The organism is Janthinobacterium sp. GW822-FHT07A03 (genome assembly GCF_058798815.1).
Genome location: NZ_JBXAKW010000002.1, coordinates 1 through 111,675 on the forward strand (window position 1 = coordinate 1; position 111,675 = coordinate 111,675).

Genomic DNA, 111,675 nt, shown 5'->3' on the forward strand with positions numbered 1-111,675 from the left:
TTGTGTTTGTCAGCTGCGAAGAAGGAAGAGTATGAAGCAATTTGCTACGTCCGTCAACTCCTTCTTTTTACTGCATCACCGTTTCCGGTGATCCTCAAGTGCCGCATTTGACTGCGTCTCATTGGGGAGGCGAACTATAGCAAAGCGCCCCGGGAGTAGCAAGGCTTTTCCGGGGTATTTGCGGCCAACTGCTACAATTTCGCCCCCTCCGCGCCAAACGGCGCTTGCCTATATATAGAACCATAGAAGATTCACCATGAAACAACAAGCTCAAGGATCAGGCCTGACCCTGAAACGAGCTGGCTTTACCACTGGCTTCGGCGTGCTCGCCGCCACCCTCGGTTCCGCAGTCGGTCTCGGCAATATCTGGAAATTCCCCTATCTGACCGGCGCCAATGGCGGCGCCGGCTTCCTGCTCATCTATCTGCTCGCCACCTTATTAGTAGGCCTGCCCGTGATGATCGCGGAAATCACCCTGGGGCGCCGCGCCAAGGTCAACCCGATTTCCACCATGGAACAGCTGGCACCGAAGGGCAAGCCCTGGTGGCTGGTCGGCTTTATCGGCATGGTCGCCGCCTTCCTGATCGTCGCGTTTTATTCGGAAGTCGTGGGCTGGGTGTTTGCGTACATCGCCAAGGCCATCGATGGCTCCATCCTGAGCAGCGACAAGCTGGTGACGGAAGCGGCCTTCGCCTCGCTGATCAGCAATCCTTTGCAATCGCTGTTCTGGCAATGGGGCGTACTGCTGTTTATCGGCGGCATCTTAATGCTGGGCGTGACCAAGGGCATCGAGGCGATCGCCAAGAAGCTGATGCCACTGCTGTTCCTGCTGCTGCTGTTGCTGTGCGCGGTGAGCCTGTCGCTGGATAAGGCGGGCGAAGGCCTGGCATTCCTGTTCCGCCCTGATTTTTCCAAGCTGACGGCTTCCGTCGTGCTGACGGCCATGGGCCTGGCTTTCTTCAAGCTATCTGTCGGCATGGGCACGATGATGACCTACGGCAGCTATTTCCGCGATGACCAGAATATCCCCGTCACCACCTTGCGCGTGATGGCGGCCGACCTGGGTGTATCGATGCTGGCCGGTATCGCCATCTTCCCCGCCGTGTTTACGTTTGGCTTCGCTCCCAGTGCGGGACCGTCGCTGGTGTTCATCACCATCCCGGCCGTATTTTCGCAAATCCCGATGGGGCAAGCCCTGATGGTGGTGTTCTTCATCCTCGCCGCCGTGGCCGCCACGGGGGCGATGCTGTCGCTGATGGAAGTGCCCGTGGTGATCTTCCATGAGCGCTTTGGCTGGACGCGCACCAAGTCCACCATCGTGACCATGCTGCTGCTGGCCGTGCTCGGTTCCGTGTGCGCGCTGAGTAACAGCACCCTGGCGGACTTCAAGCTATTCAATTTGAATATGTTTGATTTGTTCGACTTCGTTTCGTCGAATATCTTCCTGCCCGTGGGCGGCATCGCCATTGCCTTGTTTACAGGCTGGGCCTGGGGCAAGCAGCATTTCATCGAGGCGATCAGCAATCATGGTCAGTTGCAAAATCAAACCCTGGCGCATGTGCTGCTGTTCCTGCTGCGCTTTGTCTCGCCCGTGCTGATCCTGATCGTGATGCTGAAGGGCTTGAAAGTCTTTTAACTAGAGAACCCGGGTGTAGGTCTGGCGCACCAGCACCCGGTCGCCGCAATCGAAATGCCACCATTCGCTGTTGATGCCGAAGAAACCCGCCTGGAACATGGCGTCGCGCAGCAAGCGGCGATGCTCCACTTGCTCCTCCGTAATGTCCCCCTTCTCCAGCAACACCAGCTCCAGCGCCGGATGCGAGCGCTCACTTAGGTCATCAAAGCCCGTGCCCATGTCCAGTTCCCTGCCGTCCGGCCCCACGATGGTGATGTCGAGCGCCATGCCGAACGAGTGAATGGAGCCGCGCGACGGCTCGGCGATGTAGCCCAGCAACTCCGTTCCCTGCAGCGCATCCCACAATTGCTGCTGCACCCGCTGCGGGCGCAGCGCGTCAAGCACCAAGAGATGATGATCGGGGCGCTGCGCGGCCAGCCAGGCCACGGCCTGCTCCAGCGCGGCGGCCGCGTCGCGGTGCAGCCAGGCGCAATCGATGGGGCTGTATAAGTCGCGGCCGACGAAGTTGTCGGGCGTGGCATAGCGCAAGTCGACGGCGATGCCGGCGATGCTGCTCAGATGACGAAATTGCGGATCGCTGCCGACCGCTTCTAATTGCAAACTTGCAACAGACATCAGACTCCTCTTTCCAGGCAGTTGCGCGCCGCCACGCCGATGCTGTCGGCCAGGCGCCGCGCGCCATGCGACAGCGGCGAGTGGCTCGCCGTCAGTAAATACAGTTGGATCGGTATCGTGGGCGCCCAGGGACGGCGCTGCAGCCGCTCGGGCGAGCCGGACGCAGCCGTAAACGGGTCGACCACGGCCATGCCGGCGCCCGCTTCCACGAGGGAACGGGCGATTTGATACGTCTGCACCACGGTGGAAAACACGGGGTGGATATCCTGCGCCTCGCAGGCGGCCACCACCAGTTCGCCCAGCGGATCGTTGTCCGCATGGCCGATCAGCTCGCCGTTCAGGCCATGCGCGGTCAATGGTGTGCCGCAATCGGCCGCATGCCAGGTGCCGGCTGGCGCGATCACCGTCATGACACCGTGCGCAATGGGTTCGGCCACGATGCCCGGATGGCGCGGGTCTTGCAGCGATACGGCCAGGTCCGCTTCACCGAGGCGCAGGGTATTGACGATCTCGCCCGTGTGGTGGGTGGCCAGCTGGCAACGCGTGTGGGGAAAGTCGCGCCGCCACTCCGTCATGGCAAACGGCAAGACGCTGATGGCGAGCGTCGGCGTGGACACCAGGCGGATGGTTTCCACCGCATGCCCCTTCAGGCTGGCCGCCAGGCGGCGGATGCCCAATAAATCGCGGTTGAGCTTTTCCGTCTCGACAAACAAACGGTGCGCCTCGGGTTTCGGGTACAGCTTGCCCCGCACGCGCTCGAACAGCGGCATGCCCAGTTGCAATTCGCAATGCTGCAAGACCTTGGTCACGGCCGGCTGCGAGATATGCAGCACCTGGGCGGCGCCGCTGATGGTGCCAACTTGCATGATGGCGTGAAACACTTCGATATGACGCAGCCGCATGAGCTATTCCTTTACCTTGCTTTGGCCGCCTGGGCCGTTAACGTTCAGCATATAAGAAAAAGTCATGGGCTGGAACGGCCATGCTACTTTGTTGCAACAGCTGGCGCCGGCGTTGTCAGCACTTCCAGCAGGGCCGCCGTTTCACCATCGGGCATGCCGTCAAAGCGCGTATTGCGGTACTTCATCTGGAAGGCGATCAGCACATTGCGCGTCGCTTCATCGAACACGCCCGTATTCGGCGTCGCATAACCATGCTGGGCCAGCTTCTTCTGGAACCAGACGGCGTCCGGCACTTGCTGCTCAAAAATGAGGCGTTGCGCGGCCACGCGGTTGGCATCGGGCCAGACGATCAGGCCCGCATCGGCCAGCTGGCGCCATGGAAACAACGGACCCGGGTCCTGCTTGCGCTGCGGGGCGATTTCGTTGTGGCCCAGGATATTTTCCGGCGCGATGTTGTAGCGGGCCTGGATATCTTTCAACAGCGGAATCAGTTCATCGATCTGTGCCTGCGGGAATGGATACCAGAGGCGGCCTTCCGGCGTGTCCTTGTAGCCGGGATTGACGATCTCGATGCCGATCGAGCTGACATTCAACTGTGTATAAGTCTTCCAGTTACTCACACCCGCATGATTGGCCTGGCGCGATTCGTCGACCAGCACGTAAAACTTCGGCTTGTCCGTGTCCGTCAGCAAATAATGGCTGCTGACTACTTGTTCCGTCAGGATCTTGATCGAGCGGGGCAGGTCGCTGACCGTGTAATGGATGACGATGAATTTCACGCGCGGGCTCTGGCTGCGCGCATTCAAGCTATGGTCGAGGTGCGGCGCGGGCGTGGTACAGGCGGAAAGCAGGGCCACCAGCAGGGCGAGGGCGATTTTTTTCATGAAAGATCCGTGTTCGGGTTAATAAAATGTTCAGTTCTTGCCAATGCGCTGGCTCGCCGTCCTGGCCGCCAGCTTGGCCGCGGCCTCATGCGAACGGGCAACTTTTTGCTCCATCATCAACGATACAGGCAAAGCGGCGCGCATGGCAGCCGCGATGGCCGGGTGCAATTGCGCCGCGCGCCCGGCCAGTACCACGGGACGGGGACCGTATCGCGCCGTCAGGGCCAGGGCCAGGCGCGCCAGTTCCTGTCCCGCGCGCTGCAAGATGTCCAGCGCCAGCGGGTCGGCATCCGCACTGGCAGCCACGGCCAGCGCCAGGCGGCCGATGGCGCCCCGGTCCTGGCCGTACATGAAGGCGCGCGACAGCGACCAGTCGCTGCCGCCCAGTTGCGCAAACACGGCCCCGGCCATGGGCGAGGCTTGCCAGCTGCCGGGCGCCTCGTCTTCGCGGCGCCAGATGTGGCGCAAGGCTTCGCGCGCGATCCAGTAGCCGCCGCCGCCATCGTCGAGCAATACGCCGCGCCCGCCGGCGCGGTGAAAGCCGCCATCCGCATCGATCCAGGCGGCGATCGAACCCGTGCCAGCGTAGACCAGATAACCTTCGCCTGGTTCAAAACTGTCGCGATAAGCGATTTCAATGTCGTTGCCCAAGCTGACATCAGCGGCATCCAGCGCCAGCAAGGTGGCCATGGTTTGCGCCAGCACAACATCGTCGCCGCCAAAACCCGTCAAGCCGGCCACCACGGCACGCGGTTGGCCGACGGCCAGCACTTGCTTGCACAATGTTGCAAACGTGGCATGCACGGCGGCGCGGCCCGCATCGCTGCCCATTTGCAAGGCAGACAAGCCCTCGACGGCGCCGTCGGCCACGATGGTGCCGTCGCCGGTAGCCAGCGCCCAGCGCGTCTGCGTGCCGCCCGCGTCGATGCCCAGCCCGAGCACGGCAGTATCAGTATTGGTTGCAGGGACGGAAATCATGGCATGAGTGTAAAGCCAAGCTGGTCTTGCAGGCATGAAAGCTTGCGCATGTTTCATGCCTGCAGGTTATGGACTAGCGGTGAACGGTCAGCAATTACTTGGCGGGGGCCGTAAACGGTGCGCGCACGGTGACGCGGGGGCTTTCATTGCCGAGGCGGTCCACGGCGCTGACCACCACCGCATTGACTTTACCGGTGGCATCGTCGACCAGGGTCAGCTCGCCCTGCACACCCGTGACCACGGTGAAGCGCCAGTCTTCGCCGTAGCGGGCCCAGACAGCGTATTGCGTCACGGGTTTGCCGCCGCCCGACGTCAACTTGACGTTCAGGCTGCTGGAATCGCGGCGCAAGGCCAGCACAGGCGTGCCCGGCGCTTCCTTGCCCAGCCAAGGCGTGGCGGGGATCAGGGCAGGGCTTTGATACACGCTCGCCTTGAGTTGCTCGCTGACACCCTTGCGGTTCTGCATCAGGGGCACCATGCTGAAATGCACTTGCCCATTCGCGCCGGGGCGCGTGCGCGTCACTTCGATCTGCTTGATGATCTCTTGCGGCGTGAAGGATTTGGCGGAATTGTCGATGCGGCTCGTATATAAACCGGGCCACACGTGGCGGCCATACGGATTCTGCGCCAGCCAGTAGTCGAGCAGCACGCCAAACGCCTGCGGCGCCTGCGCCACAGGCCAGTACAGCTGCGGCGACAGGTAATCGAGCCAGCCCTTGGCCAGCCACAGTTCCGCATCCGCATACAATTTATCGTACTGGCTGAAGCCGACGATGCCGGCAGGGCGGCGGTCCGGGCGGCCTATGCCGAACGGGCTGATGCCGAAACGCACCCAGCTCTTTTCGCGGTGGATGCCGGTATATAAAGCTTCGATCAGCTGGTTGACGTTCTGGCGGCGCCAGGAAGCGCGGTCCAGCTGGCCGCCGGCCAGCAGATATTGCTGCCAGGAAGGTTCATCGGGAAACGGCAGTTCGCGCTTGGCGCCGCCATTGCCCGCGTCCAGCGCGGCCGTCTCGGCTCCCGCGCCGGCGCCAGGCGCGTCGATCGGATACGGATAAAAGTAGTCGTCGATGTGCACGCCATCGATGTCGTAGCGGCGCACCACGTCCAGCACCACGTCCGTCGTATGCTTCGAGGCGGCCGCATCGCCCGGGTCCATCCACAGATAGCGGCCGTATTGCTTGACGGATGCCGGGTTGGTGGACGCGAAACTGTCACGCGCCAGCGGCGACTTGGCCGTCGCATGACGGGCCCGGTACGGGTTGAACCAGGCGTGCAATTCCAGGCCGCGCGCATGCGCCTGGGCCACCCAGAAAGCCAGCGGGTCATACATGGGCAATGGCGGCTGGCCTTGCTTGCCCGTCAGGTATTCCGACCATGGCTCCAGTTGCGATGGGTAAATCGTATCGGCGCTGGGACGCACCTGCAGCACAATCGCGTTCAGATTCAAGGACTTGGCGCGGTCGAGGATGGCGATGGCTTCGGCTTGCTGCTTGGCGACAGGCAAATTGTTGCGGCTGGGCCAGTCGATATTGGCGACCGTCGAGACCCAGGCGGCGCGAAATTCGCGCGGCGCCGGCGGCGGCACTTCGCCCGTGATGTGCTGTACGGGCGGCACGGCCGGCAAGCCCGCTTCGCCTGGCGTCACTGCGGAAGGCATTTTGGTGCTGGTACAGCTGCTGAGCAATGTGGCGGTGGCTAACGCGGCCAGCACGCCGGCCGTGGCGCCCAGGCGTTTTTTGAAAGTAGACAACAAAACAATTCCTTGCAGTGGTAAAGCGCAGGTCTATCGGTGCGGGCATTTTACTGTGCGCCCGCCATCCTTGCGGGCGCACGGTTCAAAAGAATCAGGCCTCGGCCTTCTTGCCGAATTCGGGATCGATCTTGACCAGCGCGGCCATGATGAAAGCAGGAATGGTGGCGATGCAGACCCAGATGAAGAAGTGCTGGTAGCCGAGCATTTGCTGGATCCAGCCGCTGGCCATGCCCGGCAACATCATGCCCAGGGCCATGAAGCCCGTGCAAATGGCGTAATGGGCCGTTTTATGCGCACCGTCGGAGACCATGATCATGTACAACATATACGAAGCGAAACCGAAGCCATAGCCAAATTGCTCAAGCGCAATGCCCCCCGCGATCACATAGATGTTGCTGGGCAAGGCGCTGGCCAGGTAGACGAAGACCAGGTCGGGCAAGTGCACGGACAGCACCATGATCCACAAACAGCGTTTCAAGCCGAAGCGGGAAATGATGAATCCGCCCAGCAAGCCACCCAGGGTCAGGGCGATCACGCCGATGGTGCCGTAGACGAGGCCCACCTGTTCCGTGCTGAGGCCCAGGCCGCCCTTGGCGACGGGGTCGAGCAGGAAGGGCGCGGCCAATTTGAGCAGTTGCGCTTCGCCGAGGCGGAACAGCAGCAAGAAGCCGAGGATGACGAAAATATCCTTCTTCTTGAAGAAGGCGGCAAAGGTGGCGAAGAATTCTTGCAGCGGAGAAACACCGGCGCCCTGGATGCTGGGCCGGTCATCCTTGGGTTTCGGCAAGACAAAATAATGGTAGAGGAAGAGGGCGATGAACAATCCCGCCAGAATCGCGAACACGACGGACCAGGCCAGCTGCACATTGCCCGTCGCATGCGTCAGATAGCCGGCAAGAAACACCAGGCCGCCCTGGCCCGCGATCATCGCCAATCGGTAAAACGTGCTGCGCACGCCCACGAAGGCCGCCTGCTGGTGCTCTTCCAGGCCCAGCATATAAAAGCCGTCGGCGGCGATATCATGCGTGGCGGAACTGAAAGCCATCAGCCAGAAGATGGCCAAACTGATCTGGAAAAAGTGGGGCAGGGACGTCGTCAGGGCCACCAGCGCCAGCGCCGCGCCGATCACCAGCTGCAGGCCGACGATCCAGAAGCGCTTGGTGCGGTACATATCGATGAAGGGCGACCACAGGGGCTTGATGACCCAAGGCAAGTACAGCCAACTCGTGTACAGCGCGATATCCGTATTGGAAAAGCCGTAATTCTTGTACATGATCACGGACAAGGTCATGACCACTACGTAGGGGATGCCCTGGCCGAAATACAGGGAAGGGATCCACAGCCACGGATTATTGGCGCGCGCCGCGGCGGGTTGTTTCACTAGCTCCATACATCCTTCTTGGTCTTCCAGACAGAAGAATGCCGCGCCATCGGATCAGGCCGCCAGTGCCGCCCGCACACTGCCGTCCGCGCCGGCCAACAATGCCTGTGCCTGGTTTGTGTTGATTTTTTTGATCAAGGCAACAATCGCCACCTTGACGTGAAATTGGCATTGCTCGAGCACAGTCCTGGCCTGCACCTCGCTGGCGCCGGTGGCATGCATGGTCAGACGCACCGCCCGCCAGATCAGCTTGGCGTTGGTCGGCTTCAAGTCTACCATCAAGTTTCCGTAAGTTTTGTGCAAACCGACCATCAGGGCGCTGGAAATCGTGTTCAGGGTGATTTTTTGCGCCGTGCCCGCTTTCAGACGCGTGCTGCCGGAAATGACTTCCGTGCCCGTGTCGAGCACGATGCCGCATTGCGCCTCGCGCGCCACGGGGGCGTCCACATTGTTGGCGATGCCTATCGTCAAGGCGCCCGCCTTGCGCGCGGCCAGCAGCGCGCCCAGCACATACGGCGTGGCGCCGGAGGCGGCCAGCAGGATCACGACGTCATTTACTTGCGGCGACAAGGCCAGCACATCCCGCTCGCCTTGCTGTACATCATCTTCCGCCCCTTCCACGGCCGTGAACATGGCGCCCGCGCCGCCGGCCAGGATGGCGACGGCCCGCTCGGGCGGCCAGGAAAACGTGGGCGTCAATTCAACGCTGTCGAGCACGCCCAGGCGTCCCGACGTACCGGCGCCCACGTACAGCAAGCGTCCGCCGGCGGCGATGCGGGGGAGGGCGGCCGTGATGGCCGCTCCGATTTGCAGCGACGCCAGCCGCACGGCTTCGACGGCCCAGAACTGGTCATCGACCAGCGCCGCCACCAGTTGCTCCACCGGATACAGGTCCAGGTCCGGATGCCGCCGGCTCGGGGTTTCAGTTTTCAACATGATTTCAGAACATGGTTGAAGGTGAAACCAGTTTAATACCAACGAGCGAGATCAACCATGAAAGGATGGCGGGCGGGCATAACGGGAGTTTATGGCTGGTGCAGGAACGTGGTGTCCTACTTGTACTTCGATACGCTCCCATTTATGTCTATACTTGGGTTCGACGCCACAATCCACGACACGCCCCATGATCGCTCGCCAATTGCTGTTCCTGTTTAGCGCCCTTGGCGCCATCAACGGCATTTTCCTGGCCGTCTATTTTTTCAGCCGCCGGCCTCGCAGCCTGGCCGACTGCATGCTGGGCGCATTGCTGCTTGCCGTGGGGGTGCGCACCGCCAAATCCGCCTTCCTCTACTTCAACCCGGCGATCGCCATCGAATTTCGCCAGCTGGGCCTGTCGGCCTGCCTGCTGATCGGTCCCTTGACCTATCTGTATGTGCGTTCCTTCATCGCCGGCCTCGCGCAACAGCCTGCCGGCCAGCAATGGCGCTGGCATCTGGGCCTGTCCTTCCTGCTGATAGTCATTGGCGTTGCCTTTCCATATTCCGCGTATCGTCCTGTGTGGGACCGTTCAAGTCATGCGATTCATCTGTTCTGGCTATGCTACCTGCTGGCAACCGCCAGCTTGCTCTGGCAAACCCGCCATGCATGGCTGCACGACGGACAGCGGATGGCGACCAGCAGCATGCTGATGCTGAGCGTCTTTGCAGGCAGCTGTGTGATGTTGGCGGCGTACGCAAGCACGCCGTTCACGTCGTATATTGTCGGCGCCTTGTCGTTCACCTTCTCGCTGCATGTCGCGGTCATGGTCTTTCTGCTGAGAAAGGAAACCGCCACGCCTGCCGAACCGAAGCCGAAGTACCAGAACAGCCGCCTGACGCACGACGATGCGCTTGCCGTGCTCGCTGCGCTGGAACAACAGATGACCCGGCAGAAATCCTATCTGAATCCGAACCTGACCCTGGCCCAACTGGCCAAACGGGCGGGGTGCACGCAGGCGCAGGTGTCGCAGGTATTGAATGACAAGCTGAGCAAGAGCTTCAACACCTACGTCAATGAATACCGTATCGCCGAAGCGAAACAGGTCTTGGCCGACGAGCCGCAATTGAACATGGATACCGTTGCCGAGCGCTGCGGGTTCAATTCCAGTTCCACCTTCTACTCGGCCTTCAAGAAAGTTGCTGGGCAGACTCCCGCCAGCTTCCGCACCCAGCCCAGCCAGGCGGCCACGGCCATTTCCGCATAAAACCGCTCCGGAATCGCCATTCCGGAGTCTGAAATCCTGTTTGGCGACATCAATTCCCCTGCATTTCGATAACTTATCGACCAACAACGACCTGAAATAGTCGTTGCTCCGATAAACGCAGTTATTCATTCAGGGTAAAGTCATGATTCAGTTTTTATTGCGAACGGTACTCGCCTGTTGCTTGCTCAGCAGCGCCGCCGCCGGCACCGCCGCAACCGCCGACCAGGACGAAAATGCCATCCGGGAAACCGTGCGCTTGTATCTGCACGGCACCAGTTTCAACGTACAGGACGAGATCAACCAGGCCTTCCATGCCACCTCCCGTCTTTATCTGGACGGCAAAAACGATACGGAATGGGAGCTCAGCGGTCCGGAATACGCCAAACTCTTTTCCCCAGAGAAAATAGGGCAATTCAATGGGCGTCACGGGCGGCTGATCAAGGTGGAGGTGAGCGGCAAGGTGGCCACCGCCAAGGCCGAGATCCACATTCCCCAGCAAGGGGTCCGCTATATGGATGTCTTTCTTTTAAGAAAGATCGCCGGCAACTGGAAGATCATCAGCAAGTCGGCCGATCGCGAGCCGGCAGCCCCGCGCCATGCACGCAAGGTGCTGTTGGTCGTGTCGAATGTGCATCAATATCCCGGCACAAAAATTAATGCAGGCAATAATTTTCCCGAGCTGGCCTATACCTATGATGCCTTTCGCAAAGCAGGGTACGCGGTCGACTTCGTCAGTCCCGAGGGGGGCGCCATTCCCCTGGAAATGATCGTCACGTCGGACGAATTGCTCAAAAAACATCTGTACGACAGTGATTTCATGTGGGCACTGGCCCATACCAAGCCCGTCTCCGAGGTCAGGGCCGACGAGTATGCGGGCATGGCTTTCGTCGGCGGCGGCGCGGCCATCGTCGGCATCCCGGACAACAAGCCGCTGCAGGACATCGCTGTGCGTATCTACGAACAACAAGGCGGGGTGATCGCGGCCATCTGCCATGGCACCGAGGGCATCAAGAATCTGAAGCTCAGTGACGGTACTTTCCTGATCCAGGGCAAGGTGCTCACCTCGTTCCCCGATGCGTATCTCAACAAGGAATCGCCGATATACAAGGCCTATCCCTTCTCGGCGGAAGCGAGCATCAAGCGCCATGGCGGCATCTTCAGGCACGGCGCCAACGGCAAGAGTCACGTCGAGGTCGATGGCCGGCTGGTGACCGGCATGAGCTGGGAGTCGTCCGTGGGCGTGGCCGAATCCATGATCCGCCTGATCCAGCAGTAATTCCGGCAGCTGAATTAAGGAGAACGGCGCATTTCCGCCACGAAGTCGTAATGGTCGCTGCGGCAATACGAATGCGTCAGTTCCACCGCTTCGCCCGTTTCCAGGTAGGCGATGCGCGTGATGAACAGCACGGCCTGGCCATCGGGGATGCCCAGCTGCTTGGCCAGCACGTCCGTCGCATTCATGGCGCGGATGTGCTGCAAGGCGCGCACGGGCGCCTTCTTGATGCTGCTCAAGTATTCATACAGCGAATCGCCCATGGCATCCGGGTCCGGCACCACGCTGAAGGGCAGCACGCTCACTTCATATGCCATCACCACGTCGTCGGCCAGGCGCAAGCGCTCCAGGCGCGCCACTTTCGTGTTCTGCGCCAGGCCCAGGCTCAGCTGCTCGTCGCTGCTGGCGATGACGACTTCGCGCTTGAGCCAGCGCGAGCCGGGGCGGTAGCCGCGCTGCTGCAGCTGCTCGGAAAAGCTCGACAGGTTCGACAGCGGCTGCTCGATGCGCGGGGCAATATAGTTGCCCGAACCACGGCGGCGCACGACGAGGCCTTGCTCGACCAATTGATCGATGGCCTTGCGGGCAGTCACGCGCGATACGTCGAGCAGTTCGGACAGGGTACGTTCGGATGGCAGGGCCTGGTCTACCTGGTAGCGGCCGTTGCGTACGTCATCGCTCAGCTTGCGGGCGATCTGCATATATAAAGGCGAATTGTCATTTAAATCGACCTTGAGTTCTACACTGGTCTGGCTCATACAGTTCTCCTTGTCCTCCTAGTGTAATAGCGATGGCGCTTGCGCGTAGCCCGTCCATCCATGAATAAATGGAAAATGACCATAAATAACGGTTATACATTTAAAAAAACAATGTTTTACCGTACGTATAGCTTTGTATTATAGATAAATAAGCAATTTTCATTAGCCATGGAAACCATCGCGCCCTATGCTGGCGGCGCATCCACACATGGTATGAGAATATGAAAAAGCGAATCACGGGTTTGCTCGGCTTGCTGCTGCTGGGCGGTATCTGGCCGGCAATGGCCGCACCACCCGGCAGCGCCAGCGCACCCGTCGCCGGCCCGCAACAGCGCGCGCTCGACGCGGCCCTGTCGGCCATCGTCGAGGATGCGGCCCACCCGCTGGCCAGCCTGTCCGTGCTGGCCATCCGCAATGGTAAGGTGTCGTATCAGCAACAATTTGGCTACCGGCACATCGGTGCCACACCGGCGGAAAACCTGCCCGTCACGCCGGACACCCTGTTCCGCATCGCTTCCGTATCGAAGATGATGACGACCCTGGGCCTGCTGCGGCTGGTCGAACAGGGAAAGCTGAGCCTGGACCAGGACGTGGGCATTTATTTAGGCTTTTCCCTGCGCAACCCGCATTTCCCCCAGCGGCCCTTGACCTTGCGCAGCTTGCTCAGCCACACTTCCTCGCTGCGCGACGCGGGCGGCTATGCCTGGGGTCCCGAACGCAGCCTGCGCGACGTGTTTACGGCTGGCGGCGACGCGATGTGGGATTCCAGCGCGGCACCCGGCCGCTACTTTACGTATTCCAACCTGAACTGGGGCGTGATCGGCACCGTGATGGAACAAGTCACGGGCGAGCGCTTCGACCGGCTGATGCGGCGCCTGCTGCTCGATCCCCTGCAGTTGCGCGGCGGCTACCATCCGGCGGCATTCTCTCAGGCAGAGCTGGCGGACACGGCCACCCTGTACCGCAAGCGCACGCTCGACACGGAAATCTGGCAGCCGCACGGCCCCTGGATCGCCCAGGCCGACGATTTTGATCAGCGCCCGCCTGCCGGCATCGCGCGTTATGTGATCGGCAGCAACGCCACCGTCTTCAGTCCCACGGGCGGCTTGCGCATCTCCGCCGCGGGACTGGGCAAGATCATGCAGATGCTGCTCGACGGTGGCCGCCATGAGGGCAAACAACTATTGCATCCAGCCAGCATCGCCCTGATGTTTGGCCGGCAATGGCAGCTGGCGCAGGACGGCAGCAATGGCAACAGCGAACGGGGCTTGTACCGTGCCTGGGGCCTGGGCAACCAGCAGTTCGATGCCGTGGCGGGGCGGGGCAACGGCCTGGTCGAGGGCGCCAGCTTCACGGCCGTGGGCCACCTGGGCGACGCGTATGGCCTCGTCTCCGCCTTCGTGCTCGATTTCAAGCACAAGAATGGCATGGTGATGCTGGTGGGCGGCACGGGCAGCGATCCCGAACGTTATCCGGGCAGGTACTCCGCCATGGGGCGCAGCGAGGAATTGATCCTCACCACCGTATACCGTGGTGCGATTGACAAGCATGAATCATTTGCACTGAAATAGTGCATTCCTGAAAGTTATGGCTGCACCATGATGTTTCATTGGCTCACGTGATGGCCAGCCTCTAAGCTCTCATCGAATGCTCCCGCACCATGGGAGCGCAACGCAGCGAGGCAACATGCAGCAACAAGTCATCATCATCGGCGGCGGCGTCGTCGGTCTGACATCGGCCTGGTGGCTGGCCGAGGCCGGCTACAAGGTCACCTTACTCGAACGCAATGAACAGGTGGCGATTGCCGCCAGCTACCGCAATGGCGGCCAGCTCAGCTATCGCTATGTGGCGCCCCTGGCGGACGCGGGCGTGCCCTTGAAAGCCCTGCAATGGCTGCTGCAGAAGGATGGCCCGCTGCGCTTCCGTCCCGAGGCGGACTGGCGCCAATGGCGCTGGATGGCCAGTTTCTTGCGCAATTGCAATGCAGCCAGCAATGCCCGCACGACGGCCCAGCTGCTGCAGCTGGGCGAATGGAGCCGCGCCGGCATGGCGCAGCTGGAGTTGAGCGTACCTCCCGAAGCCTATGCCTGGCGCGATGCCGGCAAACTCATCGTCTACCGCTCGCCCGCCATCTTCCAGCGGGCCGTGGCGCGGCCCGAATCGGAAGAGGCGCGCGTCGTGCTGTCGCCGCAGGAAGCCGTGCAGCGCGAACCGGCACTGGCGGCCTTGCAGGGTGCGCTGGCGGGCGGCATCTTTACCGAGGGCGAGGCAGTGGCCGATTGCCACGCCTTTTGCCTGGCGCTGGAAGCGCGATTGCTGCAGCACCCGAATTGTTCGCTCCTGTTAAAAGGCGAGGCGCGCCGCCTCGTCACGCACAAGGGCAGGATCACGGGCGTCGACACCAGCCTGGGCCTGTTGCAGGCAGATCACTATGTGCTGGCGGCCGGCATCCAGAGCCGCGACCTGGCCGCCACGGCGGGCGTCTACCTGCCCCTGTACCCGCTGAAGGGCTACAGCCTGACGGCGCCCATCCGCGCACAGGACCGGGCGCCCGAGATCAGCATCACGGATTTCGAGCGCAAGGTGCTGTATGCGCGCATAGGCGGCGACCTGCGCGTGGCCGCCATGGTCGACATGGTGGGCGCCGACAACAGCATCGACTGGGGCCGCATCGCCGGCCTGACGCGGCTGGCGCGCGAAGCCATGCCGCACGGCGCCGATTACGACCAGGCCACGGCCTGGGCCGGCCTGCGCCCCGCCACGCCGAACAGCGCGCCGCTGGTGGGCGCCAGCAAAGTGGGCAATCTGTGGCTCAATGTGGGCCATGGCCCGCTGGGCTTTACCTTTGCCGCCGGCACGGCGCGCATCCTGGCCGATCTTATGGCCGGCAAGGCGCCGCCGTTCGCGCTGGACTTCCTCAGTCCGAAAAAATAGCCGGCCAAGGCGGCGCGCACGCGCTGCTGCCGATATGGCGGATAATTGCGGAACTTTCCTGTTCCCTTATTTGCCACCGCATGTCCACACCTCCGAAATCCGCCGCCTGCCCCTGTGGCGGCGCCTCCTACGCCAGCTGCTGCGGCCCGTATATCGCGGGCGACGCCTTGCCGCCCACGGCCGAAGCCCTGATGCGTTCGCGCTACACGGCGTTCACCTTGCGCGACGAGCCCTACCTGCGCGCCACCTGGCATGCCAGCACCCGTCCCGCCGACTCTTTATTTGCAGAAGAAGAAAAAGTCCACTGGCTGGGACTTGAGGTAAAATCTGCTTTACGTTTACGTCAACGTAAAGCAGAATCAGCAGATCAAGCCGAAGAGATACATCGCGACACCGTGGAATTCGTGGCCCGCTACAAGGTCAACGGCCGCGCGCACCGCCTGCATGAGGTGAGCCGCTTCGTGCGCGAGGCGGGCGAGGGCGGTGGCGCCCTGCGCTGGTTTTATCTCGACGGCAGTTTTCCCGAATAGCGCGACCCGAGAGACCGGGCGATCATAAAAAGGAACCGCAATGCCGCACATCGAAAGCAAACTCAATCCGCGCAGTGAAGATTTCAAGGCCAATGCCGCGGCCATGCAAGCCATCGTCGACGATTTGCGCGACAAGGTGGAAAAGATCGCGGCCGGCGGCGGCGAAGCGGCGGCTGCCAAGCACCTGGCGCGGGGAAAACTGCTGCCGCGCGACAGAGTCCAGATGCTGCTCGATCCCGGCACGCCCTTCCTCGAGTTTTCCCAGATGGCGGCCTACGCCATGTACCAGGACGCCAAGGGCGTCGATGCGGCCCCTAGCGCCGGCATCATCACCGGCATCGGCAGGGTCTCGGGGCAGGAATGCGTCATCGTCTGTAACGACGCTACAGTCAAGGGCGGCACGTATTACCCGATGACGGTGAAAAAGCATTTGCGCGCCCAGGAAATCGCCGACCAGAACAACCTGCCGTGCATCTACCTGGTCGACTCGGGCGGCGCCAACCTGCCGAACCAGGACGACGTCTTCCCCGACCGCGACCATTTCGGCCGCATCTTCTATAACCAGGCGAATCTGTCGGCCAAGGGCATTCCGCAGATCGCTGTGGTCATGGGTTCTTGCACGGCGGGCGGCGCCTACGTGCCGGCCATGAGCGACGAGTCGATCATCGTCAAGGAGCAGGGCACGATTTTCCTCGGCGGCCCGCCGCTGGTGAAGGCGGCCACCGGCGAAGTGGTGACGGCGGAAGACCTGGGCGGCGGCGACGTGCACACGCGCCTGTCCGGCGTGGTCGACCACCTGGCGCAGAACGATTTGCACGCGCTGTCGCTGGCGCGCACCATCGTCTCGAACCTGAATCGTACAAAACCGCAGCAGATGGCCCTGCGCGAGTCGGTCGAGCCGAAATACCCGACGCAGGAACTGTATGGCGTAATCCCCGTCGATACGCGCAAGCCCTTCGACGTGCGCGAGGTGATCGCGCGCATCGTCGACGGCAGCGATTTCGACGAATTCAAGGCCCGCTACGGCACCACCCTGATCTGCGGCTTCGCGCATATCTATGGCGTCAAGGTCGGCATCATCGCCAATAACGGCATCTTGTTCTCCGAATCGGCCTTGAAAGGCACGCATTTCATCGAATTGTGCTGCCAGCGCAAGATCCCCCTCGTCTTCCTGCAAAACATCACGGGCTTCATGGTGGGCCGCAAATACGAAAACGAGGGCATCGCCCGCAATGGCGCCAAGATGGTGACGGCCGTGGCCACGGCTGCCGTGCCGAAATTCACGGTGATCATCGGCGGCAGCTTCGGCGCCGGCAACTACGGCATGTGCGGCCGCGCGTTTTCGCCCCGTTTCATGTGGATGTGGCCGAATGCGCGCATTTCCGTCATGGGCGGCGACCAGGCGGCTTCCGTGCTGGCGACCGTCAAGCGCGACGGCATCGAAGGCAAGGGCGGCGCATGGAGCGCGGACGAGGAAGCGGCCTTCAAGCAGCCGATCAAGGACCAATACGAACACCAGGGCCACCCGTACTACGCCACCGCGCGCCTGTGGGACGACGGCGTGATCGACCCGGCCGATACCCGCATGGTGCTGGGCCTGGGCCTCTCGGCCGCCTTGAACGCGGAAATCCCGGACACGAAGTTCGGCGTATTCCGCATGTAAGCGGCACTCAGGGAGAAGATCATGGAATTTGAAACCTTAAAGCTGGTCATCGAGGGTAATGTCGCCACCGTGACCCTGAACCGCCCCGACGTGCGCAACGCCTTCAACGAGACGACGATCGCCGAACTGGCGCGCGCCTTCGAGGGGCTGGGGCGCAGCGAGATGGTGCGCGCCATCGTGCTGGCGGCGAATGGCGCAGCCTTTTGCGCCGGCGCGGACCTGAACTGGATGAAGAAGATGGCCGGCTACACGCATGCCGAAAACCAGGCCGACGCGCTGCAGCTGGCGCAGATGCTGCGCACGATTTACCTGTGTCCGAAACCCGTGGTGGCGAAGATCCAGGGCGACTGCTATGCGGGCGGCATGGGCCTCGTCGCCGCATGCGATATCATTCTGGTTGCGGAAGACGTGCATTTCTGCCTGAGCGAAGTGCGGCTGGGACTGATCCCGGCCACTATTTCACCGTATGTCATCAAGGCCATGGGCGAAAACGCGGCACGCCGCTATTTCCTGACGGCGGAGCGATTCTCCGCCCAGGAAGCGCTGCGCATCGGCTTTGCCCACGAGGTAGTCGAGGCAAGCGCGCTGGACGCGAAAACCGCCGAGGTGCTGAAAGCGCTGACGGGCAACAGCCCGCACGCCGTGGCGCAAGCGAAAACGCTGGTGCGCGAGATCGTTGGCCAGCCGGTCGACGACGCGCTGTTGGCGGACACCGCTGAGCGCATCGCGCAGATCCGCGCCTCGGAGCAGGGACGCGAAGGCGTGCAATCCTTCCTCGACAAGCGCAAGCCGGGTTGGCTCATGGGCTAGCAATATCATTGGAGCAGTTTTGAAAGCAGAAAAACAATCGGGCTGGGTCGAACGCAGTCTGCGCAGCGTGTGGCATCCTTGCACACAGATGCAGCACCACGAGACGGTTCCCTTGATCCCCGTCAGCCACGGCCGCGGCGCCTGGCTGTATGATCACGAAGGACGACGCTACCTGGACGCCATCAGCTCCTGGTGGGTGAACCTGTTCGGCCATGCCAATCCGCGCATCAATGCGGAACTGAAGGACCAGCTGGACCGGCTGGAACACGCGATGCTGGCCGGTTTCACGCATGAACCGGTGATCGAGCTGTCGGAAAAGCTCTCCGCCTTGACGGGCGGCGTGCTCGGTCACAGTTTTTATGCGTCCGATGGCGCGTCGGCCGTGGAAATCGCCCTGAAAATGAGTTTTCACGCCTGGCGCAACAGCGGCAAGAGCGAGAAACAGGAATTCGTGTGCCTGAAGGGCAGCTACCACGGCGAAACCATCGGCGCGCTGGCCGTCACCGATGTCGCCCTGTTCAAGGATGCCTACGGCCCCCTGCTGCGTGCCTCGCAGACGGTGATGTCGCCCGACTTCCGCCAGGCGGCTGACAACGAATCGGCGCAGGACGTGGCGCGCCGCGCGGCGGCAGACGTGGAACGGCTGTTCCAGGAAAAGTCCGAAAGAATCGCCGCCATCATCATCGAGCCGCTGGTGCAGTGCGCCACCGGCATGGCCATGCACGACCCGCTGTACCTGTCGCTGGTGCGCGCCCTGTGCGACCGCTATCAAGTCCATCTGATCCTCGACGAGATCGCCGTCGGCTGCGGCCGCACGGGCACTTTCTTTGCATGCGAGCAGGCCGGCATCTGGCCCGACTTCGTCTGTCTGTCGAAAGGCATCAGCGGCGGCTATTTGCCCCTGTCCCTCGTGATGACGCGCGAAGACATCTATCAAGCGTTCTACAGCACCGACGTGCGCCGCGGCTTTTTGCATTCGCACTCGTACACGGGCAACCCGCTGGCGTGCCGCGCTGCGCTGGCAACCCTGTCGATTTTCGAGGAAGACGACGTGCTGGCGGCCAACCGCGAACGCGCCGGGAAAATCACGCGCGCCCTGGCGCCGCTGGCGCAGCACGAGCGCGTAAAACACTTCCGCCAGCAAGGCATGATCTGGGCGTTTGATGCCGTCGATGCGGCGCCCGATTTTTCGCGCCGCTTCTTCAGCACGGCGCTGGAACACGAACTGCTGATGCGCCCCATCGGCTCCACCGTGTACCTGATGCCGCCGTACATCCTCGACGACGCCGAAATCGCGGGCCTGGGCCAGCAGACGCTGGCCGTCTTCAACCAAGTGATCGGAGCCTGAGATGGAACTGCTCACACGCTTGAAGCAGCAGCTGCAGGGGCTGGAAGAGCGCAGCCTGATCCGCCGCCGCCGTACCGTCGACACGCCGTGCGCGCCGCGCCTGACGGTCGATGGGCGCGACATGCTGGCCTTTTGCAGCAATGACTATCTGGGCCTGGCCGCGCATCCGCGCATCGTGGACGCGCTGAAAGAGGGCGCCGACCTGTATGGCGCCGGCAGCGGCGCTTCGCACCTGATCAGTGGCCACAGCCGTGCCCACGCGCAGCTGGAAGAACGCCTGGCCGCTTTCGTGGGCGCCAACCTGGAACAGGCGCGCGCGCTGTACTTCTGCACCGGCTACATGGCGAATCTGGCGGTGCTCACCGCGCTGTCGGCGGGCGACGCGGAAACCGAGATCTTCTCGGAAGCGCTGAACCACGCTTCGCTGATCGACGGCACGCGTTTGTCCCGCGTCAAGACGCGCGTGTACCCGCACGCGGACCTCGATGCCCTGGCGGCCCTGCTGCCGGCCAGCACGGCACAAACGAAAATCGTCGTCACCGACAGCGTCTTCAGCATGGATGGCGACCTGGCGCCGCTGCCCGCGCTGCTGGCCCTGTGCGAGCAATACGGCGCCTGGCTGGTGGTCGACGATGCGCACGGCTTCGGCGCGCTGGGCGAGAACGGCCGCGGCGCGCTGGAACACTTCGGCCTGCATTCGCCGTACCTGGTCTACGTCGGCACCCTGGGCAAATCGGCCGGCGTGGGCGGCGCCTTCGTTTGCGCGCATGAAGCCGTGATCGAAACGCTGATCCAGAAGGCGCGCCCCTACATCTTCACCACGGCGGCAGCGCCCGCGCTCGCGCATGCGCTGCTGGCCAGCCTGGCCATCATCGCCGGCGAAGAGGGCCGGCAGCGCCGCGCCCACCTGGCGGCGCTGGTGGCGCAATGGAACGAGGGCTTGCAGCTGCAGCGCTGGCAAGCCTTGCCCTCCGTGACCGCCATCCAGCCCGTCATCATCGGCGAGAATGCGGACATGCTGGACATCGCCGCCACCCTGTACCAGCAAGGCCTGTGGGTCGGCGCCATCCGCCCGCCCACCGTGCCAGCGGGGTCGGCGCGCCTGCGCGTAACCCTGTCGGCCGGCCACACGGCGCAGGAAGTGGCGCAATTGATCAACGCAGTCAACACCCTGGAAAGGACTCGCCATGAGCCTTGATGATCCTATCGTGGCGGAAGTGCTGGCGGACCTGGCGCCGGCCGTGCAGCCGGCACCGGCAGCCACCGGCCTGCCATCGCGCTTTGCCTGTTTCGTCACCGGCACCGACACGGAAATCGGCAAGACCCTGACCTCGTCGGCCCTGCTGCACGCGCTGGTGGCGCGCGGCGTGCGCGCCTGCGGCATGAAACCGGTCGCCGCCGGCGCCGAGATGCGCGACGGCGAACTGCATAATGAGGACGCCGACAGCCTGATCGCCGCCGGCAACGTCACCATGCTGCGCAGCCTGACGACGCCCTACATGCTGAAGGAACCGGCCGCGCCGCACATCGCCGCCGCACTCGAAGGCGTGAGCATCGAATCGGTGCCGATCCTGGCCGCCTACCTGGAAATCGCCGCCGCTTCGGACGCCGTGGTGGTCGAAGGCGTGGGCGGCTTCCGCGTGCCGCTGTCGCCCGGTTTCGACTCGGCCGACCTGGCGCAGCAACTCGATTTGCCCGTGATCCTCGTGGTCGGCATGCGTCTGGGCTGCATCAGCCAGGCCTTGCTGACGCTGGAAGCCATCGAAGCGCGCGGCCTGACGGTGATCGGCTGGGTCGCCAACACGCTGGAAGTGGAAATGCGCTTCCTCGACGAAAACATCGATGCGCTGATCGAGCGCATCCCGGCGCCGCTGCTGGGCAGGGTGCCGCGCCTGGCGCAGCCCAGCGCGGAAGCGGCGGCGGCGTATCTCGATTTCACCGGCTTGCCCAACTGGCCGGCGCAGCATCCAAACACCTAACGTATCCAAAAATAGAAGCGAAGGAATCACATGTCTCACGTCCAAGAAGCAGCAAAAACCGTCGAACTGCACCGCCCAGCGGCGCGCATCACCGTGCCGGAAGCGGCCACCTGGCCCGTCGCCGATGTGCTGGCCCTGTTCGACCTGCCATTCAATGAGCTGATGTTCAAGGCCCAGCAAACCCACCGCGTCAATTTCCCCGACGGCGACGTGGAACTGGCAACCCTGTTGTCGATCAAGACGGGCGGCTGCGAGGAAGACTGCGGCTACTGCCCGCAGGCGGCCCGCTACGACACGGGCGTGGAAGCGAAAAAGATCCTCGACATCGACACGGTGCTCGACGCGGCCCGCCAGGCGAAAGCCAACGGCGCCACGCGCTTCTGCATGGGTGCCGCCTGGCGCAGCCCGAAAGAGCGCGACATGGAAAAAGTCGAAGAGATGGTGACCAAGGTCAAGGCGCTGGGCCTGGAAACATGCGCTACTTTGGGCATGCTGGAAGAGGGACAAGCGGACCGCCTGAAAAACGCGGGCCTGGACTTCTACAACCATAACCTGGATACGGCGCCCGAGTTCTACGACAACGTCATCTCGACGCGCGAATACCAGGACCGTCTGGACACTTTGGGCCGCGTGCGCGAAGCGGGCTTGAAAGTGTGCTGCGGCGGCATCGTCGGCATGGGCGAGACGCGTCTGCAGCGCGCGGGCCTGATCGCCCAGCTGGCGAATCTGAATCCGTATCCGGAATCGGTGCCCGTCAACCACCTGGTGCAGGTGGAAGGCACGCCTTTGTATGGCCTGGAAGCGCTGGACCCGTTCGAATTCGTGCGCACGATCGCCGTGGCCCGCATCACCATGCCGAAGGCGCGCGTGCGTCTGTCGGCGGGCCGGCGCCAGATGGGTGAAGCCGTGCAAGCCATGTGCTTCCTGGCCGGCGCCAATTCCATCTTCTACGGCGACAAGCTGCTCACCACCGACAACCCGGAAGCGGAAGACGACCGCGTCTTGTTGAACAAACTGGGCCTGCAGACGCGCGGCGCCATGCTGGACTCGGTACAGAAAGAGAAGTGCGGCTGCTGATCCAGCCCTGTCGGGTTACGCCGTGCCGGCTAACCCGACCTACGAATACCGCCTCACCAATGCGTAGGTCGGCTTAGCGCAAAGCGCGTAAGCCGACACGCCAGCACACAACGTCCATGACAAGAGACAGCTGCCCCTTTTTGAGAGAATAGAGAGAGACCATGTTCACTAAAATCCTGATCGCCAACCGCGGCGAAATCGCTTGCCGTGTCGCCGCTACCGCGCGCCGCATGGGCATCCAGACCGTCGCCGTGTATTCGGAAGCGGACGCCAACGCCAAGCACGTCGCCGTCTGCGACGAAGCCGTCCTGATCGGCCCCGCGCCGGCCAAGGAAAGCTATCTGTGCGGCGACAAGATCATCGCCGTAGCGCTGGCGACAGGTGCGCAGGCGATCCACCCCGGCTACGGCTTTTTGTCCGAAAACGCCGACTTCGCCGACGCCTGCCACGCGGCGGGCCTGGTCTTCATCGGCCCGCCGGCATCCGCCATGCGCGCCATGGGCTCGAAATCGGCCGCCAAGTCGCTGATGGAAAAAGCCAACGTGCCGCTGGTGCCCGGCTACCACGGCGAAAATCAGGATGCCGACTTCCTGCACGGACAAGCCGACAAGATCGGCTACCCCGTCCTGCTGAAAGCGTCCGCTGGCGGCGGCGGCAAGGGCATGCGCGTCATCGAGAACAGCGCCGACTTCAAGGCCGCGCTGGCCTCGTGCAAGCGCGAGGCGATCAGCTCTTTCGGCGACGACAAGGTGCTGGCCGAAAAATACCTGTCGCGCCCGCGGCATATCGAAATCCAGGTGTTTGCCGACACGCTCGGCAACTGCATCTACCTGTTCGAGCGCGATTGCTCGGTGCAGCGCCGCCACCAGAAGGTGCTGGAAGAGGCGCCAGCGCCGGGCATGCCAGCGGAGCGCCGCGCGGCCATGGGCGAAGCGGCCGTCGCCGCCGCCAAGGCCGTCGGCTATGTGGGCGCGGGCACGGTGGAATTCATCGCCAACCAGGATGGCTCGTTCTACTTCATGGAGATGAACACGCGCCTGCAGGTGGAGCATCCGGTAACGGAAATGATCACCGGCACCGACCTGGTGGAATGGCAGCTGCGCGTCGCCTTTGGCGAACCGCTGCCGAAAAAACAGAGCGAATTGACGATTCACGGCCACGCCATCGAGGCGCGCATCTATGCGGAAAACCCGGAAAAGGGCTTTTTGCCGTCGATCGGCACCCTGCGCCACATGCAGTCGCCACCGGCCGTGACGTTCGAACTGGGCGGCACCGTGGTGCCGGCGTCCGTGCGCATCGATTCGGGCGTGCGCGAAGGCGACGCCATCTCGCCGTTCTACGACCCGATGATCGCCAAGCTGATCGTCTGGGGCACGGACCGCCGCGAAGCGCTGGCGCGCATGGCGCAGGCGCTGGCCGACTACCAGATCGTGGGCCTGGCCAGCAATATCGCCTTTTTGAAGCGCCTGGTGGAAGGCCAGGCATTTGCCAGCGCCGATCTCGACACGGGTTTGATCGAGCGCAATCAGGCGTCGCTGTTCCCCGCCCTGCAGGCGGCGCCCGACACGGCCCTGGCGCTGGCGTCCGTGGCCCTGCTGACGGAAGAAAAAACCGCATCCGAAGCGCAGTCGGCCAACCGCGCCGACCCGTGGGGCAATGCCCTGGGCTGGCGCCTGAACAGCACCCTGGGCCGCAGCCTGGCGTTTGCCGACGAATTCGCGCTGGCTGGCGACAGCAAGGCCTATGCCGCGCGCATCGCCTACAAGACCGATGGCTGGCTGTTCAACGGCCAGCCCCTGACCTTGACGGCGCGCAAAGGCAACGAGCTGCACATCAAGCTCGGTGAACGTGCCGTGCATGGCACGGTGCTGCGCGACGGCGAGCAGTTCCACGTATTTACCAGCGGCTTGCACTACACCTTGCACTACAGCGACCCGATGGCCCACGCGGGCGAAACGGAAGCAGAGGGCGGCCGCCTGACGGCGCCCATGCCCGGCAAGGTCGTCGCCGTGCTGGTGAACAAGGGGCAGGACGTCAAGAAGGGCGAACCGCTGGTCATCATGGAAGCGATGAAGATGGAGCACACCATCGCCGCGCCGCATGACGGCCTGGTGGAAGACGTGCTGTATGCGGTCGGCGACCAGGTGGCCGACGGTGCGCCGCTGCTGGCCTTCAAGGCTGCCGCGTAAGGGGCGCCCTTGGAAACGTCCATGCGCATTCTTCTACAACGGTCGGACGGCAAGGAAGCGGCGTGGATCAGCGACTTCCGTGACTTGCTGCCCGAAGCCGAGATAGTCTTCTGGCGCGAAGGCGAGACATTCGCGCCATGCGATTATGCCGTCGTGTGGCAGCCGCCCGCCGCCATGCTGCCGGCATTGAGCGAAGTCAAAGCCATCTTCAACACGGGCGCCGGCGTCGACGCGCTGCTGAAGTTCGGCGACGCGCTGCCCGCCCACGTGCCGCTGGTGCGCCTCGACGACGCGGGCATGGGCGTGCAGATGGCCGAATATGTGAGCCACGCCGTGCTGCGCCACTTCCGCCGCTTCGACGACTACGAGGCGCAGGGCCGCGCCGGCATCTGGCAGCCGCTGCCCGCCTTCGACAAGATGGAGTTCCCCGTCGGCGTGCTGGGCATGGGCGTGCTGGGCACGCGCGTGCTGCAAGCGCTGGCACAGTTCGAATTCCCTTTGCGGGGATGGAGCCGCGGCCGCAAGCACATCGATGGCGTCGCATGCTTCGCGGGCGAGGAAGGGCTGGAAACCTTCTTGCGCGGCACGCGCGTGCTGGTGTGCATGCTGCCGCTCACGCCGGAGACGCACAACCTGCTCGACCGCGCGCGCCTGTCGATGCTGCTGCCCGGCGCCTACGTCATCAACGTGGCGCGCGGCGCGCATCTGGCCGAACCGGACTTATTGACGTTGATCCGCTCCGGGCATATCGCCGGGGCGACGCTCGACGTGTTCCGCAACGAGCCGCTGCCGCAGCAGCACCCGTTCTGGCAAGAACCGCGCATCACCATCACGCCGCATATTTCGGCCGCCACCCTGCGCCGCGAAAGCGTGGCGCAGATCGCCGCCAAGATGCGCCGCCTGCACGCCGGAGACTCCGTCGCCGGCATCGTCAACCGTTTGCAAGGATATTGAGATGAGCAATCAACCGCATTTGCCGAAACAGGTCAAGATCGTCGAAGTGGGTCCCCGCGACGGCCTGCAAAACGAGAAGGACACCATCAGCGCCGCCGTCAAGATCGAGCTGGTCGACCGCCTGACCCTGGCCGGCTTCGCCAATATCGAGGCGGCGTCGTTCGTCTCGCCGAAATGGGTGCCGCAGATGGCCACCAGCGCGGAAGTGATGGAAAAGATCGCGCGCCGCCCAGGCACCATTTATTCGGCGCTGACACCGAACATGCAGGGTTTCGATGCCGCGCTGGCGGCAAAAGCCGATGAAGTGGTGATCTTCGGTTCCGCGTCGGAGGCGTTCTCGCAAAAGAACATCAATTGCTCGATCGCCGAATCGATCGCCCGCTTCGAAGGCGTGGCGAAGGCGGCCAAGGAACACGGCCTGCGCCTGCGCGGCAGCATCAGCTGCGCCTTCGGCTGCCCCTACCAGGGCGACGTGCCGCTGGACGCCGTGGCCGACGTCGTGGGCCGCATGCGCGACCTCGGTTGCGACGAGATCGACATCGCCGACACCATCGGCGTGGCCACGCCAAGAAAGACGCAAGCGGTGATGCAGCGCGCCATCGCGGCTTTCCACGTGGGCGGCCTGTCCGGCCACTTCCACGATACCTACGGCCAGGCGCTGGCAAACATCTACGCCAGCCTGGAGGTGGGCATTGCGATTTATCATTCGTCCGTCTCCGGCCTGGGCGGCTGCCCGTACGCCAAGGGCGCCACGGGCAACGTGGCCACCGAGGACGTGCTGTACATGATGCAGGGACTGGGGATAGACACCGGCATCGACCTGGACCTGGTGGTGGACGCGGGGCAGTTCATCTCGCAGCAGCTGGGGCGCAAGGGGTCCAGCCGCGCGGGCAATGCCATCGCGGCGAAACGCGCAGCTTAAACGAAAGGGGCCGACGGCCCCTTTTTACTGCCTGCCTTTGCTGCATGCAGCATGTACGAAAGACAGACGAAAAAAAACCCAAGAGCCGAAACTCTTGGGTTTTTTTCTACAAATTTGGTCGGAGTACAAGGATTCGAACCTTGGACCCCCTGGTCCCAAACCAGGTGCGCTACCGGGCTGCGCCACACTCCGAAGACCAAGATAATACAGGCCGTATCGACTTCGGTCAAGGGTCAGGTGAAACTCTGTGTAAATTATTTACGCGCGGCACTGGGACCCATGTATTTTTCAAAACGATACAAGTATGCGACACTGGGTTTGCAAGTTTTCCCGATCAGACATGAAGGCGACGACGGCAATGGATTTCAGTATGGAAAGAAACGGCGGTGGCCAGCCCATGCCGAAGGGCCGCGGCATCGCGCTGGGCATCGCCGTGTCTCTGCTGCTGCATGGCGCCTTGATCTATCTGTGGCGCCATGTGCAGCCGCCTGCCCCGCCGGATGCGGCCCCGCGCGTGGAATCGATCGCCGTGTGGATACGTCCGCTGGCCGCCAAGCCCCCGCCGCCGCCCGTCGAGGTCGTCAAGCCGAAGCGCGAACCCAAGCCCATCAGCAAGCCGAAGCCTGCCGCTGCCCGGGAAAAGCCGGCGGCAGCCACGGCGCCGGCATCCAGCCCGCAAGCCATCACGGTGGTGCCGGCCTCACCGGCCACGCCGACGGCCAGTCCAGATGCATTGACGCAAGAGACACCGAAATTCGACATGGAAGCGGCCAGGAAGACGGCGCGCAAGATGGCGGGCGAGCGCGACCCGTCCAAGGTGGGCACGGCCGTGGGGCAAATCCCCGACAAGCCCCTGCAAACGGAAACCCAGCTGGCGCGCGACATCGCCCAAGGCAAGCGCGGCGATTGCCGCACCGCCTATTCCGGCGCAGGCTTGCTGGCGCCCGTGCTGATGTTGCTCGACAAGAAGGATAGCGGTTGCAAGTGGTGATGAGCTGCTTGACTATACCCATATTGGGTACTAACATACCCAATATGGGTACTTTCGCAGATACATTGTTTTCCAAGACACAGCAACGCGTGCTGGCTTTGCTCTTTGGCCAGGCGCAGCGCTCTTTCTATGCGAATGAAATCATCGCCTTCGCGGCCATCGGCTCGGGCGCCGTGCAACGCGAACTGGCCAAGCTGGTGAAATCGGCCCTGGTAACCGTCAAGAAAGTGGGCAACCAGAAGCATTACCAGGCAAATCATGATGCGCCGATCTTCGACGAGCTGCGCAGCATCGTGCTGAAAACCTTTGGTGTCGCCGATGTGCTGCGCGTGGCCCTGCAACCGTATTGGCAGGAAATCGACCTGGCGTTTGTGTACGGTTCGATGGCCAAGGGCACGGAACAGGCGCACAGCGACATCGACCTGATGGTGATCGGTAACATGGCATCGAATGCCCAGTTGCTGGCGGCGCTGCAGCCAGCGCAGCAGCAACTGGGGCGCAGCATCAACCCCACCTTGTACACACATGAAGAATGGCGGCAAAGAATAGACGACGGCAAGTCGTTCGCCGTGCGCGTCCTCGAACAGCCCAAGATTTTTGTCAAAGGGGCCAATGATGACCTCCTCAAGCTCACAGGCGCTGGCGAACCTGGCGCGCATCGGCCAGCTCAAGGCTGAGCCACCGGACGCACGCGAACGGGCGGGCTTGCTGCGCTCGGCTACCGTGCGCCTGCACGATGCCAGGCAGCCGATACTATCGCTGGAAAGCCGCTTCGACCTGGCGTATAACGCGGCGCATGCTGCCGCCCTGTCTGCGCTGCGTCAACATGGTTATCGCAGCGACAACCGCTATCTCGTCTTTCAAAGCCTGGAACACACGCTGGGTTTCACGCCACAGCAATGGCTGCTGCTAAATCAAGCCCACAAGAAGCGCAACCTGGCCGAATACGAGGGCGAGCTGGATGTCACGCAGGGCTTTGTCGACGAGTTGATCGAGCATGTGCAACAGCTGCTCGCAGCGGCGCAGGCGCTCGATACCCCACCGCCGTCCTGAGTCCCTTATTCCTGCCCCTTCAACTGCAACGCCCGCTCATACAGGGCGTTTTTCTTGCGGCCCGTGATTTGCGCCGTCAGATTCGCCGCCTGCTTGACGCTGCATTCGGCCAGCAGGATGTTCAGGATGCGTTCCGCTTCCACGTCTTCCGCGTCCTGTGCTTCGGTGGCGCCTTCGAGCAGGACGACGAATTCTCCTTTTTCGCGGTGCGCGTCGGCGCGGATCCAGCTTTCCGCCTCGGACAGGGGGCAGCGGTGGATTTCCTCGAACAGTTTCGTCAGTTCGCGCGCGAACACCACCTGGCGCGTCGGCTCGAACGCTTCTACCAGGGCCGTGGCGCAATCGAGGATGCGGTGCGGCGCTTCATAGAACACCATGGTCGCCGTCACGCCGCGCAGGCTGTGCAAGATGTTTTCGCGCTGCTTGGCCTTGGCCGGCAGGAAGCCGACAAAATAGAACTGGTCATTCAACAGGCCGCTGGCGGAAATGGCGGTGATCGCCGCCGACGGGCCGGGCAGGGGCAGCACGCGCAGTCCCGCCGCGCGCACGGCGTCGACGATGCGCGCGCCGGGGTCGGACACGGCAGGCGTGCCGGCGTCGGAAACGAGGGCGATGCGCTCGCCCGCCTGCAGGCGGGCGATCAAAGTCTGCGCCACTTCGCGTTCGTTATGTTGATGCGCCGCAATCAATGGCTTGTTCAAGCCGAAGCGCGTCAGCAGGTGCGCCGTATTGCGCGTATCTTCACAGGCGACGGCGTCGGCAAGGCTCAGCAAGTGCAGCGCGCGCAGGCTGATATCGGTCACATTACCGATGGGCGTGGCCACTATATACAATGTTGCGATAGGATAGACCTGGTGCGCCGCCTCTGTCATGATGGGCAGGCTGGCGATGGAACTGATTTCTTGTACGGTCATTTTGGAGGTTAAATGCTTGCTAATAGTGTGAAGTTACTGCTTGTTTGTGCCGCGACCGGCATGCTGAGCGCTTGCAGCACGCCTTGCGACGCGCCCGGGCAATTGTGCGCGCCTATTGAATCTAACACAAGGGCGCTGCCGCCACCGAAGCCGCTGCCGCCTCCCGTGCCGCCCAAGCCGCCCGCGCCCGAACCGGTGACGTTTGCCGTGGCCGTGCCCGATATTACCGCCTATGACGGCAGCGGCGCCCCGCTGGCGCCCATCACCACCAAGCCGGCCACGGGCACGCCGCAGGACATGCCGGCCGCCACGGCGCCGGCGCCATCCGACGGCAATCTGCACCACATCGGCCTGCTGCTGCCGCTGCGCTCCCCGTCCCTGGGCCCGGCCGCCGAATTGCTGCGCGCCGGCTTCATGGCCGCGTACGAGCGCGACCGCAGCGGCTTCGAAGTAACGGTGATCGACACGGGCGACGGCAGCACCGACGTCCTGAACAAGTTTGCGCAGGCGCAAGAGGAACAGGACATCGTCGTGGGGCCGTTGTCGCGCTCGGCGGTGACGGCCGTGGCGAACAGCGACCTGGTGCGTAAACCAACGATCGCCCTGAACCACCCGGACAACCGCGGCGAGGCGCGCCTGCCGGCCAAGCTGCTGGTGATGGGCCTGTCGATCGAGGCGGAAGCGCGCCAGGTCGCCGCCTGGGCCGCCAGCGAACAGCCGGGCGCCAGCGCCCTGATCCTGTCGGCCGGTTCGCCCTCGCAGCGCCGCATCAGCGCCGCCTTCAAGCAGGAATGGCTGCGCCAGGGCGGCAAGGTCGATGCGATGGACTTGACGGCCACGAATGGCTACCTGAGCGATGCGGAACTGGTGCAGCTGCGCGCACGCCTGGCCGCCACGCCGCCGGGCCTGCTGTTTGCCGCGCTGGACGCCGACCAGGCGCGCCAGCTGCGCGTGGCCATCGGCAGCGATCTGCCCCTGTATGGCACCTCATCACTGAACCCCGGCGCCGGGCGCGGCGCCAGCGGGCCTGAACTCGACGGCGCGCGCCTGCTGGACCTGCCATGGCAGGTGCGGCGCGACCATCCGCAAGTGATGGTGTATCCGCAGCCGCCGCAACCGGCGGACGCCCGTTTGACGGCCGACATGGAACGCCTGTACGCGCTGGGCATCGACGCCTTCCGCGTGGCGCGCGAAGTGGCGCTGCGGCCGAACGCGCCATTCACGCTCGATGGCGTGACGGGCCGCCTGGCCGTGCGCTTTGAGAATGATCAAAGCGTGTTCGAACGCACGGAACAGGCTGCCACCTACCAGCAGGGCGTGCTGGGCACCTGGCCGCCGGCCCCGCCGGCCGCGCCGCCGGTACAATAAGGACACCGCCATGCCGCCCTTCTGGAACAAACGGGAACGGGGACGGCAGGGGGAAGACGATGCGCTCGCGTATCTGCTGCTGCAAGGCTTGGTGCTGCTGGAACGCAATTATCTGTGCAAGGGCGGCGAGCTGGACCTGATCATGCGCGATGGCGCCGCCATCGTCTTCGTCGAAGTGCGGCTGCGCAGCAGTGCCAGCTTCGGCGGCGCCCTGGCCAGCATCACGCCAGCCAAGCAGCGGCGCATGGCGGTGGCCGCGCAAACCTGGCTGCTGGGACAAAAAATCGTGCCGCCGTGCCGCTTCGACGCGCTGGCCATCGACGGCGGGCGCATCAGCTGGCTGAAGAACATCCTCGATATGTAAGCATTTTTAACAGTGCTTGTCCGCCATGCCGCGCGCCTGCACTATAATCGGCAGACTATGAATAATCAACGCATCCTCTCGCACTTCCACGAAAGTGCCGAACTCAAGATCCAGGCCGCTACCGTACTGGCGCAACCCATTGCGCAGGCGATCGACCTGATGTTTTATGCATTGTCCAACGGCAACAAAATCCTGGCTTGCGGCAACGGCGGTTCCGCCGCCGACTGCCAGCATTTCGCGGCCGAGCTGGTGGGACGCTTCGAACGCGAGCGCTTTCCGCTGCCGGCCCTGGCGCTGACGACGGATACGTCGATCCTGACGGCCGTGGCCAACGACTACAGCTACCGCGAGATCTTCTCGAAGCAGGTGCAGGCCTTCGGCCAGGCCGGCGACATCCTGCTGGCCATCTCCACGTCGGGCAATTCGGCCAACGTGATGGCCGCCGTGGAAGCGGCGCTCGAGCGCGAAATGCGCGTCGTGGCGCTGACGGGCAAGGACGGCGGCGCCATCGGCAAGATGCTGACGGACGCCGACGTGCATATCTGCGTGCCGGCCGAGCGCACGGCGCGCATCCAGGAAGTCCATCTGACCACCATACATTGCATCTGCGACGGCATCGACGTCGCGCTATTCGGAGGAGACGTGAATGACTAAATTCGGTACTGGCCCAGGCTGGAAACGCATACAACGCCCGCTGGCCACCGCACTGCTGTGCGGCGCCATGCTCACTTCGCTCACCGGCTGCATCGAACTGATGGTCGGCGGCGCGGTGATGGGCGGCGTTGCCGCGGCGGACCGCCGCACCCTGGGCGCCCAGACCGAAGACAAGTCGATCGCCCTGAAAGGCGAATCGCGCATCCCCTCCATCGTCGGCGACGTGGGCCACGTGAATGTCACCAGCTTCAACCGCCGCGTCCTGCTGACGGGCGAAGTGCGCGACGAGGCGATGAAAAATGCCGTCGAGCGCGAAGTGCGCAACATCGAAGGCGTGGAATCGGTGGCCAATGAATTGATCATCGCCGGCCCGGCCAGCTATACCTCGCGCTCGAACGACGCGCTGATCACCACCAAGGTGAAAGCCAGCCTGGTCGACATGAAAACCATCTCGGCCGCCTCGTTCAAGGTCGTCACGGAAAACGCCACCGTCTTCCTGATGGGACGCGTGACCCAGCGCGAAGGCACGGTCGCGGCCGACGTGGCGCGCGGCGTGGGCGGCGTGCAGAAAGTGGTCAAGCTGTTCGACTACATTTCGGAAGCGGAACTGAAGCAATTGCAGCCCGATCCGCCGCAGCAGCGCACGACGAACACGGTCAGCGATACGGTCCAGCAATAAGCGCCTCCGCCGTTTGACCTACGGCGCCTGGGTGATGATGCGACTATAATGGCTGCATCATTGCCCTACATTAGTGAAACTTCGCCATGTCAACTTCGCCCTCCGCCAGCAAGTCCTGGATCAAGCCCGCCCTGATCGCCGTCTTCGTGGCGGGCGTGGCGGCGGCCGGCTATCTGTCGCTGAACGACAAGCAAAGCGCGCCGGACGTGACCTTCCACGGCATCCATGGCGAGAAGATCACCTCGGCCAGCCTGCGCGGCAAGGTGGTGATGGTCAATTTCTGGGCTACCTCGTGCACCACTTGCGTGGCGGAAATGCCGGAAATGGTAGACACCTACAACAAGTACAAGGGGCAGGGACTGGAATTCGTGGCCGTGGCCATGAAATACGATCCGGCCAACTACGTGCTGAACTTCGCCGAAACGCGCCAGCTGCCGTTCAAGGTGGCGCTCGACGTGACGGGCGAGGCGGCCAAGGCCTATGGCGACGTCGCCCTCACGCCCACCACCTTCGTGCTCGACAAGCAGGGCAAGATCCTCAAGCGCTATGTGGGCAAGCCGGAATTTGCCGAACTGCACAAGCTGCTGGAAACCGCCATCGCCGGCTGATCCAGCGCAAGCCCGCCTGCCAGCACGGCACAAAACCCTGTTGCCAAGTGTTGCCAAACTGTTATAACCTTCCCCTGCGTGATCCCATTCACCTTGTGAAGGCCAGCCGTGTCCCCAGCCGCTCAATCGCTTGACCCGCAGCAACTCAAAGCCTGGCTGCTTGCCACCGGGAACAAGGACGCCACGGCGTTCCGCCAGCTATATAACTCCACATCATCGAAACTGTTTGGCTTCGCGCTGCGTATATTGCATAAGCAAGAGCTCGCTGAAGAAGCCTTGCAAGAGGGGTTCGTCGCCATCTGGAACAACGCCGCCGCTTACCAGAGCCATCTGGCCGCGCCGATGACCTGGATGGCCACCATCGTGCGCAACAAGGCGTTCGATGTGCTGCGGCGCAGTGACGATACCGTGGAAATCGATGCCGAACAGTTTGATAGCGAAGTCATGAATGCACTCCGGGACCCCCAGGCCACGCCGATCGAATCACTGCAGCTGAGCGGTGACGCCAAGGCGCTGGCGTTTTGCATGTCGGCCCTGGAAGGGCTGCACCGGCAGGTGGTCGCCCTGGCCTTCTATCACGACCTGTCGCACAGCGAAGTGGCGCAGCAGATGTCGCTGCCGATCGGCACCGTGAAGACGTGGATACGCCGCAGCCTGGAACGGCTGCGCACGTGCCTGGCGAAACGGGAGGCATCATGAATATCCGCGGCAATGACGCGCTGCGCCAGAAACTGGCGTCCGAATACGTGCTGGGCACCCTGAAAGGGGGCGCGCGGCGGCGTTTCGAAGGCTGGCTGCACAACGACGCCGATTTGCGCAATATCACGGCCGAATGGCGCCAGCGCCTGGAACCGATGGCGGAATTCGCCACGCCCGTGGTGGCGCCCAAGCGCGTGTGGCAGCAGATCGAACAGCGCCTGCACCTGGCGCCGCAGGGCGGCTGGTCCTGGTTCCGCGATGCGCTGTCGTTCTGGCGTGGCCTGGGCATGGCCTCGAGCGCCATCGCCGCGCTGCTGGTGATCGTCTTGGCCACGCGCGTGATGGACGCGCCGCAAATCAGCTATGTCGCCAGCCTGACGGACGAAAAAGCGCAAACGGCCCTGCTGCTGACGGCCGACAGCCGCCACGGCGCGCTCGAGGTGCGCATGGTGGCCAACGCGCCCGTGCCTGCCGACCGCGACCTGGAACTATGGGCCGTGCCGAAGAGCGGCAACCCGCGCTCCCTGGGTTTACTCGCCGACAAGGGCAACGTGAAACTGGCCCTGTCCCAGCGCGCCCTCGGCAGCGACGTGGCCCTGCTGGCCGTCACCCTGGAGCCGAAAGGCGGTTCGCCGAATCCGGACGGGCCGACGGGACCGATTTTGTATAAAGGTAACTGGGTAAAAATGTGATAACGCCTGACCAAACCTACTGCGCGTCGGTATAGGCGGCCTGCGATGCTCACCGTACTAGAAGTACGGTTGCGCTTCTTAGCCACCTCTCCCTTCCGCTCGCTACGGTTTTGTCAGACGTTGATACGCTATCAATAACTTACTTCGGGTACAGAATCATCTGCGTGCAGCGGAACAGGGCAATCGTCTTGCCCGTTTCCTTGCTTTTCACCACGGCATCCCACACTTGCGTGTTGCGGCCCTTGTGCTCGACCTTGGCCGTGCAGGTGAGCGTGCCTTCGCGGGCCGTGCCCAGGTGGTTCGATTTCAGCTCGATGGTGGTGAAATTCGTCGCGCCCTCGGGCAGGTTGACGATGCAGCCATAGCCGGACGCCGTGTCGGCCAGCGTCACCACGCTGCCCGCGTGCAGGTAGCCGTTCGGCGCCAGCAGATGCGGCAAGACGGGCAATTCCGCCGTCAGCTGGCCGTCGCCCACGGCCGTGATGACGATGCCCAGGTGGCCGGGCAGGCGGCCCGTGCCGCGTTCATTCAACATTGCTACGGTGATGTCGGGATTGCTCATGGTCTCTGCTTTTCCTTGTTGTCGTGGTCATGCCGGACAGCGGCAAGGCTGCCGGAAAATACTATGATGATAGCAATTTTTCCGGCAACGGTTTGGCCGCCGCTTATTTCCGGCCGCGCTGCCGTTTCCACCACACCAGGGTCCCCGTCAGCAGGAACAGCAAGGGCATCAGGCCGAACAGCGTAATGAAGGCGCGCCCGGCCACGCCAAATGCCTGGCCCGAATGCAGGGGGAATTGCCAGCCCAGGAAAACGTCTCCGGCCGGCGCCCGCAAGGGATCGCGTATGCGCAGGGGCGAGCCGCTGCGCGCATCGAGGGTGATGCGCGTGGCGCCGTCGCCGTGGGCAATTTCACCGGGCTGGCGCACGCGCACGTCGTACGGCTGGTCCTTTTTGGCCGGCAGCACGATGCGCGACACGCGCGCCTGCGGAAACAGCTGCTGCGCGGCGGCCATGGCCTGGCCGACATCGAGCAGAGCGCCCTCCTGCTGCACATTCTTGAGTTTTGCCGTGTCCGGCACCGTCGACACCAGCTCCACCAGGGGCACGACCAGCTGTGGCAAATTGAAATAGATGCCGGAAAAGGCGATCACGGCCAGCACGGGCGCGGCAAAGAAGCCCGCCGCCTTGTGAAACGTGTAATTGAAACGGGGCCAGGAGCCGCCATGCGACACGGTCAGGGCGCGCCGGATCGCCGTCCACTGCAGGCGCGGCCACCACAGGTAGATGCCGCTCATGGCCATCAGCAGCAGGGCCACGCCGGAAATGCCCGTGATGGTCTTGCCCACGTCGCCGGACAGTAAATAGCGGTGCAAATGAAACATGCCCGACATCAGCAATGGCCGCGAGAGGCCGAAGCGTCCCCAGTCGCGCTCGCCTTTGACTTGCAGGGTGTAGGGGTCGACCATCACCTGGCGCACGATGGCCTGGCTGAAGGCAGAAGGTTTGCCGGCCTGGCGGTACGAAGCCACGTACACGTCGCGCGCATCGGCGGGCGGATTAAGCTGGCTCGGCTTGCCGTAGGCGGGGTCGGCCGTAAGCCCATCCACCACCGCCTGCAGCGTGCGCGGCGTCACCTGGAACACCTGGCCAGGCGCGGGCGTGCTCGCCTGCAACAAATTGGGATTCAGATATGCGTCGAGTTCCGGCATCCAGGCGATGGCGGAACCGGTCAAGCCCAGCAGGACGAACAGGGCGCCGAACCATAGCCCCACGTACAGGTGCAGTTTGCTGAGCAACCACTTGATCGGGCGTCGGGACATGGAAACTTTGGGAAATTTAGGCTGCGGAACGATAGCATGAAAGCCCGACAGTGAAAATCATGCGCGGTCAGAAAGCGGCAAACCACACAACACGCTCATGCAAACGTCGGAAATAGGAGAAAACGAGCGTTTCGGCACCATCAGCGAGCGCATCGGCATCGCGCGGTTATGTTGCGCGACATACACTTTCCCCTATACTTATCGAAAGGAAAATTATGACCGCCTCCCGCTTCCTCGCCGCCACCTTGGGCCTCGCTCTTCAACTGGGCGCGCACGCCGCCGATTTCACGGTGACCAGCAGCGACATCGCCCCCGGCCAGCGCCTGGCGAGCGCGCAAGTATTCCAGGGCTTCGGCTGCACGGGCGGCAACCTGGCGCCGCAATTGTCGTGGAGCAACGCGCCGGCCGGCACCAAAAGCTACGCCATCACCCTGTACGACCCGGACGCGCCCACGGGCAGCGGCTGGTGGCACTGGAGCGTGTTCAATGTGCCAACCAGCACCACGTCCTTGCCTGCGGGAACGACAACCGCCACCTTGCCGGCCGGCGCCGTACAAGGGCGCAACGATTACGGCGACAGCGCCTACGGCGGCGCCTGCCCGCCACCGGGCGACAAGGCCCACCGCTACCAGCTCACGGTCTGGGCCCTGAAAACGGACAAACTGCCGCTGGACCGGCACGCCAGCGGCGCCATGCTCGGCTACATGCTCAACGCCAACGCGCTGGGCAAGGCACAGCTGACGGGACTGTATGGCAGATGACGTGGAGGCGGTGGCCCTGATCGAGCTGCGCATCGCCCACGGCACCATCGAGGCGCGCCGCGCGCAAACCCTGCGCCGCGTGCCCGTCTTCCAGAGCGCCCTGTGCCGCGTGCGGCAAGGAACCAAGCTGCTGGAATGGGGCGCCCGCCAGGCGCGCGCCGGCACGCACGACGTGGTGCTGATGCCGGCGGGACAGGAACTGGGCGTGGCCAACTTGCCCGGCGCGCAAGGCTACCGGGCGGAAGTGCTGAGTTTTTCGCCGGCCCTGATCGCCCGTTTCCGCGCGCGCCATGGCGGCCTCGTCGATACCCAGCTGCGCCAGGCGGCCACGGCCAGCCTGTGCGTGCCGCTCGACCTGCACGCGGCGCTGGCCTGGGACCAGCTGACGGCCAGCCTGGCGGGCAGCACACCGCCCGCGCTGCTGGCGCACCAGGCGGAAGGCTTGCTGCTGGCCCTGGCCCTGGGCGGCCATTGCGGCCCGCTGCTGCTGGACCGCCGCGATCCGCTGGCCGCGCGCGTGCAGCAAGTGCTGCTGCTGGACCCGGGCGCCGACTGGAGCGTGGCCAAGGTTGCCAGCCATCTGCACATGGGCGCCTCGACCCTGCGCCGCCAGCTGGCCCTGGAGCGGCGCCATTTCCGCGCCATCCTGGAAGACGTGCGCCTGGGACTGGCCTTGCAGGAATTGCAGTCTGGCATCTTACCCATCACCGACATCGCCGCCGCCTGCGGCTACGCCTCGCCATCGCGCTTCGCGGCCCGCTTTCGCCAGCACTACGGCCTGTCGCCGCGCGACCTGCGCGCCACCTTGTAAGCCCGCTCCAGCGCAAATGACGCAACAAGCGCTGACAGCGGGGCGATTTTCTTGCTACTATGCGCCCATGTCTTCCCGCCAGCCATCCCGCAAGCCTTACCCGGCGTCCGCCCTCGCGCGCACGCCGTGGCAGCTGTGCGTGGCGCTGTTCAGTGCGCTGGCCCTCGTGTTCCTGCTGTCGACGGCCGCCTCGCACCTGCACAAGACGACGCTCGACGCGGAAGAATGCGCGCTGTGCGCCACCGTCATCGACAAGGTGGCCGATATCGCCGTGCCGCCGGCCATCGCCGAGCCGCCCGCCCAGTTACTGCCGTACCGCCTGCTGGCCATCGCGCCCGCTACCCTGGCGCCCGTCGCCGCCCTCGTCCTGCCGCCCGTGCGCGGCCCGCCTGCCGCCTCACTGTAGTTTCCACGCTGTTTTTTTATCCTTTTCAGGCTGCCCCTTGCCGCACTTTGATGCGCGCCGGGCCGCCTGGCGTTGACTATCTTTGAGGTTTACCATGCAACACACACCACGCCTGAGCGCGCTGTCGCTCGCCCTTGCCAGCCTGTTTACCGTTTCCGCCCATGCCGCCGAGCCTGCCGAAGCCAGCACCGCGACGGATGCCGCCCCGCCGGAAATGCAAAAGGTCGAAGTCACGTCCGCCCATCTGAAAAGCGCGCGCATCGAACTGTCGCCGAAGGTCGGCACCACCATCTACAGCATCGACAGCCACATGGTCGACATGCTGGGCCAGGGCGACAACACGCCGTTCAATGAAGTGCTGCTGCGCCTGCCGGGCGTGTCGCAGGATTCGAAAGGTTCCGGCGCCCTGCACGTGCGCGACGACCATGCCAACGTGCAATACCGCATCAACGGCGTGCAGTTGCCCGAAAGCATCAGCGGTTTCGGCCAGTCCATCGACACGCGATTGATCGACAAGACGGATTTCATGACGGGCGCCTTGCCGGCCCAGTTCGGCCTGCGCACGGCCGGCATTGTCGATATTGAAACGAAGGAGGGCGGACTGACGCCCGGCGGGCGCATCGGCATCATGGTCGGCAGCCATGACCACGTGGAGCCGAGTGCCGAATTTTTCGGCAGCGTGGGCAAGTTCAATTACTACCTGTCCGGCAGCTACCTGGGCAATGCCCTGGGCGTGGAAAACCCGCAGGACACGCGCAGCGCCCTGCACGACAAGACGCGCCAGAACAAATCGTTCGGCAGCCTGTCGTATTTCCTCGATGACAACACGCGCCTGGGCGCCATGTTCGGCACGTATAACGGCCGCTTCCAGATCCCGAACAACCCGGACCAGGCACCGGGCTTCTCGCTGGCCGGCCACAGCGACGCGCAGGCGGGCACGTCCAGCATCCCTTCATCGCAGCTGAATGAAAACCAGCGCGAAGTGAACCGTTTTCTCGTGCTGTCGCTGCAAAAAAGCCTGGGCGACGTCAATTACCAGGTGTCGGCCTTCCACCAGTATTCGGAACTGCACTTCACGCCCGACGCCATCGGCGACCTGATCTACAACGGCGTGGCCTACGATTCGCGCCGCGCGAACAGCGCCTCCGGTGCCCAGTTCGACATCAGCTACAAGCTGCACCAGGACCACACCGTGCGCGCGGGCCTGGCCTACACGCGCCAGAAGACGAGCAGCGACAACACGGTGGCCGTCTTCCCGAGTATTGACGGGGCGCAAACCGCCACCACGCCGATCAGCATTCTGGACAACAGCGGCAAGACGGGCACCCTGGCCAGTGTCTACCTGCAGGATGAATGGCACATCAGCAAGCCATTGACCCTGAACTACGGCGCCCGCTTCGACAAGGTCTCGGCCTACACGAGCGAGCAGCAATGGAGCCCGCGCGTCAACCTGGCCTACCAGATCGCGCCGGGCACGGCCCTGCACGCGGGCTATTCGCGCTACTTCACGCCGCCGCCGCAGGAACTGGCCGCCCAGGCCAGCATCGACCTGTATGCGAACACGACGAATGCGCCGGAAATCGGCCAGTCCGACAACGTCAAGTCCGAGCGCACGCACTACTATGACGTGGGCATCAGCCACCAGGTCAATTCGAAACTGACCGTGACGGCCGATGTATATTATAAAAAGATTAATAACCTGCTCGACGAAGGCCAGTTCGGCCAGGCTTTGATCCTGACGCCGTTCAACTATGCGGACGGCTACGCCAAGGGCCTGGAATTGTCCGCCATCTACAGCGAGAAAAACTGGGGCCTGTTCCTCAACGCCAGCACGCAAAAGGCGCAGGGTCGCAACATCAATTCGGGACAAGCCCTGTTTGGCGCCGATGAGTTGAACTACATCAGCACACACTATGTCTACCTCGATCATGACCAGAAATACACGCTGTCGGGCGGTGGCCACTATCACTTCGGCGATTCGCAAGTGAGCGCTGACTTCCTCTACGGCAGCGGCCTGCGCATGACGCCGGATGGCGGCGCACCGAATTCCGGCCATTTGCCGAGTTACTTCACCGTCAACACGGCGCTCACGCACACGTGGAAGAACACGCCCGTGGGCAAGGTGGAAGGACGCCTGGCCCTGATCAACCTGTTCGACAAGTCGTACCTGCTGCGCGACGGTTCCGGCGTGGGCGTGGGAGCGCCGCAGTATGGCGCCCGCCGCAGCATCTACGCCGGCCTGTCCACCAGTTTTTAACACCTGACAGTACCTACTGCGCGGCGTGGGGCGCGGCCTCCGATGCTCACTGTGCTAAAGCACAGCTGCGCTTCTCGGCCACGCCGCACATCCGCTCGCTACGGTTCTGTCCAGGTGTTGTAAGTCGCGCGAAGACAGCGGCAGGGAGCAACGCCTGCCGCTGTCGGTTGCCGTACTGTGTCATGACTTATCCCCAGGCGATGGCTTTCTGTCCATGTGCCTGCAGATACGCATTCGTCAGACTGAACGGCTTGCTGCCAAAGAAACCTTTGCTGGCCGACAAGGGAGATGGATGCGGCGCCGTCAGCACCAGGTGCTTGCCGGGGTCGATCAGGCTGCGCTTGGCTTGCGCATAGCCGCCCCACAGGATGAACACGAGGTGTTCGCGCTCGGCCGACAGGTGGCGGATGGCGCTGTCCGTCAGCTTTTCCCATCCCTTGGCCGCGTGCGAGCCGGCCGCCCCGGCGCGCACCGTCAGCACGCTGTTGAGCAAGAACACGCCTTGCTGCGCCCAATCGGACAAATCCGTGCGCGTGCGCATCACGCCCACGTCGCTCTGTAATTCCTTGAAGATATTCTGCAGGCTCGGCTGCGGCGGCGTGCCTTCGGGAATCGAAAAGCACAGCCCCATGGCGGCGCCCGGCGTGTGATACGGGTCTTGCCCCAGGATCACGACTTTGACTTGCTCGAACGGCGTCAGGTCGAAGGCGCGAAAAATGGTTTTACCCGGCGGAAAACACGGCCCCGCCGCGTACTCTTCCTTCACGAAGGCGGCCAGGCGCTCCCAGTAGGGCTGGGCAAACTCCCCCTCCAGCCGCGCCTTCCACGATGCGTCGATGCGTACGTCCATGGCTCCCCCGTCAATCATGTTTTTAAAACATCATTGATCAGTATAGCCGCGTCACGTTCGTTACCGCGTTACGGTACGGCTGGGCAATGCCTATTTGTCGTCATAGTGATAACGGCAGGCCGCCACGTAGATGCAGCCCGCGTCGGGCAGATACACAAGCCGGTGCTGGCGGTCGATGCGGCGCGACCAAAAGCCCGTCAGGTCGCCTTTCAGCGGTTCCGGCTTGCCCGTGCCCTTGAACGGATCGGCCAGGCATGCATCGAGCAAGTCATTGATTTTTTGCAGGATTTTCAGGTCGCGCTCTTGCCAGAACAGATAATCTTCCCAGGCATGATCGGTCCAGGCCAGCACGGCGGCGCGCGCCTGCTGCTTGTTTTCAGTCTTCCAGTTTTTCATGCCGCGCCAATGCTCGTGGCTGCGCCTTGCCCGCCTTGATCTGCGCCACGGACGCCATCAGGCGGCTGGCATTCTTTGCCGTGCCCAGCAAATACAGGGTTTCCTCGATGCTGTTGTAGTCCGACAAGGACAGCATCACCACATGCTCGCCATTCACGCGCGTGATCACCGTAGGCGTATGGTCGTTGCAGACGTCGTCCATCACGCTTTTCAGGCCCGCGCGCGCCTCGCTGAAAGTCAGGATATTCATGCCGTGCCACCGCTCCATGGAAAGTACATGCCAATAATTGTACAGGATGTTGTACATCACTTCAATCAGGCAAAAAAAAGCCGCCAGCGCTATCGCGGGCGGCTTTGATCTGGCGCAAACGGCTTAGAAATTCAGCGCCGATTCCACGCCGGCGCTGTGCGCCTGTTCATCCGCGTGGTACGAGCTGCGCACCATGGCGCCCACGGCGGCGTGGGTGAAGCCCATTTTATAGGCTTCTTCCTCGAACATTTTAAACACGTCCGGGTGCACGTAGCGGCGCACGGGCAGGTGGCTGTTCGATGGCGCCAGGTACTGGCCGATGGTCAGCATGTCGATGTCGTGCTCGCGCATGTCGCGCATGACTTGCAGGATTTCCTCGTCCGTCTCGCCCAGGCCCACCATGATGCCGGACTTGGTCTTCACGTCCGGGTACATGGCCTTGAAATCCTTCAGCAGCTTCAGCGAGTGCATGTAGTCGGAGCCGGGACGGGCTTCCTTGTACAGGCGCGGCGCCGTTTCCAGGTTGTGGTTCATGACGTCAGGCAAGCCATCCTTGAACAGATTCAACGCTTTTTCCAGGCGGCCACGGAAGTCGGGCACCAGCACTTCGATGCGGGTGTTCGGCGACAGGGCGCGCGTTTGCTGGATGCACTCGACGAAATGGCCGGCGCCGCCGTCGCGCAAGTCATCGCGGTCGACGGAGGTGATGACGACGTAGTTCAGGCGCAGCTTGGCGATGGTTTTCGACAGGTTGGCCGGCTCTTCCTTGTCCAGCGGGTCCGGACGGCCGTGGCCGACGTCGCAGAACGGGCAGCGGCGCGTGCACTTGTCGCCCATGATCATGAAGGTGGCCGTGCCCTTGCCGAAGCACTCGCCGATGTTCGGGCAGCTGGCTTCCTCGCACACCGTGACGAGCTTGTTTTCGCGCAGGATGTCCTTGATTTCATAGAAACGGGTCGAAGCCGAAGCGGCCTTGACGCGGATCCAGTCCGGCTTTTTCAGGCGCTCGATCTGCTCGATCGGGACGATCTTGATCGGGATGCGCGAAGTCTTGCTGGCGCCTTTTTGCTTTTCGCTCGGGTTGTACGCAGGAGCGGCAGTAGCGGCGGGGGCGGTGCTGGAAATGGTCTCAGAAGTCATGGCTGCAAGCCCTTGACGGGCATGTTGGTTTGTTTGCTCAGGCATCCGCTGCCTGAGGCGCGCCTGCGGCGCTGTTTACTTCGCTTACATCGAGTAATACGGTCAATTCCTGGGCCAGGGCCCGCTGCACCTCGGCCAGCGGCGCCACGACGCCCATGCTGCGCATGTCCACCGTCTTCAGGCCGGAATAGCCGCAAGGGTTAATCCAGGAAAACGGCGCCAGGTCCATCGCCACGTTGAGCGATACGCCATGGTAGGTGCAGCCGTTGCCGCGCACTTTCAATCCCAGCGCGGCAATCTTCGCACCCTTGTCTGGCCCGCCGGCAATATAGATGCCGGGCGCGCCATCGATGCGTTCGCCAGCGAGATTATACGCCGCCAGCACGTTGATGATGGCTTGCTCGATTTTATGCACGAACTGGCGCGCATACAGCTTGCCGCCCGGCTTGTTGCGGCGCAAGTCCATCAGCAGGTAAATCACCACCTGGCCGGGGCCGTGGAAGGTGACTTCGCCGCCCCGGTCCGTCTGTACCACGGGGATCGCGTCCGCGCCGGCCAGCAGATGGCCGCGGTCGGCCGCCAGGCCCAAAGTAAATACGGGCGGATGCTCGACGATCCACAGTTCGTCGCGCGTATCCGTCGTGCGCGCGTCGGTAAAGGCGCGCATGGCGGCAAAGGTCGGCTCGTAATCGACGCGGCCCAGCTCGCGGATCAGCGCCGTTTCGGTGCGGGTGGTGGTCATGACAGATTCTGTAATCAGCTGCCGGCGCCCTGCGGACGCTGCGGCGAAGCCGTGATTATAAGCCAGGCCGCCGTTTCATTCAGCCGCGGGCGCCGGCGGCAGCAGCAATCTGCCCAATTTTTGTGCAGCGTGGCGCACCTGGGCCAGGCTCAGCGCCGTGTAGCCGAGCAGCACGGCCGGCGCCAGCCTGGCGCTGTGGCAAAAATCGCCGAGCGGCTGCAGCGCCAGCCCGTCCTGCGCGGCGCGCGCGCAAAACGCCCGCTCGTCGCTGCCCGGCGGCAGCCACAGCACGCAATGAAAACCCGCCTGCTGGCCGGAAATCGCGTAACGCCCGGGGGCAAGCTGCTCGAGGCAGGCCAGCAGCAGGTCGCGCCGCTCCTTGTAGGCCAGGCGCGCCTGGCGCAGATGGCGCACGAAGGCGCCTTCCTCCATCCAGGCGGCCAGCGCCAGCTGTTCCGTCACGCCCACGGACCTGCCCGTCAACTGCACGATGCGCAGCAGCTGCGGGCGCAAGGCGGGCGGCAGCACCATGAAACCCACGCGCAGGCCGGCAAACAGGGTCTTGTTAAAACTGCCACAATAAATCACGCGCTGGTACTGGTCCAGCGCCTTCAGGGCCGCCAGCGGCGCGCTGTGGTAGTTGAATTCGCTGTCGTAATCGTCTTCCACCACCCAGGCGCCGCTGTCGTTCGCCCATTCCAGCAAGGCCAGGCGGCGCGTGACGGACATGGTCACGCCCAGCGGCGACTGGTGCGCCGGCGTCACGTACGCGAGGCAGGCGTCCGTGTGCGCGGCCAGGGCGGCGCAATCGATGCCCTCGGCATCGACGGCAATATCCGCCGGCACGGCGCCGGCCAGGGCGAACAGGGCGCGCGCGGCCGGGTACCCCGGTTCTTCCAGGCACACCTTGTCGCCATCGCGTACGATGCTGCGCGCCAGCAAGTCGATCGCGTGGCGGATGCCCGTGGTAACAAGGATATCTTGCGGGTCGCAGCGGATGCCGCGGTACTTGGCAAGGAAATCGGCAATCTGCTGGCGCAGCTGGGGCAGGCCGGCCGGATCGGCGCTGCACAGCTGTTCCGGCGTGGCGGCGGCCAGCGCCCGCGTGGCGCACTTGGACCAGGCGGCCATGGGAAACAGGCTGGCGTCGGCGCGCCGCGCCACGAAGGGCAAGCCGTCGCGCACGCCCGTGTCCGGGGCGGGCGCGGGCACGCTGGCCGGCGCGGCCGGGGCGGTGTCGCCGAAACCCGCCATCAGGAAGCGTTCCGGCACCACGGCGCACACGCGCGTGCCGGAACCGGGCACGCGCGTCACGTACGCTTCCGCATGCAGGCGGTCGAAGACGGTTTCGATGGTGCCACGCGACAACTCCCACCGTTCCGCCAGGGTGCGGCTCGATGGCAGCCGGCTGCCGGCCGGCAGCATCTTCGTCAGGATGGCCGAGCGCAGCGCTTCATACGCGCCATCCTGCTTGTTGACGCCTGCCTTGTCGAGCCAGCTGGTGGGGCGGGGCAAGTCCAGGGCGTGCGGTGATTTTCCTCGCGGCATGATGATCGTCCAAGTGGTCCAATGAATTTTCTGATGACTGGCACTTCGCATTACACCACAACCATCCTACTCTCACCGTTCCGGTGCGCCAGCGGGGCGCACGTTTGCAAGGATCGTATAAAACAATGCAGAAACACATCGCTTTATGGGCCTGGGGCGGCATCGTGCTGCTGCTGGTCTGCCTGTCGCGCATCAGCATCGACATCTATCTCCCTTCGCTGCCGGCCATGGCCGATGCCCTGCATGCCAGCGATGCCCAGTTGCAACTGACCCTGAGCCTGTTCATGGCCGGCTCGGCCGCCTCGATGCTCGCTTGCGGGCCGCTGGCCGACCGCTACGGACGCCGTCCCGTGCTGCTGGCCGGCACGGGCATTTTTGTGCTCGCCAGCATCGTCTGCACCTTCACCAGCGATGTGCACGTGCTGATCGCCGCGCGCGTGCTGCAGGCGTTCGGCGGCTGCAGCGGCACCATCATCGGCCGGGTCATGGTGCGCGACCGCTTCGCCCCCGCCACGCAGGCGCGCATGCTGGGGCAAATCTCGATGGTGATGGGCCTGTCGCCGATCCTGGCGCCGCTGGCCGGCAGCGTGCTCGATGCGGCGTTCGGCTGGCGCGCCGTGTTTGGCATGCTGTGCCTGCTGGGCGCGCTGTCGTTGTGGCTGATCGCCGCCTGGGTGCCGGAAACCAGGCCGGCCAGCGTCGTGCCACAGGGCAATACCCTGGCGCTGTACCGCCGCCTGCTGGGCGACGCGTATTTCCTGCGCTATGCGCTGGCCATCGGTTGTGTGTATTGCACGTATTTCCCGTTCATCGCGGAATCATCCGTGCTGTTGCAAAGGGGCATGCACCTGTCGCCCGGCGCGTATGCGCTGGTGTTCGGGCTGACGGTGAGCGGCTATATCGCGGGGTCGAGCCTGTTCCGCGCGCTGGGACCGCGCCTGGGCGCCAATCACATGCTGGGCGTGGCGGTGTTGCTGAATGTGGCGGGGGCGGCCAGTCTATTGCTGGCGGGTACGTTGGCGCCGCAGCACGTGGCGTCGCTGGTGGCGCCCATGCTGCTGGTGATGGTATCGGTGGGCATGGCGATTCCCGCCTGCCAGCTGGCCGTGCTGCAGCCGTATGGCGCCCAGGCGGGCAGCGCCTCGGGCCTGTTCTTCTTCGTGCAGATGGCCATTACGGCCGCCTGCGGCGCCGTCATCGCCGCCATCACGGACGGCAGCGAAAAACCGCTGCTGTGGGTGACGGCGGCGGCCAGCGGCGCCTTTGCCGCCGTCTGGCTGCTCACGAAGAGCCGGGCCAGCGTGGCGGCAGCCAGTCTTACATAACGATCTTCACCATCGGGTGGCCCGACAGCGCCATGTACAGGGCGTCGAGCTGCTCGCGGCTGATGGCGCGCACGGTCACGGTCAGGCCCGTGTAATTGCCCTTGCCCGATGGGCGCTCTTCCATGCGGCCCGCATGGAAGGTCGGATCGTGGCTGATGACCAGCTCGAGCATGGTCGGCGCGAAGTCGACATGCGTCGGGCCCATGATCTTGATGGGAAAGTCGCTCGGATACTCGATCAGCGATTCGCTGGGAGGAATCGTCACTTCGGTGGGTGGGGTGGTTTGCATAGGAAATCCAATCAGTGCCGGTCAGAACAGGCCGCGCCGCGCATGGCGCGCAGCGGCTGCATAAAGACGTATTGTAGCCAACTTTGAGGGCGCATGCGCCCGCCGCCATGGCGCCGGCCTGGCGCAAAAAAAAAGCCAGCTGGGTAAGCTGGCGGAAAACTATTTCGTTTAGACAAAATAGCCGGAAAAGTCGATGCTGTCACTTGGAGGATAAGCAGTGGTCGTACTGTAAGCAAAATACGGCGGCTTTACCTCCGGCATGTGACGAACTGCGCATTTTGCGGCTTGAACGTCGATACGGCGCGACAGACGGCACGGCCGTCAGCGCTCCACTTCCTGCATCCGGCCATTGCGGCCGGGACCGCCGCGCTCGTTGTTGCGCTCATTGTTGCGTTCACGGGGCGGATTGGGACGCTCGGCACTGCGCGCCTCCTGGGGCGGACGCGCGGCAGGGGCCGGCATTGGCGGCGGCGCAGGGCGCGGGGCGGCCACGGGCGGCGGGGCGGGCAAGGATGGCGGCGGCGCCGTCTGCAGCACTTCGCGGCGGGGGCCACGCTCACCGCGCTCACCACGCTCTGCGCGCTCCCAGCGGTTGCCGTCCGGACGCGGTGCCTCGGCAGGACGCTCGATGACAGGGCGCGGCTGCGGCCGTTCGGCGCGGGGCCAGTCGGCGCGGGACCGCTCCTCGCCGCGCCAGCCGGGACGGGCCACATGGTCTTGCACCGGCGGCAAGGCCGGCATCGCGGGCATCACGGGCTGTTGCGGCACGGGCGGCTGCTGAGGCCGTTGCGGCTGCGCCGGCACTGGAGGCCGGTTCGGCTGCATGGGACGCGGCGCCAGGTGCGTCTGGCCATCGTCCGTCTGCAAACGGCCAGGGCGGTTGACCCAATCGCGCCGGGGCTCCCGGTCGCCGCGCGGCGCCTCAACGGGACGCTGCCAGTTGCCGGCCGGCGCGGGCGCCGTGCTCAGCGGCAAGCTTTGCATGACGGGCGGCGGCATGGTGGTGCGGTTGCGGCGCGGCACGTCGACCGTGCGCGAGGCGCCAAAACGCTCGCCCGGCAGCATGGTCATGCCTTCGCGCCGTTCGCGTTCGCCCGCCACGAAACGGCGCCCCTCGGCGACGCGGTTGATGCGGCGTTCATACTCCGCGCTGGCGCGGTAGCCGGGCACGTAGCGGTCGTGCGGCGACAGGGGGAACCAGCCCACGCCGGGGCGCTGGCCGTGATTGGTCCCGGAATTGCCGCCAACCCAGCCCACCAGGGCCGGCGCCCAGGGCACGCGCACGCGCTCACGGCCCGGCGCCCAGCCCCAGCGCTGGCCCAGCAACACCCAGCGGCCATAGTGCGAGGGCGCGTAGCCCCACGGCGCATTGTCGACCCAGGTCCAGCCCCATGGCGCGATCCACGTCCAGCGCCCGTCGCTGTACGGCGCCCAGCCGGCCGGCACACTGCTCGGCAGCCACAGGGGCCCGTATTGCGCGTCTTCCTGCCAGGCGCCGTAGCGGTCCAGCTCTTCATAGCCGGTGGTATCGTCCGTGACATAGCGCAAGGCCGGCGCGGCGGCGGGCAAGGCTTCGGGCCAGTTGTCGAACGCCATGCGCTGCACGGCGCCCGTGCGTAATTCCTCGTCCGTCAGCTCGGCGCGCTTGCCTGCGCGCAAGGTCACGCTGCCCGTCGCGCCATCCACGTCGGCCGCGCCTTCGAGCACGCTGACGATGCTGGTGCCGGGCTGGCGCCCCGCCTCGATGCGCACCCAGCCCGGCTGGGTCAGGATCACGCGGGCCTGGGCCGTGGTCAGCTCGAAGCCGCGCAGCGCATCGGGATTGCGCACGCGCACGCTGACCGTGCCATAGCCGAGGTGCAGCTTGAAGCTGTCGTCATCAAGCTCGCTCACTTCCAGCTCGGAATCGCCATCGAGGCGCACGGCGGCCGCGCCCACGCGAAATTCCGCCAGCGCGCCGCGCAGGGTACTCAAGCGGTTATCCGTCGTGACGGGCCAGTTCAGCAGGGCGTTTTGCGCGTCGCCATCGCCGGCGCGCACCAGCACCTGCCCTTCGACGGTGGAAATGCGGCCCACGCGGGCGGGCGGGTCCTGCGCCAGGGCGAAGGCGCACGCCGACGACAGCAGCACGGCGCACACGGTGTTCAGGAGGGGGAAGGGCAGGATAGGACGCATGGCAGCGCTCCAGGCAGGACTTACAAGGAAGACATGCTACCGATTACATCCGCATCGAGCCGGCATCGCAAGCGGGCTTACAAATGTTTGCATATTCATCTGGCTCAGGATGCCGCCTGGCCACCGCGCTTGACGAAGAACAATGCCGTGCCGACGGCCATCAGCAAGCCGCCAAAGAAGCGGTTCTGCTTTTTCACGGCGTGCGCGTCGCGGAAAAAGCGCTGCATCGAGGAAGCCAGGAAGGCGTAGCCGTGCATGACGAGCAGGTCGATCGTGCACATGGTGACGGCCAGGATCAGCAGCTGCGGCAGCAGCGGTGCCGTGGGACTGATGAATTGCGGCAATACCGCCACCATGAAAATGATGCCTTTCGGATTCGTCACGTTGGTCAGAAAACCCGTCAGCACGCGCCGGCGCAGCGACGGCAGCACGGCCGCCGCATGCAGGTCGCCCGTGACGGCCACCCTGGCGCGCCACTGCGACAGGCCCAGGTAGATCAGGTACAGCGCGCCCACCGTCTTGACGATATTGAACGCCACTTCGGAAGCGAGCAGCAGGGAGCCCACGCCGGCGCCGGCGATGCCCAGCACCACCAGCAGCCCCAGCTGCAGGCCCAGAATCGTCGCGCTGGCCTTTCTGACCCCGTACGACAGGCCGTGCGACATCGACAGCACGGCGCCCGAGCCGGGCGAGACGGCGATGATGGAAGCGGCGATGACAAACGTGATCCAGGTGGCGAAGTGCATGCGGTGTCCAAAAAATGGTGATGATGAGCAATTTTAACCCGCGCAGTGCGGCCTTGCCGGCCCGCCCTGAGGTAAGATCGCAGTCACACACTTCCTTGCCGTACAACCAAGAATAACATCATGAAAAACAACACTTTCCTCGCTCCACGACTCCCTGCCACCGCCATGGGAGCGCGCTGAGATGGCCGGCTCCAGCCTGCTGGCCCTGCTTGACGACATCGCCAGCATCCTCGATGACGTTTCCCTGATGACCAAGGTGGCCGCCAAGAAGACGGCCGGCGTGCTCGGCGACGACCTGGCCCTGAACGCGCAGCAAGTGGCCGGCGTGCGCGCCGAGCGGGAACTGCCCGTCGTCTGGGCCGTCGCCGTCGGTTCGCTGAAGAACAAGGCCATCCTCGTGCCCGCCGCGCTGGCCATCAGCGCGTTTGCGCCGTGGGCCATCACGCCATTGCTGATGGTGGGCGGCGCCTATCTGTGCTTCGAGGGTTTCGAAAAGATTGCTCACAAGTATTTGCACCCGGACGACAGCCACAAGGCCGAGCTGGCGCAGGCACTGCGCGACCCGCAGGTCGACCTGGTGGCGCTGGAAAAGGACAAGATCAAGGGCGCCATCCGCACCGATTTTATTTTGTCGGCGGAAATCATCGTCATCGCGCTGGGCACGGTGGCCGCGGCCACCTTCGCCGAGCAGGTGGCCGTCGTCGTCGGCATCGCCCTCATCATGACGGTGGGCGTGTACGGCCTGGTGGCCGGCATCGTCAAGCTCGATGACGCGGGCTTTTATTTGTCCGCGCGCAAGGGTGCAGGCGCGCTGATGGATGGCGTGCGCGGCTTTGGCCGCATGCTCGTGTCGGCGGCGCCGAAACTGATGAAATTCCTGTCCGTCGTGGGCACGCTGGCCATGTTCATGGTGGGCGGCGGCATCCTGACGCACGGCTGGCCGTGGGCCAGCGCCATGCTGCACCATGCGGAAGAAGCGGTCGGCAGCGTGGCCGGCATCGGCCCCGTGCTGGCCGCCGTCACGCCCAGCCTGATCAACGCGGCGGCCGGCCTGATCGCCGGCGGCCTGGTGCTGGCCGGCGTCACCGCCGTGTCGGCTTTGTTGCGCATGATCAAGCCAAGCAAATAGACTTTCTGGTCTGATGGGGCGGCAGGCGCATCCGTGCCTGCCGCCCCGGCCATGCCGGCGGCGCCCGCTGCCCATGGAGACCTTATGCAGACTTCCCCCGCCCCACGCCCCAGCAGCGCCTTTATCGGCGCGTCCTGGGCGGCATTGCTGATCGGCATCGTCACCTACCTGTCCGGTCTGTGGAACGCCAGCATGGCCCTCAACGAGAAGGGCTATTATTTTACGATCCTGATGTACGGCCTGTTCGCCGCCATCTCGCTGCAGAAATCCGTGCGCGACCGCAGCGAGGGCATCGCCGTGACGGGGATTTACTTTGGCCTGTGCTGGATTTCCGTGCTGCTGGCCTTGCTGTTATTGACTGTGGGCCTGTGGAACGCTAATCTGCAAAATAGCGAGAAGGGGTTCTATGCGATGGCATTCCTGCTGAGCCTGTTTGCAGCCGTGGCCGTGCAAAAGAACGTGCGCGACGTGGCGCGCGCCGCGGCCACCGCGCCGGCCGAGCTGCCGGGAACTTAAACGCCGGCGCCGCGTCTATCCCTGTATCCATGTCGGGAGAGGATGATGAGCGACCAGCAGAAACGTTTGCAGATGGCGCTGGAGGCGGCGCACATGGCGATCTGGGATTCACGCATCGTCGATGGCCAGGTCATCGACGGCACGGTCAGCTGGTCGGCCAAAGGCGCCACCTTGCTGGGCCTGGAGGAGCGCCCGCTGACGCAGCCGTTCCGCGTCTTTCTCGACTGCGTGTACGCCAGCGACCGCGACAAGGTGCTGAGCGTGCTGCAGGACGGCGTGCGCCGGCGCGCCGGCTATGCCCTGCAATACCGCGTCATCTGGCCCGATGGCAGCGAACACTGGCTGGCGGCCAAGGCGCACGTCTTCGTCGATGCCGGCGGGCAACCCGAACGCACCCTGGGCATCATTTGGGATATCACCGAGCACATGGCGCGCGAGCTGATGATCGCCGAGCGCAAGGAACTGGCCGAGGTGACGCTCAGCTCCATCGGAGACGGCGTCATCACCACCGATCCGCAGGGCAAGACGCGCTACCTGAACCGCGTGGCCGAGCAGTTGACGGGCTGGAGCAACGACATGGCGCAGGGCCTGGACATCGGCCAGACCATGCCGCTGGCCGACGAACGCACGGGCGAAGCGCTCGAGCACGTGGCCATGCACTGCCTGCAACAACGCAAGGCCATCGGCATTTCCCCTCACTCGCAGCTGATCACGCGCGAAGGGCGGCGCATCGCCGTCGAGGAGTCGGCCGCGCCGATCTGGTCGCGCGACGGCGAGATCCTCGGCGCCGTCGTCGTGTTTCGCGACGTCAGCCACGAACGCAAGCTGAGCCAGGAACTGTCGTGGCAAGCCTCGCACGACACCCTGACGGGCCTGATCAACCGGCGCGAATTCGAACACCTGGTGGCCGGCGCCCTGCACACGGCCAAGCAGGACGGCCACGTGCATGCGCTGCTGTACCTGGACCTGGACCAGTTCAAGGTCATCAACGACACCTGCGGCCACGGCGCCGGCGACGTGCTGCTGCAGCTGCTGGCCAAGATGCTGCAGGGCCGCATGCGCGACAGTGACATCCTGGCGCGCCTGGGCGGCGACGAACTGGGCGTGCTGTTGCCGCACTGTCCGCTCGACCATGCGCGCCAGATCGGCGAACAGCTGCGCCAGTCCATCCGCGATTTCCGTTTCGCCTGGGATAACCGCAGCTTCGAGCTGGGCGTGAGCATCGGCATCGTGGAAATCAGTCAGGACAGCAAGTCCATGAGCGAACTGCTGAGCGCGGCCGACCGGGCCTGCTACCTGGCCAAGGAGCAGGGCCGCAACCGCCTGCACGTGTACCAGGAGTCCGACGTCATGCTGGCGCAGCGGCATGGCGAAATGCTGTGGATTTCCCGCCTGAACGAAGCATTCAAACACGATTATTTCCGCCTGTACGCCATGCCCATCGTGCACCTGCGCGACCATCCGGAACACCACGACGAAGTGCTGATCCGTATCCGCAACAGCAAGGGCGACCTGATCTTGCCGGGCGCCTTCATCCCCGCCGCCGAACGCTACGATATGATGCTGTCCATCGACCGCTGGGTCATCCGTGCCGTCTGCGCGCATATCGCAAGCGTGCGCGACGGCCTGCCGCCGCTCGATGCGCTGGCCGAAAGCCGGCGCCGCACCCCGGCCCTGTATTCCGTCAACCTGTCGGGCATGTCGCTGGCCGACACGGGCTTGCACGACTACATCACCGAGCAGTTCGTGCAATTCGCGATTGCGCCCGAGCAGATCTGTTTTGAAATCACGGAAACGGCCGTCATCGCCAACCTGCCCAAGGCGCAAGTATTCATGCGCCAGCTCAAGGCCATGGGCTGCCGCTTCTCGCTCGACGACTTCGGCAGCGGCTTTTCCTCGTTCGGCTACCTGAAGGCCCTGCCCGTCGACTATCTGAAGATCGACGGCGTCTTCGTGCGCGACATCGCCACCAATGCCATCAACCGCGCCATGGTCAAGGCCATCAATGAAGTGGGCCACGTGATGGGCCTGCAAACGGTGGCCGAATACGTGGAAGACGAGGCCACCCTGGCCGTCATCCGCGAGCTGGGCATCGACTATGCGCAAGGCTATGCCGTGGGCAACCTGCGCCCCCTGACGGCGGGCGTGGATTAACCGCCGCCGGCAACCAGTACCTTTCAAACAATGCCGCATTGCTATCGCTAAATGCGTACAAGCACGACCAATCTGGAGGATTTTGATCTACATCAATAAATTTGCGCAGGCGACTCCTTACACTGATCTCCATTCTTGCAATCGTGCAAGTCTTACTTACCAATTGCTCATTTAACCGATCAGGAAGCCGCGACCATGCGACAAAATTTGCCAGTGACTAACCGTGAAGTCCTCGTCCAGGACGATCAGGCCATCGTGTCGAAAACGGATATGAACGGCAATATCGTCTATGTGAATCCCTACTTCAGCCAGGTCAGCGGCTTCAGCGAGGCAGAGCTGCTCGGTTCGCCCCAGAACATCGTGCGCCATCCGGACATGCCGGCCGAAGCGTTTGCCGACCTGTGGGCCTCGATCCAGGCGGGCACGCCTTGGACGGGCCTGGTCAAGAACCGCTGCAAGAACGGCGATTTCTACTGGGTGCGCGCCAACGTCACGCCCATCCGCGAAGCGGGCAAGACCATCGGCTACATGTCGGTGCGCGTGAAGGCCGACAAGGACCAGGTCAAGGCTGCCGAGGAAGCCTACGCGGCCATCCGCAACAAGGAAGGCGGCAACATCGTCATCAAGCACGGGCAGATCGTGCGCCCGGGCCTGGCGCACCTGCTGCACAACCTGACGCACATGTCGCTGAATCTGCGCATCTGGGCCGCCACCTCCATCGTCAACTGTTTGCAATTGCTGGTGTGCGTCATCAGCCTGTTCGCCAGCGGCGGCAAGATCACCAATTACGCCATCTTCGGCGCCACCCTGTTCGGCTTCCTGATCAACGTCTTCCTCTGGTACACCTTGCGCATGTCCGTGCTCAAGCCGCTGGGCAAGGCCCTGAACGGCGCGCGGGCGATTGCCGCCGGCGACCTGTCGGGCAGTTTTGAAACGGAAAGCACGGATGAAATGGGCCAGCTGCTGCGCGCCCTGCAACAGATGAACAGCAACCTGATCGCCACCATCCGCGACGTGCGCATCAACGTGGAAACCATGGCCGTGGCCACCAAGCAAATCGCCGTCGGCAATATGGACCTGTCGGGCCGCACGGAATCGCAGGCGGCCAGCCTGGAAGAGACGGCGTCGAGCATCGAGGAATTCTCGTCGACGGTGAAACAGAACGCGGACAACTCGGTGCAGGCGAATGAGCTGGCCGTGGCCGCCTCGAAAGTGGCCGTGCAGGGCGGCGAAATCGTTGCCGAAGTCATCACCACCATGGACGACATCAACACCTCGTCGAAAAAGATCGTCGACATCATCGGCCTGATCGAAGGCATCGCCTTCCAGACCAACATCCTGGCCCTGAACGCGGCCGTGGAAGCGGCCCGTGCCGGCGAGCAGGGCCGCGGCTTCGCCGTGGTGGCGGGCGAAGTGCGCAACCTGGCGCAGCGCTCGTCCGTGGCGGCCAAGGACATCAAGCAGCTGATCGAGATTTCCGTCGGCAAGGTGGGCGCCGGCATGCTGCAGGTCAACCGCGCGGGCGCCACCATGGAGCAGGTGGTCAGCTCCGTCAAGCAGGTGACGGCCATCATGCAGGAAATTTCCATCGCCTCGCGCGAACAGAGCATCGGCGTCGACCAGGTCAACCAGGCCATCGCCCACATGGACCAGGTGACGCAGCAGAACGCGGCCCTGGTGGAAGAAGCCGCCGCGGCCGCCACGCGCCTGGCGGAAGAAGCGGCCAGCCTGTCGCAAGCCGTGAGCCTGTTCAACTTCGGCAAGATGCCGCCACCGCGCCGTGTCGCCATGCCTGGCGGCAAGTCGGGTGCCGCAGGCGCCGCGAACGCCGGCAAACCCGCCATGAAACGCCTGGCCGCCTAAACCTTTCAAGACATACAAACACATCATGCCTACACTACTCAGCAGTGCTTCCGCCGACCTGGACGCCGTCGTCGAATTCGACCCGGTCATCATCGGCAAGATGAGCCAGTCCGGCCCCCGCTACACGTCGTATCCGACCGCCGACCGTTTCAATGCCGACTTCGGCTACGGCAATTTCCTCGAAGCGCTGGCCGCGCTGCGCATGCGCGGCGGCCGCCGGCCGCTGTCGCTGTACGTGCACGTGCCGTTTTGCGACACCCTGTGCTACTACTGCGCCTGCAACAAGATCATCACGAAAGACCGCAGCAAGGCCGCCACCTACCTCAGCTATCTGAAGCAGGAAATCGCCATGCAGGGCAAGCTGTTTGCCGGCATGAACCAAATCGAGCAACTACACTTCGGCGGCGGCACGCCCACCTACCTGAGCGAAAAGCAGATGGACGAACTGATGGCGCACCTGCGCCAGCATTTCGAGTTCGCCTCCGATGAAGACGGCGAATATTCGATCGAAATCGACCCGCGCACCGTATCGCGCGAACGCGTGTTTTCCCTGCGCGCGCAAGGCTTTAATCGCATCAGCCTGGGCGTGCAGGATTTCGACGCGGACGTGCAAAAAGCCGTCAACCGCATCCAGCCGGAAGCGGAAACGGTGGCCATCATGCAGGCGGCGCGCGACGCCGGTTTCCGCTCGATCAGCATAGACCTGATCTACGGTTTACCCAAGCAAAGCCTGGAGACAATGACGGAAACCTTGCGCAAGGTCATCTCCGCCAGCCCCGACCGCATCGCCCTGTACCACTACGCGCACATGCCGCACCTGTTCAAGCCGCAGCGCCGCATCCTCGACGCCGACATGCCCGACAGCGCCACCAAGCTGGCCATGTTGGGCCTGTGCATCGCGCGCCTGACGGCCGCCGGCTATGTCTACATCGGCATGGACCATTTCGCCAAGCCCACGGACGACCTGGCCGTGGCGCAGCGCCAGGGCCGCCTGCACCGCAATTTTCAGGGATACTCGACGCGCGCGGAAGCGGACCTGATCGCCTGCGGCGTGTCGGCCATCAGCTCCGTCGGCGCCGTCTACAGCCAGAATGAAAAAACGCTCGACGCCTACTACGAAAAGCTCGACGAAGGCGTGCTGCCGATCGCGCGCGGCATCAAGCTAGATACCGATGATTTATTGCGCCGTATCATCATCCAGATGCTGATGTGCAACTTCGAATTGTCGATCGCCACCATCGAGCAGGCGCACCCCGTCAAGTTCCGCAGCTATTTCGCCGCCGAGCTGGAAAAGCTGCGCGAACTGGCGCGCGACGGCTTGCTCGTCATCGAGGAAGACTGGCTGACGGTGACGCCGAAAGGGCGCTTGCTGATCCGCAATATCTGCATGGTCTTCGACCGCTACCTGACCCTGGCGCGCGCGAATGCCACGCCGGATGCGGTGCAGCCGCTGCGCTACTCGAAAACGGTGTAACGCCGCCCGATGAACGCCCTCAGCCTCGTGCCCATGTTCCTGGTCGGCCTGGCCGGCAGCGTGCACTGCATCGGCATGTGCGGCGGCATCGTCGGCGCCCTGTCGCTGGGCGGCGGTGCCGCTCCCGCGCCGGCCCGCCCGGTGATCGCCATCGCCGTGGCGCGCCCGGCATTGCAGACAACCGTGCAGGCGAACGTCCTGCGCGTGCTGGCGTATAACGGCGGGCGCATCGCCAGCTACATGCTGGCCGGCGCCCTGGCCGGCAGCCTGGCGGGCGCCGGCATGCTGCACCTGGCGTCCCTGCAGGTGGCCGGCTACTGGCTGGCCAACCTGATGCTGGTGGCCTTGGGCCTGTACCTGATGGACGCCTGGCGCGGCCTGGCTAGAGTCGAAGCGGCCGGAAATGTCGTCTGGCGCCGCGTGCGCCCCCTGCTGAAACCGCTGATGCCGATGGATACCCCTCTAAAAGCGCTGGCCGTGGGCGGCCTGTGGGGCTGGGTGCCATGCGGCATGGTCTACAGCGCGCTGCTGACGGCCATGATGCAAGGCTCGGCATTGCGCGGCGCGGCCGCCATGGCCGCCTTCGGCCTGGGCACCCTGCCCACCCTGCTGGGCATGGGCTTGCTGGGCACGCGGCTGCGCACGCAGATGCAGCGCCGCCCCGTGCGCATCGCCAGCGGCGTGCTGGTGCTGGGCTTTGGCCTGCTGGGCCTGCTGCGCGCCGCGCATGGCGTATCGCTGGGCTGGCTCGACGCCCTGTGCGTCACGGGCCATCCATGAAAAGACGCATGAAAACAAACCTATGAATGCAGTTTTACAACCCTCCGCCTGCTTCCATTGCGGCTTGCCCGTGCCAGGCGGCTCGAGCTGGAACGTCACCATCGACGACGTGCCGCGCGCCATGTGCTGCCCCGGCTGCGAAGCGGTGGCGCAAACCATCGTCGACATCGGCCAGAGCGCGTATTACCGCGACCGCGACGAATATGCCGTCAACGCGGCCGGCGCCGCCATGGTGCCGCCCGAGCTGCGTTTGTACAGCAATGACGACGCGCAATTCGCGCGCGATGCCAGCAGCTGCGAAGCAACGCTGTCCGTCGAGGGCATCCGCTGCGCCGCCTGCGTCTGGCTGATCGAGCGCCAGCTGACGCGCCTGCCCGGCGTGCAGGCGGCCAGCCTGAACGTCGCCACGGAGCGCCTGTACGTGCGCTGGAGCCGCGCGCAGTGCGAGCCGGGCGACATCCTGCAAGCCGTGCGGCAAGTCGGCTACACGGCCTATCCGTATGACGCCGTGCGCCATGGCGAACGCCTGCAAAAAGCCAGCAAGACACTGGGCCGCCAGCTGTTCGTGGCGGGCCTGTCGATGATGCAGGTCATGATGTACGTGGCGCCCGCCTACCTGGCCGCCGAAGACGGCACGCTGGACGACAACATGGCCAGCCTGATGCGCTGGGCCAGCCTGCTGCTGACGTTACCTGCCATCTGCTATTCGGCCATGCCGTTTTTCCAGGGCGCCTGGGCCAGCCTGCGCGCGCGCACCCTGGGCATGGACGTGCCCGTGGCGCTGGGCATCCTCGCGGCCTTCTTCGGCAGCGTGGTGGCGACGTTGACGGGCCGCGGCGAGGTGTATTACGACTCGGCCACGATGTTCATCTTCCTGCTGCTGTGCAGCCGCTATTTCGAGCTGCAGGCGCGTCGCAAGGCCGCCTCGGCGCTGGAACGGCTGCAGCATGCCTTGCCCGCGTCCGCCTCGCTGATGGCGGGCTTTCCCGACAACCGCGCCACCACCCTGGTGCCGGCCGGCAGCCTGGCCGTCGGCGACATCATTTTAGTCAAACCGGGCGAGGCGATCGCCGCCGACAGCGTCATCATCGAAGGCAACAGCGCGCTCGATTTATCGCTGCTGACGGGCGAGAGCGCAGCGCAGCGCCGCAAGACGGGAGAACGGGTACCGGGCGGCGCCATCAACGCCAGCGCGGCGCTCATCTTGCGCGTGCTCAAGCCCGCGCGCGAAAGTACCTTGTCCGACCTGCTGAAACTGATCGAGCGGGCCGGCAGCGGCAAGCCGCAGATCGCGCAGTGGGCCGACAAGGTCGCCGCCTGGTTCGTGCTGGGCCTGCTGCTGTTTGCCGTCGCCGTGTTCGCCTTCTGGAGCTGGCACGACCCGTCGCAGGCGTGGCCCGTGGCCATCGCCGTGCTGGTCGTGTCGTGCCCCTGCGCGCTGTCTCTCGCCACGCCCACGGCGCTGGCGGCCGCCACCGACAGCCTGCTGCGGCGCGGCGTGCTGATCGTCCAGCCGCACGTGCTGGAAACCTTGCACCGCGCCACCCACATCGTCTTCGACAAGACGGGGACGTTGACCCTGGGCCGGCCCGTGCTCAAGCAGATCGAGGGCCTGGACGGCATGACGGAAGACGCTTGCCTGCAGGTGGCCGCCGTGCTGGAAGCGGGCAGCGCCCATCCGCTGGCGCAGGCGATCCTGGCAGCAGCGGGAGAAACGCCGCGCATGCATGCGGAAAACCTGCAGGAAGTGCAGGGCCAGGGGCTCGAAGGCGTCGTCGATGGCGTGCGCTACCGCCTGGGCAATGCGGCCTTTGTCGCCGCCATCGCGGGCCCGCCGCTGGGCGACACGGCCGTCGGCATGCAGGGCATGACGCCGCTGTATCTGGGCACGCAGGGGCGGTGGCTGACACGTTTCCTGCTCAGCGATGCGCTGCGTCCCGAGGCGCGCGACGTGGTCGCGTATTTCCAGCGGCGCGGCAAGCAAGTCGTGCTGCTGAGCGGCGACCAGGAAGCGCTGACGCAAAGCGTGGCGACGGAACTGGGCATCAACACGGCCTGCGGCGAATGCCTGCCCGATGAAAAGCTCGATTTCGTGCAGCAATTGCAGGCGACGGGCGCCGTCGTGGCGATGGTGGGCGACGGCATCAACGACGCCGCCGTGCTGAGCGGCGCCGACGTGTCCTTCGCCATGGGTTCCGGCGCCGCGCTGGCGCAGGCCCATGCGGACACGGTGCTGCTGTCGAGCCAATTGATGTCCGTGCTGGACACGGCAAAAACGGCCGCGCGCAGCATGCGCATCATCCGCGAAAACCTGGGCTGGGCCACGCTGTACAATCTGACGGCCATCCCGGCCGCCGCGCTGGGCTTCTTGAACCCCTGGCTGTCCGGCGTCGGCATGGCTGCCAGCTCGGCCGTCGTCATCGCCAACGCCCTGCGCCTGCGGAAAGCCTGAACATGGAAGCACTGTATCTCCTCATCCCCTTGAGCGTCGTGGTCGTCTTCATCGCGCTGTGGGTGTATTTCACGGCCTCGGACAGCGGCCAGTTCGACGACCTCGTCGGACCGGGCCTGCGCGTGCTGCAGGATGACGATACGCCGCCGGAATCGGCCGCCCCGCCGGCTCCTCAGCGCGAATAGCCTTGCGACCCCGGCCGCGCATCGAAGCGCCGGCCCCACCACGGCAGAAACACGGTATTGCCGCCGCGCGCGCGGAACCACGGCTGTTCGTGGTCAACGGGCCGCACCACGGCCGGCGGCGCAACCACCACGGCAGTCGCGCTCTCGCTATCACTGCTGCCCGCCACCAGCACGGGCCGGCCCACGTGGTTGGCATGAGCGATAGCGAGTGCCACATTCGTCAGCGCCGTACCCGCGCCCGTCTCGCCCAGGAGTTCCGGCATGTTGAAGGTCTGCTTGTTGAAATCGAAGTCGGGCAATTGCTGCGTCAGGCTTTGCGCCAGCGGGCCGAGCCGTTCTGACGAGACTGGATAGGTGCTGCCGGCATCGTGGATGACGTAGCCGATGGCGTCGTCGTTCAATTGCGCGTTCCGGGCGGCAGCGTCGATGGCAGCGCTCCACGCCTGCATGGCGCGCGGGGCAGCGCCCTTGCCGGCGCTGAAATCGGCAACATTGCGCGTGGCGGGAAAACCCAGCCAGGCCAGCGGCGCGCGCTGCGTCTGATAGCCGGGGCCGGCCAGCACCAGCAGGACCATGTTTTCATTGATCTGCTCATCCTTGGGCGGATAACTGGGCGCATCCCAGTTCATCACCCACACCGTCTTGTCGGGATTGGCCTGCAGGTAAGCCAGGCCCGCCGCCAGGGACGTAAAGCCCGCGTTGGCGCCGCCCATGGTCACGCGCACGTCGGGCGGCGTGGCCGTGGTCCAGGAACCGGGGAAATGGGGGTTGCCGATGCTGAAGGTATCGACAATCTCCTCGCGCAAGTATTCCGCCGCTTCCACGGGATCAAGCCGCCCAGCCGGCAGGGCATATTCAACATGGATGCCGGCCAGTTCACGGCGCGTGGATTTGTCGGTCAGCGAATGGGCGTTGTAAAAATATTCTTCGTTCGAGAAATAAATATCATGAAACAGCGTGATCAATTCCTCCACATACTTTTCATGATATCCATTGAATGTTTCCCGCCCCTTGTTGCCGGAAGCAATCATGCCGATCGATTGAACCTTGCCAAAACGCACAGGATTTTCCTTTACCTTGCTATCGTCCTTGTTCGGCTTGGCCAGGCCCAGTGTCCACAGCAGTTGCCACTCGGTCGGATAGTCACGCCGCTGCAGGGGATTGAGCCACTGCACGCCCACCACCTGCGCCATGTACGGCTGCGCGGGCGCAGCAGGGATAACGGCGGCAACCGGTGCCGCAACCGATGCCTTGCTGGCGCAGGCCGAGGTCAGAAAAAGGACGGCAAGCGCCAGCAATCCCGGCATCAACAATAATCGTTTCATCAGCAATCCTCCTTCAAGAGGCACATCGACTGGCGGGGCCTGCAGTACCGACCAAAGTGCAATGCCAAACGCAAGACTGAAAACAAATATGCTCCAGCCCAGCCTGCGCGGAAGAGTAGCAATCAAGTTGCGCATCAGGAGGTCTCCGGGCGCTTGTACATGCGCTCATCCACTATCTCGGGAGGCATGCTTCCAGCGCTGCCATCACTTTGAACCCACTCCAATAACGGTTTTTTTTTAAACAAACCAAGCTTGAAATATTCAAGAAAAATTCTGTTTGAATTACCCTTTTTTTCCAACTCCTTCAACAATCGCCAATCCGCAATCACTCTCAATTCCCGCATCGCCTCCTCGCTGATATGGCACACCCCGATCGCCACGTCATACGCCAGCGCCTTTTCCGCGTGCCGGGGATTGCTCAGGATGGTGGAATGATCGGTCGCATGCGTGTCGCAGGTGGCCGCCAGTTGCCCCTGGATTTCCTGCTTGCGCCAATGCAAATATTCCGGCGTGGCGGTGGGCAGGTCGTCTTCCATCATCGCCTTGCCGTCAAGGCCGTCGAGCTTCTCGCGGCGGGCCTTCATGCGCAGGCGGGCATGGTCTTCGTAGCGCAATGCCGCCTCGGTATCGCGGTTGCCCTGCGGCGTGCCGCCCACGCTTGTATCGGCATACGGCTCGCCTGCCAGGCGCGCCTTGCCCGCATGGCGGTGCGTGCCGGGCGGATCGAGATCCTGGTCGAACTGCGGGCTGGGTACGCCAAAGCGCATGGCCTGCGGTGTAAACACTTCAGGCAAGGCGGGCGCCGTCACGGGGATGCGCCAGTCGTCGGGCGGCACGGCATTGATGGGGGTCTTGAGCCACTTCATCAGCGCTGACGTGGCGGCGGCGGTGCGTACGGTCGCCACCTTGCCTGCCGCGCTGGCGCTGGCGCGCACACCCTTGTCCGGGTCGTATCTGGAAATTGGCGAACGGGGATGCCAGAAATCGGCGCTGCCCCGCGCGGGCTGGCGATAATGGTTGCTCCAATAGTCATAGTCAGCGCGCTTGCCAACGGGAAAGCCCTGCGCAAACACGCGCTGGCTGAACACGCCGTCGCCGCGCGTGGCCTTGATTTCTTCGGCGCTCAGACCTAACCAGCCCATGCCCTGGATGGGCGTGGCGGAAATCACCCGGTCGTGCGGATTGCAATACAAGGTGACGCGGCCGCGCGTCGTTGGCTGCGGGCCGCAGGCATAGGCGGCCATGTCCTTGTCCAGGGTGAAATCATGGTGCACATTCGCGGCCATGTCCGCCAGCGCGGCAGACATGGGCGGCTCCGTGGCCTGACCACGCACGATGTCGAAAAACGCCGCCAGGGTCTTGCGGCGCGCCTCGCCGCTCTGCCGGCCCACATTGCCATCGACATCCCTGACCTGTCCCTGCAGCCAGCCTTCCGTATCGTTTCTGCGCAACAGGCTATAGGGCGGGTTGCACAAGACATAGGTATCGGCCACGCAGCGCCCGCTTTTGCCTGCCGCATCCTGCACCTTGGCCATCTTATTGCCTAGAAATGCGGCCGCCATGCCCACCATATTGCCCTGGCTGTGGCAGACAAGGGTAATCGGCACGTCGGCCTGCTGCCGGCGGATGGCCGCCACCAGGTGCGCCAGGCGTAGCGCGGCCAGCACGAAATAGGGGCGCGGCGGGCAGGCATACACGATGCGGTCGTTGACGGGATTCAGATGCTCGATGTGGATGAACAGGAAGAGGGCGTCCGACAGACCTTCGCCCCACAGGTCAGGCAGGGAGGAGCAGCCGTTGGCGAACGGGCCGCCGCCCCAGTAAGCGTGTTCGTTCAGGTAGACCGAATCGCCATATTGCTGCAATTCCCTGTCGCTGGCCTTGTAGCCCCAACGGAACTGGATCACGGGCGAGAAATGCGCCTGCGGCGCGATAAAGGTGGCGGCCGTATAGTCGGGGTCGATATAGCCGTCATCGCTCAGTTCGCTACGGTAGCATACCGGCGTCAGCTGCCCCGCCTGCGCCGTGGCATGGACTATATGCTCGTCGCAGCGCTTCATGCGCGTGTTCAGGCCCTTGCACAGGCCTGCTTCGGCTGCGCGGTACCACTCGCCGTCGGAATTGACGCCATGCACGAAGATGACGATGCCCGGCGACGGCATCTGCTGCAAGCAATCAAGCAGGCAGTGACTGAACAGGGTTGTACCCTCGACCTTGCCCACGACCATGTCCACCTGGGCATCAAACGGATCGCGACGTTCGGGGTCTTCCATGGCGGGCCTTGGGCGTGTCTGGACAAGCCACTGTAGGCCATTGCTTCCATGCACGTTTTACGCCATGTCAAGCCAGCCGTTGCAGGGATCTTGTACGGCTTTTTTGACCGGAATATCACTTTATTTCGATGCCAGTTCGCTACGCTTATTTCATCCGGGGAATTTTGATCCACATCAAAGTTTTTTCGCGGTCAAACACTTACTCTCTGGCCACCATCATAAATAGTAATTCCAGGGAGAGTCTTTGTGGATCAATCGCTGAACTATAACTACAAGATCGTGAAGCAATTCGCGGTCGCTACTGTGGTATGGGGCATCATCGGCATGCTGGTTGGCGTTATCATCGCCGCTCAGCTGGCCTGGCCTGCCCTGAACCTCGACATACCTTGGCTGACATACGGACGTCTGCGTCCGCTGCACACGAATGCGGTGATTTTCGCCTTCGGCATCTGCGGCCTGTTCGCCACCTCGTACTACGTCGTGCAACGCACCTGCCAGGTGCGCCTGTTTTCCGACAAGCTGGCCGCCTTCACGTTCTGGGGCTGGCAAGCCGTGATCCTGTGCGCCGTCGTCAGCCTGCCCATGGGCCTGACGCGCGGCAAGGAATACGCCGAGCTGGAATGGCCGATCGCCATCCTCATCGCCGTCGTCTGGATCGCTTACGCCATCGTTTTCTTCGGCACCTTGATCAAGCGCAAGGTCAAGCATATCTACGTGGCCAACTGGTTCTTCGGCGCCTACATCCTGGCCGTGACGATTTTGCACGTGGTCAATGGCGCCGTCATGCCGGCCTCGTTCACCAAGTCGTATTCCGCCTATGCGGGCGTGCAGGACGCCATGATCCAGTGGTGGTACGGCCATAACGCGGTGGGCTTCATCCTGACCGCCGGCTACCTGGGCATGGTCTACTACTTCATCCCGAAACAGGCCGAGCGCCCCGTGTACTCGTACCGTTTGTCGATCGTCCACTTCTGGGCGCTGATCTTCACCTACATGTGGGCGGGCCCGCATCACCTGCACTACACGGCATTGCCTGACTGGACGCAATCGATCGGCATGGTCTTCTCGCTGGTCCTGCTGGCGCCAAGCTGGGGCGGCATGATCAACGGCATCATGACCCTGTCAGGCGCCTGGCACAAGCTGCGCACCGACCCGATCCTGAAATTCATGATCGTCTCGCTGTCGTTCTACGGCATCGCCACCTTCGAAGGCCCGATGATGTCGATCAAGACCATCAACTCGCTGTCGCACTACACCGACTGGACCGTGGCCCACGTGCATGCGGGCGCCCTGGGCTGGGTCGGCTTCATCACCATGGGTTCGATCTACTACCTGCTGCCGCGCCTGGCGGGCCGCACGCAGATGCACAGCACGCGCCTGGTCGACGTGCACTTCTGGGTGGCCACCATCGGCATCGTGCTGTACATCGCCGCCATGTGGATCGCCGGCGTGATGCAGGGCCTGATGTGGCGCGCGGTCAACCCGGACGGCACCCTGACCTACACCTTTGTCGAAAGCGTGAAAGCAACGTATCCGTACTACGTGGTGCGCGTGGCCGGTGGCCTGCTGTACCTGTCGGGTATGTGCATCATGGGCTACAACACCTGGATGACTCTGCGCGGCAGCAAACTCCCCGTCGCCCGCATTCCGGAACTGAACGCGGCGCACGCCTGATAGGAGCAAAAGCAAATGAAATTTTCACATGCATGGATTGAGAAAAACCCCTGGCTGCTGATCGCCCTGGTCACGGTGGTGATCAGCATCGGCGGCGCCGTCGAGATCGTCCCCCTGTTCTTCCAGAAGAGCACGACGGAACCCGTCGCCGGCCTGAAGCCGTACTCGCCGCTGCGCCTGGCGGGCCGCGACATCTACGTGCGCGAAGGCTGCTACAACTGCCATTCGCAGATGGTGCGTCCGCTGCGCGCGGAAACGGAACGCTATGGCCACTATTCGGTCGCCGGCGAGTTCGTCTACGACCGTCCGTTCCAGTGGGGTTCCAAGCGCACGGGCCCGGACCTGGCCCGCGTGGGCGCCCGCTACAGCGACGAATGGCACCGCACGCACCTGAACAACCCGCGCGACGTGGTGCCCGAGTCGAACATGCCGGCCTACCCCTGGCTGGCGAAGACCAAGCTGGTGCCTGACGACATCATGCCGAAGATGCGCGCCCTGAAACGCCTGGGCCAGCCGTACAGCGATGAAGAGATCGCCGCCGGCCCCGCGCAGCTGCAGGACAAGACGGAAGAAGACGCCCTGGTCGCCTATCTGCAAGGCCTCGGTACATTAATCAAAACAAGGAATTAGCATGGCAATCGAAAACCTGTTTGACAGCGCCAGCAGCGTCATGACGGTGGTTTCCTTTACGACGTTCGTGGGCATCCTGTGGTGGACGTTCAGCCGCAGCAATAGCGACTTCGACGCGGCGGCGCGCCTGCCGTTCGCCGACGACGCGCTCGACTATCCGGCCGAGGCCGAGATGAACCTGGCGAAGGAGCGCAACCATGGCTGACTTTACCAATGGCTTCTGGAACATCTACATCATCGTGCTGTCCCTGCTGGGCATCATCGGCTGCGGCGTGCTGCTGTACTCGCAGTCGAAAGTGAAAGTGGCCGCCGGCGCCCCCGCCGACGGCACCACGGGCCACGTCTGGGACGAGGACTTGAAGGAACTCAACACGCCGATGCCGCGCTGGTGGATGTGGCTGTTCTACATCACCATCGTCTTCGCGCTGGCCTACCTGTTCCTGTACCCGGGCCTGGGCAACTATGCCGGCAGCCTGGGCTGGAAATCGACGGGCCAGTACGAAGAAGAGCTGAAGAAGGCGGAAGCCGACTACGGCCCCCTGTTCAACAAGTACCTGAGCCAGGACTTGAAGACGGTGGCCGCCGATCCGCAGGCGCAAGCCATCGGCCAGCGTCTGTTCCTGACCTACTGCGCGCAATGCCACGGTTCGGATGCGCGCGGCAACAAGGGCTTCCCCAACCTGACGGACAAGGACTGGCTGTATGGCGGTGATCCCGACATCATCAAGACCACCATCATGCACGGCCGCAATGGGCAGATGCCGCCGATGGGCGCCGCCCTGGGTTCCGAAAAGGATGTCGAGAACGTGGCCCATTACGTGCTGAGCCTGTCCGGTTCCACCTCGGACCCCGTCAAATCCGTGCTGGGCAAGGCCAAGTTCGGCGCCTGCATGGCCTGTCACGGCGCCGATGCGAAGGGTAACCAGATGCTCGGTGCGCCCAACCTGACGGACAAGATCTGGCTGTACGGCGGCAGCGCCGATACCATCATGGAAACCGTCCGCAAGGGTCGCAACAACACCATGCCGGCCTTCAGCGATTTCCTCGGCGAATCCAAGGTACACGTGCTGTCGGCGTATGTCTGGAGCCTGTCGAATCCCCAGACGCCCGTGAAATGACGTAATGGAACCTCAAGTCATCAAGATGTATGCGGCCCGCGAGCAAATCTACCCTCGCGAGGCCAAAGGACGCTACGCTACCTGGCGATGGGTATGCGTCTGGCTTACCCAGCTCGCGTTCTACGGCTTGCCGTGGTTGACCTGGAATGGCAGGCAAGCCCTGCTGTTCGATTTGACCACGCGCAAGTTCTACATTTTCGGCGTCGTGCTGTGGCCCCAGGATTTCATCTACCTGGCGGCCCTGCTGATCATCTGTGCCTATTTATTGTTCCTCGTCACGGCCATTGCCGGGCGGGTGTGGTGCGGGTTCTCTTGCCCGCAAACGGTATACACGGAAATCTTCCTGTGGGTCGAACGCCGCATCGAGGGCACGCGCAGCGCGCGCATGGCCCTCGACAAGCAGGGCCCCTCCGTGCGCAAGGCGTTCAAGAAGACGGCCAAGCACCTGGTATGGGGCGCCATCGCCCTGTGGACGGGCTTTACCTTTGTCGGCTACTTCACGCCGATCAAGGAACTGGCGCGCGAAGTGACCACCCTCAATTTCGGTCCCTGGGAATGGTTCTGGGTCTTGTTCTACAGTCTGGCAACCTACGGCAACGCGGGCTGGCTGCGCGAGCAGGTGTGCAAATACATGTGCCCCTACGCGCGCTTCCAGAGCGCCATGTTCGACCAGGACACCCTGATCATCACCTACGATGCCAAGCGCGGCGAACCACGCGGCGCCATGAGCAAGAAGGCCGGCAACAACGACAAGCTGGGCGACTGCATCGACTGCACCCTGTGCGTGCAGGTGTGTCCGACCGGCATCGATATCCGCAACGGCCTGCAGTATGAATGCATCGGCTGCGCCGCCTGCGTCGATGCCTGCAACAGCGTGATGGACAAGGTCGACCGGCCGCGGGGACTGGTACGCTACAGTACCGACCATGCGATGGAAAACAACTTCAATTCGCAGCAGATCCGCCAGCGCGCCATGCGCCCGCGCGTGCTGATCTACACTTCCATCCTGGCCCTGATCATCATCGCCGTGTGTACTTCGCTGGCCCTGCGCACGCCGCTGAAAATGGACGTGATCCGCGACCGCGGTTCGATGGGACGCGAAGTGGAAGATGGCATGATCGAAAACGTCTACCGCCTGCAGATCATGAACACCTCGGAGCAAAGCCAGCATTTCAAAATCAGTGTATCCGGTCTGCCGGGCCTGACCTTGTTGACGCGCAATGAAGTGACGTTGCAGCCGACGGAAACGCTGGGCTGGCCGATCCGCCTGCGCGTGCCGCACGGGGTCGGCGAGAAGGGGTCGAACAAGATTGCAATCGAATTGCACTCGCTGGACGACCCGTCGCTGCACGTGCGTGAAAGCGCGGTCTTCATCGTGCCGCGCTAATGCAGGAAGGCCGGTCCCCGCATGGGGACTGGCCAATTAATCAGGAGAAATACCATGTCCGACAGTCTGAAACTGCAACCTCCCGTTGCACCGTGGTACAAGCATCGCTGGCCATGGCTGCTGATGATCGGTCCCGGCCTGTCCGTGGTCGTCGGCAGTTTCATGGGCTATATTGCGTTTACGCAACCCGATGCGCTGGTGGTGGGCGATTATTACAAGCAGGGCAAGGCGATCAACCAGGATTTGAAGCGCGACACGATCGCCAGCGACCTGGCGATGGATACCACCCTGTCGTATGACGTGGCTGCAGCCCGCCTGAGCGGCTCCGTGCACAGCTTCGGCAAGGCGTACCAGGGGCCGTTGCAGTTGCACCTGGCGCATGCGACCCTGCCGGAAAAGGATATCAAGCTGCTGGTGCAACCCGATGCGGCCGGCAATTTTTCCGTGGCGCTGCCGATGCTCGAGCGCAGCCGCTGGCAGGTGCTGGTGGAAAACGACAAACGCGAGTGGCGCCTGTCCGGCATCTGGACCTGGCCCCTGCAGCGCAGCATCGCGCTGCACGCCGATGAAGAACTCTAAGCTTTACTTGCAGACGTCGGTGCCGGCCGTAATAGCCTTCAGTTTTGCCGGCTGCAGGATCTCGATCTCGCGGTTGGAGACGCGCAGCCAGCCTTCCTTCTTGAATTTCGACAATAAACGGCTGACGCTTTCGATGGTCAGGCCCAGGTAGTTGCCGATTTCCTCGCGCGACATGCGCAGCTGGAAATTGCTGCCCGAATAGCCGCGCGCTTCATAGCGCGACGCCAGGTTGACGATGAAGGCGGCAAAGCGCTGCGTCGCCTGCATATTGCCCAGCAACAGCATCACGCTTTGCTCGCGCGTGATTTCCTGGCTCATCATACGGTGGAAATGGCGCAGCAGGGTCGGCATATTACCCAGCAATTGTTCCAGGCTGGAAAACGGGATTTCACACACTTCGCTGTCTTCCAGCGCCACCGCATTACAGTGGTGGCGGTCGGCGCTGATGGCGTCCATGCCCAGCAGTTCACCCGCCATCTGGAAGCCCGTCACCTGCTCTTCGCCGCCCGGATTGATCTGGTACGTCTTGAAGTGCCCCAGGCGGATCGCGTACAGGTTCTGGAACGAGTCGCCGATGCGGAACAACGAGGCGCCGCGCACGATCTTGCGGCGGCGGCCGATGATCTGGTCCAGCCTGTCCATGTCGCCCACATCGAGGCCCATCGGCAGGCACAATTGATGCATGCTGCAGGTCGAGCATCGCGCACGCAACGCTTCCACGTTCACTGTGGGCAAGGTTGGAGTGAGTAGCGCTTCAGTCATGTCGGTACCTTTAAGAAAATGCAATAACAAGTTTACTGCATACAGGGTTGCCGTGTGCCAATTTCACCGCAATTTCGGCGAATAAACGACGTCCAGCCTTTAATTATATGGCAACATCGTCAAAAGCCCATGCGGGGCGGGCAATTTGCGCGGCGCCGCTTGCCAAGTTGATGTATTGATAGGAAAATTCCTGACAGCATTATCTGCCGCCTGTGCCGCACGGTACTGAAAAGGAAATCATGAAGCCTCTCGGCATCAAAGCAAAAGTCGCGCTGGCCACCAGCCTGACCTCGATCGCCATGATCGCGCTGGTCACCATGATCCAGGTGCAGCACATGCGCGACGACTTCACCCGTGTACTGCTGAGCCAGCAGTCGTCGCTGATCAGCCGCACCGCCGCCGAGCTCGACGACAAGCTGGGCATGCTGCTGCAGATCGTCACCCTGACGGCCCGGCAGCAGCCGCCGGAACTGATCGGCCAGCCCGCCCAATTGCGCGAATACTATTCGCGCCGCTCGATGCTGGTGCTGTTCGACGACGTGCTGGTGCTCGACGCGCACGGCGCCGTCGTGGCCGACATGCCGCTGGTCACGGGGCGCGCCGGCATCAACGTCGCCGAGCGCGAGTACTTCCAGACCGTGCTGCGCACGCGCCAGCCCATGATCACCGAGCCGATGCTGGGCAAATCGAGCGGCATGCCCATCGTGCAGATGGTGGCGCCCGTGCTGGCCGCCGATGGCCAGGTGGCCGGCGTGGTGATCGGCGTGCTGCGCCTGTACAAGGACAACCTGCTGGGGCGCCTGCGCTCGGAAAAGATCGGCAAGAGCGGCTATTACTTCATCCTCACGCGCGGCGCCGTGCCGCGCTATGTGCTGCACCCCGATACCAGCCGTTTGCTGCAGCCGCGCCTGCCGAACGCCAACCTGACGACCACCCAGCTGCTGAAGGACGATGGCGAAGGCACCATGGTCAGCACCAACAGCCGCGGCATCACGGCCGTCAACAGCTTCAAGCGCCTGAAATCGGTGAACTGGCTGCTGGCCGCCTCGCTGCCCCTCGACGACGCCTTCGAACCGTTCGACGGCGTGCTGTACCGGCTGGTGCTGTGGAGCATCCTCGCCTCGCTGCTGGCCGCGGCCGTTCTGGGCTGGGTCACCGTGCGCCTGCTCTCGCCCCTGGTGCGCCTGCGCGACACCCTGCAGGCGCTGCGCACCAGCGGCAGCCGCTTCACCCCCGTGCCGGTGCAGCAGCGCGACGAGATCGGCGAGCTGACGGAAGCCTTCAACGGCCTGATGAGCGAGCGCGACCGCCTGCAGCAGGAACTCGAATCGCGCGCGGCGGAGCTGGAACAGGAGCGCGACCGGGCCGAGGCGGCCAACCGCGCGAAGAGCGATTTCGTGGCCAACATGAGCCATGAAATCCGCACGCCCCTCAATGCCGTGCTGGGCATGGTGTATCTGCTGGGCAATACCAAGCTCGATACGGAACAGCGCAAGTACCTGACCATGGTGCGCGTGGCGGGCCAGTCGCTGCTGGGCATCCTCAACGACGTGCTCGACTATTCGAAGATCGAGGCGCGCCGCATGGAATTGTCGCCCGTCGAATTCGACCTCGACGAGGTCATGAACACGCTGGCCACGACGATGACGATGAATGCGGGCGAAAAGGAGCTGGAACTGGCGATTGCCGTCGAGCCCGACGTGCCGCGCCGCCTCGTGGGCGACGCCCAGCGCCTGCAGCAGATTCTCGTCAACCTGGCCGGCAACGCCATCAAGTTTACCGAGAGCGGCGAAGTGGTGGTGGCCGTCAGCCTGGCCGAGAAAGAGAACGGGCGCGCCTGGCTGCGCTTCGAAGTGCGCGATACGGGCATCGGCATGACGGAACTGCAGCAACAGCAGCTGTTTGCCGCGTTTTCGCAGGGTGACCAGAGCATCACGCGGCGCTTCGGCGGCACGGGCCTGGGCCTGGCCATCAGCAAGCAGCTGATCCACATGATGGGCGGCGACATCGCCGTCGCCAGCAGCGAAGGCAAGGGCAGCCGCTTCTGGTTCAGCGTGCCCTTCGAGATGCTGGCGCAGCCGGCCGAAACGCGGCGCACGCCCACCCTGGGCCAGCTGCGCCTGCTGGTGGCCGACGATAACCGCACCACGCGCGAACTGATCGTCAAGCTGATCGAGGCGTGGGGCTGGCTGGCCGACGAAGTGGACTCCGGCTTTGCCGCCATCGAACTGTACCGCGAACGCCTGGCGCAGCAGCAGCCATACGACGTGGTGCTGGCCGACTGGCACATGCCCGTGATGGACGGCCTGGCCACGGCCAAGGCCATCCGCCAGGCGGCCAGCGGCCAGCGCCAGCCCATCGTGGTGATGGTCAACGCCTTCGCCCGCAACCACTTGGAAGAAATTTCCAGCGCGGCCGAGGCCGACGTCGTGCTGATGAAGCCGATTACGGGCTCGAGCCTGTTCGACGCCCTGCACCAGGCGCTGATTACCAAGAACGACGGCGGCGAGCAGCGCATCCTGCACCAGCCGCTGGGCACGGAACTGGCCGGCGTGCATTTCCTGCTGGTGGAAGACAACCATTTGAACCAGGCCGTGGCGCGCGGCATCCTCGAACACATGGGCGCCACCCTGGACGTGGTGGGCGACGGCTTGCAAGCCGTGGAACGGCTGCGCACGGAAGCGCTGCGCTACGACATCGTGCTGATGGACATGCAGATGCCCGTCATGGACGGCTTCAGCGCCACCCACATCATCCGCACGGAACTGCGCTTGAACCTGCCCGTGATCGCCATGACGGCCGGCGTGCTGGCGTCCGAGCGCGAGCGCTGCATGACGGCCGGCATCAGCGATTTCATCGCCAAGCCCGTGGTGGTGGAAGAGATGATGGAAGTCATCCTGCGCCACCTGCCCAAGCGCCCGCCAGTGCAGACGGCCGGGCCGGCGCCCGTTGCCGATGAGGAAGTGTTTTCCATGGCGCCGCTGATGCGCGTGATGGGGCGCGATGCAAAAGGGCGCGGCGTGCTGCGGCGCATGGTGGAAGACGCGCTGAACAAGGGCATGACGCCCGTGCGCGACGCCGAAACGGCGTTGCAGGCGGGCCGCCACAGCGACGTGGCGCGCATCCTGCACGGCGTGCGCGGCTCCGTCGGCACCCTGGGCACGAAACGCCTGATCCGCGCCGCCTTCGCCACCGAGGAAGCCATCGACGCGGGCCGCCTGGACGAGGTGCCGGCGCTGCTGGCGCAGACGGCGCAGGAGCTGGAACAGGCGCTGGCGGCGGCAGCGGATTGGTTGTCCAGGCTGAAAGATTAAGCCTGCAACATAAAACTGGGGTCAGCGTCGCCGCTTACGCCGGCACGCCCAAAATCACGCTGGAGGCCTTGAAAATCGCCGTTACGCTGCTGCCGATCTCGATGCCCAGGTCGGTGCTGCTCTGGTTCGTGATGATGGCGGCGATGGTGCCGCCACGGGGCAAATCCAGCACCACTTCCGTGTTGACGGCGCCCGTCTGCACGCGCGTGATGGTGCCGGCCAGCTGGTTGCGCGCCGAAAAGCGCGCGCCTTCACTGTCCGCCACGAGGATGATCGACGACGCCTTGATCAGCGCAAACGCTTCCGCGCCCGGCACCAGGCCCAGGTTTTCGCTGCTGTCACGCGTGACGATGGCGACGATATGCTGTCCGCCCGGCAATTCCAAGGTCACTTCGTCGTTGACGGCGCCTTGTTTCAGTTCAGCAACTTTGCCCAGGAATTGATTGCGTGCCGTGGTTTTCATGGCCATTCTCCGTATGAGTAAAAGATCGTCGGCGATGCCTTCCGCCTGGCTGCCCAGCTGGCGCAGATAGCGGGCATGCTCACGCTCGATGATACGGAAATTGTCGACCAGCTGGCGCCCACGCTGCGTTAGCCGCGTGCCGCCGCCGCCCTTGCCGCCCGTCAGACGCTCGACCAATGGCTCGCCGGCCAGGTTGTTCATCGCGTCGATGGCGTCCCAGGCCGCCTTGTAGCTCATCTTGACGAGTTTGGCCGCCTGCGTGATGGAGCCGCATTCGGCGATGGCGCCCAGCAATTCCACCCTGCCGGCGCCGCCCAGGTTTTCTCCGCCCACCGTCATCCATACCGAACCTTGCAGGCCGATTTCCGCTGCTGCCGATTTATCCAATGCGTTCACCCAATGCCTTATTTTCTTCCATGCTGTCAATTTGTCCGTCACGCAAGTAAAGCACATGTTCGCCCAGGATGCGCGCATCTTCGGGATCATGTGTGATCAGGATCATGGGCACGTCCAGGCGCTGCTGCCACTGGCTCAGTTCCAGCCGCATTTTGACACGCAGGGCCGGATCGAGGGCGGCAAACGGCTCGTCGAGCAGCAGCGCGGCCGGTTTGGCCACGAGTGCCCTCGCCAGCGCCACCCTTTGGCGCTGGCCTCCGGACAACTCGTCGGGGAACTGGTGCGCCAGTTCCTGCAAGTGGAATGCGTCCAGCCAATGCTCGACCTTCTGCAATTTTTCGCGCGCACGCGGATTGAACCAGCCGCGCGCCAGGCCGAAGCCCACGTTCTGGCGCACCGTCAGGTGCGGGAACAGCGCGTAATCCTGGAACAGGTAGGCGACATTGCGCTGCTGCGGCGGCAAGTTGATGCCGGCGGCGGAATCGAACAGGGTGCGCCCGTTCAGGCGGATATGGCCAGCGTCCGGTGTAAACAGTCCGGCGATGGCTTTCAGGGTCATGCTCTTGCCGGCGCCGGACGGGCCATACACGGCGATGCGCTGGCTGCTGGAGGTGCATTGCACCTGCATGTCGAAGCGGCGTTTGCCGGAGCGCAAGGTGGCGCGAATGTCGAGGTCGAGTTGCATGGGCGTCATCCTCAGCGTCATTTGTGCGCGATGCGCCCGGGCGCCAGGCGGCCGGCCGACAGCAGCACCACGATGCACACGGCAGAGGTGATCAGCACCAGGGTGTTGGCCACGTCGTCCTGGCCCGCCTGCACGGCTTCATACACGGCGACGGATAAAGTCTGCGTCTTGCCGGGAATGCTGCCGGCCACCATCAGGGTGGCGCCGAATTCACCCAGCGCGCGCACGAATCCCAGCAGCACGCCGGCCAGGATGCCGCGCCAGGCCAGCGGTAACGTGACGCGGAAGAAAATCGCCAGCTCCGAAATGCCCAGCACGCGGGCCGCCTGCTCCAGCTGCCCGTCGACCGCTTCGAAGGCGGCGCGCGCGGGCTTGAAGACGAGGGGAAAGGCAACCACCGTGGAAGCGATCACGGCGCCCTGCCACGTAAAGATCAGGTTGATGCCGAAGTTGTCCTGCAGCCAGATGCCCAGCGTGCCGCGCCGGCCCAGCAGCACCAGCAGGTAATAGCCGAGCACGGTGGGCGGCATCACCATCGGCAGGGTCAGGAGGGCATCGAGCAGCTCGCGCCCGGGAAAACGCGTGCGCGCCAGCAGATAGCCCGTACCGATGCCGAGCAGCAAATTGAGCGCCGTGGCCCAGGCCGCTACTTTGAGCGACAGGGCCAGCGCGGTCCAGGCGATATCCATGCGAGCGCTTACCTAAAAATCAGGGCTTTTTAAAACCGTATTTGGCCAGAATGGCTTGCGCCGGCGCCGTTTGCAGGTAGCTGACGAAGCGCTTCGCTTCGGCGGCATTGCTGCTGCCCTTGATGGTGGCGATCGGGTACAGCACGGGCGCGTCGAGCGGCACCTCCAGCACCACGTTGACCTTGTCTTTCATGATGGCCGCGTCGGTGGCGTACACAAAGCCCGCATCGACTTCGCCGCGCGCCACGTAATCGAGCGACTGGCGCACGTTCTGCGTGCCGATGGCTTTCGGCTGCACGGCGTCCCACAGATTCGCCTTCTTCAGCGCGCCTTCGGAGTAACGGCCGACGGGCACGCTGGCCGGGTTGGCGATGGCCACGCGGGTCACGCCCTTGTGCGTCAGGTCCGCCAGGCTCTTGATGCCCAGCTTGCTGTCGTGCGGCACGATCAGCACCAGGCTGTTGCCGACGAAGTCCATGCGGTCGGCCGGCAATACCAGGCCCTGCTTTTGCGCCGCGTCCATGGTTTCCTGGTCCGCCGAGGCAAACACGTCCACGGGCGCGCCCTTGACGATCTGCTGCAGCAGCACGCCCGAGGCGGCGAAGTTCAAGGACACCTTGCTGCCCGGATACTGCGCCTCGTAGCTTTGCGCCGCATCCTTGAACGCGTTCGTCAGGCTGGCCGCGGCCGACACCACCACTTCGCCGGCAACGGCGGAGGTGGCGGCGGTGGCGAGGAGGGCGGCGCCAAGCAGGCGGGCGAGGGAGGTGAGGCGCATGATCGTATCCTTGTAAAGTGAACGGTGAACAAGGAGCGTAATATACACTTATATATAGCGTTCTGCCATTGCACAGATCAAGCCGGTACAAGGCCAGTTCCCTGATATACTGTATATAAACACAGTATATCGAGGTGAGCCATGGAATTGACGGACAAGCTGGAAATCCTGGCCGATGCGGCCAAGTACGATGCGTCCTGTGCCAGCAGCGGCGCACCGAAGCGCGATTCCATCGGCAAGGACGGCTTTGGCGCCGCCTCGGGCATGGGCATTTGCCACAGCTACACGCCGGACGGGCGCTGCGTCTCGCTGCTGAAGATACTGTTGACCAATTACTGCCTGTACGATTGCCAGTACTGCGTCAACCGCCGTACCTCGAACGTGCCGCGCGCGCGCTTTACGGTGGCCGAAGTGGTGAAACTGACGACCGATTTTTACCTGCGCAACTACATTGACGGCCTGTTCCTCAGTTCCGGCATCATCAGGTCGGCCGACTACACGATGGAGCAACTGGTGCAGGTAGCGCGCGAGTTGCGCGAGGTGCACCAGTTCCGCGGCTACATCCACCTGAAAACCATCCCCGACGCCGACCCGGCCCTGGTCGCGCAGGCGGGCCGCTATGCCGACCGGCTCAGCGTCAACATCGAATTGCCGACGCAGGACAGCGTGCAGAAGCTGGCGCCGGAAAAGAGCGTGCACACGATCAAGCTGGCCATGGGCGCCATCCGCCGCAAGCTCGATGAAAAGGCGGAAGAACCGCGCTCGCCCCGCTTCGCGCCGGCCGGGCAAAGCACGCAGATGATCGTCGGCGCCGACGCCAGCGACGACCAGCAGATCCTCGCCACGGCCGAAACCCTGTACGGCAGCTATAAACTCAAGCGCGTGTACTACTCGGCCTTCAGCCCGATACCCGACAGCCCGAAAAGCGTGCCGCTGGCACCGCCGCCCATGCTGCGCGAACACCGGCTGTACCAGGCCGATTTCTTGCTGCGCAGCTATGGTTTCCAGGCCAACGAACTGCTGCCCGCCAGCGGCGGCAACCTGGCGCTCGACATCGATCCGAAACTGGCGTGGGCGCTGGCGCACCGCGAACATTTTCCGCTGGACTTGAACCGCGCGGCGCAGCACATGATCGCGCGCGTGCCCGGCATCGGCCTGCGCAACGCGCAGCGCATCGTCGACCTGCGCCGTTTGCGCCAGGTGCGCTATGCCGACCTGTCGCGCCTGCGCTGCAGCATGAAAAAGATTGCCCCCTTCATCATCACGGCCGACTACTTTCCCGCGCGCGACACCACAGCCTCCGAACACCTGCGCCGCGCCATGGCGGACGCACCGCAGCAATTGAACTTATGGCCGGAGCTGCAGGCAGCATGAGTACGTTCGTGCGGCTGGCGCAATCGTTCGACGAGTGGCGCGCAGCGGCACGCGAACTGATCGCGCGCGGCGTGCCGCCTGCCGACGTGGCCTGGCAATCGCAGCCCGGCGAGGGCGACCTGTTTTCCTCCACGCCAGAGGCCACGGATACCGGCGCGCCACCGCTGCGCCTGCCCCGCCAGCTGGTGGAGCTGCTGCAGGCCGCCGCCTGTTTCAACGTGCATGACCGCTGGGCCTTCCTGTATCAGGTGCTGTGGCGCTGGCAGCTGGGCCAGCACGACGTGGTGTCCCCGGCCGACGCGGACGGCGCGCGCCTGCACGCCATGGTCAAGGCCGTGCACCGCGAGGAGCACGACATGCATGCCTACGTGCGCTTCCGCGAACGCAGCGAAGCCGAGGGCGCGCCCCGCTTCGTCGCCTGGTTCGAACCCACGCACGAGGTGCTGCCGCAAGTGGCGCGCCACTTCGCGCGCCGCATGGGCTCCATCAGCTGGATGATCGCCACGCCCGGCGCCAGCATGCTGTGGGATGGCGCCACCTTGCACGCGGGACCGGCCCTGCTGCGCGGCGCGGCCGACATCGACGATGCGGGCGAGGCCTTGTGGCTGACGTATTACCGCAGCATCTTCAATCCCGCGCGCGTGAATGCCGACTTGCTGCATAGCCACATCCCGGCGCGCTTCTGGAAAAATTTACCCGAAGGCGCCATCGTGCCCGCCATGCTCAGCGGTGCGGCCAACGGCGAGCGCCGCACGGGCCAGACGGCCAGCGTGGGACAGCGCCAGGGCGCCGCCATGATCCAGATCAACTCCGAGCGGGCCCAGCCCGCGCGCGCGACTGCCACGACGCTGGACCAGTGCCGTCGCTGCGAACTGTGGCAGCACGCCACCCAGGCCGTGCCCGGCACAGGCCCGCACACCGCCCGCATCATGCTCGTCGGTGAACAACCGGGCGACCAGGAAGACCTGGCCGGACTGCCCTTCGTCGGCCCGGCCGGTGCGCTGCTGGACCAGGCCATGCAGGAAGCGGGCATGGCGCGCGACAGCATCTATCTGACCAATGCCGTCAAGCATTTCAAGTGGGAACCGCGCGGCAAGCGCCGCCTGCACAAGACCCCGGCCCAGCGCGAGATCCTCGCCTGCCGCGGCTGGCTGGAGGACGAGCTACGAAGCGTGCAACCGCAGGTAATCGTGGCGCTGGGCAGCACGGCATTGAAAGCCGTGCTGCAGGATGGCGCGGCCAGCATGACGCCGCTGATCGGCACGCCCATCGAACACGACGGGCGCTGGGTGGTGACCGTGTATCACCCGTCGTACGTGCTGCGCGCAGCCGATGCGGCGAGCCGGCGCCAGGCCTACGCGGTGATTGTCGATGGCTTGCGGCAGGCGCAGAAGTTGCTGAAAGGCTAGTCAGAGGCGACGTCATCGCTTGCGGGTGGCGCCTGCGATGTCGTAAAGGCGATCGGATCGTCGAGACTAAAGCCCGGCGCCATTTACCAAGCGCGTTGTGCCCCCGCATGTGGCAGAAAATGACTATGACTCTATTTTTCAATAGCAATATTCATCTAGCAAAAAACTTGTTTCTTTACTTCTCACAACGAGAGCAGTTTCCACCATATCACGCCCCATCCAATGCCTGCGATAGCGAAAAAAGCGCCATGCTTGCGCAATCCCAGCCACACCAGCGTGCCAAGCAAGACATAGAAAACCACATTGGCTGCCATCGAAAAGAAGAAAATTTCCGGTTCCATCTGAGGGTTAGCCGCTGCCAACATCATTACAGACGTCGGCCAAAGCAACAGTTGCAGTTTGAACACAATGCGCTGCATATCGAAATATGGACTGTAATCAAGAAAATGCCATACAACCCGAGAAAGAAATGGAATAATCAATCCAGTCAAGGAAAAAATGGCGATTATTCTTGCAAATGACATCATGCTTCCTCACCGTTTTTTTATGAAATAAGAGTCAATACTTTCCGCATATGGTTCCTGATTCGACGCTTGCATCAGTGATACAAATCAGTTCTGCCAATTACCCGCCAGATTGGAGATCAGAACTGCCAACCAGCGTCAAGCGCTGGCCCGACGTCACACTGGCAAATATCATACCGACGGCCCAACCCATCGATATGAGCGGGAACCAATATAAATTTTGCACAGGGTATGTTCTTTCAAAAACATCCCAGCCTCGCAATAAAATCTCCGCAGCGAAAGCGCTCGCACATCCTCCCAGATAACCACACACGCCGCCCAGTAACAAGAGCACGGAGCGATAGCGCGCTGCCGAAAATGTAGATAGAAATCGAAGTGACATGATGATGATGCTGAAGAAAACTATGACAATTGGCAATGCGCCATAGTGCCGTGTCAGCATATGGAGCCATATCCCCTGCAGCACTACTGCCACAAAAAGCATTATTTTCATCTGGATGCGCCTGTTCCGCTCGCGCAGCATGGTGACGTTTCAATCATTGCTGGCAAGCCCCATACATTACAACACAAAAAAATGCTTGAAAGACAACTTCTATATTGAACTGATTGTCCAGCAGTACCTCGCCCATGGCCTGGTGCACCAATCCACGGCTTTCCGCGCCGCGCAGGCAAAAAAATACCGCGCCAGGCGCGGTATGGGGAGCTGAACCTTCGCTCAGGACGTCGCCGCCGGCACTTCCTGCACTTCGTCGCGCCGCGCATAGCGCTGCGCAATCACGGCGCAGATCATCAGCTGAATCTGGTGGAACAGCATCAGCGGCAAAATCACCATGCCCAGCGAGTGCGTGGCAAACAAGACCTTGGCCATCGGTACGCCGCTGGCCAGGCTTTTCTTCGAACCGCAGAAAACGATGGCGATCTCGTCTTCCTTGCTAAAGCCCAGGCGGCGGCTGATGAAGGTCATCAGGCCCAGGACCAGCGCCAGCAGCACGATGCTGAACACGCCCAGGGCGACCAAGGTTTCCACCGAGATCGTGTGCCACAGGCCTTCGCTGACGGCTTCGCTGAAGGCCGTGTAGACCACCAGCAAAATGGAACCCTGGTCGACGAATTTCAGCATGGCCTTGTGGCGGTCGACCCAGCGGCCAATCCAGCGGCGCAGGAACTGGCCGGCCAGGAAGGGCAGCAGCAATTGCATGACAATCGACAATACCGCGTCGACCGACGACTTGCTTTCAGCGCCCTTGGCCACCAGCAAGCCCACCAGGATGGGCGCAAGGAAGATGCCGATGAAATTCGAGGCCGAAGCGCTGCAGATGGCGGCCGGCACATTGCCGCGCGCCATGGCCGTCAAGGCGATCGACGATTGCACGGTCGATGGCAGCGCGCACAGGAACAGGATGCCCACGTACAGCTCGGGCGTGAGGAAGGTCAGCGCCAGCGGCCGCAGGGCCAGGCCCAGCAGGGGGAACAAAATGAACGTGCTGGCCAGCACCAGCAAATGCAGGCGCCAGTGCATGACGCCGGCCACCACGGCTTCGCGCGACAGCTTGGCCCCATGCAGGAAGAACAGGGCGCCGATGGCAACGGTGGTGATATTGCCGAAGACGACGGCCGTCTGGCCCGTGCAGGGCAGGAAACTGGCCAGCGCCACGGTGACGAGCAGGGCGATGGTGAAGTTGTCGGGTTTCAAATTGCGCAACAGGGCGGCGGGAGAAAAAGAAGACATGCGGTAGCCTGGTAGCGGCCCAGCCGTGCAACACTGCGCCGTGGATGACAAAAAGCGCCGGAATCGGCGCCAGTGCTGGCTATTCTAACCCTATTGCCGAGCTACCTGCCTGGAAGCAGGCGTGGCTTGTGGACGCAATGGCACAAAAAAATGCCCTGTCCGCAGACAGGGCAACCCGGAGTAAAGTACAGCGCGAGGGATTAACCGGCGGCTTTGACTTTCAGCTCGTTCTTGATTTCTTTCACGCCGCTCACGGAAGCGACGATCTGCACGACGCGGTCACCCGCTTCGGCGCTCGGTACATCGCCCGACAGGACGACCACACCTTGCTGGGTTGCTACCTTAACCGGCAGGGCAGCGGCTTGCGCATCGGCGCTCAGGGCGGCCTTGGCCGAGGAAGTGATGGTTTCATCAGGGACGGCAGCGGCGGCGTTGGCGGCCACGACGGTGTCAGCAGGAGCTTGTGCTTTTGGTGCGGAGTCAGCTGCATGCGAAGCGGTGATCGAGGCGCCCGACAGTACGATAGCGGCAACCAGGGTATTGAACAGTTTCGATGTTTGCATGGTAGTTCCTCTCAATGAAGTTAAAAGCTTCTTACTTGGATAAAGCAACACTTTGAAGCGTCACATCTACCCATACAGCAAGCACCGTGCCAGCTTTTAATTTCCCTTCAAAATCAACAACTTATATTCAAATCCGATTTTTCCAGCCTCTTTCCGCCGAATCCGGCGCGAAAAACCGGGCTTTTTGTCGCCTGCCAGCGACAGCTTGTGGCAACAATATCAATGTTTCAGACTAAGCCGCTGATTTTTAACGCTTTATTTTTGTCGCTAATCAGCGACAGGGTCGCCGTCGGCCCGGAACAGGGCCGGCGTCAGCTCGTATTTCTGCAGTAAACGGTAGAACTCCGTGCGGTTGCGGTCGGCCAGGCGGGCCGCGTCGGCCACGTTGCCGTCCGTCAGGCGCAGCAATTGGATCAGGTAGTCGCGCTCGAAGCGCTGCTTGGCTTCGTTGTAGCTGAGCGCTTCCAGCGACGGCACGCGCAGGGCACGCTGCACCAGCGACAAGGGCACGAGCGGCGCCGTGGCCAGCGCGCACACTTGCTCGACCACATTGACCAGCTGGCGCACGTTGCCGGGCCATGGCGCGGCCACCAGGGCCGTGAGCGCGTCGGGCGCGAAGCCGTTCAGGGTTTTTTGGTACTTGGCCGCCAGTTTCTGCAAGAAATGGTTCGCCAGCAGGGCGATGTCTTCGCGGCGCTCGGCCAGCGGCGGCAGGGTCAAGGTGACCACGTTGAGGCGGTAATACAGGTCTTCGCGGAATTGCCCTTCCGCCATGGCCACATCGAGGTCGCGGTGCGTGGCCGACAAGAGCCGCACGTCCACCGGGCGCGTCTGGTCGGCGCCCACGGGCCGCACGGCCCGTTCCTGAAGTACGCGCAGCAATTTGACTTGCAGCGGCAGCGGCATGTCGCCGATCTCGTCCAGAAACAGGGTGCCGCCATCGGCCGCCTGAAATAAACCTTCGCGGTTGCCGACGGCGCCCGTAAACGAGCCTTTCACGTGGCCGAACAATTCCGATTCCAGCAGCTGCTCGGGGATGGCGCCGCAGTTGACGGCGATGAACGGCGCCTTGGCGCGGCGGCTGGCGTTGTGCAGCGCGCGCGCCAGCAATTCCTTGCCCGTGCCGCTGGGGCCGCGGATCAGGATGCTGGCGTCGGACCCCGCTACCAGCTTGGCTTCGGCCAGCAGCTCGGCCATCTGCGCACTGCGGCTGATCAGTTCGGCGCGCCAGCTTTCATCGCCGGACGCCGGTGCCGGCATGACGGTGGACAAGTTGATGGCATACGCCACTTTTTCCATCAAGAGCTTGCCGTCGAACGGCTTCGTCAGGTAGGCAAACGCGCCGCGCGCCGTGGCGTCGACGGCGTCGGGAATGGTGCCGTGCGCCGTCAGCAAAATGACGGGCAGGGCCGCGTGCTGGCGGCGGATTTCATCGAACAGGGCCAGGCCGTCGCGGCCCGGCAATTGCACGTCGGTAATAACCAGGGCCGGCAATTCCACGGCCAGGCGCGCCAGCGCCGCTTCCGCGCTGCCCACGGCCGTCACGCGATAGTTGCCCGCCTTCAAGCGGATGGTCAGCAGGCGCAGCAGGTCGGGGTCGTCGTCAACCAATAAGATGTGGGCGTGCTCGCTCATTTCGCCGCTCCCGCGGCAGGGCGCACGGACAGGCTGCGCTCAATGTTTTTCAGTGCTTCCAGCTTTTCATTGAGCAAGTCATTGCGGCGCTGGGCGTCGCGCAGCTGGGTGTTGAGCTTGTCGATGCTGTCTTCCTGGCGGCGCAGTTCCGCGTACTGGCTGCCCAGCAATTGCGCCAGCGGCGCCAGCAGTTGCGCGTCCTTGCCCGTGGCCGTGGCCAGCGGTTCCAGCAAGGCTTGCGCGCGGGCCAGGTCGCCGGGGGCGCGCACGGTCGCCTGCAGCATGGCGCGGCGGATCGTGTTGTGCGGCGCATGATCGGCCTTGGCCAGGTCCAGCTGCGCTTTCGCCAGTTCCGACGGCGTCATCAGGCGCAAGGCGCTTTGATACGCGAGCAGTTCGGTCAGCTGGGGATCGGCCACCACCACCACGCGGGGCGGCGTCTGCACCAGCACGGGCGTCTGGGTGGGGGGCTTGGCGGCGCAAGCGCCCAACAGCAGCGCGCAGGCGGCCATGCCGGCCAGGGAAGTTCTCGTCATCATAAGGGCAGTTCTATCCGAAAATGCGCGCCAGCCTGGCGCGGTAAAAGAGTGACGCTGCCGTCGTGGGCGGCGATATATTCGCGCACGATGGACAGGCCGATGCCATTGCCGTTGCGCGCGCCGGCCGCCTGGCGCACTCCCTGGTAAAACGGTTCAAAAATGCGCGCGGCATCCTCGGGCGCCACGCCGGCCCCCTCGTCGATGCAATCGATGCGCACACGGCCGCCTTCGCAAGCCAGGCTGAAGCGCACGGTGCCGCCTTCCGGGCTGAAGCGCACGGCATTCGACAGCAGGTTCGCCAGGGCCGTCGCCAGCTTGTCGCGGTCGGCCTGCACGATCAGGGACTCGCCCTGCACCTCGACCGTCAAACGACGCGCCAGCCATTGCAGGCGCTGCGCGGCCACCACATCTTGCAGCAAGACCAGCAAGTCCACCTTGCTGTGCGCCAGATGCTGGGCATCAAAAGCGGCGGTATTGTAGCGCAGCAAGTCTTCGATCTGGGTTTGCAGCGAGGCCGTGTTTTGCTGCAGGATGCCGGCGATTTCGCGCTGGCCTTCGCTGAGCTTGCCAGCCACCTCGTCTTCCAGCAAGGCCACGCCTTCGCGCAGGGCCGCCAGCGGGGTTTTCAGCTCATGCGAGATGTGGCGCAGAAAACGTTCCTTGTCGGCATCGAGGCCCGCCAGGCGCTGGCGCAGCCAATCGAGCTGCTGGCCCAGGCGGCGCGTGTCGGCCGGGCCGCCGACGACGATGGGCTGGTCGTAGCGCTTCTCGCCCAGGCGCTCGATGGCCGTCTCGATGCGGCGCAGCGGACGCGAGAGTAAAAAACCGAAGCAGGTGGCCAGCACGGCCGCCAGCAGCACGGCGCCGCCCACCAGCATGCCCAGCACGCGGCGCTGGCGTTCCAGCTCGGCCAGCAGGGCGTCGTTGCGGCTGCCGATTTCCGTCTTGCTTTCGCGCGCCAGGCTGTCATTGATCTGCGTCATGCGGGCAAACGCGCGGTACACGACGGCGTGGCCATCGCGCTTGCGGCGTTTACCCGCTTGCAAGACTTCCCAGGCCGCTTGCGCCTGCGCCGTCCACTCGTCGGCCAGCTGCGAGGCAAACTCGGGCGTGGCGCGGTTCAGCACTTGCAGCGCCGCCGTCGCTTCGTCGCGCGCCGCCGCGTAGCGCTCGCGGAACACGGGGTCGTCCAGCACGAGGAACTGGCGCGCGCTGCGCTCCATGGCCAGGGTGCGCTCGGACAGGCGCTGCGACTGTTCCGTCAAGGCAATCGCCTGCGCCGCCGTCTCGCGCCCCAGGCGCGCCAGGTGCTCCAGGGTCAGCAGGGCTTGCACGGAAGTAGCCGTCAAGATACCCGTCGTCAAAATGAAGGCGGCAAATAACAGTTGGCGAAAGGAAAGTCGGGACAAGGTAGGCGCCTTCGGTTCAGTCTGGAGTGCAAAAGGCGCATGGTACGCTAAGCCCCCATCCCGGGGCGCCACCTGTCCCAAAATAGTTTATTTTGCAACATTGTTGCTTTTCCGGCCGACAAGCAAGGCCCGGCGGCGGCGCGCGAATACTCCTAGTACAATAGGGAAAATCTTCACGCAGGCATCAAAGTGGCCCCGCCCCTGGCATTGCGCCACTTTGCCCCCACATGTGATGCAGCCCCACCGACACTCCGAATCACCTACCGCAGAGATCCCATACCGCATGAGCACATTTGAAAAAGTCAGCAGCAACTTCATTCCAGTCTTGCAGGCAACCATCGAGCAATATGTCGAGCCAGCAACGGGCATGCGCCATATCCACATGCATACCGAGCAGGCTGAGATGGTGTTCCTGGTGGCCTTTCCCACTGTGCCGGAAGTGAGCGACGGACGCGCCCACATCCTGGAACACCTGGCCCTGTGCGGTTCGTCGCGCTACCCGGTGCGCGACCCGTTCTTCTCGATGCTGCGCCGCTCGACGGCCACCTTCATGAATGCGATGACCTATCCGGACCGCACCGTGTACCCGTTCGCCAGCACCGACCGCAAGGATTTCTTCAACCTGCTCGACGTGTACCTCGATGCGGCCTTCTTCCCGAATCTCGATTACCTGAATTTCCGCCAGGAAGGCTGGCGCCACGCGTTCGAAGGCGACAAACTCGTGTACCAGGGCATCGTCTTCAATGAAATGAAGGGCGCCTTCAACAGCCCCATGCGCGCGCTCGACAGCGGCATCGCCAGCGCCTTGCTCAAGGGCACGACGTATGAAGTGGAATCGGGCGGCGATCCGCTGAATATCCCCGAGCTGACGCATGCCATGCTGAAAGAATTCCACGCCAGCCATTATCACCCTTCGCAAGCCGTGATCATGACTGCCGGCAATATCGAAGCGTCGGCCGTGCAGGAACAAGTCGCGCAGCGCGTGCTGTCCAAGCTCAGCGGCTTTAGCCCGCGCCGCCTGCCGCAGCTGGCGCCCGCGTGGACGGCGCCGCAGGAAAACATCGTCAAGATTCCGTCGCAGGAAGCCCGCGACGATGAATTCGGCCTGCAATTCGCCTGGCTGATGGGCGAGTCGAGCGACCCGATCGCCTACTACCACGCGCATCTGCTGTCGCACGGCTTGCTCGGCGAATCGTCGGCGCCCGTCATGCGCGCCATGGAATCGGCCGGTTATGGCCGCCCATCGGACATGAATGGCCGCGACGCGGGCATCCGCCAGATGGTGTTCCACATCGGCATGGAAGGCTTGACGCAGGAACAGATCGCCGATGCGCACCAGCGCATCTGGACGGCGCTGGAAGAAACGGCGGAAGAGGGCATACCCGCCGCCGTGCTGCACGCGGCCTTGCGCGATATCAAATACAGCCAGCGCGAAATCAGCAGCGGCCGCATGCCTTACGGCCTGGGCCGCTTGCTGCACGCCTTGCCGCTGGCCATGTACGACGGCAACGTCATGGATGCCTTCGACAATGCGGCCATCCTGGAAACCCTGGAGCAGCAGATCGAAGACCCGGCCTTCTTCAAGCAGCTGGTGCGCGAGCTGATCGCCAATCCCACCCGTTTGACGACGCACGTGGTGCCCGACAGCGCCTATTTCACGGACCGCGCCGCGCAGGAAGACGCCAAACTGGCCGCCCTGCAGGCAAAGCTGACGGATGCCGAGCGCGAGCACATCGTGGCCGAGTCGGCCGCGCTGGAAGCGCACCAGCAATTGCCGTCGAATTCGGAAGTGCTGCCGCGCATCCGCCCGGGCGACGTCAGCGCCTTGCCGCGTCCGGCCCTGCCGATTCCACCGGCCGTCGACGGCGCCGTGGCGTTCAGCATTGCCTCGAACGGCATCAGCTATGCCAACGTGCTGTACGACGTATCGGGCCTGCCGGAAGCGTCGTGGCCATGGCTGCGCCTGTACACGGACCTGGCGCCGGAACTGGGCGTGGGCGACATGTCGTTCGACGACGCCAGCGCCTGGCGCCAGAGCATGGTGCCTTCGTTCCACATCGGCCTGGAAGCCATTCCCCGCCCGCAACAAGCGATGCGCGTGGAACTCTCGTTCTCGGCCAGCGGCTTGCGCGAAGAACACGCGGCGATCGCCGCCGTGCTGTCGGCCTGGATCGCCAAGCCCCGCTTCGATGAAGAAGAGCGCCTGGCTTTCCTGATCGAAAGCCTGGTGCAGGACAAACTCTCCAGCCTGGCCGAATCGGGCAACCGCTACGCCATGCTGGCGTCGGCAGCGCCCCTGTCGCCGACGCGCCGCTTCGACGACATCGTCGGCGGCCCGGCAGCGCTGCCGTTCTACCGCCGTTTGCAGCAGCTGAGCAAGACGTCCGCAGGCTTGCAGGAAATCGCGCGCGAGCTCGACACCCTGCACGCGCACATCATCGCCCAGCAGCCGACCGTGCTGTGCGCGGGCCTGGAGCAGGACGGCATCACGCTGGCACGTCTGCTCGAGTTGCCGGCCGCCAGCAAAGATGCGGCCGCACCGGCAGAAACCGTAGCGCCAGCAGCCTTGCCGCTGGCCAACACGGCCCTGCATGCGACGAGCCAGATCAACCATTGCTTCGTGTCCTGGGCCGTGCCCGGCGTGCACAATCCGGACGCTGCGGCCCTGGCCGTGGCCGCCGAACTGATGACCAACCAGGTGCTGCATACGGCCCTGCGCGAAAAAGGCGGCGCGTATGGCGGCAGCGCCAGCTACGCGGCCGGCGCCGGCACGTTCACGCTCAGTTCCTACCGCGATCCGCGCCTGGCCGGCACGTTCGCCGACTTCGGCACGACGCTCGACCAGATCCTCGACGGCGCTTTCTCGCAAGAGCAGGTGGAAGAAGCGATCATCTGCGTCATCAAGGGCCTCGACAAGCCGCATTCGCCGTACGCGGAAGCGCTGACGGCGTGGAACATGCAGCAGCGGGGCACGACGGAAGCCGTGCGCCAGCAGTTCCGCACCGGCGTGCTCAATTGCACCTTGAGCCAGATCAAGGAAGTCACGCGCACCTGGCTGAAAAACGGCCAGCAAAGCCGCGCCGCGTTTGCGGGCAATACGACGCAAGACCTGGCCGGGCTGGACGTGGTCGATCTGCTGGCGCTGGCCAGCTAAGCGCGCTATACCGGATTCAATACCGCAACTATTGCGGTATTGAATTCGCTTCCATGTACATCAATTCCCATTGATGCCCATCCAGGTCCTGGAAGCTGTGGCCATACATGAAGCCGAAATCGATCGGCTCCTTGTAGATGCTGCCGCCCGCCTGGACGGCTTTCGCCACCAGCGCATCGACTTCGCCACGGCTCTCCGCCGACAGACACACGAGCACTTCCGTCGCCACCTTGGTATCGCACAGCTGCTTGGGCGTGAATTGCTTGAATTTGTCGTGCGTCAACAGCATCACGAAGATATCGTCGGTGACGATCATGCACGTCGCCGTTTCATCCGTGAAATGGGCATTGAAGCTGAAGCCCAGCGCCGTGAAAAACGCCACGGAACGCTCGAGCGACTGGACGGGCAGATTAACAAGATTTTGCGGGCCATCATGTCTCCTTGTGGGTCGTAGTTATGGATACTGCCCGCCGATTCTACACCGGCTTTTTACGCGCCCGCGCGGCCCACGGTCTTCGGTGCGTAGCCGAAATAGCGGCTGAAGGCGGCGCTGAAATTGGCCGGGTGGCGATAACCGGTTTGCCAGCCCGCCTGCGCCACCTGGCAACCATTTTCCAGCAGTAACTTTGCCCGCTGCATGCGCAGCGCCAGCAGGGTGCGCTGGGGGCTATCGTTGTAGCGGTAGCGCCACCCCTGCTTGAGTTTGAACAAACTCAAGCCCGCTTGCGCGCACAGGTAATCGAGCGTGAGTGCCTGCGCCATCTGCTCCTGCATCAGCGCGTGGACGCGTTCCAATTTGACAATGTCGGCCTCGGACCAGCGCGGCACGGGCACGGGCGCTGGCCGCAGTCCCCGCAACTGTTCCGCCAGGATACTCAGCACGCCGATATGCACGGCCAGCGGGTCCGTCGCGCGCAGCAGCGAACGGGCGTGCAGGGCGGCGGCAGCCGTGGTGGCCGCATGCGCGAGCTGGCGCGCGCCGCCGTGGGGCAGCAGGGACGCCAAACCCTCGGGCCAGTAGCGCGCCAGCGCCTCTTCATCGACCAGCACGCGCAATTGCGCCGCCCGTTGCTGCGCCTCGAAACGGCGCTCGCCGCTGACGTGGCGAAACACCGTCATGGTCGTGTGACCGCCCTGGAAACGCAATTGTTCGCCATCGCGCGTGACGTAGCCGGACGCGCCTTCCAGGCCGATGGTGATCACCATGCCGCCTGCATCGTCATGCTGCGATGGCTCGACGAGCGCCAGGCGCGGGCGGTAATCGGAATGCACGAGCAGCAAGCCCTGGTCGACTTGCCGCTGGTCGGCGCGGCACTCTTTCAAGCCCGGGTCCAGCTGGCGCCGCACCCAGCCTGCCGCTGCCCTGTCCTGTTCCATCATCGCTCCTCCCCGTTTTCCCGCGCGCCGTCCCGCATACGAAAAACGCCGCCGCGCATACAAATGCAAATGATAATTATTCTCATTGTTGCATAAAATGACGCTGATGCCCACTTCGCCGAAAGGAAGATCATGTCATTCGATACGCAACACGCCTTGCAGCCGTACTGGGACCTGGCCGTCGCGCCCGTCCAGGCCGATGGACTGGCCGCCGCCCTGGAACTGGGCATTTTCGAAGTACTGGCCACGCCGCACACGGCGGCGCAACTGGCGGACGTCCTGTCGCTGCATGCGCCGCACACGGCCCTGCTGCTGGAATTGCTTTGGAGCATGCAGGTGCTGGAGCGCGATGGGGCCGATGCGGAGACGGATGCGAACGCACAACGCTACCGCTGCACGGCCGCCACCTTGCAGTATTTCTGCCGCGACTCGGTTGCCTTTTGCGGCGATGCCTGGCTGTACCGGCTGCACGCGCTGCGCCATTTCGCCACGCAGCTGAACACGCTGGTGCGCGACGGCGGAAAAGCGGCGCCGTACAGCACGGCCAATGGGGTCAACTGGGCCACCGCCGCGCAGCAGCAGATCGGCCAGGAGCAGCGCGCCGTCACCATGCGCGCGGCCCTGTGCGTGATGCAGCGCGTCGCGCCGTTTGCGGACGGCAACACGCCGCTGCGCCTGCTCGACGTCGGTGGCGGACCCGGCTGGGTGGCCATTGCGCTGGCGCAAGCCCATGCGGGCTTGCACGGCTGCGTTTTCGACTGGCCGGAAACGGTGGCCGTGGCGGCCGCGAACATCGCCCATGCACAACTATCCGACCGCCTGGAGACCCTGGGCGGCGACCTGGACAGCGACGACATCGGCCGCGGCTACGACCTCATCTGGTGCTCGTCCGTGCTGCATTTCGTGCCCGACATGGCGGCTGCCTTGCGCAAGATGCAGGCGGCGTTAAAACCCGGTGGCGTGCTCGTCTGCGTGCAGGCGGAAATCGCGGCGGCACCGGGCGACGCGGCACGCGTGCTGCCGTATTACTTGCCGATGCGCATGCTGGGCCGCACGGTGACACGGCACGGTGAATTGGCGCAGCTGCTGCGCGACACGGGCTGGCGGCAAGTGGAGCAGTACGGCGCCAGCGATTTTCCCATGGCGCCCGTGCAAGTGCTGATTGCTCGCGCCTAACAATTATCATTTAATAATTATCTTTTTTATAGCAAGAGACGATGCAAATGCGCTAAGCTGTGCCGGCATTGATCGATGTCATCCGCAGCACTCTGCTGCTTTTACAAGGAACCCATCATGAGTCAAGCTATTGCAGGGAAAGTCGTCGTCATCACCGGTGCCAGCAGCGGCCTGGGCGAAGCCACCGCGCGCCATCTGGCCGCATTGGGCGCCTGCGTCGTGCTCGGTGCGCGCCGCATGGATTTGCTCAATACCATCGCCGAGGAAATCACGGCGGCCGGCGGCCAGGCTGCCATTGCCCAGACCGACGTCACGGTGCCTGCCGACGTCAAGAATCTGATCGACACGGCGCTGGCCGTGTTCGGCAAGGTCGACGTGCTGATCAACAATGCGGGACTGATGGCCATCGCGCCGATGAGCGCCTTGAAGGTCGACGAGTGGAACAACATGATCGATATCAACATCAAAGGCGTGCTGAACGGCATCGCCGCCGTCCTGCCATATTTCCAGGCGCAAAACAGCGGCCACTTCATCAATATCTCGTCGGTGGCGGGGCTAAAGGTCTTCAGCCCGGGCGGCACCGTCTACAGCGGCACCAAGTTTGCCGTCAGCGCCATTTCGGAAGGCTTGCGCCACGAGCTGGCGGCCAGCGGCGGCACCATCCGCACCACCGTCATTGCGCCGGGCGCCGTGGATACGGAATTAAGCCAGGGCAGCAGCCACGCCGAGAGCGCCAAGGCCGTCAAGGAGTTCTACCAGATCGCCATTCCCGCCGATGCCGTGGCGCGCGCCATCGCGTATGCGATCGAGCAGCCGGCCGACGTGGATATCAATGAGATCGTGCTGCGCCCGACGGCGCAGGCGTTTTAAGCGGCATCCTGTTGCAGCGACTCGATGATCAGGCTGGCCAGGCGCTCGACGGGCGGCCTGGACACCGTTGAAGCGCGCAGCAATTCCAGCGACAGCGGGGGCAGGGCGGGCAAGCCCGCTTCCACGTGGTCGAGCGCGCGCACGGTCGAGGGCAAGCCCAGGCCCGTGCGCACCGTCACGCCCAGCCCGGCCGCCGCCGCCGCCCACAGTCCCGCCAGGCTGGGACTGGTAAACGCCGTGCGCCAGGCGATGCCGGCCCCATCGAGCGCCTGCGTGGCGCAGCGCTGGAACAGGCATTCGCGGTCGAACGTAATGAGCGGCAAAGGCTCGCCCGACTCGGGGCGCCAGGCCAGGCTGGACGAGGCGATCCAGCGCATGGACGGTTCGGCAATATGCTGGCGCTGCTGCTGCGGATATTCGGCCACGTCGGCGATGCAGGCGCCGCCCCACAGCAGGGCCAGGTCCAGCTGCCCCATGGCCAGCCCTTCCATCAGGGCCGTGTTGCGCGCCACGTGCGCCTCGATGCGCACTTTCGGATGCGCGCGGGCAAAACGCCCCAGCACGTCGGGCAGCAAGGCTTCGCCAAAATCCTCCTGCAGGCCCAGCCGGATCCAGCCTTCCAGTTCCGCCCCGCGCAAGGCGACGGCCGCCTCGTCGTTGAGTTCCAGCAGGCGACGCGCATAGCCGAGCAGCACGTCGCCGGCCGGCGTCAGCGCCAGCCCCCGTCCATCCTTGCGGAACAGGGGCATGCCCGCCTGCTCCTCGAGTTTTTTCAGCTGCGCGCTGACGGCCGAGGTGGAACGGCCCACCTTGTCGGCCGCGCGGGCAAAGCTGCCCAGCTCGATGCCAGCCACATAGCTGCGCAGAAAGGCGATGTCGAAATTAAGCAGGCTCATGGCGTGGAAGCAATCGTCCGGTTTTTTGGGATGGTGTAGCGTAAATTATCTGATATTCAGAATGATCGTAGCGCGCGACACTGTCAGGGTCAACCACTTTTATCTCCCTGCCATGAACACCCGTTGCCAAGCCATTCCCGTTCCTGTCCCCGTCACCGCGCCCGTGCTGGGCGACGCCCACCGCTGGAAAGTGCTCGCCGTCGGCGTGGCGGCCAATGCCAGCTTTTCCGCCGCCGCCAACGGCATGCCCACCACGGCCATCTGGCTGCGCAGCGGCTATCACCTGAGCAATACAGAACTGGGGGTGGCGCTGGGCGCCATGGGCCTGGGCGTGGCCCTGACCGAATTGCCATGGGGCATGGCCACCGACCGCTGGGGCGACCGCCCCGTGCTGCTGACCGGCTTGCTGGGCACCATGCTGGCGCTGCTGGCCTTGCTGCTGTGGATTACGCCCGCTGACGGGTCCGTGCCGCCCTTATGGGCGCTGGCGGCCGGGCTGGCGCTGGTCGGCGTGCTGGGCGGCAGCGTGAACGGCGCCAGCGGCCGCGCCGTGATGCGCTGGTTTGGCCCGGGCGAACGGGGTTTTGCCATGAGCATCCGCCAGACGGCCGTGCCGCTCGGCGGCGGCCTCGGTGCCCTCATCCTGCCCAGCCTGGCATCGCGCTACGGCTTCGTGCCCGTCTTCGGCGCCCTGGCCCTCGTATGCGGCCTGTCGGCGTTTTTTACGTGGCGATGGATGCATGAGCCCGATTTCTCTGCCGAGGCCGCCAAGGGGCCGCAAAACGCGTCCAAAAGCCTGTCCGGGGTCAAGCCACTGCCACCGTTGCGCAATCGAAAGGTCTGGCGCATGGTGGCCGCCATCGGCTTGCTGTGCGTGCCGCAGTTTGCCGTGCTCAGCTATGCCACCGTCTTCCTGCACGACCATGGCCGCCTGGGCCTGGCGGAAATCACCGCCGTGATGGTGGCCCTGCAAATGGGCGCCATGGTGATGCGCATCTGGAGCGGACGCCACACGGACCGCCACGCGAACCGGCCCGCCTGGCTGCGCGGCTCGGCCCTGGTGGCGCTGGCCTCGTTCGTGTTGCTGGGATGCATCGCCTGGCTGGAGGCGCCTGGCTGGCTGCTGATGGCCGCCGTGGTGCTCGCCGGCATCGCCGTGTCCGCCTGGCATGGCGTGGCCTACACGGAGCTGGCCACGGAAGCGGGCGGCGCCAATGCGGGCACGGCCCTGGGCATGGCGAACACGGCCGTCTACGTGGGGCTGTTCCTCACGCCCATTGCCATCCCGCACCTGCTGGCGGCCAGCAGCTGGCCCGTCGTGTGGTGGCTGGCGGGACTGGTGGCGCTGCTGACCTGGCCGCTGTTTCCTGACGCTTAGGGCAACAGAGAAATGCGATAGACGCAGCGCATCGCATTGGCCAGCACATGCTGCTCGCGCACGATGCTGGCGTGCGGTCCCACCACTTCCTGGAACAGCTGCAGTTCGGAGCGGCAAAAACCCTGGCAGGTGCGCGCGGCGGCGCAGATGGGGCAATGGTCTTCGATCAGCAGCCAGTCGTCGCCATCCGCTTCCACGCGCGCCATATACCCCTCTTCATCGCGCACGGCGGCCAGCTGCTGCAAGCGCGTGGGCAAGTCCGGCGCCGAGCACGCCAAGGCGTAGGCGCTGCGGCTTTCCTCTTCGCGCTGCGTGATCAGTTTATCCAGCCCCGCCTCGCCGAACAGCTGGCGCACGGAACCGATCAGCTTGATCGTCAGCTGCGCATGCGTGTCGGGAAAGCGCGCATTGCCCGCTTCCGTCAAGACCCAGTTCTGGCGCGGCCGTCCCGCGCCCGCCTGCGCTTCCTGGCGCCCCTCGATCAGGCCCGCCGCCACCAGTTTTTGCACTTGCTGGCGCGCCGCCTCGCCCGTCATGTCCAGGGTCTTGGCCAGGGTCGCCGTGGAGACGGGTCCCTTGGTCTTGATGAAATACAGGATGCGCTCCGTCGTTTGCGGCGCTTCGCTATTATCCAAACGTTTACTTGTGTAATTCATTTCGCTCAACTATCATGGGGCCAGTTAACCAACTAATTGCTTGCATAATAGGCCGGTAGCTCCCCGCTGTCGAGGAGTTTCCACGCCTGCATGCCGGCAAGGTACTCTTTTGACAGGATTTTCCCATGCAACTGTCTCACTCCATCTGGCTGTTTCACGCCATCCTCGCCACCGGCCTGGCCACCTGGCTCACCCTGGCCGCCATCAACAACCTGCACGCCTTCCACGGCTCCGTCTGGGCCATCGGCAACACCATGCGCATGGACCCGCTGCGCCAGGACCCGACCATCCAGACGCCGTTGCTGCGCCGCGCGCTCACTTCCCTGACCCTGCACCGGCTGGCGCTGGGCGTGGTGCTGGCGCTGCAACTTGCCGCCGCCATCGCCGCCTGGACGGGCGTGGCGCTGTTGTTCGGCGGCGGCCTGGGCGCTGGCTTGCCCTGGCTGAACCTGGCCTTGTGCGCCATGGCCGCCTTTTTGCTGCTGATGCACCTGGGCGGCCTGTGGTTCGGCTACTGGATCGCGCAGGAAGGCTTGCAGACGACGCACCTGGTGCTGCTGCTGTGGACCATAGGCCTGTTTGTACTCTTCAACGCGCAGCGGACCTGATCAGCCTCCGCTGCGCCTCTTCTTCCCTTTGTACTCTTCCCTTTGTACTGCTGTAAAGGACTTCACCATGAATACGAAAATCGTCGGCGCCTCCGCGCTGGCCATCGCCCTGGCCGTCGCGGGCGCCGCGCTGACCCCGCGCGCAGACTCGCATGCGGCCGATGCCGCCGCCTCCCCCGCCACCAAGGTGGCGCTGGTCCCCGTCGTGCTGGGCACGCAGGAACGCTTTTTTGCCGGCGTGGGCGAGCTGGAAGCGGCGCGGCAAGTGCAGGTGACCGCAGAAACGGGCGGCCGGATCACGCAGATCCGCTTCGAGTCTGGCCAGCAGGTGGCAGCTGGCGCCGTGCTGGTACAGCTGAATGACGCGCCGGAACAGGCAGCCCTGCTGCGCCAGCGCGCGCAGCTGAAAAACGCGGAAAGCAGCCATGCGCGCACGGCGCAGATGGTCAGGGAAAAAGCGGCCACGCAGGAGCAATTGGATAGCGCCCTGGCCGCGCGCGATGCGGCGCTGGGCGACGTGCGCCAGACGGAGGCGCTGATCGCGCAAAAGACCATCCGCGCACCGTTCGCGGGGCAGCTGGGCATCCGCAAGGTGCACGCGGGCCAGTACCTGAATGCGGCCGACACGGTGGCCAGCCTGATCGACACGAAGTCGCTGATGGTGAACTTCGCCCTCGATGAACAGAGCAGCGCAAAGCTGGCGCCAGGCCAGGCCGTGCAAGTGCTGGTGGACGCCTGTCCCGATGAAATCTTCACGGCGAAGATCAACGCCATCGATCCGCTGATCGCCCGCTCGCGCATGGTGCAGGTGCAGGCGGCGCTGACAAATCCCCGTGGCGCTTTAAAAGCAGGCATGTACGCGAACGTGCGGGTAGCCCGCGAGGCCGGCCGGCAGCTGACGGTGCCGGAAACGGCCGTGACCTACAGCGCGTATGGCGACACCGTGTTTGTGGCGCAGCAGGAGGGCAAGCAGCCGCTCACCGTCAAACGCGTGGGCGTCAAGCTGGGCGAGCGGGCAGGGGGCCGTGTCGCCATCCTGGACGGCTTGCGCGAGGGGCAGCGCGTGGTCGCCTCGGGCCAGCTGAAACTGGCCGACGGCATGGCCGTGCAAGCCGTGGCCAATACCCTGGACGAGGCGAAACGCGCCGCGCCCAAGGCCGGTTCCTAAGGAGCGCACGCGATGAAATTTACCGATTTATTCGTGCGCCGCCCCGTGCTGGCGCTGGTGATCAGCACCTTGATTCTGATGCTGGGCGTGATCGCCATCCTGCAACTGCCGATCCGCCAGTATCCGATGCTCGAATCGTCCACCATCACCGTGAAAACCACGTATCCGGGCGCCTCGGCGGAACTGATGCAGGGTTTTGTGACGCAGCCGATTGCGCAAGCCGTATCGTCGGTGGAAGGCATCGATTACCTGACTTCGTCGTCGGTGCAGGGCAGCAGCACGGTCACCGTGCGCATGGAACTGAACCGCGATTCCACACAGGCGTTGACGGAAGTCATGGCCAAGGTCAACCAGGTGCGCTATAAATTGCCTGAGGGCGCTTTTGACCCCGTCATCGAGCGTTCGGCCGGCGATTCCTCGGCCGTGGCCTACGTGGGCTTTGCCAGCGAGAGCGTCTCGGCGCCCGCGCTGACCGATTATCTGGCGCGCGTGGTGCAGCCGATGTTCGCCACCATCGACGGCGTGGCGAAGGTCGACGTGTATGGCGGCCAGCAGCTGGCCATGCGCCTGTGGATCGACCCGGCCAAACTGGCGGCGCGGGGCCTGACGGCGGCCGACGTGGCCGACGCCGTGCGGCGCAATAACTACCAGGCGGCACCGGGCAAGGTGAAGGGGCAGTTCGTCGTCTCCAACATCAGCGTCAACACGGATCTGACCAGCGTGGAACAATTCCGCGACATGGTCATCACCAAGGGCGGCGATGCCAGGGACGGCGCCGCCCTCGTGCGGCTGAAGGACGTGGGCACGGTGGAACTGGGCGCAGCCGCCACGGAAACGAGCGGCATCATGGACGGCGTGCCGGCCGTGTATCTGGGCCTGTCGCCCACGCCGGGCGGCAACCCGCTGGTGATCGTCGACGGCATCAAGAAGCTGCTGCCCGAGATCCAGAAAACCCTGCCGCCGGGCGTGAAGGTGGAACTGGCGTTCGAGACGGCGCGCTTCATCCAGTCGTCCATCGACGAGGTGGCGCACACCCTGCTCGAAGCACTCTTGATCGTCGTCATCGTCATCTACCTGTGCATGGGTTCCCTGCGCTCCGTGCTGATTCCCGTCGTGACGATCCCGCTGTCGATGCTGGGCGCGGCGGCGCTGATGCTGGCCTTCGGCTTCAGCATCAATCTGCTCACCCTGCTGGCGATGGTGCTGGCCGTGGGCCTGGTGGTCGATGACGCCATCGTCGTGGTGGAAAACGTGCACCGGCATATCGAGGAAGGCAAGACGCCCGTGGCCGCCGCCCTGGTCGGTGCGCGCGAAGTGGCCGGCCCCGTGATCGCCATGACGATTACGCTGGCGGCCGTGTATGCGCCGATCGGCATGATGGGGGGCCTCACGGGAGCGCTGTTCAAGGAATTCGCGCTGACCCTGGCCGGCGCCGTGGTGGTGTCGGGCGTGGTGGCGCTGACCCTGTCTCCCGTGATGAGCTCCCTGCTGCTGCAGCCGAAACAATCGGAAGGGCGCATGGCGCGCGCCGCCGAGCATTTCTTCGAGGGTTTGACCAGCCGCTATGCGCGCCTGCTGGACCGCTCCCTGCACCACCGCTGGCTGAGCGCCGGTTTCGCCGCGCTGGTGATGGTGAGCCTGCCGTTTTTGTACCTGCTGCCGCAGCGCGAACTGGCGCCGGCGGAAGACCAGGCCAGCGTCTTGACGGCGATCAAGGCGCCGCAGCATGCCAACCTCGATTACGTCGAGCGTTTTTCCTACAAGCTCGATGCCATCTACAAGCATATCCCCGAAACGGATTCGCGCTGGATCATCAACGGCGGCGAAGGCCCCGCATCGAGCATCGGCGGCATCAACCTCACGCCGTGGGCCGAACGTTCGCGCAACGCGGCCGTCATCCAGGCGGAACTCCAGCACGCCGTGGGCGACGTGGAAGGCACCAGCATCTTCGCCTTCCAGCTGGCGCCCCTGCCCGGATCGAGCGGCGGCTTGCCCGTGCAGATGGTGCTGCGCAGCGCGCAGGATTACGCCACGCTGTTCCGCACCATGGAAGACGTCAAGCAGCGCGCGCGCGACAGCGGCCTGTTTGCCGTCGTCGACAGCGACCTCGATTACAACAACCCCGTCGTGAAGGTGCGCGTGGACCGCTCGAAAGCGAACAGCCTGGGCATCCGCATGCAGGACATCGGCGAATCGCTGGCCGTGCTGGTGGGCGAGAATTACCTGAACCGCTTCGGCATGGATGGCCGCGCGTATGACGTCATCGCGCAAAGCCCGCGCGAACAGCGACTCACGGCGCAAGCCCTGACGCAGCAGTACGTGCGCGCCGACGACGGCAGCCTGCTGCCCCTGTCCGCCGTCGTTTCGGTGACGGAGCAGATCGAGCCGAACATGCTGACCCAGTTCAACCAGCAGAATGCGGCCACCTTCCAGGGCGTGCCGGCGCCGGGCGTGACCCTGGGCGATGCCGTCGCCTTCCTCGACGGCGTGGCCAAGACTCTGCCGCCGGGCTTCAGCTACGACTGGCAGTCCGATGCGCGCCAGTTCGCCACGGAAGGCAATGCGTTGCTGCTGGCCTTCCTGGCGGCCGTCGTCGTCATCTACCTGGTGCTGGCGGCGCAGTATGAAAGCCTGACGGACCCGCTGATCATCCTGATCACCGTGCCGCTGTCGATTTGCGGCGCGCTCATTCCCCTGGCGCTCGGCTACGCCACCGTCAATATCTACACGCAGATCGGCCTCGTGACCCTGATCGGCTTGATCAGCAAGCACGGGATTTTGATGGTGGAATTTGCCAATGAATTGCAGGTGCATGAACGGCTGGACCGCATCACGGCCATCCGCAAGGCGGCGCAGATCCGCTTGCGCCCGATCCTGATGACGACGGCCGCCATGGTGGTGGGCCTGGTGCCGCTGCTGTTCGCTTCCGGCGCGGGCGCCAACAGCCGCTTCGGCCTGGGCGTGGTGATCGTCTCGGGCATGTTGATCGGCACCTTCTTCACCTTGTTCGTGCTGCCCACCGTGTACACCTTTCTGGCCCGCCGCCACACGGCCGACCATGCCACGCCGCGCGCCCGCGATCTGTCGCAGGCGCTGAAGGAAACCCCATGAAAAATTACCGCTATCTCGTCGCCCTTTTCCCCGTGCTGGCCGGCTGCGCCGTCGGTCCCGCCTACGTCACGCCGGGCACGCCCGCCATCACCCTGGCCAGCCCCCAGCAAACGCAGTTTGCGCCAGCTCAAACGGCGGCCAGCAGCGCCGCCTGGTGGACGTTTTTTGACGATGCACGGCTGTCGCAGCTGATCGCCGGCGCGCTCGAACACAACCTTGATATCGCGCAGGCACAGGCGAATCTGCTGGCCGCGCGCGCCGTCTTCGACGAGCGCCGCCTCGATGAACTGCCTGCCGTCACGGGCCAGGCGGGCGGGCAGCGCACGGTGCAGCAGGACACGCCCGATAGCCGCGCCGCCAGCACGAATACGCGCGTGGGTTTCGACGCGCAATGGGAGATCGACCTGTTCGGCCGCCTCGCGCATATTTCCCGCTCGGCGCAGGCGCGCGCCGACGCGGCGCAGGCGGACTTGCGGCAAATGCAACTGACGATTGCCGCCGAGGTGGCGCGCAATTACTACGAGGCCCTGGGCTACCAGCAAAACCTGGCGCTGACGCAGGCGCAGATACAAAGCTGGCGCGACACGGTGGCATTGACCGACGCGCGCATCCGTGCCGGCAGCGGCTTGCCGGAAGAACGCCACAACGCGCTGGCCAACCTGGCGCGCAGCGAGGCGGCCTTGCCGCCGTTGCAGGCGGGCCTGCGCCAGGCGCAGTACCGGCTCGATGTCTTGAGCGGCCAACGACCTGGCACAGACACTGCGGGCACCATCGCCCTGGCGACGACACCGCGGCAGCAGGCGCCGCTGGCGGGCCAGCTGCCGCTGGGCGACGTGAACCGGCTGATCAAGCAGCGGCCCGACGTGGTGCGCGCCGAGCGCCTGCTGGCCGCCTCCAGCGAAGACGTGGGTGCCGCCACGGCCGACCTGTATCCGCGCCTCAGTCTCGGCGGCTTTCTGGGCTTCTTCGCCCTGCGCGGCAGCGGCGTGTTCGACGGCGGCGCGCGCGCCTTCGAAGTGGCGCCCTCCGTCAGCTATCCGGCCTTCCGCCTGGGCAGCGTGAAGGCCCGCCTGCGCGGCACGCGGGCCGAGGCGCAGGGCGCGCTGGCGCGCTATGCACAGACGCTGTTAGTCGCGCAGGAAGACGTGGAAAACGCCGTCACGCAGCTGGCGGAAAACCAGACGCGTCTCGCGTCGCTGCTGGAATCGGCGCGCCATGGCAACGCGGCCCTGGGCATCGCCAGCACGCGCTACCAGGGCGGTGCCGGCAGCTATCAGGCGGTGCTGGAAAACCAGCGCGCCTTGTTCGATATCCGGCGCGAAGCGCTGCAGGCGGAAACGGCGTCCTACATCGATGCGATCGCCCTGTACAAGGCGCTGGGATGGGGGCACACTATGTGATCTTTTTATCTCGGAAAGGCACACGATGTTCACGCAAGGCAGCTGGCTGAATCCACCGGAAAACTGGTCCGCCGACGGCGCGCAATTGCGCGTGACGACGGATGCGAACACGGATTTCTGGCGCAAGACCTCGTATGGTTTTATCCGCGACAGCGGCCACTTTTTCGGCACTGAAATCGACGGTGATTTTACGGCGCAGCTGCACGTGGCGGCGCAGTACTCTGCGCTGTACGACCAAGCCGGCATAATGGTGCGCATCGACGAGCAGAACTGGATCAAATGCGGCGTCGAATTTTCCGACGGCCAGCTGTTATTGAGCAGCGTATTGACCTTGGACAAATCGGACTGGGCCGTCAGCATCGCGCCCGCCATGCCGGACGGTTTCTGGCTGCGCGTGACGGTGGAAAAGGGCGTGATCCGGGTGCAGTATTCGACCGATGGCCAGCGCTGGCCGCTGCTGCGCCTGGCGCCGTTTCCTGCGGCCGGCAGCTACCGCGTCGGACCCATGTGCTGCACGCCGGAACGCGGTGGGCTCGAGGTGGTATTTTCGCAGTTTGCCACCGGTCCCGCGCTGCAAAAAGAGTTACATGATTTGAGCTGATTTTCCAACATAAAATCGCAGCTGTTTATTCGTGCTGGTTGAGCGAGCGGTGCACGTCTTTCGACTCGTTGCGTCCCGGCCTGTCATCGGCCAGCTTGCCCGCTTCGCTGTGCGGCTGCTGGGCCACGCCCTTGACGCGGTCGCGGTGTTCCGGCTGTCCCAGGCCAGGCATGTTTTCCCGCTCCACGGCGTCGGGCGGGCTCTGTGGCGTGATCACATTATTCGCCCAGTGTCCGCTGGCGACATTGCCGCTGGCGGGCTTGCCGCCGCCCTGGTTGGCATAGGCGTCGCCATCCGCCTGCGCGGCATCGGTCTTGTCCATGCCGCTATTGCGGGCCTGGTCTGCGGGCTTCGAGGGAGTATCGTTCATCGCGCTTCTCCTGTTAACGGTCGATAAAAACCCTATCTTGCCCACAAAATTCCGACGCCACAGCCGGTGTACGGCTTGCCTGCCTGTAGGAAAATGCCGCGCGCGGCATTGCTTTACACGGCCGCCGGCGCCACCCACGTCTCGTGCAAATGGCGCCACAGCAGGGCCCCGCTGGCCGTTTTTTCATACACGACGGTCGACAGGCGCTCCGTGTTTTCTGCGCCGGGCATGGACTGAAACTCACGGTAGGAGACGGTGGCGCCGGCCGCGCTTTCCTGTATCAGAACGAGATCCGAAATGCGCATCTGTAAACCCGGACGGCTGCCGCCGGCGGCGCGGAAAAACGCCGCCAAACCGGCGCCATCGAGCTGCTTGCCAGCGGGCGCCACCATCGTGAAACCGGGCGAGAAACGCGCGAGCAAATCAGCGCAATGTTCGGGCGCCGTGGCTGCGCCGGAAAGCCATGCGCGGATCAGCACATGCGTGGATAAAACGTCGTCAAAATAAAGATTTGTAGCATTCATTTTTTGCTTGCTCCATGGTGATGTAAAAGGTCGAGAACGGCGCGGTTATCGATGTGCAGGCACAGCGCCAAAGGCAGCACGCACGCGCTGGCGGCCAGCGCAAAGCACCAGTGAAACACCTGCGCCGCGCGCGCATGCAGGGCGGGGTCGTCCAGCGATGCGATACCTTGCGCGGCCAGCAAGCCGTTCAGCAGTACGCTGAGCAGCGCCACGCCCAAGCAAAAGCCCAGCTGGCGGTTGATATTCCACACGGCGCTGGCCTGGCTCAGTTGCGCGTCCGGCGTGCGCAAGAAGGCCGTGCTTTGCGCCGTGCTGCTGCACAAGCCGCCGCCAAAACCCATCACGGCATACGCGCCGGCCAGCCAGAACAACTGATCGGCCGCATCCACCCGCAGCAGCATCAGCATGCCCGCCGCCTGCAGCAGGGCACCCGCGATGAACAGGGGCTGCGGCCCCACGCGGCGGTAGCTTTTGCCCGTCAGCGAAATGGCCGCAAACGAGGCCAGCGCCCACGGCAGCATCAAGGCGCCCGCCGTCGACGCCGGCATGCCCAGCACGCCCTGCAGGTACAGCATGGCCAGCAGGCTCACGCCCATGAAGACGCCCGGCACCAGCAGATACATCAGCATGGCAATGCGCAGCAGCGGTTCGGCGGCCAGGCGCAGGTTGAGTAGCGGCGTCGACTTGCGCAGCGCGCCGCGCACATAGAACACGGCGCAGGCGGCGCCCAGCGCCAGCACGCCGGCACCGGCCAGCAGCTCGCCCGGCGTACCGAGCATGGTCAAGCCCAGCAACAGCAGCAAGATCGCCGTGCTGCCCGCCAGCAGGCCGCCCACGTCGAGACGGGGCACGGCCGCGCGCGGCGGGTCGGGACGCAGCCAGCAGGCGGCCAGCAGCAGCGCCAGCGCCGCGAACGGCACGTTCAGGTAGAAAATCCAGCGCCAGGAAAGACTATCGACGATCACGCCACCCAGGGCGGGTGACAGCGCGGGCGCCAGCAAGCCCACCAGCATGATGACGGAGGACAGGCCGGGTCGTTCGGCAGGCTGGTATAGCTGGTAGGTCATGCTTTGCCCCAGCGGGATCAGCAAGCCGCCGCCGAGGCCCTGCACGCAGCGCCAGGCGATCAGCGCCTCGATCGACGGCGCCAGGCCGGCGCCGATGCTCGCGCATAAAAAAGTTAGCAACGATGCCATGAACACGGTTTTGCTGCCATAATAGGCAGCAAGCCAGGCGCTGGCGGGGATGACGATGGTCAAGCCGAGGATGTAGGCCGTGCTGATCCAGGCCAGCTGCGCCACCGAGGCATGCAGGGCATGGCCGATGTCGGGGTAGGCGACGCTGGTGATGAACATGTTGATCAGGTCGACGAAAAACCCCAGCAGATAGATGGCCGCCACTTTTTTGCGATAGTCCATGGTGCTCCGAATGGCAAACGGCCAGCTTAAGCGCCGCAGGCCATTTGCGTAACGGGCCAGCCCCGATTACACTGTCAAATAAATTTTGACAAACCCCTGAAAACCGCATGCCTCCTCATTCTTATTTATGATCAGTCTTGACCGCCTGGGTATTTTCATCGCCATCGTCGACGCCGGCTCCCTGACGGCTGCCGCCGCCGTGCTGGGCCAGAGCAAGGCCGTCGTCAGTTTTAATCTGAAACAGCTGGAGGCGGAGCTGGGCGTGTCGCTGCTCACGCGCAGCACGCGCAGTCTGGCGCTGACCGACGTGGGACGGCGCTTTTACGAGGATTGCCAGCGCGTGCTGAGCGAGGCGCATGGCGCCATCGAGACGGCGCGCCAGGGCCAGCAGGGCTTGCGCGGTACCTTGCGCCTGACTACCACCGTCGAATACGGCAGCCGCACGGTGATTCCCGCGCTGATCGCCTTCGCCGCCGCCCATCCGCAGCTGCAGATCCAGCACTCGTCGTCATCGTCGCATGAAGACCTGATCTCGGGCCGCTACGACCTGGCCATCCGCATGGGTTCCCTCAACGATTCGAGCTACCGCGCCGCGCTGATCGAGCCGTACGCGATCTGGCCCGTCGCCTCGCCCGCCTACCTGGCCAGCCTGCCCGGCCAGGGCATCGCCACCTTGGACGACTTGCAGCGCGCGCGCTGGCTGGCGCACAGCCGCCTGGCCTCGCCGCTGCGCTGGGACGTGCACACGCCGGACGGCCCCGCCGCCTTTGCCGTGCAGGACGACGCCGCCATCCATTCCGACTCCGCCTCGGCCCTGCTGGGCTTTGCGCTGGGCGGCTGCGGCGTGGCCCTGCTGCCGCAGTGGCTGGTGGAGGGGGAGGTGCGCGCGGGACGCCTGCGCCGCCTGCTGCCCGGCGTCGTCTTCCCGGAGCAGGGCGTGTATGCCGTGTATCCGAATACCCAGCATATTGCGGAAAAGGTGCGCGCCTTTATCGACTTCTTGCGCGCGTTCGTGGGCACGCCCGCATAAGTTTCACGTGGCGCCACGGCATCCATATCACGTCGTTAATACTTGATCAGTACAACGATTTCCAAGGGGCAAACGGGCGCCCCTTTCGGTTTTCACGGCCTACACTGAAGGGACGTTGTTCATCGAATGGAGACCATCATGGCACATACATTGGCAGCAGTTTTCGCCGTGCGCGACATGGCCGAGCGCGCCCGGCACGACCTGATCACGGCGGGCTTTCCTGGCGCCAACATCCGCCTGCACGATGCGGGCAGTGACGAATTTTCCGCCACGGAAAATATCCGCCGCGACGACAGCGACAGCCTGCTCGACAGCGTCAAACATTTCTTTACGGATCTGTTCGGCAGCCACGCCGACCGCCACATCTATGCGGAAGCCGTGCGGCGCGGGCATGTCGTGCTGACGCTGGAGGGAGCCAGCGACGCCGATATCCAGCGCGCCACCGACCTCGTCGAACGCTACGCGCCGCTCGACATCGATGCGCACGCCGACCACTGGCGCGCCGGCGGCTGGCAAGGCGCGCCGCAAAACGACAGCGCGATGCGCCAGGGCGCCAGCATGCAGTCCGGCGCGCCATCGCAGCAGGGCACGTCCGCCGGCAACCTGAACGAGGCAGCGGCATCGCAGCAATTTGCGGGCGGCATGGCGCCGCCGCCGTCCGGCGCGGGCGCCAACGTGCGCCGCTATCCCGGCGCCGACAACCTGCCCGGCACCAGCTACGACGACGAGCAGTATTACCGCAACCACTGGAGCAGCCAGTATGCCTCCAGCGGCGCGCGCTTCGACGACTACGATCCCGCCTACCGCTATGGCCATTCGATGGCGGGCAGCGACAGCTACCGGGGGCAAAGCTGGGAGCAGGTCGAACCTGAACTGCGCAGCAACTGGGAACACACGTATCCCCAGTCGGCGTGGGACGACTTCAAGGCGGCCGTCAAGCATGGCTGGGAGCGCGTGACGTCCTGAGCGCCGCGGGGCGCTGCGGGCTCCCGCCGTCCTTCAGCGCCCCTCGTGCGTGAGCTTCAGGAAGTGGTTCAGGATGTGGAAGTGGTCTTCGAAGAATTGCTCTTCCATGGCCGGCAGCGACGCCACGGGCACCCACTGCGCCAGCGCCGCATCGTCGGCCGCCGTCACGGCCGGCAACTGGCGCGTCTTCAGGTCAAAGTAATGCGCATGCGTGATGGTGCGTCCGCGCTGGCTGCGGTCCGGGTGGTCGAACACGGCCACGCCAACCAGCGCCTCGACGAGGGTGGGCGCCAGCACGCCCAGCTGGGTTTCTTCCGCCAGCTCGCGCAGCGCGCCCTGCAGCAGGCGTTCGCGCGGCTCCAGGAAGCCGCCCGGCAAGGCCCACAGGCCCTTGCCGGGATAACCGCCACGGCGCACCAGCAGCACGTGGCCGCCCGTCTGCACCAGCGCGTCCACGGTGCAAAAGATGGGCGCATACGGCGCCGTGCGCCAGCGCGCCTTGTAGGCCTCGATGGCGCGGTATTCCTGCACCAGCGGCGCGTACCACGGCAGCAAGGTCCACGCTTTTACATACTGGCCGATGGCCGCCGGCAGCAGCTGCGCCACGGCGCTCAGCGACACGTCGACATCTTCCGCCTCGAACAGCACGTTGCGGATGGCCGTCGCGCCGATCGGTGCGCCAGGGTCGATCTCCAGATTGAGCAGCTGCCAGTGCGGGAAGTGGTGCAGATAATAGCTGGTGGCGTCCTTGAAGCAAGCCACCAGGGTGACGCGCTGCGCCGCAGGCACGGTGCCCGCCACGGCGCGCCGCACGGCGTCGGCCCACAGGCCGTCATCGTAGTAATCGCGCACGGCCACGTAATGCACGCGCGCGCGCTGATCCTCGGGCAGGGTGGCGGCGATCATGGCGGCCCGCTCCTGCCACGTAAACGGGTTCTTAGGGCTGCGCGCATGGAAGGCGGAACCGAGCACCACCACCACTTGCGCGGCCGTCGCCAGCGCCTTCTGCAGCAAGCCGGCATGGCCATTGTGAAAAGGCTGGAAACGGCCGATCAGGATGGCCGCGTCGGCGGAACAGGCGAGGGTCATGCGTCGTCTCCGGTGGGGTAGTGGGCGGCGATCGGCAATTGGCGGCCGCTGCCAAAGGCGCGCGACCGCACGCGGATGATGGGCGCCGCCTGGCGCCGTTTGTATTCGTTGCGGGCGACCATGCCGAGGATACGCGTCACGAGAGCCCGCCCCTCGTCCGTCTCGCGCAGCTGGTCGACCAGGGTCAGCGCCTGCGCGCTTTCGGCCGCCGGCAAACGCCGTCCCTCGATATGCCACTTTAAAATGTCATCGAGCACCGGGTACGGCGGCAGGCTGTCGGTGTCGCGCTGGCCCGGCGCCAGTTCCGCCGACGGGGGTTTATCGAGCACGGCGGCGGGTATCAGTTCGCGTCCGGCGCTGGCATTGATGTGGCGCGACAGGGCGAACACCTCCGTTTTATACAGGTCGCCAATCAAGCCCAGGCCCCCGTTCGTGTCGCCGTACAGGGTGCAGTAGCCGACCGAGATTTCGCTCTTGTTGCCGGTGGTGAGCAGCAGGGCGCCGAACGCATTCGAGTATTCCATCAGGATCGTGCCGCGCACCCTGGCCTGCAGATTTTCCAGCGGCAGCCCCTGCAGCTTGCCGTCGAAGGCCCCCGCGTAGCCAACCTCGTATTGCGCCACGATGTCGCGGATGGCATGCGTGTACAGGGCGATGCCCAGGTTGGCGCACAGGGCGACGGAATCGGTGACGGAGCCGGCGCTGGAAAACACGGACGGCATGGTGATGGCCACCACGTTATCGGCGCCGAGCGCCTCGACGGCCAGGGCCAGGGTCAGCGCCGAATCGATGCCGCCCGAGCAGCCGACGACGACTTGCGTAAAGCGGCAGCGGCGCGCATAGTCGCGCAAACCAAGCACGATTTGACGCCGCGCAAACTCCACGGCGGGGATGCCGTCCGGGTCCGGCACGGGAAACGCCGCACCGTCCTTCCGCGCGAAACGGCCATCGGCAAAACGCAGCAGCTGGAAATCTTCGACGAAGCGGGCCGCCTCGAATTGCACGCCGTCGCCGGGCGAGATGGCGAACGAGGCGCCGTCGAACACCAGCTGGTCCTGGCCGCCCACCTGGTTGACGAACAGCAGGGGCAAGTTGACGCGCTGGCAGGCGGCGCCAAACACGGCGTGGCGCTGCGCGCGCTTGCCGATGTCGGACGGGCTGGCATTGATGCTGACGATGAGATCGGGCCGCGCCGCGTGCAAGGTTTCAAAAGGGTTGACGGCATAGGCGCGGCCGTCGTCGTTCCAGCCATCCTCGCAAATCATGAAACCCACCTTGCAGCCGGCGATATCGAGGGTGCAGGCGCCGGGCGGGCCCGGCTCGAAATGGCGGCCCTCGTCGAAGATGCCGTAGGTCGGCAACAGCTGCTTGTAGTATTCGGCGACGATATGCCCGTCGCGGATGGCCAGCAGGGCGTTGTACAGGGGCTTGCCGACGCCGGGATTCGGGCGCGCCGTGCCGATGACGGTGACCAGCGCCGGCCAGCGCGTCGATGCTTGCAGCAGGGTATCGAGCGCCTGCTGCAGGCCGCGCAGGAAGGCGGCGTCCTCGAACAGGTCGCCCGGGTAATACGCGCACAGCGACAGTTCCGGGCATACCAGCAAGTCGGCGCCATCGCTGCTGGCGCGGGCCATGCGCGCGGTAATGGCGCCGACATTGGCGTCGAAGTCGCCCACGGTGGGATTCATCTGGGCGAGGGCGATGGTCAGCATGGCGATCCTTCATTGGTTACGCTTGAAACCACTATCCTGCCTGAAAAATTTTCTGAGCGTACTGATGTAATCGTGCAAGCCTGCCGGTCGCTGCGCTACAAGGTCTTGCGCCACGCCCGCAAGCGCGTGCGCGCGTTCGCATACGGCGACGACGTATTGAACTGGATCATGCGCCCCATCGTGTAATGCGTGTACCAGGGCTGGCCATACAATTGCGCATCGTCGTGCGCGTCGACCAGCGCCAGCAGCCGGTCTTTCGCCTGTTCCAGGCGCTGCAGCAAGTCGTCCATGCCCAGTTCAGCATAGTCGGCATAAAAGCGCTGCGCCAGTTTTCCCAGAGCGTTCCACGTGAAACCTTCGGCGGGAAAGGCGATCTCGTCCATGCGCTTGCCGTCGCGCAGCTGCGCGTGCCAGTGCAAGACCAGCTCGTTCCAGCCCACCAGGTAGGCGAGCAGATCGCACACGCTCATGCGCGTGCCTTTCACTTGCCCCTCCAGCACGGGATCGCGCGCCAGTGTGGGCGGCACGCGCGCCAGCTCCTGCATCAGCTTGGCGTACGTGCTGTTGATGGCGTCGACCAGTTCCTGCTTGCTGTTCGGGATGGCCATCACGCCGCCCGGATCACCGGCAAGCCGGCTGCCTGCCAGTCGTCGTAGCCGCTGCCGAGGCGGCGCGCATGCAAGCCGTGCTGGCGCAGGGCCGCCACGGCCTGCACGGACAGCACGCAATACGGGCCGCGGCAGTAGGCGGCGATTTCTGCGTTCGCGGGCAATTCGCCCAGGCGGCGCTGCAAATCGTCAAAAGGAATATTAATCGCCCCGGGCAAGTGACCGGCGGCAAATTCCTGCGCGGGCCGCACGTCGAGCACGGTGATGCTGGCTTCCTGCATGCGTTCCAGCAGCTCGTCGCCCGTGATCGCTTCCACATGGTCGCCCCGGCCCAGCGCCTGCAATTCGCTGCGCTGGTGCTGCGCATACACGTCCAGCGCGGCCAGCAATTGCACGACGGGGCCGCTGCCGAGCCGGTACAGCACGCGCTTGCCGTCGCGCCGCGCCTGCACGAAACCGGCACGCCGCAGCTGCTGCAAGTGCTGCGAGGTATTCGCCACGGACAGGCCCGTCAACTCCACCAGCTGCTCCACCGCATACTCGCCGTGCACGATCTGCTCGAGCAGACGCAGACGCGGTGCGCTGCCTAAAATATGGGCAAACCCGGCGGAACCGGTAAGCAATTCAATATCAGCATTTTTCATTGACACGATGCTAGCACCCTTATAACATTCAAGCAATCAATTGAATGTTATAAGGGAGACACGATGCAAATACTCTGGCTCGATGCCCTGGCGATCGGCGTGGGCGCGACGGCAGTGATGGATGTGTGGGCGGTGGCATTAAAGCGCTTCTGGTGCATACCCTCGCTGAACTTTGCGATGGTGGGGCGCTGGCTCGGCCATTTGCCGCGCGGCACCTTGAGCCACGTCAACATCGCCCAGGCGGCGCCCGTGCGCGATGAAGCCATCCTGGGCTGGACCGCCCATTACGTGATCGGCGTGCTGTTTGCGGCCGTGCTGCTGGCGCTGGTGGGACAGGAGTGGGTGCAAGGGCCGACGTTCGCGCCGGCCCTGCTGGCGGGCCTGGTGAGCGTGGCCGCGCCGTTTTGCATCTTGCAGCCGGGCATGGGCGCCGGCTTGGCCGCCAGCAAGACGCCGCATCCGGCGGCCGCCCGCCTGCGCAGCCTGATGGCCCACACGGCCTTCGGCATCGGCCTGTACCTGGCGGCGCTGCTGTGGTCGACCGTGCGCTGACTTGTGCCGATTAGCTCGTCAGCGGCGGCACGGGGGCGGGCGCCGGGGCCGGCGCGGCGGCCACCGCCGAGATGGGCGGCGCCTCGGGCTGGGCCGGTACGCTGCTCAGCACCATGGTGCTGGGCTTGGAGATCGGCATGTTCGCCGCGTGCAGGCGCTTGAGCAGGTCGAACAGCAGATTGCTGCGCACGCCATACGACAGGCGCGGCGAGCCCACATAGCCGGTGGCGTTGAACATCAGGTAGCC

At 64.2% G+C, this 111,675-nt stretch carries 106 protein-coding genes and 1 tRNA gene (1 of these 107 only partly in view); 60 read left to right on the plus strand and 47 right to left on the minus strand.

What is annotated here, in order from left to right:
- Window positions 1–256 precede the first annotated feature (256 nt).
- Window positions 257–1,636 carry a sodium-dependent transporter gene (locus AC1RJW_RS05995; protein WP_493044215.1) on the plus strand — a complete coding sequence of 460 codons (1,380 nt, stop codon included), beginning with the start codon at window positions 257–259 and terminating at the stop codon, window positions 1,634–1,636.
- On the opposite strand, the gene AC1RJW_RS06000 is transcribed toward AC1RJW_RS05995, so the two are convergent.
- The 7 genes from AC1RJW_RS06000 to AC1RJW_RS06030 form a co-directional block, all read right to left on the minus strand.
- A complete protein-coding gene (locus AC1RJW_RS06000; protein ID WP_493044216.1) occupies window positions 1,637–2,251 on the minus strand; it encodes a M15 family metallopeptidase in 615 nt (204 codons plus the stop codon).
- Window positions 2,251–3,153 carry a LysR family transcriptional regulator gene (locus AC1RJW_RS06005; RefSeq protein WP_070288989.1) on the minus strand — a complete coding sequence of 301 codons (903 nt, stop codon included), beginning with the start codon at window positions 3,151–3,153 and terminating at the stop codon, window positions 2,251–2,253. The genes AC1RJW_RS06000 and AC1RJW_RS06005 overlap by 1 nt, the downstream gene beginning before the upstream one ends.
- Window positions 3,154–3,236: 83 nt before the next feature.
- A complete protein-coding gene (locus tag AC1RJW_RS06010) occupies window positions 3,237–4,037 on the minus strand; it encodes an N-acetylmuramoyl-L-alanine amidase (RefSeq protein ID WP_493044217.1) in 801 nt (266 codons plus the stop codon).
- A gap of 30 nt (window positions 4,038–4,067) precedes the next feature.
- Window positions 4,068–5,015 carry a BadF/BadG/BcrA/BcrD ATPase family protein gene (locus tag AC1RJW_RS06015; protein WP_493044218.1) on the minus strand — a complete coding sequence of 316 codons (948 nt, stop codon included), beginning with the start codon at window positions 5,013–5,015 and terminating at the stop codon, window positions 4,068–4,070.
- A 94-nt stretch (window positions 5,016–5,109) separates the two neighbouring features.
- Window positions 5,110–6,771 (minus strand): glycoside hydrolase family 10-like protein, encoded by a 1,662-nt coding sequence (locus AC1RJW_RS06020; RefSeq protein WP_493044219.1) that lies wholly within the window; start codon window positions 6,769–6,771, stop codon window positions 5,110–5,112.
- A 91-nt stretch (window positions 6,772–6,862) separates the two neighbouring features.
- Complete coding sequence (locus AC1RJW_RS06025; protein WP_493044220.1) at window positions 6,863–8,161, minus strand: MFS transporter; 1,299 nt, start codon at window positions 8,159–8,161, stop codon at window positions 6,863–6,865.
- Window positions 8,162–8,206: 45 nt separating this feature from the next.
- On the minus strand, window positions 8,207–9,088 hold the full coding sequence (locus AC1RJW_RS06030; protein ID WP_493044221.1) for an N-acetylmuramic acid 6-phosphate etherase: 882 nt from the start codon (window positions 9,086–9,088) through the stop codon (window positions 8,207–8,209).
- A gap of 154 nt (window positions 9,089–9,242) precedes the next feature.
- On the opposite strand from AC1RJW_RS06030, the gene AC1RJW_RS06035 reads away from it, so the two are divergent.
- Complete coding sequence (locus AC1RJW_RS06035; RefSeq protein ID WP_493044222.1) at window positions 9,243–10,334, plus strand: helix-turn-helix transcriptional regulator; 1,092 nt, start codon at window positions 9,243–9,245, stop codon at window positions 10,332–10,334.
- 142 nt (window positions 10,335–10,476) lie between these two features.
- Window positions 10,477–11,610: a nuclear transport factor 2 family protein gene (locus AC1RJW_RS06040; protein ID WP_493044223.1), complete on the plus strand. Its 1,134-nt coding sequence runs from the start codon at window positions 10,477–10,479 to the stop codon at window positions 11,608–11,610.
- A gap of 14 nt (window positions 11,611–11,624) precedes the next feature.
- On the opposite strand, the gene AC1RJW_RS06045 is transcribed toward AC1RJW_RS06040, so the two are convergent.
- Entirely contained in the window at window positions 11,625–12,365 is a 741-nt protein-coding gene (locus AC1RJW_RS06045; protein WP_489629382.1) for a GntR family transcriptional regulator, read from the minus strand.
- Window positions 12,366–12,586: 221 nt separating this feature from the next.
- On the opposite strand from AC1RJW_RS06045, the gene AC1RJW_RS06050 reads away from it, so the two are divergent.
- From AC1RJW_RS06050 to AC1RJW_RS06105, 12 genes are all read left to right on the plus strand, one after another.
- Entirely contained in the window at window positions 12,587–13,936 is a 1,350-nt protein-coding gene (locus AC1RJW_RS06050; protein WP_493044224.1) for a serine hydrolase domain-containing protein, read from the plus strand.
- Between the two features lie 76 nt (window positions 13,937–14,012).
- Window positions 14,013–15,299: a D-amino acid dehydrogenase gene (locus AC1RJW_RS06055; RefSeq protein WP_493044225.1), complete on the plus strand. Its 1,287-nt coding sequence runs from the start codon at window positions 14,013–14,015 to the stop codon at window positions 15,297–15,299.
- Window positions 15,300–15,379: 80 nt separating this feature from the next.
- Entirely contained in the window at window positions 15,380–15,829 is a 450-nt protein-coding gene (locus AC1RJW_RS06060; RefSeq protein WP_493044226.1) for a YchJ family protein, read from the plus strand.
- Between the two features lie 40 nt (window positions 15,830–15,869).
- The gene (locus tag AC1RJW_RS06065) at window positions 15,870–17,492 is read left to right on the plus strand and encodes a carboxyl transferase domain-containing protein (RefSeq protein ID WP_099408245.1); all 1,623 of its coding nucleotides are present in this window, start codon (window positions 15,870–15,872) and stop codon (window positions 17,490–17,492) included.
- Window positions 17,493–17,513: 21 nt separating this feature from the next.
- Complete coding sequence (locus AC1RJW_RS06070) at window positions 17,514–18,302, plus strand: enoyl-CoA hydratase/isomerase family protein (RefSeq protein ID WP_475417208.1); 789 nt, start codon at window positions 17,514–17,516, stop codon at window positions 18,300–18,302.
- A gap of 19 nt (window positions 18,303–18,321) precedes the next feature.
- Complete coding sequence (gene bioA / locus AC1RJW_RS06075) at window positions 18,322–19,650, plus strand: adenosylmethionine--8-amino-7-oxononanoate transaminase (RefSeq protein WP_493044227.1); 1,329 nt, start codon at window positions 18,322–18,324, stop codon at window positions 19,648–19,650.
- A 1-nt stretch (window position 19,651) separates the two neighbouring features.
- Entirely contained in the window at window positions 19,652–20,848 is a 1,197-nt protein-coding gene (bioF, locus tag AC1RJW_RS06080) for an 8-amino-7-oxononanoate synthase (protein ID WP_493044228.1), read from the plus strand.
- On the plus strand, window positions 20,838–21,629 hold the full coding sequence (gene bioD / locus AC1RJW_RS06085) for a dethiobiotin synthase (RefSeq protein WP_493044229.1): 792 nt from the start codon (window positions 20,838–20,840) through the stop codon (window positions 21,627–21,629). The genes bioF and bioD overlap by 11 nt, the downstream gene beginning before the upstream one ends.
- A 30-nt stretch (window positions 21,630–21,659) precedes the next feature.
- On the plus strand, window positions 21,660–22,706 hold the full coding sequence (gene bioB, locus AC1RJW_RS06090; RefSeq protein WP_493044230.1) for a biotin synthase BioB: 1,047 nt from the start codon (window positions 21,660–21,662) through the stop codon (window positions 22,704–22,706).
- 161 nt (window positions 22,707–22,867) lie between these two features.
- Complete coding sequence (locus AC1RJW_RS06095) at window positions 22,868–24,895, plus strand: acetyl/propionyl/methylcrotonyl-CoA carboxylase subunit alpha (protein ID WP_493044231.1); 2,028 nt, start codon at window positions 22,868–22,870, stop codon at window positions 24,893–24,895.
- Between the two features lie 21 nt (window positions 24,896–24,916).
- Window positions 24,917–25,849 carry a 2-hydroxyacid dehydrogenase gene (locus AC1RJW_RS06100; RefSeq protein ID WP_493044232.1) on the plus strand — a complete coding sequence of 311 codons (933 nt, stop codon included), beginning with the start codon at window positions 24,917–24,919 and terminating at the stop codon, window positions 25,847–25,849.
- A 1-nt stretch (window position 25,850) separates the two neighbouring features.
- Window positions 25,851–26,771, plus strand: a complete 921-nt coding sequence (locus AC1RJW_RS06105; protein ID WP_493044233.1) for a hydroxymethylglutaryl-CoA lyase — start codon at window positions 25,851–25,853, stop codon at window positions 26,769–26,771.
- A 115-nt stretch (window positions 26,772–26,886) separates the two neighbouring features.
- On the opposite strand, the gene AC1RJW_RS06110 is transcribed toward AC1RJW_RS06105, so the two are convergent.
- Window positions 26,887–26,963, minus strand: a tRNA-Pro gene (locus AC1RJW_RS06110).
- A gap of 178 nt (window positions 26,964–27,141) precedes the next feature.
- On the opposite strand from AC1RJW_RS06110, the gene AC1RJW_RS06115 reads away from it, so the two are divergent.
- The 3 genes from AC1RJW_RS06115 (at window position 27,142) to AC1RJW_RS06125 (ending at window position 28,815) form a co-directional block, all read left to right on the plus strand.
- Window positions 27,142–27,762, plus strand: coding sequence for a hypothetical protein (locus AC1RJW_RS06115; protein WP_493044234.1), 621 nt, complete (start codon window positions 27,142–27,144; stop codon window positions 27,760–27,762).
- A 65-nt stretch (window positions 27,763–27,827) separates the two neighbouring features.
- Entirely contained in the window at window positions 27,828–28,439 is a 612-nt protein-coding gene (locus tag AC1RJW_RS06120; RefSeq protein ID WP_493044235.1) for a nucleotidyltransferase domain-containing protein, read from the plus strand.
- Window positions 28,375–28,815: a hypothetical protein gene (locus AC1RJW_RS06125; protein WP_493044236.1), complete on the plus strand. Its 441-nt coding sequence runs from the start codon at window positions 28,375–28,377 to the stop codon at window positions 28,813–28,815. Before AC1RJW_RS06120 ends, AC1RJW_RS06125 begins: the two co-directional genes overlap by 65 nt.
- 5 nt (window positions 28,816–28,820) lie before the next feature.
- On the opposite strand, the gene rsmI is transcribed toward AC1RJW_RS06125, so the two are convergent.
- Window positions 28,821–29,729 carry a 16S rRNA (cytidine(1402)-2'-O)-methyltransferase gene (gene rsmI, locus AC1RJW_RS06130; RefSeq protein WP_493044237.1) on the minus strand — a complete coding sequence of 303 codons (909 nt, stop codon included), beginning with the start codon at window positions 29,727–29,729 and terminating at the stop codon, window positions 28,821–28,823.
- A gap of 165 nt (window positions 29,730–29,894) precedes the next feature.
- Between rsmI and AC1RJW_RS06135 the strand changes: the two genes are divergently transcribed.
- From AC1RJW_RS06135 to AC1RJW_RS06165, 7 genes are all read left to right on the plus strand, one after another.
- Window positions 29,895–31,097 (plus strand): penicillin-binding protein activator, encoded by a 1,203-nt coding sequence (locus AC1RJW_RS06135; protein WP_493044238.1) that lies wholly within the window; start codon window positions 29,895–29,897, stop codon window positions 31,095–31,097.
- Window positions 31,098–31,107: 10 nt separating this feature from the next.
- Window positions 31,108–31,461, plus strand: coding sequence for a YraN family protein (locus tag AC1RJW_RS06140; RefSeq protein WP_493044239.1), 354 nt, complete (start codon window positions 31,108–31,110; stop codon window positions 31,459–31,461).
- Window positions 31,462–31,518: 57 nt separating this feature from the next.
- Window positions 31,519–32,115, plus strand: a complete 597-nt coding sequence (locus AC1RJW_RS06145; protein ID WP_034752465.1) for a phosphoheptose isomerase — start codon at window positions 31,519–31,521, stop codon at window positions 32,113–32,115.
- Window positions 32,108–32,794 (plus strand): BON domain-containing protein, encoded by a 687-nt coding sequence (locus AC1RJW_RS06150; RefSeq protein WP_493044240.1) that lies wholly within the window; start codon window positions 32,108–32,110, stop codon window positions 32,792–32,794. Before AC1RJW_RS06145 ends, AC1RJW_RS06150 begins: the two co-directional genes overlap by 8 nt.
- Window positions 32,795–32,880: 86 nt before the next feature.
- Window positions 32,881–33,402, plus strand: coding sequence for a peroxiredoxin family protein (locus AC1RJW_RS06155; protein ID WP_493044241.1), 522 nt, complete (start codon window positions 32,881–32,883; stop codon window positions 33,400–33,402).
- Between the two features lie 108 nt (window positions 33,403–33,510).
- Window positions 33,511–34,101, plus strand: a complete 591-nt coding sequence (locus AC1RJW_RS06160; RefSeq protein WP_493044242.1) for a sigma-70 family RNA polymerase sigma factor — start codon at window positions 33,511–33,513, stop codon at window positions 34,099–34,101.
- Window positions 34,098–34,793, plus strand: coding sequence for an anti-sigma factor (locus AC1RJW_RS06165; RefSeq protein WP_493044243.1), 696 nt, complete (start codon window positions 34,098–34,100; stop codon window positions 34,791–34,793). Before AC1RJW_RS06160 ends, AC1RJW_RS06165 begins: the two co-directional genes overlap by 4 nt.
- A 139-nt stretch (window positions 34,794–34,932) precedes the next feature.
- Here AC1RJW_RS06165 and AC1RJW_RS06170 read toward each other — a convergent pair whose 3' ends face one another.
- Window positions 34,933–35,355, minus strand: coding sequence for a PaaI family thioesterase (locus tag AC1RJW_RS06170; RefSeq protein ID WP_070288962.1), 423 nt, complete (start codon window positions 35,353–35,355; stop codon window positions 34,933–34,935).
- A 103-nt stretch (window positions 35,356–35,458) separates the two neighbouring features.
- Window positions 35,459–36,616, minus strand: coding sequence for a PepSY-associated TM helix domain-containing protein (locus AC1RJW_RS06175; RefSeq protein ID WP_493044244.1), 1,158 nt, complete (start codon window positions 36,614–36,616; stop codon window positions 35,459–35,461).
- A gap of 215 nt (window positions 36,617–36,831) precedes the next feature.
- Here AC1RJW_RS06175 and AC1RJW_RS06180 point away from each other — a divergent pair, with 215 nt between their 5' ends.
- The 4 genes from AC1RJW_RS06180 (at window position 36,832) to AC1RJW_RS06195 (ending at window position 40,851) form a co-directional block, all read left to right on the plus strand.
- A complete protein-coding gene (locus AC1RJW_RS06180; RefSeq protein WP_493044245.1) occupies window positions 36,832–37,377 on the plus strand; it encodes a YbhB/YbcL family Raf kinase inhibitor-like protein in 546 nt (181 codons plus the stop codon).
- Window positions 37,367–38,188, plus strand: a complete 822-nt coding sequence (locus tag AC1RJW_RS06185) for a helix-turn-helix transcriptional regulator (RefSeq protein WP_493044246.1) — start codon at window positions 37,367–37,369, stop codon at window positions 38,186–38,188. The genes AC1RJW_RS06180 and AC1RJW_RS06185 overlap by 11 nt, the downstream gene beginning before the upstream one ends.
- Window positions 38,189–38,255: 67 nt before the next feature.
- Window positions 38,256–38,594 (plus strand): hypothetical protein, encoded by a 339-nt coding sequence (locus tag AC1RJW_RS06190; RefSeq protein WP_493044247.1) that lies wholly within the window; start codon window positions 38,256–38,258, stop codon window positions 38,592–38,594.
- Window positions 38,595–38,688: 94 nt separating this feature from the next.
- Window positions 38,689–40,851 carry a TonB-dependent receptor gene (locus AC1RJW_RS06195; RefSeq protein ID WP_493044248.1) on the plus strand — a complete coding sequence of 721 codons (2,163 nt, stop codon included), beginning with the start codon at window positions 38,689–38,691 and terminating at the stop codon, window positions 40,849–40,851.
- 187 nt (window positions 40,852–41,038) lie between these two features.
- Here the strand turns inward: AC1RJW_RS06195 and ung are convergent, their stop codons facing one another.
- The 6 genes from ung to pdxR form a co-directional block, all read right to left on the minus strand.
- Complete coding sequence (gene ung / locus AC1RJW_RS06200; RefSeq protein ID WP_493044249.1) at window positions 41,039–41,701, minus strand: uracil-DNA glycosylase; 663 nt, start codon at window positions 41,699–41,701, stop codon at window positions 41,039–41,041.
- A 90-nt stretch (window positions 41,702–41,791) separates the two neighbouring features.
- On the minus strand, window positions 41,792–42,097 hold the full coding sequence (locus tag AC1RJW_RS06205; protein ID WP_493044250.1) for a Txe/YoeB family addiction module toxin: 306 nt from the start codon (window positions 42,095–42,097) through the stop codon (window positions 41,792–41,794).
- Entirely contained in the window at window positions 42,078–42,347 is a 270-nt protein-coding gene (locus tag AC1RJW_RS06210; RefSeq protein ID WP_493044251.1) for a type II toxin-antitoxin system Phd/YefM family antitoxin, read from the minus strand. The genes AC1RJW_RS06205 and AC1RJW_RS06210 overlap by 20 nt, the downstream gene beginning before the upstream one ends.
- A 123-nt stretch (window positions 42,348–42,470) precedes the next feature.
- Entirely contained in the window at window positions 42,471–43,487 is a 1,017-nt protein-coding gene (lipA, locus tag AC1RJW_RS06215; protein ID WP_489629362.1) for a lipoyl synthase, read from the minus strand.
- 37 nt (window positions 43,488–43,524) lie between these two features.
- Complete coding sequence (lipB, locus tag AC1RJW_RS06220) at window positions 43,525–44,229, minus strand: lipoyl(octanoyl) transferase LipB (protein WP_219887747.1); 705 nt, start codon at window positions 44,227–44,229, stop codon at window positions 43,525–43,527.
- A 75-nt stretch (window positions 44,230–44,304) separates the two neighbouring features.
- The gene (gene pdxR, locus AC1RJW_RS06225) at window positions 44,305–45,777 is read right to left on the minus strand and encodes a MocR-like pyridoxine biosynthesis transcription factor PdxR (RefSeq protein WP_493044252.1); all 1,473 of its coding nucleotides are present in this window, start codon (window positions 45,775–45,777) and stop codon (window positions 44,305–44,307) included.
- Between the two features lie 125 nt (window positions 45,778–45,902).
- Here pdxR and AC1RJW_RS06230 point away from each other — a divergent pair, with 125 nt between their 5' ends.
- Window positions 45,903–47,102: a multidrug effflux MFS transporter gene (locus AC1RJW_RS06230; protein ID WP_493044253.1), complete on the plus strand. Its 1,200-nt coding sequence runs from the start codon at window positions 45,903–45,905 to the stop codon at window positions 47,100–47,102.
- Here AC1RJW_RS06230 and AC1RJW_RS06235 read toward each other — a convergent pair.
- The 3 genes from AC1RJW_RS06235 to AC1RJW_RS06245 form a co-directional block, all read right to left on the minus strand.
- Window positions 47,095–47,391, minus strand: coding sequence for a DUF493 family protein (locus tag AC1RJW_RS06235; RefSeq protein WP_070257888.1), 297 nt, complete (start codon window positions 47,389–47,391; stop codon window positions 47,095–47,097). The two genes, AC1RJW_RS06230 and AC1RJW_RS06235, sit on opposite strands and share 8 nt — an antisense overlap.
- 321 nt (window positions 47,392–47,712) lie before the next feature.
- Window positions 47,713–49,566, minus strand: coding sequence for a DUF6600 domain-containing protein (locus AC1RJW_RS06240; protein ID WP_493044254.1), 1,854 nt, complete (start codon window positions 49,564–49,566; stop codon window positions 47,713–47,715).
- Window positions 49,567–49,670: 104 nt separating this feature from the next.
- A complete protein-coding gene (locus AC1RJW_RS06245; RefSeq protein WP_493044255.1) occupies window positions 49,671–50,312 on the minus strand; it encodes a LysE family transporter in 642 nt (213 codons plus the stop codon).
- 181 nt (window positions 50,313–50,493) lie between these two features.
- Between AC1RJW_RS06245 and AC1RJW_RS06250 the strand changes: the two genes are divergently transcribed.
- The 8 genes from AC1RJW_RS06250 (at window position 50,494) to ccoS (ending at window position 60,865) form a co-directional block, all read left to right on the plus strand.
- Entirely contained in the window at window positions 50,494–51,441 is a 948-nt protein-coding gene (locus AC1RJW_RS06250; RefSeq protein WP_493044256.1) for a DUF808 domain-containing protein, read from the plus strand.
- 84 nt (window positions 51,442–51,525) lie between these two features.
- The gene (gene yiaA / locus AC1RJW_RS06255; RefSeq protein ID WP_493044257.1) at window positions 51,526–51,957 is read left to right on the plus strand and encodes an inner membrane protein YiaA; all 432 of its coding nucleotides are present in this window, start codon (window positions 51,526–51,528) and stop codon (window positions 51,955–51,957) included.
- Between the two features lie 45 nt (window positions 51,958–52,002).
- Window positions 52,003–54,111: an EAL domain-containing protein gene (locus tag AC1RJW_RS06260; RefSeq protein ID WP_493044258.1), complete on the plus strand. Its 2,109-nt coding sequence runs from the start codon at window positions 52,003–52,005 to the stop codon at window positions 54,109–54,111.
- A gap of 195 nt (window positions 54,112–54,306) precedes the next feature.
- Window positions 54,307–55,974, plus strand: a complete 1,668-nt coding sequence (locus tag AC1RJW_RS06265; protein WP_493044259.1) for a methyl-accepting chemotaxis protein — start codon at window positions 54,307–54,309, stop codon at window positions 55,972–55,974.
- Between the two features lie 25 nt (window positions 55,975–55,999).
- Window positions 56,000–57,448: an oxygen-independent coproporphyrinogen III oxidase gene (gene hemN, locus AC1RJW_RS06270; RefSeq protein WP_493044260.1), complete on the plus strand. Its 1,449-nt coding sequence runs from the start codon at window positions 56,000–56,002 to the stop codon at window positions 57,446–57,448.
- A 9-nt stretch (window positions 57,449–57,457) separates the two neighbouring features.
- Window positions 57,458–58,228, plus strand: a complete 771-nt coding sequence (locus AC1RJW_RS06275) for a sulfite exporter TauE/SafE family protein (protein ID WP_493044261.1) — start codon at window positions 57,458–57,460, stop codon at window positions 58,226–58,228.
- A 22-nt stretch (window positions 58,229–58,250) separates the two neighbouring features.
- Window positions 58,251–60,680 (plus strand): heavy metal translocating P-type ATPase, encoded by a 2,430-nt coding sequence (locus AC1RJW_RS06280; protein ID WP_493044262.1) that lies wholly within the window; start codon window positions 58,251–58,253, stop codon window positions 60,678–60,680.
- A gap of 2 nt (window positions 60,681–60,682) precedes the next feature.
- A complete protein-coding gene (gene ccoS, locus AC1RJW_RS06285; protein ID WP_493044263.1) occupies window positions 60,683–60,865 on the plus strand; it encodes a cbb3-type cytochrome oxidase assembly protein CcoS in 183 nt (60 codons plus the stop codon).
- Here ccoS and AC1RJW_RS06290 read toward each other — a convergent pair.
- Both AC1RJW_RS06290 and AC1RJW_RS06295 read right to left on the minus strand, forming a co-directional pair.
- Window positions 60,853–62,325: a virulence factor gene (locus AC1RJW_RS06290; RefSeq protein WP_493044264.1), complete on the minus strand. Its 1,473-nt coding sequence runs from the start codon at window positions 62,323–62,325 to the stop codon at window positions 60,853–60,855. The two genes, ccoS and AC1RJW_RS06290, sit on opposite strands and share 13 nt — an antisense overlap.
- On the minus strand, window positions 62,325–64,463 hold the full coding sequence (locus tag AC1RJW_RS06295) for a T6SS effector phospholipase Tle3 domain-containing protein (protein WP_493044265.1): 2,139 nt from the start codon (window positions 64,461–64,463) through the stop codon (window positions 62,325–62,327). The genes AC1RJW_RS06290 and AC1RJW_RS06295 overlap by 1 nt, the downstream gene beginning before the upstream one ends.
- Before the next feature lie 246 nt (window positions 64,464–64,709).
- On the opposite strand from AC1RJW_RS06295, the gene ccoN reads away from it, so the two are divergent.
- The 6 genes from ccoN to AC1RJW_RS06325 are packed head-to-tail and all read left to right on the plus strand — an operon-like array spanning window position 64,710 to window position 69,851.
- Window positions 64,710–66,137, plus strand: coding sequence for a cytochrome-c oxidase, cbb3-type subunit I (gene ccoN / locus AC1RJW_RS06300; RefSeq protein WP_046681775.1), 1,428 nt, complete (start codon window positions 64,710–64,712; stop codon window positions 66,135–66,137).
- A gap of 15 nt (window positions 66,138–66,152) precedes the next feature.
- Window positions 66,153–66,767, plus strand: a complete 615-nt coding sequence (gene ccoO / locus AC1RJW_RS06305; RefSeq protein WP_070223252.1) for a cytochrome-c oxidase, cbb3-type subunit II — start codon at window positions 66,153–66,155, stop codon at window positions 66,765–66,767.
- Between the two features lies 1 nt (window position 66,768).
- Complete coding sequence (locus tag AC1RJW_RS06310) at window positions 66,769–66,972, plus strand: cbb3-type cytochrome oxidase subunit 3 (protein WP_314624960.1); 204 nt, start codon at window positions 66,769–66,771, stop codon at window positions 66,970–66,972.
- Window positions 66,965–67,885, plus strand: a complete 921-nt coding sequence (ccoP, locus tag AC1RJW_RS06315; RefSeq protein ID WP_152284391.1) for a cytochrome-c oxidase, cbb3-type subunit III — start codon at window positions 66,965–66,967, stop codon at window positions 67,883–67,885. Before AC1RJW_RS06310 ends, ccoP begins: the two co-directional genes overlap by 8 nt.
- 4 nt (window positions 67,886–67,889) lie before the next feature.
- Window positions 67,890–69,272 (plus strand): cytochrome c oxidase accessory protein CcoG, encoded by a 1,383-nt coding sequence (ccoG, locus tag AC1RJW_RS06320; protein WP_493044266.1) that lies wholly within the window; start codon window positions 67,890–67,892, stop codon window positions 69,270–69,272.
- Between the two features lie 54 nt (window positions 69,273–69,326).
- Window positions 69,327–69,851, plus strand: a complete 525-nt coding sequence (locus AC1RJW_RS06325) for a FixH family protein (protein ID WP_099408211.1) — start codon at window positions 69,327–69,329, stop codon at window positions 69,849–69,851.
- 3 nt (window positions 69,852–69,854) lie between these two features.
- Here AC1RJW_RS06325 and fnr read toward each other — a convergent pair whose 3' ends face one another.
- On the minus strand, window positions 69,855–70,613 hold the full coding sequence (fnr, locus tag AC1RJW_RS06330; protein ID WP_034782711.1) for a fumarate/nitrate reduction transcriptional regulator Fnr: 759 nt from the start codon (window positions 70,611–70,613) through the stop codon (window positions 69,855–69,857).
- Between the two features lie 239 nt (window positions 70,614–70,852).
- Here fnr and AC1RJW_RS06335 point away from each other — a divergent pair, with 239 nt between their 5' ends.
- Window positions 70,853–73,927, plus strand: a complete 3,075-nt coding sequence (locus AC1RJW_RS06335) for a response regulator (protein WP_493044267.1) — start codon at window positions 70,853–70,855, stop codon at window positions 73,925–73,927.
- A 34-nt stretch (window positions 73,928–73,961) separates the two neighbouring features.
- On the opposite strand, the gene AC1RJW_RS06340 is transcribed toward AC1RJW_RS06335, so the two are convergent.
- From AC1RJW_RS06340 to modA, 4 genes are read right to left on the minus strand one after another with little or no spacing between them, the layout of a single operon-like run.
- Window positions 73,962–74,729 (minus strand): TOBE domain-containing protein, encoded by a 768-nt coding sequence (locus tag AC1RJW_RS06340; RefSeq protein ID WP_493044708.1) that lies wholly within the window; start codon window positions 74,727–74,729, stop codon window positions 73,962–73,964.
- A gap of 40 nt (window positions 74,730–74,769) precedes the next feature.
- Window positions 74,770–75,471, minus strand: coding sequence for a sulfate/molybdate ABC transporter ATP-binding protein (locus tag AC1RJW_RS06345; RefSeq protein WP_493044268.1), 702 nt, complete (start codon window positions 75,469–75,471; stop codon window positions 74,770–74,772).
- A gap of 17 nt (window positions 75,472–75,488) precedes the next feature.
- Complete coding sequence (modB, locus tag AC1RJW_RS06350) at window positions 75,489–76,160, minus strand: molybdate ABC transporter permease subunit (RefSeq protein WP_046681783.1); 672 nt, start codon at window positions 76,158–76,160, stop codon at window positions 75,489–75,491.
- 19 nt (window positions 76,161–76,179) lie between these two features.
- Window positions 76,180–76,938 (minus strand): molybdate ABC transporter substrate-binding protein, encoded by a 759-nt coding sequence (gene modA / locus AC1RJW_RS06355; RefSeq protein WP_493044269.1) that lies wholly within the window; start codon window positions 76,936–76,938, stop codon window positions 76,180–76,182.
- Between the two features lie 141 nt (window positions 76,939–77,079).
- On the opposite strand from modA, the gene AC1RJW_RS06360 reads away from it, so the two are divergent.
- Window positions 77,080–78,312, plus strand: coding sequence for a putative DNA modification/repair radical SAM protein (locus AC1RJW_RS06360; RefSeq protein ID WP_493044270.1), 1,233 nt, complete (start codon window positions 77,080–77,082; stop codon window positions 78,310–78,312).
- Window positions 78,309–79,721, plus strand: coding sequence for a UdgX family uracil-DNA binding protein (locus AC1RJW_RS06365; protein ID WP_493044271.1), 1,413 nt, complete (start codon window positions 78,309–78,311; stop codon window positions 79,719–79,721). Before AC1RJW_RS06360 ends, AC1RJW_RS06365 begins: the two co-directional genes overlap by 4 nt.
- A gap of 182 nt (window positions 79,722–79,903) precedes the next feature.
- Here AC1RJW_RS06365 and AC1RJW_RS06370 read toward each other — a convergent pair whose 3' ends face one another.
- Both AC1RJW_RS06370 and AC1RJW_RS06375 read right to left on the minus strand, forming a co-directional pair.
- Entirely contained in the window at window positions 79,904–80,248 is a 345-nt protein-coding gene (locus AC1RJW_RS06370; RefSeq protein ID WP_493044272.1) for a hypothetical protein, read from the minus strand.
- Between the two features lie 97 nt (window positions 80,249–80,345).
- Window positions 80,346–80,738 carry a hypothetical protein gene (locus AC1RJW_RS06375; protein WP_493044273.1) on the minus strand — a complete coding sequence of 131 codons (393 nt, stop codon included), beginning with the start codon at window positions 80,736–80,738 and terminating at the stop codon, window positions 80,346–80,348.
- 85 nt (window positions 80,739–80,823) lie between these two features.
- Here AC1RJW_RS06375 and AC1RJW_RS06380 point away from each other — a divergent pair, with 85 nt between their 5' ends.
- Window positions 80,824–80,952, plus strand: coding sequence for a hypothetical protein (locus AC1RJW_RS06380; RefSeq protein WP_493044274.1), 129 nt, complete (start codon window positions 80,824–80,826; stop codon window positions 80,950–80,952).
- Between the two features lie 8 nt (window positions 80,953–80,960).
- Here AC1RJW_RS06380 and AC1RJW_RS06385 read toward each other — a convergent pair whose 3' ends face one another.
- The 5 genes from AC1RJW_RS06385 to AC1RJW_RS06405 form a co-directional block, all read right to left on the minus strand.
- Window positions 80,961–81,974, minus strand: a complete 1,014-nt coding sequence (locus AC1RJW_RS06385) for a bile acid:sodium symporter family protein (protein ID WP_493044275.1) — start codon at window positions 81,972–81,974, stop codon at window positions 80,961–80,963.
- 200 nt (window positions 81,975–82,174) lie between these two features.
- Window positions 82,175–82,537, minus strand: coding sequence for a BON domain-containing protein (locus AC1RJW_RS06390; RefSeq protein ID WP_034752546.1), 363 nt, complete (start codon window positions 82,535–82,537; stop codon window positions 82,175–82,177).
- A gap of 267 nt (window positions 82,538–82,804) precedes the next feature.
- Window positions 82,805–84,172, minus strand: a complete 1,368-nt coding sequence (locus AC1RJW_RS06395; RefSeq protein ID WP_121670765.1) for a sigma 54-interacting transcriptional regulator — start codon at window positions 84,170–84,172, stop codon at window positions 82,805–82,807.
- Window positions 84,169–84,711 (minus strand): hypothetical protein, encoded by a 543-nt coding sequence (locus tag AC1RJW_RS06400; protein WP_326457871.1) that lies wholly within the window; start codon window positions 84,709–84,711, stop codon window positions 84,169–84,171. The genes AC1RJW_RS06395 and AC1RJW_RS06400 overlap by 4 nt, the downstream gene beginning before the upstream one ends.
- Window positions 84,708–86,120, minus strand: a complete 1,413-nt coding sequence (locus tag AC1RJW_RS06405) for a HAMP domain-containing sensor histidine kinase (RefSeq protein WP_493044276.1) — start codon at window positions 86,118–86,120, stop codon at window positions 84,708–84,710. The genes AC1RJW_RS06400 and AC1RJW_RS06405 overlap by 4 nt, the downstream gene beginning before the upstream one ends.
- 283 nt (window positions 86,121–86,403) lie before the next feature.
- Here AC1RJW_RS06405 and AC1RJW_RS06410 point away from each other — a divergent pair, with 283 nt between their 5' ends.
- Window positions 86,404–89,274 carry an insulinase family protein gene (locus AC1RJW_RS06410; RefSeq protein ID WP_493044277.1) on the plus strand — a complete coding sequence of 957 codons (2,871 nt, stop codon included), beginning with the start codon at window positions 86,404–86,406 and terminating at the stop codon, window positions 89,272–89,274.
- A 28-nt stretch (window positions 89,275–89,302) separates the two neighbouring features.
- Here the strand turns inward: AC1RJW_RS06410 and AC1RJW_RS06415 are convergent, their stop codons facing one another.
- A complete protein-coding gene (locus AC1RJW_RS06415; protein ID WP_493044709.1) occupies window positions 89,303–89,683 on the minus strand; it encodes a VOC family protein in 381 nt (126 codons plus the stop codon).
- Between the two features lie 80 nt (window positions 89,684–89,763).
- Window positions 89,764–90,654: a helix-turn-helix transcriptional regulator gene (locus tag AC1RJW_RS06420; protein WP_493044278.1), complete on the minus strand. Its 891-nt coding sequence runs from the start codon at window positions 90,652–90,654 to the stop codon at window positions 89,764–89,766.
- Window positions 90,655–90,783: 129 nt separating this feature from the next.
- On the opposite strand from AC1RJW_RS06420, the gene AC1RJW_RS06425 reads away from it, so the two are divergent.
- Together AC1RJW_RS06425 and AC1RJW_RS06430 are read left to right on the plus strand one after the other, a co-directional pair.
- A complete protein-coding gene (locus tag AC1RJW_RS06425; RefSeq protein WP_493044279.1) occupies window positions 90,784–91,827 on the plus strand; it encodes a methyltransferase domain-containing protein in 1,044 nt (347 codons plus the stop codon).
- Window positions 91,828–91,944: 117 nt separating this feature from the next.
- A complete protein-coding gene (locus tag AC1RJW_RS06430) occupies window positions 91,945–92,697 on the plus strand; it encodes an SDR family oxidoreductase (protein ID WP_493044280.1) in 753 nt (250 codons plus the stop codon).
- On the opposite strand, the gene AC1RJW_RS06435 is transcribed toward AC1RJW_RS06430, so the two are convergent.
- A complete protein-coding gene (locus AC1RJW_RS06435) occupies window positions 92,694–93,593 on the minus strand; it encodes a LysR substrate-binding domain-containing protein (protein ID WP_493044281.1) in 900 nt (299 codons plus the stop codon). The genes AC1RJW_RS06430 and AC1RJW_RS06435 overlap by 4 nt on opposite strands.
- A gap of 112 nt (window positions 93,594–93,705) precedes the next feature.
- Here AC1RJW_RS06435 and AC1RJW_RS06440 point away from each other — a divergent pair, with 112 nt between their 5' ends.
- A complete protein-coding gene (locus AC1RJW_RS06440) occupies window positions 93,706–94,971 on the plus strand; it encodes an MFS transporter (protein WP_493044282.1) in 1,266 nt (421 codons plus the stop codon).
- Here AC1RJW_RS06440 and AC1RJW_RS06445 read toward each other — a convergent pair.
- On the minus strand, window positions 94,968–95,627 hold the full coding sequence (locus tag AC1RJW_RS06445; RefSeq protein WP_493044283.1) for a helix-turn-helix transcriptional regulator: 660 nt from the start codon (window positions 95,625–95,627) through the stop codon (window positions 94,968–94,970). The two genes, AC1RJW_RS06440 and AC1RJW_RS06445, sit on opposite strands and share 4 nt — an antisense overlap.
- A gap of 125 nt (window positions 95,628–95,752) precedes the next feature.
- Here AC1RJW_RS06445 and AC1RJW_RS06450 point away from each other — a divergent pair, with 125 nt between their 5' ends.
- The 5 genes from AC1RJW_RS06450 (at window position 95,753) to AC1RJW_RS06470 (ending at window position 102,515) form a co-directional block, all read left to right on the plus strand.
- A complete protein-coding gene (locus AC1RJW_RS06450) occupies window positions 95,753–96,235 on the plus strand; it encodes a DUF2165 family protein (RefSeq protein WP_493044284.1) in 483 nt (160 codons plus the stop codon).
- Window positions 96,236–96,302: 67 nt separating this feature from the next.
- Window positions 96,303–97,403, plus strand: coding sequence for an efflux RND transporter periplasmic adaptor subunit (locus AC1RJW_RS06455; RefSeq protein ID WP_493044285.1), 1,101 nt, complete (start codon window positions 96,303–96,305; stop codon window positions 97,401–97,403).
- A 12-nt stretch (window positions 97,404–97,415) separates the two neighbouring features.
- Entirely contained in the window at window positions 97,416–100,514 is a 3,099-nt protein-coding gene (locus AC1RJW_RS06460) for a MexW/MexI family multidrug efflux RND transporter permease subunit (protein WP_493044286.1), read from the plus strand.
- Entirely contained in the window at window positions 100,511–101,914 is a 1,404-nt protein-coding gene (locus AC1RJW_RS06465; RefSeq protein ID WP_493044287.1) for an efflux transporter outer membrane subunit, read from the plus strand. The genes AC1RJW_RS06460 and AC1RJW_RS06465 overlap by 4 nt, the downstream gene beginning before the upstream one ends.
- 25 nt (window positions 101,915–101,939) lie before the next feature.
- On the plus strand, window positions 101,940–102,515 hold the full coding sequence (locus AC1RJW_RS06470; protein ID WP_493044288.1) for a DUF1349 domain-containing protein: 576 nt from the start codon (window positions 101,940–101,942) through the stop codon (window positions 102,513–102,515).
- Window positions 102,516–102,540: 25 nt separating this feature from the next.
- Here the strand turns inward: AC1RJW_RS06470 and AC1RJW_RS06475 are convergent, their stop codons facing one another.
- From AC1RJW_RS06475 to AC1RJW_RS06485, 3 genes are all read right to left on the minus strand, one after another.
- The gene (locus tag AC1RJW_RS06475; protein WP_493044289.1) at window positions 102,541–102,885 is read right to left on the minus strand and encodes a hypothetical protein; all 345 of its coding nucleotides are present in this window, start codon (window positions 102,883–102,885) and stop codon (window positions 102,541–102,543) included.
- A 113-nt stretch (window positions 102,886–102,998) separates the two neighbouring features.
- Complete coding sequence (locus AC1RJW_RS06480) at window positions 102,999–103,409, minus strand: DUF4440 domain-containing protein (RefSeq protein WP_493044290.1); 411 nt, start codon at window positions 103,407–103,409, stop codon at window positions 102,999–103,001.
- Window positions 103,406–104,827: an MFS transporter gene (locus AC1RJW_RS06485; RefSeq protein ID WP_493044291.1), complete on the minus strand. Its 1,422-nt coding sequence runs from the start codon at window positions 104,825–104,827 to the stop codon at window positions 103,406–103,408. The genes AC1RJW_RS06480 and AC1RJW_RS06485 overlap by 4 nt, the downstream gene beginning before the upstream one ends.
- A gap of 127 nt (window positions 104,828–104,954) precedes the next feature.
- Between AC1RJW_RS06485 and AC1RJW_RS06490 the strand changes: the two genes are divergently transcribed.
- The gene (locus tag AC1RJW_RS06490) at window positions 104,955–105,857 is read left to right on the plus strand and encodes a LysR family transcriptional regulator (RefSeq protein ID WP_493044292.1); all 903 of its coding nucleotides are present in this window, start codon (window positions 104,955–104,957) and stop codon (window positions 105,855–105,857) included.
- A 138-nt stretch (window positions 105,858–105,995) separates the two neighbouring features.
- Window positions 105,996–106,823 carry a hypothetical protein gene (locus AC1RJW_RS06495; protein WP_493044293.1) on the plus strand — a complete coding sequence of 276 codons (828 nt, stop codon included), beginning with the start codon at window positions 105,996–105,998 and terminating at the stop codon, window positions 106,821–106,823.
- Window positions 106,824–106,856: 33 nt separating this feature from the next.
- On the opposite strand, the gene AC1RJW_RS06500 is transcribed toward AC1RJW_RS06495, so the two are convergent.
- From AC1RJW_RS06500 to AC1RJW_RS06515, 4 genes are all read right to left on the minus strand, one after another.
- Window positions 106,857–107,912, minus strand: a complete 1,056-nt coding sequence (locus AC1RJW_RS06500; protein WP_493044294.1) for a bifunctional nicotinamide-nucleotide adenylyltransferase/Nudix hydroxylase — start codon at window positions 107,910–107,912, stop codon at window positions 106,857–106,859.
- Window positions 107,909–109,624 carry an NAD+ synthase gene (locus AC1RJW_RS06505; protein WP_493044295.1) on the minus strand — a complete coding sequence of 572 codons (1,716 nt, stop codon included), beginning with the start codon at window positions 109,622–109,624 and terminating at the stop codon, window positions 107,909–107,911. Before AC1RJW_RS06505 ends, AC1RJW_RS06500 begins: the two co-directional genes overlap by 4 nt.
- 95 nt (window positions 109,625–109,719) lie before the next feature.
- Complete coding sequence (locus AC1RJW_RS06510) at window positions 109,720–110,232, minus strand: ClbS/DfsB family four-helix bundle protein (protein WP_493044296.1); 513 nt, start codon at window positions 110,230–110,232, stop codon at window positions 109,720–109,722.
- Window positions 110,232–110,876 (minus strand): ArsR/SmtB family transcription factor, encoded by a 645-nt coding sequence (locus AC1RJW_RS06515; protein WP_493044297.1) that lies wholly within the window; start codon window positions 110,874–110,876, stop codon window positions 110,232–110,234. Before AC1RJW_RS06515 ends, AC1RJW_RS06510 begins: the two co-directional genes overlap by 1 nt.
- Before the next feature lie 63 nt (window positions 110,877–110,939).
- Here AC1RJW_RS06515 and AC1RJW_RS06520 point away from each other — a divergent pair, with 63 nt between their 5' ends.
- Window positions 110,940–111,428 (plus strand): DUF2938 domain-containing protein, encoded by a 489-nt coding sequence (locus tag AC1RJW_RS06520; protein ID WP_493044298.1) that lies wholly within the window; start codon window positions 110,940–110,942, stop codon window positions 111,426–111,428.
- Window positions 111,429–111,438: 10 nt separating this feature from the next.
- Here the strand turns inward: AC1RJW_RS06520 and AC1RJW_RS06525 are convergent, their stop codons facing one another.
- Window positions 111,439–111,675, minus strand: the 3' portion of a protein-coding gene (locus tag AC1RJW_RS06525; RefSeq protein WP_493044299.1) for a DUF3772 domain-containing protein. The gene runs 2,235 nt beyond the window's last position; 237 of the gene's 2,472 nt are visible here — the last part of the coding sequence; its start codon lies off the right edge, out of view; it ends in the stop codon at window positions 111,439–111,441.

What these genes read in the sequence shown, in the direction of transcription:
- AC1RJW_RS05995 (WP_493044215.1), top strand. Translation starts at nt 257, where the DNA reads ATGAAACAACAAGCTCAAGGATCAGGCCTGACCCTGAAACGAGCTGGC.
- AC1RJW_RS06000 (WP_493044216.1), bottom strand. Translation starts at nt 2,251, where the DNA reads ATGTCTGTTGCAAGTTTGCAATTAGAAGCGGTCGGCAGCGATCCGCAA.
- AC1RJW_RS06005 (WP_070288989.1), bottom strand. Translation starts at nt 3,153, where the DNA reads ATGCGGCTGCGTCATATCGAAGTGTTTCACGCCATCATGCAAGTTGGC.
- AC1RJW_RS06010 (WP_493044217.1), bottom strand. Translation starts at nt 4,037, where the DNA reads ATGAAAAAAATCGCCCTCGCCCTGCTGGTGGCCCTGCTTTCCGCCTGT.
- AC1RJW_RS06015 (WP_493044218.1), bottom strand. Translation starts at nt 5,015, where the DNA reads ATGATTTCCGTCCCTGCAACCAATACTGATACTGCCGTGCTCGGGCTG.
- AC1RJW_RS06025 (WP_493044220.1), bottom strand. Translation starts at nt 8,161, where the DNA reads ATGGAGCTAGTGAAACAACCCGCCGCGGCGCGCGCCAATAATCCGTGG.
- AC1RJW_RS06030 (WP_493044221.1), bottom strand. Translation starts at nt 9,088, where the DNA reads ATGTTGAAAACTGAAACCCCGAGCCGGCGGCATCCGGACCTGGACCTG.
- AC1RJW_RS06040 (WP_493044223.1), top strand. Translation starts at nt 10,477, where the DNA reads ATGATTCAGTTTTTATTGCGAACGGTACTCGCCTGTTGCTTGCTCAGC.
- AC1RJW_RS06045 (WP_489629382.1), bottom strand. Translation starts at nt 12,365, where the DNA reads ATGAGCCAGACCAGTGTAGAACTCAAGGTCGATTTAAATGACAATTCG.
- AC1RJW_RS06050 (WP_493044224.1), top strand. Translation starts at nt 12,587, where the DNA reads ATGAAAAAGCGAATCACGGGTTTGCTCGGCTTGCTGCTGCTGGGCGGT.
- AC1RJW_RS06055 (WP_493044225.1), top strand. Translation starts at nt 14,013, where the DNA reads ATGCTCCCGCACCATGGGAGCGCAACGCAGCGAGGCAACATGCAGCAA.
- AC1RJW_RS06060 (WP_493044226.1), top strand. Translation starts at nt 15,380, where the DNA reads ATGTCCACACCTCCGAAATCCGCCGCCTGCCCCTGTGGCGGCGCCTCC.
- AC1RJW_RS06065 (WP_099408245.1), top strand. Translation starts at nt 15,870, where the DNA reads ATGCCGCACATCGAAAGCAAACTCAATCCGCGCAGTGAAGATTTCAAG.
- AC1RJW_RS06070 (WP_475417208.1), top strand. Translation starts at nt 17,514, where the DNA reads ATGGAATTTGAAACCTTAAAGCTGGTCATCGAGGGTAATGTCGCCACC.
- bioF (WP_493044228.1), top strand. Translation starts at nt 19,652, where the DNA reads ATGGAACTGCTCACACGCTTGAAGCAGCAGCTGCAGGGGCTGGAAGAG.
- bioD (WP_493044229.1), top strand. Translation starts at nt 20,838, where the DNA reads ATGAGCCTTGATGATCCTATCGTGGCGGAAGTGCTGGCGGACCTGGCG.
- bioB (WP_493044230.1), top strand. Translation starts at nt 21,660, where the DNA reads ATGTCTCACGTCCAAGAAGCAGCAAAAACCGTCGAACTGCACCGCCCA.
- AC1RJW_RS06095 (WP_493044231.1), top strand. Translation starts at nt 22,868, where the DNA reads ATGTTCACTAAAATCCTGATCGCCAACCGCGGCGAAATCGCTTGCCGT.
- AC1RJW_RS06100 (WP_493044232.1), top strand. Translation starts at nt 24,917, where the DNA reads ATGCGCATTCTTCTACAACGGTCGGACGGCAAGGAAGCGGCGTGGATC.
- AC1RJW_RS06105 (WP_493044233.1), top strand. Translation starts at nt 25,851, where the DNA reads ATGAGCAATCAACCGCATTTGCCGAAACAGGTCAAGATCGTCGAAGTG.
- AC1RJW_RS06115 (WP_493044234.1), top strand. Translation starts at nt 27,142, where the DNA reads ATGGAAAGAAACGGCGGTGGCCAGCCCATGCCGAAGGGCCGCGGCATC.
- AC1RJW_RS06125 (WP_493044236.1), top strand. Translation starts at nt 28,375, where the DNA reads ATGATGACCTCCTCAAGCTCACAGGCGCTGGCGAACCTGGCGCGCATC.
- rsmI (WP_493044237.1), bottom strand. Translation starts at nt 29,729, where the DNA reads ATGACCGTACAAGAAATCAGTTCCATCGCCAGCCTGCCCATCATGACA.
- AC1RJW_RS06140 (WP_493044239.1), top strand. Translation starts at nt 31,108, where the DNA reads ATGCCGCCCTTCTGGAACAAACGGGAACGGGGACGGCAGGGGGAAGAC.
- AC1RJW_RS06145 (WP_034752465.1), top strand. Translation starts at nt 31,519, where the DNA reads ATGAATAATCAACGCATCCTCTCGCACTTCCACGAAAGTGCCGAACTC.
- AC1RJW_RS06150 (WP_493044240.1), top strand. Translation starts at nt 32,108, where the DNA reads ATGACTAAATTCGGTACTGGCCCAGGCTGGAAACGCATACAACGCCCG.
- AC1RJW_RS06155 (WP_493044241.1), top strand. Translation starts at nt 32,881, where the DNA reads ATGTCAACTTCGCCCTCCGCCAGCAAGTCCTGGATCAAGCCCGCCCTG.
- AC1RJW_RS06165 (WP_493044243.1), top strand. Translation starts at nt 34,098, where the DNA reads ATGAATATCCGCGGCAATGACGCGCTGCGCCAGAAACTGGCGTCCGAA.
- AC1RJW_RS06170 (WP_070288962.1), bottom strand. Translation starts at nt 35,355, where the DNA reads ATGAGCAATCCCGACATCACCGTAGCAATGTTGAATGAACGCGGCACG.
- AC1RJW_RS06175 (WP_493044244.1), bottom strand. Translation starts at nt 36,616, where the DNA reads ATGTCCCGACGCCCGATCAAGTGGTTGCTCAGCAAACTGCACCTGTAC.
- AC1RJW_RS06180 (WP_493044245.1), top strand. Translation starts at nt 36,832, where the DNA reads ATGACCGCCTCCCGCTTCCTCGCCGCCACCTTGGGCCTCGCTCTTCAA.
- AC1RJW_RS06185 (WP_493044246.1), top strand. Translation starts at nt 37,367, where the DNA reads ATGGCAGATGACGTGGAGGCGGTGGCCCTGATCGAGCTGCGCATCGCC.
- AC1RJW_RS06190 (WP_493044247.1), top strand. Translation starts at nt 38,256, where the DNA reads ATGTCTTCCCGCCAGCCATCCCGCAAGCCTTACCCGGCGTCCGCCCTC.
- AC1RJW_RS06195 (WP_493044248.1), top strand. Translation starts at nt 38,689, where the DNA reads ATGCAACACACACCACGCCTGAGCGCGCTGTCGCTCGCCCTTGCCAGC.
- ung (WP_493044249.1), bottom strand. Translation starts at nt 41,701, where the DNA reads ATGGACGTACGCATCGACGCATCGTGGAAGGCGCGGCTGGAGGGGGAG.
- AC1RJW_RS06205 (WP_493044250.1), bottom strand. Translation starts at nt 42,097, where the DNA reads ATGAAAAACTGGAAGACTGAAAACAAGCAGCAGGCGCGCGCCGCCGTG.
- AC1RJW_RS06210 (WP_493044251.1), bottom strand. Translation starts at nt 42,347, where the DNA reads ATGAATATCCTGACTTTCAGCGAGGCGCGCGCGGGCCTGAAAAGCGTG.
- lipA (WP_489629362.1), bottom strand. Translation starts at nt 43,487, where the DNA reads ATGACTTCTGAGACCATTTCCAGCACCGCCCCCGCCGCTACTGCCGCT.
- lipB (WP_219887747.1), bottom strand. Translation starts at nt 44,229, where the DNA reads ATGACCACCACCCGCACCGAAACGGCGCTGATCCGCGAGCTGGGCCGC.
- pdxR (WP_493044252.1), bottom strand. Translation starts at nt 45,777, where the DNA reads ATGCCGCGAGGAAAATCACCGCACGCCCTGGACTTGCCCCGCCCCACC.
- AC1RJW_RS06230 (WP_493044253.1), top strand. Translation starts at nt 45,903, where the DNA reads ATGCAGAAACACATCGCTTTATGGGCCTGGGGCGGCATCGTGCTGCTG.
- AC1RJW_RS06235 (WP_070257888.1), bottom strand. Translation starts at nt 47,391, where the DNA reads ATGCAAACCACCCCACCCACCGAAGTGACGATTCCTCCCAGCGAATCG.
- AC1RJW_RS06240 (WP_493044254.1), bottom strand. Translation starts at nt 49,566, where the DNA reads ATGCGTCCTATCCTGCCCTTCCCCCTCCTGAACACCGTGTGCGCCGTG.
- AC1RJW_RS06245 (WP_493044255.1), bottom strand. Translation starts at nt 50,312, where the DNA reads ATGCACTTCGCCACCTGGATCACGTTTGTCATCGCCGCTTCCATCATC.
- AC1RJW_RS06250 (WP_493044256.1), top strand. Translation starts at nt 50,494, where the DNA reads ATGGCCGGCTCCAGCCTGCTGGCCCTGCTTGACGACATCGCCAGCATC.
- yiaA (WP_493044257.1), top strand. Translation starts at nt 51,526, where the DNA reads ATGCAGACTTCCCCCGCCCCACGCCCCAGCAGCGCCTTTATCGGCGCG.
- AC1RJW_RS06260 (WP_493044258.1), top strand. Translation starts at nt 52,003, where the DNA reads ATGAGCGACCAGCAGAAACGTTTGCAGATGGCGCTGGAGGCGGCGCAC.
- AC1RJW_RS06265 (WP_493044259.1), top strand. Translation starts at nt 54,307, where the DNA reads ATGCGACAAAATTTGCCAGTGACTAACCGTGAAGTCCTCGTCCAGGAC.
- hemN (WP_493044260.1), top strand. Translation starts at nt 56,000, where the DNA reads ATGCCTACACTACTCAGCAGTGCTTCCGCCGACCTGGACGCCGTCGTC.
- AC1RJW_RS06275 (WP_493044261.1), top strand. Translation starts at nt 57,458, where the DNA reads ATGAACGCCCTCAGCCTCGTGCCCATGTTCCTGGTCGGCCTGGCCGGC.
- AC1RJW_RS06280 (WP_493044262.1), top strand. Translation starts at nt 58,251, where the DNA reads ATGAATGCAGTTTTACAACCCTCCGCCTGCTTCCATTGCGGCTTGCCC.
- ccoS (WP_493044263.1), top strand. Translation starts at nt 60,683, where the DNA reads ATGGAAGCACTGTATCTCCTCATCCCCTTGAGCGTCGTGGTCGTCTTC.
- AC1RJW_RS06290 (WP_493044264.1), bottom strand. Translation starts at nt 62,325, where the DNA reads ATGCGCAACTTGATTGCTACTCTTCCGCGCAGGCTGGGCTGGAGCATA.
- AC1RJW_RS06295 (WP_493044265.1), bottom strand. Translation starts at nt 64,463, where the DNA reads ATGGAAGACCCCGAACGTCGCGATCCGTTTGATGCCCAGGTGGACATG.
- ccoO (WP_070223252.1), top strand. Translation starts at nt 66,153, where the DNA reads ATGAAATTTTCACATGCATGGATTGAGAAAAACCCCTGGCTGCTGATC.
- AC1RJW_RS06310 (WP_314624960.1), top strand. Translation starts at nt 66,769, where the DNA reads ATGGCAATCGAAAACCTGTTTGACAGCGCCAGCAGCGTCATGACGGTG.
- ccoP (WP_152284391.1), top strand. Translation starts at nt 66,965, where the DNA reads ATGGCTGACTTTACCAATGGCTTCTGGAACATCTACATCATCGTGCTG.
- ccoG (WP_493044266.1), top strand. Translation starts at nt 67,890, where the DNA reads ATGGAACCTCAAGTCATCAAGATGTATGCGGCCCGCGAGCAAATCTAC.
- AC1RJW_RS06325 (WP_099408211.1), top strand. Translation starts at nt 69,327, where the DNA reads ATGTCCGACAGTCTGAAACTGCAACCTCCCGTTGCACCGTGGTACAAG.
- fnr (WP_034782711.1), bottom strand. Translation starts at nt 70,613, where the DNA reads ATGACTGAAGCGCTACTCACTCCAACCTTGCCCACAGTGAACGTGGAA.
- AC1RJW_RS06335 (WP_493044267.1), top strand. Translation starts at nt 70,853, where the DNA reads ATGAAGCCTCTCGGCATCAAAGCAAAAGTCGCGCTGGCCACCAGCCTG.
- AC1RJW_RS06340 (WP_493044708.1), bottom strand. Translation starts at nt 74,729, where the DNA reads ATGACGGTGGGCGGAGAAAACCTGGGCGGCGCCGGCAGGGTGGAATTG.
- AC1RJW_RS06345 (WP_493044268.1), bottom strand. Translation starts at nt 75,471, where the DNA reads ATGCAACTCGACCTCGACATTCGCGCCACCTTGCGCTCCGGCAAACGC.
- modB (WP_046681783.1), bottom strand. Translation starts at nt 76,160, where the DNA reads ATGGATATCGCCTGGACCGCGCTGGCCCTGTCGCTCAAAGTAGCGGCC.
- modA (WP_493044269.1), bottom strand. Translation starts at nt 76,938, where the DNA reads ATGCGCCTCACCTCCCTCGCCCGCCTGCTTGGCGCCGCCCTCCTCGCC.
- AC1RJW_RS06360 (WP_493044270.1), top strand. Translation starts at nt 77,080, where the DNA reads ATGGAATTGACGGACAAGCTGGAAATCCTGGCCGATGCGGCCAAGTAC.
- AC1RJW_RS06365 (WP_493044271.1), top strand. Translation starts at nt 78,309, where the DNA reads ATGAGTACGTTCGTGCGGCTGGCGCAATCGTTCGACGAGTGGCGCGCA.
- AC1RJW_RS06370 (WP_493044272.1), bottom strand. Translation starts at nt 80,248, where the DNA reads ATGATGTCATTTGCAAGAATAATCGCCATTTTTTCCTTGACTGGATTG.
- AC1RJW_RS06375 (WP_493044273.1), bottom strand. Translation starts at nt 80,738, where the DNA reads ATGAAAATAATGCTTTTTGTGGCAGTAGTGCTGCAGGGGATATGGCTC.
- AC1RJW_RS06385 (WP_493044275.1), bottom strand. Translation starts at nt 81,974, where the DNA reads ATGTCTTCTTTTTCTCCCGCCGCCCTGTTGCGCAATTTGAAACCCGAC.
- AC1RJW_RS06390 (WP_034752546.1), bottom strand. Translation starts at nt 82,537, where the DNA reads ATGCAAACATCGAAACTGTTCAATACCCTGGTTGCCGCTATCGTACTG.
- AC1RJW_RS06395 (WP_121670765.1), bottom strand. Translation starts at nt 84,172, where the DNA reads ATGAGCGAGCACGCCCACATCTTATTGGTTGACGACGACCCCGACCTG.
- AC1RJW_RS06400 (WP_326457871.1), bottom strand. Translation starts at nt 84,711, where the DNA reads ATGATGACGAGAACTTCCCTGGCCGGCATGGCCGCCTGCGCGCTGCTG.
- AC1RJW_RS06410 (WP_493044277.1), top strand. Translation starts at nt 86,404, where the DNA reads ATGAGCACATTTGAAAAAGTCAGCAGCAACTTCATTCCAGTCTTGCAG.
- AC1RJW_RS06420 (WP_493044278.1), bottom strand. Translation starts at nt 90,654, where the DNA reads ATGATGGAACAGGACAGGGCAGCGGCAGGCTGGGTGCGGCGCCAGCTG.
- AC1RJW_RS06425 (WP_493044279.1), top strand. Translation starts at nt 90,784, where the DNA reads ATGTCATTCGATACGCAACACGCCTTGCAGCCGTACTGGGACCTGGCC.
- AC1RJW_RS06430 (WP_493044280.1), top strand. Translation starts at nt 91,945, where the DNA reads ATGAGTCAAGCTATTGCAGGGAAAGTCGTCGTCATCACCGGTGCCAGC.
- AC1RJW_RS06435 (WP_493044281.1), bottom strand. Translation starts at nt 93,593, where the DNA reads ATGAGCCTGCTTAATTTCGACATCGCCTTTCTGCGCAGCTATGTGGCT.
- AC1RJW_RS06440 (WP_493044282.1), top strand. Translation starts at nt 93,706, where the DNA reads ATGAACACCCGTTGCCAAGCCATTCCCGTTCCTGTCCCCGTCACCGCG.
- AC1RJW_RS06445 (WP_493044283.1), bottom strand. Translation starts at nt 95,627, where the DNA reads ATGAATTACACAAGTAAACGTTTGGATAATAGCGAAGCGCCGCAAACG.
- AC1RJW_RS06450 (WP_493044284.1), top strand. Translation starts at nt 95,753, where the DNA reads ATGCAACTGTCTCACTCCATCTGGCTGTTTCACGCCATCCTCGCCACC.
- AC1RJW_RS06455 (WP_493044285.1), top strand. Translation starts at nt 96,303, where the DNA reads ATGAATACGAAAATCGTCGGCGCCTCCGCGCTGGCCATCGCCCTGGCC.
- AC1RJW_RS06460 (WP_493044286.1), top strand. Translation starts at nt 97,416, where the DNA reads ATGAAATTTACCGATTTATTCGTGCGCCGCCCCGTGCTGGCGCTGGTG.
- AC1RJW_RS06465 (WP_493044287.1), top strand. Translation starts at nt 100,511, where the DNA reads ATGAAAAATTACCGCTATCTCGTCGCCCTTTTCCCCGTGCTGGCCGGC.
- AC1RJW_RS06470 (WP_493044288.1), top strand. Translation starts at nt 101,940, where the DNA reads ATGTTCACGCAAGGCAGCTGGCTGAATCCACCGGAAAACTGGTCCGCC.
- AC1RJW_RS06475 (WP_493044289.1), bottom strand. Translation starts at nt 102,885, where the DNA reads ATGAACGATACTCCCTCGAAGCCCGCAGACCAGGCCCGCAATAGCGGC.
- AC1RJW_RS06480 (WP_493044290.1), bottom strand. Translation starts at nt 103,409, where the DNA reads ATGAATGCTACAAATCTTTATTTTGACGACGTTTTATCCACGCATGTG.
- AC1RJW_RS06485 (WP_493044291.1), bottom strand. Translation starts at nt 104,827, where the DNA reads ATGGACTATCGCAAAAAAGTGGCGGCCATCTATCTGCTGGGGTTTTTC.
- AC1RJW_RS06490 (WP_493044292.1), top strand. Translation starts at nt 104,955, where the DNA reads ATGATCAGTCTTGACCGCCTGGGTATTTTCATCGCCATCGTCGACGCC.
- AC1RJW_RS06495 (WP_493044293.1), top strand. Translation starts at nt 105,996, where the DNA reads ATGGCACATACATTGGCAGCAGTTTTCGCCGTGCGCGACATGGCCGAG.
- AC1RJW_RS06500 (WP_493044294.1), bottom strand. Translation starts at nt 107,912, where the DNA reads ATGACCCTCGCCTGTTCCGCCGACGCGGCCATCCTGATCGGCCGTTTC.
- AC1RJW_RS06505 (WP_493044295.1), bottom strand. Translation starts at nt 109,624, where the DNA reads ATGCTGACCATCGCCCTCGCCCAGATGAATCCCACCGTGGGCGACTTC.
- AC1RJW_RS06510 (WP_493044296.1), bottom strand. Translation starts at nt 110,232, where the DNA reads ATGGCCATCCCGAACAGCAAGCAGGAACTGGTCGACGCCATCAACAGC.
- AC1RJW_RS06515 (WP_493044297.1), bottom strand. Translation starts at nt 110,876, where the DNA reads ATGAAAAATGCTGATATTGAATTGCTTACCGGTTCCGCCGGGTTTGCC.
- AC1RJW_RS06520 (WP_493044298.1), top strand. Translation starts at nt 110,940, where the DNA reads ATGCAAATACTCTGGCTCGATGCCCTGGCGATCGGCGTGGGCGCGACG.